The sequence below is a fragment of the Agrobacterium genomosp. 2 str. CFBP 5494 genome (assembly GCF_900013495.1).
GTDB lineage: Bacteria > Pseudomonadota > Alphaproteobacteria > Rhizobiales > Rhizobiaceae > Agrobacterium > Agrobacterium pusense.
Genome location: NZ_LT009718.1, coordinates 2,846,148 through 2,959,304, shown reverse-complemented (window position 1 = coordinate 2,959,304; position 113,157 = coordinate 2,846,148). Strand labels below are relative to the sequence as shown.

Genomic DNA, 113,157 nt, shown 5'->3' with positions numbered 1-113,157 from the left:
AAGCGCACGGCGGGCGTATAGGCCAGTCTTTCATCACCCATTGCCACCAGGGCGCCCTGAAAATCCTGTTTCGAGAAACCATTGTTCATCACACCGACAAAAATGCCGTCGATATCGCCAACGTCGATGCCCGCATGGTCGATGGCCGGCGCGACGACTGACGCCATCAAATGTTCGGTATTTTCAAGGGTCGATTTGCCGAAAGGCGAATGCGCCCAGCCGACGATCTGCGCTTTGCTCATTTGCTCGTTCTCCTTGCCTGTCGCTTCGGTTCGCCGTCTCCGCGCGTGCGTGCGCGGCTGGCCATCATTTCTGCGATGCGTGTTTCGATACGTGTCACCTCTTCGCGCAGCAGCGCCGCCAGTTCTGGCTGACGCTCCGGCCGCATGCGGCTATCGACGGCGGCGATGCTCAACGCTCCCGCCACCGCTCCATCCGGCGTGCGGATTGCGACGCCGATACCCCACGAATTGGAAAGGATGAGGCCGGGATTGAGCGAGTAGCCGTTTGCCCGGGTCAATTCGACATCACGGCGTAGCCCGTCGAGCGTGATGCCGGGATAATTCGCGGCGATGAGGCCGCTATTGGCGGCGATGACGCTATCCACTTCGGCATCGGGCAGGGCGGCCAGCATGGCGAGAGATCCGGCACCGATACCCAGCGGGTGCTCGAAACCGGCCTGGAGCGCATGGGTACGCACGGGCCAGGTGCCTTCCTCACGATAGAGGCAGAGCGAAAACGTATCGCGGCGTACCGAAAGGAAGCTCGAATCCTCGGTACGGCGGGAAATACGCGTCAGTCCGTCCTGGGCCATCTGCAACAATCCGAAACGGCGTGACGACAGGCTGCCCAGCACGTAGGCTTCCTCGCCGAGATAATATCGGCGTGTCTCCTCGTCCTGTTCCACGAGGCCTGCCCGGATCAACGCCAGCAGCAGGCGGCGGGCCGTTGGCTTGTTCAACCCGCTTTCGGCGACGATGCCGGAAAGCGACACACCGCGTTCGGCGTGCCGCCCCACCATGGATAGCAGCGCCAGCGCCCGGTCCACGGCACGTGCCCCTGTCAGATCGTTTTCCGCCGCAACCACCGTGGCCATATCAGGTAAACGCCCCCACTGCGCAACTTTGGCCACCGTCGACCGGCAGGCAGATGCCCGTGATAAATTTTGCTTCATCGGATGCCAGAAAAACGGCGGCGCGGGCGATATCGAAGGCATCACCCATGCGCCCCACGGGCACCGCGGCATTACGCGCCGCCACCATTTCCTCGACGGAGGCGTACTGGCTGCTGATCTGCTTGTAGATCAGCGGCGTATCGATCATGCCCGGCAGAACGCAATTGGCGCGAATGCCTTGCCGTGCGTATTGCATCGCCAGCGCCACGGTGGCCTGGTTGACCGCGGCCTTCATGGCGTAATAGGCGAAATAAGGATAGCCGGTCCAGCGGATCGAGGCGAGTGAGGAAATATTGACGATGGCGCCGCCGCCCTGCCTCAGCATCACCGGCAGAACAGCCTTGGCGGTGCGATAGACAGAGCCGATGTTGAGATCGACGGAGGCGCGAAAGCGCTCCTCATCCAGCTCCACCGGCCCGCCCATATGCGTCACGCCGACATTATTGTGCAGGATGTCGATGCCTTCAAAGGCATCGCAGGTTCGTGCAACTGCCGCTGATACGGATTCCAGCTTCGTGACATCGGCGGCAACGGCGATTGCCTCAAAACCTTCTTCGCGGATGATCTGCGCGGTTTCTTCAGCCGCGTCGGCGGAGAGGTCGACACAGGCCACGCGCGCGCCCTCACGGGCAAATTGCACGGCCGCAGCCTTGCCATTGCCAAAGCCCGGCCCCGATGATCCTGCGCCAAATACAAGCGCGCGTTTTCCCGTCAGGCGACCTGTCAAAACAGTCTCCATTAAAACAGCCAGAAGTGATCGGATCGGCCCCGCTTGCGGCGGGACCGATTATTTGCTGACCGGTCAGGTCAGGCTGGCGCCAACGGCCTTTTCGAGAATGGCCCAGGCTTCGTCGCCATATTTGCTTTTCCACTCGGAATAGAATCCGGCTTCCTTGAGGGCTGCACGGAAGAGCGATGCGTCAGTATCGTTGAAGGCCATGCCCTTGCTGATCAAGTCTTCCTTCACCGAGGCGTTGAGCTTCGCCACGTCGGCGCGTTCATCCTTGCCGGCCTGATTGAGGTTCTTGGCAACGATGGTGCGCAGGTCGTCCGGCAGCCGCTCCCACGCGCGCTTGTTGGCGAGGAACCAGAAACCATCCCACATGTGATTGGTAACCGAGCAGAACTTCTGCACTTCGAAGAGCTTCGCGGTGGAAATGATGGCCAGAGGGTTTTCCTGGCCGTCGACGACGCCGGTCTGCAACGCGGTGTAGACTTCCGCGAAGTTGATGGAAGCGGGAGCCGACTTGAAGGCCTTGAACATCGAGGTCCAGAGAGGGCTCACCGGCACGCGGATCTTGAAACTTTCGAGATCGGCAGGCGTGGTGATGGGTTTCGAGGCGCTGGTGATCTGGCGGAAACCGTTGTCCCAGATCGTATCCATGGCGACGAGATTCTGTTTGGCAATTTCACCGCGTACATATTTGCCGAGATCGCCGTCCATGGCCGCCCATACGGAATCATAATCCGGGAAGGCAAAGCCGATGCCGCTGATGGACGCGTTTGGTACCAGCGTGGACAGGATCAGCGGCGAGAGCGTGAAGAATTCAACGCCGCCGGAACGCACCTGGCTCAGCATGTCGGTATCGGCCCCCAACTGGCTGCTGGGGAATATCTTGATATTGACCCGCCCGTCGGTTTCTTTCTCGATACGATCGGCCGCTTCCTTGGCGCGCACATTCATGGGGTGCGCAGCCGGCAGATTATTGGCATATTTGTAGCTGAATTCCGCGGCGCGTGCGCGCGATACGAACGCGGTGGCAAGAACGGCAGAACCGGCGCCCGCAAGCATGGTACGTCTGTTGATGATCATTGCTTTCTCCTCCCAAATAAAAGCATGTGTCGTTCGTCGGCATGGCGGGCGGACCCGCCACGGTGTCAGAGCAGAATTGTGGACAGACCCGGAATTCCGGCAATCAGCAGCAGGCCGATGACCATGGCTGCGAGATAGGGCCAGATGGCACCCATGGCTTCATCGGGCGAGACATTGCCGATCTTGCAGGCAATGTAGAAGCCGATGCCGATGGGCGGCGCCATCAGGCCGATATTCATGGCGACCACCACGACCATCGAATAATGGATGTCGTTGATGCCGAGCGTGCGGGCAATGGGGAACATGATCGGTGCGAGCAGAACGATTGCAGGCAGTCCTTCCAGCACGCAGCCGAGGATCATGAAGATCAGGATCGACACGATCATGTAGGTCATCCAGCCGCCCGGCAGGTCGGTTATCATCGCGGTCAATTCGAAGGCGAAACCGCTTTGCGTCAAACCCCAGGCCATGGCGGAGGCGCAGCCGAGGATCAGCAGGATCGCGCCCGAGAGCGCCGCTGTCTCCACCAGCATCGAGTAGAGTTTTTTCAGGCTGATCCCGCCATAAAGCACCGCCCCGATAATCATGGCATAGAGCACTGCAATGGTGGATACTTCGGTCGCCGTTGCCACACCGCCGCCCACAAGGCTGCGGATGAGGAAAGGCAGAACCAGAGCGGGTGCGGCCACCAGTGCCGCCTTGCCGACCAGCGGCCACGGAGTGCGTCTGGCGCCATCCATGTTTTCATTGCGTGCTTTCCACCGGGCCAATACCGCCAGCACCAGAAGCAGCACCATGGCGATCATGAAGCCGGAGGTAAAAAGGCCGGCAATCGATACGCCCGCTGCCGAACCGAGGACGATGAGAACGATGGACGGCGGAACGGTATCGGCCATGGCGGCGCCGGTGGCCAGCAGTGCGATCATTTCCTTGGGCTTGTGGCCGCGTCGCTTCATTTCCGGAAACAGCGCAGGTGCGACCGTTGCCATATCTGAAACCTTGGAGCCGGAAATGCCCGAGACCAGAAACAGCGAACCGAGCAGAACATAGGACATGCCCGCGCGGATGTGGCCGAACATCGAGGACAGCAGTTCGACGATCGCCTTGCCCATGCCGGTTGCGTCAAGGACGCAGCCCAGCAGCACGAATACCGGCACCGACAGCAGAATGATGCCCGACATTCCTTCATCCATGCGCCCGACCATAACGATCATCGGAACCCAGGTGGTGAAAGTCAGATAGGACAATGTTCCAAGGCCGAAACAGAAGGCAATGGGCACGCCGAGCGCCAGAAACACTGCCACGAACAGGCCGAGGAAGATCGCCAGGTTAAAATTGCCAAAGGATTCCAGTGTGGGCGACGCCAGAAACAGAAGGCCGGCAGCCACCGCAACCGTGACGATAGCGGCGACGATGTCCCGCAGCCTTTCCCTCCGGAAGAGGTTGTTCATGACCAGGAGCAACATCAGGGAGGCGCCGAATGGCAGGGCTGCGGCGCGGAAAGTCATGGGAATGTTCAGCGCCGCCGATGTGACGACCCATTCCTCGATGGCGTATTCGATTGCGGGCTTGATGATAGCCGCAAGAAATGTCGCCACCAGCACCAGCGCCAAAGAATTGATGTAACCCAGAAAACGCTGCGGAAACATGTTGAGGAACAGCGTCAGGCGCAGGTGCTCGCTACGGTCGATGGCAATGGCCGCACCCAGCATGGCAAACCACAGGAAGCACAACGACGCCGTTTCATCGATCCAGACAATCGGCAGATGCAAGGCATAACGTGATGTCACGCCGAGCAGAAGCAGGCCGATCATCAGCGCCAAAAGAATGGCTGCCGTGGCCTCGACCGGCCGCATGAACCAGGAGCCCGTTACCGGCTCCGTGTGCAGTAGCTCGCCGTCGAGCACAAAGACGTCGTCATTCGCGTTTGCGGTCATGGTCATTGGGGCCTCCTCTCCCGCAGAACAACCTTCGCAATGGATGGTGGTCAGCAAGGCAGAATGTCCGGGCCCCAGCCACGATCATGGCCGGCATCAGGATATATCTGTCATCGCAAGACCGGCCAGACCCCTCCAAAAGTCTGAGCGTATCGGTGTATCGCCTCCACGATATGGACCGTTACAAAACCATACGTTCGGGATACACAGGAAGAATGATAAAATCAATAGTAAAACGCCGCAATTACGCAGTTTTAGACTCACGTTTATAGGTCCATATAGTGGATCTTACTTTGGACCATTCGAGCTTGTGCGTGTGCGATGATCCGGGCGGCAGCCGCCATTCTGCCTGAAAGTGAACATCGTCGGCATCGAATGACCCCTCGATGCGCCCTGGGGCCGCAACGCGACCCGCGCCTCAAATGTCCTTCGCGAGCCGCAGGGCGTCGTAGATCGCCGCATGGGTGTTGCGCGCCGCGACGGCATCGCCGATGCGGAACAACCGATATGTGCCTGTCGGATTGCGCGCGACGGTCTGAGCTTCTCCGGCGAGCAGGGCGTCATAGGAAACCTCCCCGAGATTTGTCGAGCCGGGCTTGAGTTCGAAATACAGTTCATCCAGCGGGACTGTTCCGTGATTGACGACGATCTGGTCGACGGTGCGCTGTCTGGAAATGCCGCCATAGTCGCTGCCGACGTGGGCAACGATCTGGTTGCCGCTTCTTTCGGCTGCTTCCAGCCGGTAAGTGACGGTAAATGTGGCGTCGAGCTTTTGCAGCGAGCGCATATAGGGAACGAGATTCATGGCCATAACTTCAGGGGCGAAGGAGCGATCCGGTGTCATGATTTCCACCTTGCCGCCAGCCTTGGCGATGAGCTCGGCCGCCTGAAGGCCGGCATGGTCTCCCGCGTCGTCATAGACGAGAACATTGGCACCCGGCCTGACGTCTCCGGAAATAATATCCCACGCGGAGACGACCAGTTCGTTGCCCTTAGACAGCACCTCGGTATGCGGCAGCCCGCCTGTGGCGATGATCACCACATCGGGTTTTTGCGAGAGAACCGTGTCCGCTTCCGCCCAGCTGTTGAAGTGGAAGACGACACCGAGCTTTTCGCACTGGCTCATGCGCCAGTCGATGATGCCGGTCATTTCCCGGCGGCGTTCGCTCTGCGCGGTGAGGCGAATCTGCCCGCCCGGATGGCTGGCTGCCTCGAAGACCACGACCGTATGGCCGCGTTCGGCACAGACCCTTGCGGCTTCGAGGCCTCCCGGCCCGGCGCCGACGATAACCACCTTCAGGCTTTTCGCGGCCCTGGTGATGGCGTGCGGCATGGTTTCCTCGCGGCCGGTTGCCGGATTGTGAATGCAGAAGGCAAGGCCGCCCTGATAGATGCGGTCGAGACAGTAATTAGCGCCGACGCAGGGACGGATATCGTCCTCCCGCTTTTCCATGATCTTGCGCACAATATGCGGATCGGTCATGTGAGCGCGGGTCATGCCGACCATGTCCACCTTGCCGGTGGCGATGGCATGCCGGGCTGTGGCAACGTCCTGAATTTTGGCGGCATGGAAGGTCGGGAAACGTGTCGCTGCACGGATTTCCCCGGCAAAATCGAGGTGCGGCGCACTTGCCATGCCCTGAATCGGAATAACGTCGGTCAGGCCGGGATCGGTATCGATATGCCCCCTGATGACGTTGAGATAATCGATCAGACCGCTTTCTTTCAGCAGTCTGGAGATTTCGAGGCCTTCTGCCTTTCCGGTGCCACCCTCCAGACATTCATCGGCGGTGTAACGAACACCGAGGATGAAGTCCTCACCCACGCGCCTGCGTATCGCCCGGAAAACGTCGAGGCAGAAACGCATGCGGTTTTCGAGCGAGCCACCATAGGGGCCATCGAGCTCGTTGGTCAGCGGGGAGACGAACTGATCGATGAGATGACCATAGGCCTCCAGTTCCACCCCGTCCATGCCGCCAGCCTTCATACGCTCGGCGGCGTCGGCGAAATCCTTGATGACACGCTCAATATCCCAATCCTCGATTTTTTTCGGAAAGGCGCGATGAGCGGCTTCCCGCAGGTGTGACGGTGCGAGCACCGGCAGCCAGTCACCCTTGTCCCACCGGGTGCGCCGGCCAAGATGAGTGAGCTGGATCATGATTGCCGACCCCGCCTCGTGGACGGCGTCGGTCATTTCCCTGATCCACGGAACGATTTCATCCTTGTACGCGAGCAAATTGTTGAAGACGGGAGGGCTGTCTTTCGAAACGGCGGCTGAGCCTGCGGTCATCGTCAACGCCACGCCTCCTTTCGCACGCTCGACGGTATAGGCGCGATAACGCCCTTTCGGCATGCCGTCTTCCGGATAAGCGGGCTCATGCGACGTCACGATGATACGGTTGCGCAGCGTCAGGTGCTTCAGCTGATAGGGTTGAAGAAGGGGATCGTTCGACATGGGCCTGCTCCAAGGGGGTTATGGTGCGAGGCTAAGAGAAAATGTACATATGTGTCAATTAACAAAACACCAGTGTCTATAAGTTAGACAAGAGTGTACGCCTCGCCTTGTCGCGCAGGGACTGATTTGGTACTCAACTGTCATGGACGCGACATTAAACGAAACCGGTTGGCGTGGATCCCAGGAGGGTTGGCTTGAGGCCGCCTACGAGTCCCTGCTGGAATCGGGGGTGGATTCCGTCAAGATTTTGCCGTTGGCGAAGAAGCTCAATCTCTCGCGTACCAGCTTTTACTGGTTCTTCAAGGATCGGGAGGAGTTGCTGGCGGCGCTTTTGTCCCGCTGGCGCGACAAGAACACGGGAAGCATCCTCAGGCAATCGGAGGCCTACGCGGAAACCTTGGCCGAGGCGATGCTGAACGTCTTCGATTGCTGGCTGGATCCCTCGCTTTTTGACAGCAAATTCGAATTCGCGGTGCGCAGCTGGGCGCTGCAGTCCGATGATATCCTTGCCGAGGTTCGCAAGGCGGATGCTGTGAGAATGGAGGCGCTTTCGCGCATGTTCGTCCGTTTCGGCCATCCCGAAAATACTGCGGATGTGCGCGCCCGCACCACTTATCTTGTGCAGATCGGCTACATTTCCATGCAGGCCGAGGAAGATGTGGCAGTGCGGATGAAGAGAATTGCGGATTATATCGCCATCTATACCGGCGAGGTGCCGCAACAACGGGAGCTTGATCGATTTTATGCGAGGCACGGATACAGGCCAGGCCCCGGGGCCTGACGCCCGCATGCCGATCTCGACAGGCGCGGACAACCCTCGGGACAGCGATAGGTGGCGCGGCCAACGCCTTCGATGCCGGTCGGATTACGCCGTTTGGGATGGTACAAGAAGAAGGGGCGGCCGGGCTGCAACCTATCTGCAACATTCACCAATCAGTGGTGGGGATGGCAAGAGCTCATCTTTGGGGGAAAGTCATTGCGAATCCTGCTTCTCGAGGACGAACCCGAAATGGCGCGGGCGCTGCTCGAAGCCTTGCGCCGGCGCGATGTGCTTGCCGATCATGTCAGTACCATCAGCGATGCGGATGTCCTTGCGCGTGACGGCTCCTACGATGTGCTTGTCCTGGATCGCCGCCTGCCCGATGGTGAGGGGCTGAATCTTGTATCGGCGCTTCGCCGCAGCAAACATTCCGTACCGATCCTTGTCCTGACGGCGCTTGGAAGTGTCGATCACCGCGTTGACGGGCTGGATGCCGGCGCGGATGACTATCTCGCCAAGCCTTTTGCGATAGAGGAACTGCTCGCCCGCCTCAGGGCCCTTCACAGGCGCGGCCCTTCCATTTCCGACAGATATGCGATTTTCGGAAATCTGAGCATTGATCAAAGAAGCAATGAAGTCAGCGTTGCCGGCTCCATCCTCGAGTTGCGGCGTCGGGAATATCTGGCGCTCGAAGCCCTGATGCGGCGCCCGAACCGTATCGTGACGCGGTCCAACCTGATCGAGGCGGTTTATACGCTCGACGACGAGATCGAGTCCAATGCGCTCGATGCCCACATCTCCCGTATCAGGAAGAAGCTGGCGCAGGCGGGAGCCACGGTGGAGATTAGAGCCGTGCGCAATATCGGTTATCTCATTCGGGCAAAGTCATGAGTTCGCACCACAATCAATCCCTGCGATGGGGGCTGATGAAGCGCCTTCTCGTCCTGCAGGCTTTCTTGCTCGTTCTCTTCGTCGTTCTTCTCGTTGGCTGGATCTGGATCATCGATCCAAGGCTGGAAGGCGCCAATGAAGAGGCTGTGCGCATCATTGCGGAAAGCGTGACAAAGGATGGGCAGGGGCGGACGCAGGTGTCGGCTACACCCGATCTGGAGGCGCTGAAACAGCGCTATCGCAATCTCTGGTTCATGGTCCGGGACGCGGAAGGAATCGTCCTTCGATATGGAGATATCCCCACTTCCATCGTGACGGGGGCATTTCCTTTGGGCATCGAAAGGGCGCGTCTGGAGGCTGGGGAAACAGTCCGGGCCACGATGGAGAACCGCGATACGCCCGCCGGACGGCTGCAGTTCATTGCCGGGACGGAAAAAGGTCTCGCGAATGATGGCGTGAATATCTGGATCAACATACAGCTGGATCTGGAAAAGGATGCGGATGGTGCCATTCGCTGGTTGACCGTGCTGCCGGGAATTGGGTTCATCATTCTTGTGGCCGTGGTGCCCATGTTGCTGCTGACGGGTATTGCGACATTGCTGGTGACCCCACGTGCGGTCGGCCGTTCACTGAGTGGCCTCATGGAAACGGTCACCCAAGCGCAGTCGATCAATTTCGAGAACCGGTCCGCCCGTATCGCTCGCTCGAAGGTGCCGAGTGAAATCATTCCGCTGGTGGATGCCTTCAATGTTGCCCTCTCGAAACTGGACGAGGGCTATAATCGCCGCAACCGCTTCCTGGCCGACGCCGCCCATGAACTGAGGACGCCGATTGCGATCGTGCGCATCCGCGCCGATCTTCTTCCCGATGACGCGCTGAGCCGGCAGCTGCGGACGGATATCGACCGGCTTACCTGCGTCGCACACCAGCTTCTCGAAATGCAGGCGGTGGGCGCGGTAGACCTGCCTGCGGAAGAGCAGGATTTGAATGTTCTCGTCGAACGCATCGCGACCGATCTTGCCCCGATTGCGATGGATGCCGGTTACGAGTTCGGTTTCGAGCCGGGCGAAAAAGAAGCCCTGCTGACGGTCCAGACGTCGATCATTGAGATGGCCGTCGTCAACCTCATCCGCAATGCCATCGATCACGGCGGCGGCAGGGGCGCCATTGTCGTCCGGGTGGGTGCAGCAGGAACCATAGATGTCTGCGATGAAGGTCCGGGCATACCCGTTGACGAACGCGAGCAGGTGTTCGAACCGTTCCATCGCATCAACACCAGCTCCTCCGGTGCCGGCCTTGGCCTCAATCTCGTGCAGAAAGCAGCTGAGCTGCATGGGGGCAGGGTGCTGTTCCTCGACCTTGATCCCGGCTTCTGCGTTCGGCTGGAGATCCGCTCCGTCACGCCAGGGAGCGGTGCGGGGCCATGAATCGCCTCCGGGAAGTCCGGACTCTTGAAGTTCTTAAAATAAGATTAAAGACATAAGTATAAGCACATGAAAAATAACAATTATATTTAAATAAAACAGCCGCGTGTAATCCAGGCGCAATTCTCGCGCGGAAAATGCCCGTATCTGCTGCGCTCATTCGCACAGGAGACCATGGGAGCCGGTTTCCGGTTCTTCAACGCGAACGGAAACCCTGGCGCCTCAGATTGAGACGCCCCTGGTTTCGTCTGGAGTCATTGATGTCGTTCATTGCAAAATCGCTTGTTGCCATCAGTATTATGGCGGCACCGAGCGCCTATTCCGCTGATCTTGCCAACTACAATGCGCAGCAATTCGATTATACCAGTCCGCCAGCCTTTTCCTGGGATGGGGCTTATATCGGCGCACATGGCGGCGTCGCCTCACCAAAAGTCAATCCTCTGGCCAGTGGCCGTGGTCTGATGGGTGGCGTACAGGCCGGTTACAATTTCCAGTTCGGCTCCGGTGTCGTCGGGGCGGAGCTGGAGGGCTCGTATCTCGGCAACGAGGCGCGGGTGCCGAATGGCCGCCTGAGAGAGCGTTTTCGTGGCGCCGCCAAGCTGAAGGCCGGTGTGGCGCTTGATCGTACCCTTCTTTACGGCACCGCAGGTCTGACCACGACGAAATTCAAGGATGGAAACGGCGTTACCGGACCGGACGACTGGAAGCGGGGCTATCTCGTGGGAGCGGGTGTCGAACAGAGTTTCGGCGGCGGCCTGTCGGCCAAGTTTGAATATAACTACGTGAACACGGGAAATGTATCGACGACGACCTCCAGCGGCAGATCGAAGACGGATGTCAGCGATCACGTCGTCAAGGCGGGCCTGAACTATCGTTTCTGATCCGCTGACATGTGCCACAGAAGCATAAGACCGCCGCTTTCGGGTCGAAGCGGCGGTAAGGGGAAATGGCTCGAACGGCGAGGGGGCCGTAAGAGGTTCATTCGCATTCGAGTGAGGGTTGCCGGAAGCTCGTTACATACCAGTCGTTACCGGAACTGCGGGTGTAGAAGGTGTAGTAGCAATCGATGCGCTCGACATAACCAGGCGTTTCGGACACTTCGTAACGCTCGCCATGCCGCGTCGAGCGGACCTCGCCGCTTGATGATCCGGCCACAACCTGCGTCTTGTTCTTGCGCCACTGATAGGCCTGCTGGCCGGGGCCGAGGCTATAGACATTGTCAGGCGGCCCATAGTCCAGCATCACGCTGGTAATGGGTGCGCCGACATAAGTTTTCATCACGGTTGATGCGCAGGCTGTGAGCAAGAGCGATGTGGCGGCGATGAGGGTGATTGCTGGCGGGACTGCAAGTGATGACCTGTCGGACATGGGAATTCCTTTCAGCTGCGGTAAATTTCAGCAGGGATAGGAACAGGTCATTGCAGGTACATTACACTAGCAGACGGCGCGATGGACGGTCGTCTCGACGGGCCCGTGCCTCAGCGGGGCGCACCTGAACGGAATTTCGGCTTTGGGGCGCTGACAGGCTGTTGTTGACTGTGATGATACTGCTCTACAGCACCAGGGCTACGGGCGGGTTTGACCGCCCTGACACTGGCCGCCGGAGCCAGTATCAGCTTCCATCCGAGAGCCAGCCAGCCTTTTCAGGCAGACGAGTTAGCGGCTGCGGGCGTTCCGAAGCTGGGCGAGGGTTGCCAGCGTATTGCCGCTGATGGACGTTTTGCCATTGCCGAACAAGTCGAGACGGGGATCGGAAGGCGAATTGTTCATTTCATACCTCAGCAAAAAGCGGTCAATCAGCTTGTCGATCTTGCCGGCGTCCTGCAGGTCCCTCATCTTCAGTTTCTTTTCGATCATCTTTGCCTGCATCTCGACCTTGGAATTCGCGGTTTCCGCGGGAATTCCAAGGGCGGTGCGGGTGAATTCCGAAAGCGCATTGTCAGCCAGTATGTCGTAGGCATTGGAAATGCCGCCGGCCATCCGCTTGAAATAGAGAGCAAGACGAACACCGGCGTTTTCTTCTCCCGCCCTTTCCTCCAGCGTCTGCCGAACGTATTTGTCACGCGTTTCCATCAGGCCGCGGTTGTTCTGGACATGCTGGCTGGCTGTCGCGCGAATATTCCCCTTGGTGTCGAAGTTGAAGGAACCGGCAAGCGCGCGAAAGCGGGGATCCTTTTCGGCGTTGGCGAAGCTTTTCGGGTCCTTGAGGTCGGATTTGAAGATCTTTTTCAGATAATCGGTGCTGACCGATTTGGGGTCGATGCGTTCGGCAACAAGCATGAAATCCACCAGACGGCGGTCGGCAAGCAACTGATCAACGGTTTCCAACGTCTCCATCTGCTGGCGGTAATAGGCGGCCTCCGTCTTTGCCTTTTCCTTTATCTTGTCTTTGCTGTTTTTCTGGCGATAGGCGGCGAGTTCCTCATCCTGCTTGCCTGTCGTCTCCCTGCTCTTCGAGGCCGTGTTCCATCGGGTCATTTCGAGAACGTAGTTCCGGGAGATGCGGGTAATCTCGTTTTCGGCCTGGGCCAGCCGTGGCGAGCCGATCCTGCCTTCGGCATCAAAATTATAGGCTTTCGCCAGTCGAACGAACCTTTCGTCTTTGAGGTTGCGGACATAACTTTTCGGGTCCGACAGGTCACTGGTGAAGACCTTCTTCAACTTGAACGTGGAAACCTCTTCGGGGCTGATGTTGAATGCCTTCAGCGCGAAATTGCGAATGGTAACGGCTGCCGGTGCAGCGGAGAGGAAGTCCTCCAGGTTTTTCGTCAGGCCGATATAGCGTCTGTAGTCCTTGATCGTCTTTTGGTCCGCCGCCTCCTGTGCGTCGTCGTAGCGGCTAAAATAAAGTGTCATCATCGTACTGAGCTGGGCGGCGGTCTGGATCGTCTTTCCGGCAGCGATCTTGCCTTCCCCGTCGAAATTGAACGCTCTCGCAAGATCGATGAAGCCTTTGTCCTTTTCGGCGTGAAGCGCGCTTTGCGGATCGTCGGGATTTTCGCGAAGCGCCCACTGGATTTTCTTGTCGGTATCGGTGTCGTCCCTGAGGTTGAAGGCGACGATCAACATCGTTCTAAGACGGGAATTGGATATGAGTTGTTGGGCATCGGTAATCTCGTTCATCTTTTGCGCGAAGAAGTCGCGATTGAGAACTGCGCCGGTCTGCGTCAGGCGAGGATACGATAAAACATAGGTTTCGTTGATCAGCCGCTTCTGGGTTGCCGTCTGCGCTTTCGTGCCGTCATCCACGAAACCGTCATCGCGGAAATTAAACGCTGCCGCCATTTCGAAGAGCTTGTGTGCATTGGCGATGCGCTTGTTGTACTGGCCGAGCAGATAATCGATTTTGGCGAGCGACGCCTTATCGGCGGAGGGGACTTTTGCGCGTTCGATGCGCAGATCGGCGGTCTTTGCCTGCCATTCCTCGACCAGAGGTTTGTAGGTTGTGTTGACATAACTGTCGGCGCTGCTGATATCGCTGGTCAGAACATCCCGCAGATGTTTGTAGTTGAAGGCTTCGGCGTCGATGCCGAAGGATTTGAAAACATAGTCCCGCAACCGCGTGTTTTTGAAGATGTCATCCACATGGCCGACCGTGTCGATGACGATGTTGTAATACCGCGTTTCCTCCTTCAGTTCGTCGTCTCGTTGTTTGTGTGCATCGTGATAGGCGGCAACCAGCCGGTCCTGCTGGGTTTGCGTTTGAACCGTTTTTTCCGATTTGATAGTGCCGAAATCAAACGCCGCCGCGAAGTCGCGGTAGCGGGTGTCCTTCAGCTTGTTGGCGAAACTGTTCGGGTCGTTGAGATTGCTTTCCAGCACCTTCTTCATGAAGGCGGCGGCATAGGTCATCTCGCCCAGGCCATAGGCCTTCATGGCGTAGGAATATAGCCTGTGGTCCTTCAGAAACTCATCGAGATTTTTGATCTTGCCAATATTGTCGGCGTAATATTTGGCGTCGCGCGATACGATCGGATCGTTTGCGACGCGTTTCAGTGACGATGCCAGGTCGCGATTATAGAGGGTGTAAGTTGTATATGCGGGCAGCACCCCAAGCCTCCGGACAATATTCATTCGTGAAAACTGTCAATATTGTTTCGGATATAACTTGTGTGTGGCTGTATTTATTTAATTTATACTTCATATAATTCTTTAGTGTTTAATTTATAAAATATTGATTCATTTAATTATTTTGTTCGCAGCGCTGTCGGTACAATACATCGTGGCTGGAAGTGGCAGAAAAATCGGCGGTTTATCTAAAGCAGGGGAACGGGAGCGCGCGCCCGGATCGGGGCGCAACGGCATGTCGAAATCTCCACGGGGACAGTCCTGCGCGTCGGGTTATCCATGGCGTGCTTGGCCGCAAGGCAGGTGCGGCTGCGTTATGGATTGCTGCGGGAAACCGGCGCAATGGCGGCCATTTGCTGCAATGCCCGCTCGTTCGTGCGCTTTGCCCGTGCAAGCGCATCGTCTCGATCCTCCGGCAGCGTGTAGGTCATATAGGAGAGGGAGGTTTCGAGATCGTTGTTGTTATGCCCGAGAATGGCGGCGAAATAGCTGTTCTTGGTCACGTGGGGAGGTGCGAAATTATGATAAGCCACCTCCGCATAGAGATGCCGAAGACCATAGGGCTTGGGAAGCTCCTCCTTCGGCCAGAGATCTTCGAACAGGTTAAAAACCGTGTCCCTGAGCAGCAGGCGCGTCTCCGATGAAAAATCATCGATCGACATGCCGTGCCACAATTTTCCCTGCCCGCTTTCGCGCAGGCGCTTATAGGCGGCAAGAATGGTTTCCGAGCGGGCAAGCACCGGGATCTCATAGGTCACACCGTATTTCGTTCCCTCGCCCTGTTTTGTCTTGGCCTGGCCGTTGAACAGGACGCTCCATTTGGAAATGCCCTTGCCATAGGGAGCAGGCGAAAATTCCGCCTGGGTAAAGACTTCGTAGGGTCGGCGTCCGGTCATGCCGATCAGGCCGATGCCGATCATCAGGGGATCGGCTGACAGGAGTTTGTCGGCACAGATCTTCAGAACCTGGCGGTAATTCTCGAAGGTGATCAGCGCGCCGTGCTTTCTGGCGATCTTCTCCATCTTCACCCGTCGCGCATCGTCATACATCGCAGCGTCGCCGGTGGCGATTTTCAGCATCGGGTGATCGTCGCCAAACGCCTCGCGGATGGCGTTGCGATATTTGGTGATGTAGGAGATGATCGTTGTCTGGGCTCTGCCCTTCATGGTGCTGATTTCAGCATTCCACAGGGTCTGCATCTCTTCTTTCGTGCCCATGCCGTTCATCGCAGAAATGAAATCCGCGATGCGTAGAAGAACGGTGGGTTTGCGGCCGGCTGTATTAAATTCCGCGCGTTCGATTTTCTCGACGATCGAGGTTGCTACGCCCGTTTTCGGATAGTCGGCACGTTCGATGTAGGTTTTCAGCCGCTCGCGCAGTTTTTTCATGTTGCAAATGGCAAGCGGCGTGCTCTTGGGACCGAATTCGGCCTTCAACGCGTTACGGTACTTCATGATGTAAAGTTCGAGAGTCTTTTCGGTGCGCCCATTGTCGAAATGGTAGCGGACCTCGGCGTCCCACAGATCGCGGATCTTTCTGTTGCGGGAGGCGTCGTCGTTTTTCATCGCCTCTTTGACCTGTGCGACAAAGTGGTCGATGCGTTCCACCAGGACCGGCGTTTTTGTTTTTCGTTTTGAGGAAAGCATGCGGCGGCTCCCTGAACCGGTCCGGATATATAAATCGATGGTTTGCGATCAACAGCAGCAGGGTTGCAGAAATAGATCAACATCCACTGCAGTCCGGTTCTTTTGAATAATAGTTTAGGCGATTCCGCAAGCGCGATGCGGAAAAGCGTCGGCGGCCCATTCGCCGCCAAGGATTGTCGAGGGCTCCTGTCGTGAGCCCGGGGTCAAGGTGGTGAGTGAGACGCCGTTATTTCGGTAGCCGGGTCTTCAGCGATGTCACGATACGCTTGGCCAACCCCTCATAATCCTCGTCAAAGTGGTGGCCGCCCTCAATGCCGACCGCCTCCACCCCCTTGGCTTTCAGGCCGGGGCAGGGGTCTTCGTCTTCTTCTTCCGTGCCATATATGCATTGCACCAGCTTCGGATCGATCTTCGCGATGTCATCGACCGTTTTGCCGCCCTTGCCTTCGCCGGCCACGCCAAGCCAGCCTTCGACGGAAATTTCGAAATCCACTTCGGTGGAAAGACCCATCAGGGTCAGCTGCACGACATGCGATTTGTCGCGGTCGGGCAGCAGATTATAGGTGGCGGGGATAATATCGGCACCGAAGGAATAGCCGATCAATACCACATTGCGGACTTTCCATTCCTTGCGATAGGTATCGATGATGCGGCCGAGATCGCTTGCGACCTCCTGTGGTTTCTTTTCCTTCCAGAAATAGCGGAGTGAATCGACGCCGATGACGGGTATGCCTTCCTTCTGGAAGGCGCCGCCCACTTCCTCGTCAAGATCGCGCCAGCCGCCGTCGCCGGAATAGATCACCGCCATGGTATCCATGACAGGGCTGGTTTCCAGAACCTTGATCGGCAGGCCGAGCGGACTGTCGGTGTCGCCTGCGGCGTCGACCTGGTCGGAGAGGGTCTGGGTCAGAACCTCGTCCGCCTTGTCATCCACATCCGTCACGTCGATATCGGGATGCAGCTTCACGAGCGCGTTGACGTGGTCGCGGCCCTTCTGATCCGCAGCAGAGGTGAACAGCACGCTGACGGGGGCAGGAAGGGGACCGTCGGTCAGACCATAAACGGTTTCGCCATCCACTTTATCTTTGGTGGCGGGGGTACAGAGGATCTTCTCGAGAGGCAGGCCGGCCTTGGGGTCCACGGCGATGGCCTCCCGCACGGTGGAGACAGGGCTCTGCGCAATCATCGCCAGCGCCAGCGTTCCGCCCTTGCCGATGCCGGAAAGAATGGGCTGGCGATAGCTGCTGGTGCCGGCGGTGCGCTGGATCTGCTGCGAGAGTGACTCGATGTCCGAGATCATATAGATGCACTCGTCATCGTCGGCCTCGAGCGCCTTCAGATATTCCTTGAAGTCGATGCCGACCACGGCGGCGCCCTTTTCTACCAGCGCCTTGGCGCGGGTCTCATCGGTCGCCGACCATCCGTCCGCATCGGAAATCAGGAAGACGCTGGCGAGGATGTCGCCATCAGGCACCATGATGTGCCCGGTGGGGATCATGCCGGTTTCGTATGCGGGCTTGTCCTCAGCAAAAACGGCGCCAGAAACGAACAAGGGGGATGCAAACAGGGCGGAGGCGGCCAGAACTGCTTTGAGCATGCTGAATCTTCTCATTTTCCGATCACTCCTCTGACACCGCCGCTGATCAGAACCGTCGCATCCATCAGCGCCAGAGCGGCATCTGCACCGTTCTGTACGGCGAGGTAACGCGGTTCCCATTTCGGGTGGAACTTGGCCTTGAAGGCGCGAAGCCCCTTGAAGTTGTAGAATCGTTCACCGTGTTCGAACAGTGTGCTGCCGATCCGGTCCCAGACGGGCGCCGCGTCGCGTTTAGACATGCCGGACATGGGCGCCATGCCGAGATTGAAGCTCTCGTAACCGGCCTCGCGCAGATATTGCATGATGCTGACGAAGAGAAAGTCCATCGAGCCGCGCGGCGCATCCGGGGAAAAGCGCATGAGATCGACGGTGGCTTCCTTTTTCGTATCCGTCACCATCAGATTGGCGAAGGCGGTGATCTTTCCATCCTTGCGCAGCACGGCAACGGGTTGCGACAGAATGTAGTCCGGCTCGAAAGCACCGAGCGAAAAGCGTTTTTCGCGGGTGTTATGGTGGGCGAGCCAGCCGTCGGAAACCTGTTTCAGCTCTTCCAGAACATCCTGCACCTGGGTCTTTTCGATGACCTCGAAGGTCAGCCCGTCGCGCGCGCCGCGGCTCAGCGACTGGCGAAGATTGGCAAGCTTGCCACCTTTGAGTTCGAATGCGGTGAGATCGACCAGGGCCAGTTCGCCCAGCTTGAAGGCGCGCAGACCCGCGTCGGCGCAATGGGACAGCAGGAAGGGCGAAATCTGATAGAAGGCGGCACGTGCGCCAGCGGCACGGGCTCCTTCGACGAATTGCCACACGAGGTCAGGGAAATCATCTTCATCGCCGACCGGATCGGCAAACGCGATCCATGAGCGGCCCTGAATGCCGTACATGATGAAGGCATTGCCGCTTTCGGAAAACATCACGTGCTTGTCGCCCATGCGCACCAGATTGGCATCGGCCGCATCCTGCTTCATGACAATGTCTGTAGCACTTGCGATATCTTCGGCCTTGATGGCATCCGGGCGGAAGGCCACCGGCCTCATGAGGCTGAAGATGGCGATGGTGGAGGAGGCAAGCACGAGGCCTAAAAGGGCGCGCAGTCCGCGTGGCGCTTCCTCGGAGAATTCGAACTGCCACCAGAGCGTATGGCTGTAATCGGTATCGCGATAGACGAAGAGAAGGATGGTGGCCGCGCCGGCGACGATGACGGCCATGGCCGCGAGCCAGCTTGGCCCGAGCGCCTGTTTGACCAGAGAGGCGTGACGGTTGAAGCTGCGCATGTTGGCGGCGAGCGCAACGATGAACAAGCCGAGAAAGATCGCTTCGAAAACCGCGATGGCCTTGAGAAGCGAGAGAATGAGCGCCAGAGATGCCGCAACGAGGGCGATCCACCATGCGCCATCCAGTCTCTGCCCCAAGCCACGGGAGGCGACGACGAGGCCAAGGCCGAGAATGCTGGTCAGAAAGTGAGCGGCCTCGATGATAGGCAACGGGACGAAGTTCGAGAGGAAATCCAGGTTGCTGCCCGGCGTCGGTGTCACGCTCGAGAAAATCAGCATGGTGCCGAGAATGATCGCGAATGTGGAGAGCAGTGGTGGCGCCAGCCGCACGGCAAGCTGGCTGATATCGGATACAACGGGCTTTGCCGCAAACTGCTTCATTTCCGAAACGATCATCACCAGAATGGCGACCACCAGCGGCAGCACGTGGTAAATGACGCGATAGAGAACGAGGCTTCCGAGCAGCTGATCAACGCTGATCGCATTGCCGAGACCGGCGACCATCACGGTTTCGAAGACCCCGAGGCCGGCGGGCACGTGGCTGAGAACGCCAAGCCCAACGGCCGTGGCATAGATCGCGAAGAAGGTCGGCCAGCCGAGATGCGTTTCGGGCAAGAGCACGTAAAGAACGGAAGCCGAAGCGGCGATGTCGAATGCAGACACCAGGAACTGACGCGAAGACGTACGGCTGTCTGGAAGGCGCAGCCGCCATTTGCCGAGGCGTATCGCCCTGCCATTGCGCCCGATATAGGCCGTGACCACGAGAATGGCGATGACGGCGAGCGCCGCGCCCCTCAGCACGAGCGGGTCGAAACCGATGATTGCGGCGATGCGGGGCGCGACGATGAAGGTTGAAAGCGCGCTCACCGACAAAAGCCCAAGGCCGAACGACAGCGTGACGAAGGCGATGACCCGTGCGATGTCTCCCGGGGAGAGCCCCAGCCGGGAATAGGCGCGGAAGCGGATGGCGCCGCCGCTCAGCGGCCCGAAGCCGGCGGTGTTGCCGATGGCATAGGCCGCGAAGGCCGTGACCGCCATTGACGGAAACCGCACTTTCTTGCCGACATATTCGATGGCATTGGCATCATAAAAAATCAGTGACAGGAAGCTCAGCGCGGTAAAGAGGATAGCAAGAAGAACCGAGGAAAAAGACGTGTCGAGAAGGGCCGCAATCACATCGTCGTATCTTACTTCCGAGGTGAGACGATAAATTGCAAACGTCATCATCACGAAGATGAGCGTTATGGCCGCGGCCGTCAGGTAGGCGCGGTTCCTGGCAAAAAAGCTTTCAACCGCGGAGTCGGCAATATCGGTCTCTGTAATTTCGCTCTTGTCTGCCATTTATCTTTTCCAGCGCCGTCCCGTCGGTTGGCGAACCACAGGATTGTGTCGCTAATTCGTTTCAGTTGCGGAAATTTGCTTAGCAGAAATGCGTGACGTGTCGATGTGAAGTTTGGACAGGTTTCCGGATGATTTTGCCAATTATATTCCGATGAATGCAACCACGAAATGTGCGATTTCCGAGTTTGATGAAAACGCGACGAAATTGATCGCGCCGGTTGCTTGGTGGCGGCATTTGATGCAACTACACGCTCCTTTGGATTGAAGGAGATACCAATGAACACGCCTACAAGAATAGTCGTTTCACTCGTCGTCGCGCTCGTGGCGGGCGCCGGATATATGGCGGTGGACAAGATGCGCGGTGCCGAATGGGTCGTTTCGCCGCAGCAGATTGCCGAGGCTAAGGCAAAGGGCCAGATGGGTTACGAATCGCAGCCGGGAACCGTAACCGTGCTGCCGATCCGCAGCGAGACGGCGGACGTGCTGCCGATGAAATGGGCCATGATCGGGCTGGTGGCCGGGCTTCTCACCTTCCGTGCGACCGGCAGGAAAAAAGCGGCAAAGGCCTGAAGGCCCGCCGCTTTCTGTCTCCGGCGCTTTGCGCCGGGGATGAAACTTTATTTCTGCCTCACGCGCCCCAGGTCTTTTCCAGCACCCGAATCCAGTTGCCGTGGCAGATTTTGGCAAGCGCCACGTCGTCATAACCGCTCTTGCGCATCGCTTCGACCAGCAATTGCAGATCGGCCGCATCCTTCATGGCGGCGGGTATGGTGGTGCCGTCGAAATCCGAACCGAGCGCCACGTGATCGATGCCGATGCGGTTCACGATGTAGTCCACATGGCGGACGAGTTCGTTGAGATCGGTATCCGGGTTCTTCACGCCGTCCTGACGCAGGAACAAGACACCAAAGTTGATGCCAGCGAGGCCACCCGTATCGCGGATGGCATCCAGCTGACGATCCGTCAGGTTGCGGCTGTGGTTACAGATTGCGTAAGCGTTGGAGTGTGATGCCACCAGCGGTGCATCCGATATCCTGGCGATGTCCCAGAAACCCTGTTCGTTCATATGCGACAGGTCGACCATGATCTTCAGTTCGTTGCAGGTCTTTATCAGCCGCTTGCCGGCATCCGTCAGGCCCGGGCCGATATCCGGTGTTGAGGGGAAACGGAAGGGAACGCCGTAGGCGAAGATGTTCGGGCGGCTCCAGACCGGTCCGAGTGTGCGCAGGCCCGCCTCGTGAAGAACGTGGAGGGCATCGAGATCAGCACCGATCGCTTCTGCGCCTTCGATATGGAAGACGGAGGCGAAGGCGCCCTCGGCCATGGCCTTGCGGATATCGGCGGCCGTGCGGCAGACCTTCAGCGCGCCCTTTGACTGCTTCTCGGCCCGGAACAAAAGGCCCGCCATGGCAAGCGTCGCCTTCAGCGCATCCGCCTCGGTGGGCGTCGGGTAGTCGCCGTTGGCATCCTTCTCCATGCTGGGCGAAGGTACATAGACGGCGCAGAGGCCACCGGCGAGGCCGCCTTTTTTTGCACGAGGCAGATCGATATGGCCGACGGTATCGCCTTCGATCAGAAGTGTTTCGGGAGAAGCGTTGCCCGATCGCCATAACCGCAGAAGCACGTCATTGTGGCCGTCGAAGACGGGTACGGTTTTTTGATCGGTCATGGTCTCACCTTCGGAAATGGGATTGCGCGGACGCGCCTGCGGACAAGTTTTCGGAATTGGTAGAGGAAAGGTCAAGGCGGGAGCAAATGCAATCCGTGCATAGGCTCTGCCAAATTTGGAATTGGTCGGGCCTCGTTTGCTCGTGGTAATCGCGGGAAAACATAAAAAAAACGACTGGATTGGGGCAAACCCACCATTTTCCGAAAAATAAGGTCCGAAAGGGGATTTTCGATGATTTCAAGACGCAACCTGTTGATTGCCGGCGCCGCCGTTCCGTTCCTGTCCTATGCGCGCATCCCGGCCTTTGCCGCCACGCCGAAGGATATTCTGGTCGTTGCGCAGCAGCTGGACAACATGACGAGCCTTGACCCACATGAAGGTTTCGAGGCTGTCGGCGGTGAAATCATCTCCAACATGTATCAGAAGCTGGTGCGCGCCAACCGCGAGGATTCCACCAAGGTCGATCCCGTCATCGCCAAGTCATGGGAAGCCGATGCGGACAGCAAGGTCTTCACCTTCACCATCGGCGACGACGCGACCTTCTCGAGCGGCGCCAAGGTCACGGCGGAAGACGTTGCCTTCTCGCTGCAGCGCGCCATCAAGATGAACAAGAGCCCGGCCTTCATCATCAGCCAGTTCGGCTTTGCGCCTGACAATGTCGAGACGACCATTGTTGCCGCCGACGAGAAGACGGTGAAGCTGACGACGGCGAGGCCGACCGCCATCTCCTTCCTGCTTTATTGCCTCTCGGCCAATATTGGCGCGATCGTCGAAAAGAAGGTGGTTCTTGCCAATGCTTCCGGTGAAGACCTAGGCAATGGCTGGCTGCAGAAGAACAGCGCCGGTTCCGGCGATTTCGTGCTGCAGGCCTGGAAACCCAGCGAAAGCGTCGCGCTCAACGTCAACCCGAACGGCCCCTACAAGGGCAACATCAAGCGTATCATCCTGCGTCACGTTACCGATCCGTCTTCCCAGCTGCTGATGCTGCAGAAGGGCGATATCGACATTGCCCGTGACCTGACCTCGGAGCAGCTGCGTACCGTCAAGGACGACGCCAATATCGAGCTGGAGCGCAAGTCCATCGCTTCGCTGGTGCTGATCTCGCTCAACCAGGGCAATGAGAACCTTGCGAAGCCGCAGGTCTGGCAAGCGATCAAGTGGGCGCTGGACTACAAGGGCATGCAGGAAAACATCGTGCCGCTGACGCACGAAATCCACCAGAGCTTCGAGCCGAAGGGCTTCCCCGGCGCCGTCAACGACATTCCGTTCCAGCGCGATGTCGAAAAGGCCAAGGCACTGATGGCCGAAGCCGGCCTTGCCGATGGTTTCGAAATCAGCATGGACCATTATTCCGCCCAGCCTTATCCGGATCTGGCGCAGGCCATCCAGGCAAACCTCGCCGATATCGGCATCAAGGTACGCCTGCAATCGGCCGAGAACCGCCAGGTTCTGACCAAGATGCGCGCCCGCGAACACCAGATGGCGCTGTCGGCCTGGGGCACGGATTATTTCGATCCGCATTCCAACGCCGATGTCTTCAACATCAACAAGGACAATGGCGACGACGCCAAGTCGAAGCCCTTCCTGTGGCGTTCGCGCTTCAAGAACGACGACTTTGCCGCCAAGGCGGAAGCCGCGCGTGACGAGAAGGATCCTGCAAAGCGCGTGGAGCTTTATGAAGCCCTGCAGCGCGAGCACATGGAAAACAGCCCCTTCGTGTTCATGTTCCAGACCACCAAGACGGCAGCCTTCCGCAAGGGCGTTTCCGGTTTCGAACTCGGCGTTCTCTCCGAGGGCAATTCCTACCACGATGCGAAGAAAGCGTGACATTGAACAAGCGCGTTAAAAGCATATCGTCGATACTGAGCAGCGTCCTCCTGACGCTGTTCGGTTTGATGATCATCACATTCATGATCGGGCGCGTCATGCCCGTCGATCCCGTCATCGCGGCGGTCGGCGACAATGCGCCCGAAGACGTCATCGTGCGGGTCCGGGCCGAAATGGGTCTCGACCAGCCGCTGGTCGTGCAGTTTTTCCATTATGTCACGCAGGTTCTGCATGGCGATTTCGGCAATTCGATCCTGACCCGCAATCCGGTCTGGATCGATATCAAGCGCGTTTTCCCCGCCACCTTCGAACTTGCCACCGCAGCGCTCATTCTTGCCGCGCTGATCGGCATTCCGCTTGGTGTCTGGGCCGCCGTCAAGCAGGGCAAGCTGACGGATCAGGTCATCCGCGTCGTCTGCCTTGCCGGCCACTCCGTGCCGGTCTTCATGCTGGCGCTTATTTCGCTGCTCGTCTTTTACGCCACGCTTGGCGTCGCACCGGGGCCCGGGCGTCAGGACATCATCTATGACGGCATGATCACGCAGGTTACCGGCCTGATGACGGTCGACACGCTGCTTGCGGGCGACTGGGACGCCTTTTACGACGCCATCGCCCATATGGTGCAGCCCGTCTGCATTCTCGCCTATTTCAGCATGGCCTATATCACCCGCATGACGCGCGCCTTCATGATCGACGCGCTGAAGGGCGAATATGTCATCACCGCCCGCGCCAAGGGGCTTTCTGCCATGACCGTGATCTGGGGACACGCCTTTCCGACGGTCGCCGTGCAGCTCGTCACGGTTCTCGCGCTCACCTATGCCGGCCTTCTCGAAGGCGCCGTGGTGACGGAAACCGTCTTCAGCTGGCCGGGCCTTGGTCAATACCTCACCGTCTCGCTCATGAACGCGGACATGAACCCCGTCGTCGGAGCCACCCTGTTGATCGGCTTCATCTATGTCGCCCTCAACCTGCTCGCAGACGTGCTTTACAGAGTTATGGATCCTCGCGTTCGATGATGTTAGCTAATTTCAGAAACTGGGCGCTGGATGAAACGCCGCATTCGCGAACACAGGCTGCCTGGGGCAACCGGTATCGCATCTGGCTCAACCTCAAGTCCAATCCGCTGGCGGTGGTCGGTCTAACGATCATCGTCCTCTTCATCGCGCTGTCGCTGCTGGCGCCGCTGCTCGCTCCCTACGATCCGGCGACGCAGAACCTCGGCAACCGCCTGGCGTTCCCGAGCGCCGAGCACTGGTTCGGCACGGACGAACTCGGCCGCGACATTCTCTCGCGTATTCTCTACGGTGGTCGCGTCACGCTTGGCATGGTCATTGCCGTCGTCGTTCTCGTCGCCCCCATCGGTCTCGCCATCGGCTGCATCGCCGGATATTTCGGCGGCATCGTCGATACGGTGCTGATGCGCGTGACGGACGTGTTTCTAGCGTTTCCGCGGCTCATCCTTGCGCTGGCCTTTGTCGCGGCGCTGAAACCGGGCGTCGAAAGCGCCATTCTCGCCATCGCGCTCACCGCCTGGCCGCCTTATGCGCGTCTGGCCCGCGCCGAAACCATGACGGTGCGCGGCAGCGACTTCGTCGCGGCCTATCGCCTGACCGGTGCTTCCGCCTGGCGCATCATCGCCCGTCATATCGCGCCGCTCTGCGTGCCGAGCCTTATCGTTCGCATCACGCTCGACATGAGCTCCATCATCATCACCGCCGCCAGCCTCGGCTTCCTCGGCATGGGCGCGCAGCCGCCTTCGCCGGAATGGGGCGCGATGATTGCGACAGCCAAGCGCTTCATCTTCGAACAATGGTGGGTCGCCACCATTCCCGGTATCGCCATCTTCCTCGTTTCGCTCGCCTTCAACTTCCTCGGCGATGGCCTGCGCGACGTTCTCGACCCGAAGGGACATTGAGCCATGCTGGTCGAAATCGAAAATCTGAAGATCGCCTTCCAGACCCGCACCAGCCGCTTCGAGGCGGTGCGTGGTGTCTCCATGAAACTCGGCACTGAAAAACTCGGCATCGTCGGCGAATCCGGTTCCGGCAAGAGCCTGACGGCCCGTGCGCTGATGAAGCTCCTGCCCTCCAATGCCGATATCCGCGCCGACAAGCTCGCCTTCGATGGCATCGACGTGCTGTCCGCCAGCGAAAGGCAGATGCGCCAGATCCGCGGCAAGCGGGCCGGCTTCATCCTGCAGGACCCGAAATATTCGCTGAACCCGGTGAAGACTATTGGTGCGCAGGTGGCCGAAGCATGGCGCACCCACAAGGGCGGCAGCAAGCGAGCCGCCATAGAAGCGGCAATCGCGCTGCTCGATCAGGTGAAAATCCGCAATCCGCGTCAGGTCGCCTCGTCCTATGCGCATGAGGTTTCAGGCGGCATGGGCCAGCGCGTGATGATCGCCATGATGCTCGCGCCCGATCCGGAATTGCTGATCGCCGACGAGCCGACGAGTGCGCTCGACGCCACGGTGCAGGCGGAAATCCTGCGGCTGATCGAGGAGCTGGTGTCGGAGCGGGGCATGGGTCTTATCCTCATCAGCCATGACCTGCCGCTCGTTTCGCATTTCTGCGATCGTGTTGCGGTGATGTATTCCGGCCGGGTGATGGAGGAGCTGAAGGCTTCCGAGCTTCTGAAAGCCCAGCATCCTTATACGCAGGGACTTTTGAACTGCATTCCCTCGCTGACGCATCCGCGCGAGCGTCTTCCCGTTCTCAACCGTGATGCAGCGTGGTCCAGCCAATGATCGACGTCGAAAACCTCCGTATCAAGTTCGGCGACCGCGAAGTGGTGAAGGGCGTCTCCTTTTCGGTGGAAAAGGGCGGCAGCTTCGGCATCGTCGGTGAAAGCGGCTCGGGCAAGTCCACCATCCTGCGCGCCATGGCCGGCCTCAATGAAAGCTGGGAAGGGCGTATCGCCTTTGCCGGCAAGGATGCCCCTCTGCGTCGTACGCCGGAATTCTTCCGGCAGGTGCAGATGGTGTTTCAGGACCCCTACGGGTCGCTGCATCCGCGCCAGACCATCGACCGTATCCTCAGCGAACTGCCGCTGGTGCATGGGATGGACAATATCGAAAAGCGCATCCAGCAGGCGCTCTCGGATGTGGCGCTGCCGCAGGCGGTGCGGTTCCGTTTTCCGCATCAGCTTTCCGGTGGCCAGCGCCAGCGCGTGGCGATTGCCCGCGCCTTGATCGCCGATCCGCAGGTGCTGCTGCTTGATGAGCCGACGTCGGCGCTCGATGTGTCGGTGCAGGCGGAAATCCTCAACCTGTTGCAGGACCTGCGTGCCGCGCGCAACCTCACCTATATTCTCGTCAGCCACAATCTGGCTGTCATTGCGCATCTTTGCCCGCACGTGGGCGTGATGTTGAATGGGGAGATGGTGGAGCAGCTGAGCGCGGGTGATCTGCGCGAGGGACGGACAAAACATCCGCATACGGAAGAGCTGCGTAGCCTGAGCATCCGGCTGGAAGAGCCGGCCTGAGTCCACGCGACCATGGATCGAGCGGGTGCCGCTCGCTTCTTCTCCCCGGCGGGGAGAAGTCCGCGGCAGCGGGATGAGGGGCCAGCTCTCCGCATATCGCTGGCGTCGCCCCCTCATCCAGCCCTTCGGGCCACCTTCTCCCCGGCGGGGAGAAGAAGCAAGCGGCGGTGCCGAGGCTTTTCTGTAAAGACGACGAGATAAGAGACCAAACCATGCCACAGCAACTCGACTGGAACGCCGCGTCAGCCCTTTCAGAGACCTTCGTCTCGCAGTGGACAGGCAACGAGCCGGGCGGGGCGGTCATCGGTTTTGATCTCGATGGTATCCGTTTTACCCATGCCGGCGGTGTCGAGAGCCTCTCGACCTTTGCACCATTCACCCCCCAGAGCGTGGTACGGTATGCCTCAGTCACCAAGCATGTCTTTTGCGCCATGGTTCTGGCCCATGCGGATCTGATCGGTCTCGATGATCCGCTCGGCAAACATCTGCCGGAGCTGCAATCGCCGCTGCGCGACGTCACGGTCGGGCAGGCGCTGGATATGAGCGGCGGCCTGCCGGACACGCGCGAGTGTCTCTCCTTGCTTGGGCTTTCCGTCTATACCGAAACGAAGGCCGGACCGCTTCTCGAATACCTGTCCCGGCTGACCCGGCTGAATTTCGATGCCGGCAGCGAGGTGTCCTATTCCAATACCGGTTACCGTCTGGTGGAAGCGGCGCTGGAGCGCCGGGGTTTCCGTTTCGACGATTTCGTGCAGACGCAGATTGCCGCGCCGTTCGACGTGTTTCTGAAAGCGCCTGACGTCTGGAACGATCCGGTCAACGGCCTGGTGCCGGGTTACTGGAAGTCTGAAGAGAACTGGCAGCTTTCTGCTGCCGGACTGCATATCTCCGCATCCGGCAGCCTTGCAGGCAGTGCCGACGCGCTGGCTCGCTGGCTGCAGGGGCTGATGCGGGGCGAGGGCAGCTTTGCGGGTGTTCTCGACAGGCTTTCGGCTGAGCGGCCGATCGCCGACGGGCGGATGAGCGAATATGGCCTCGGTCTGCGCTGGTCGCATTTGGGCGGCCGCCGGTTTGTCGGCCACGGCGGTTCTCATCCCGGCTACAAAACTTACTTCCTGCTCGATCCCGAAAACGGCACGGGATTCGTCGTGGTGTCCAATCGCGAAGATACCAACGGTTTCAAGATCGCGCTTGAAAGCATGGCGGCTTTGACCGGCCTGCCTTTGCCCAAGCCGGCCGCCAACCTGCCGGAAGGCCTCTATGTCACCGAAAGCGGTCCGTGGTGGCTGGAGATCAAGGGCGGCACATCCACCTTCATCGATGGCGATGACACGCTCTATGAAGATGTCGATGGCTGGGTTTCTTCCCGCTCCGCATCGTCGCCCATGCGTCTCAGGTTAGATGGCGATGCCATCGTCGGCGAGGCCGGTCATGCCCCGCGCCGTTTCCTGCCTGTCGGGGAGCATACGGTGCCGGATGATCTGTCGGGGTCGTGGCGTTCGGATGAGGGCGCTGAATTTTCGATCAACGGCTCCTCACTGACGATGGGTATCGGCCCCGTCCGCCGCAGCATGCCCTTGAAGGCGCTCGGCAATGGCCGTTTCCTCTTCACGCTGATTGATGGGCCATGGACGAAGCGTGTCTGCCTCAATCGTCTGGGGGACGACCGGATCGAGCTGGTTTGCAGCCGGGCGCGGATGATTGAATATTCACGGAGCCGCTAACGAGACCGAGGCCAACTCCCGCCGCGCGCCACATGCTCGGACCTCTCCAGAGGATGTGCAAGCCGAGGGATGACGAGAATGGGGCTCGGGCTATTTCCTCAACAGCCTGAAACCTTCTAACGGGTTTCAATCAGCTCCTATTCCTCCTAATAAAGAGCCGTGTTCCCGGCAGGCCGGGATGGCATCTTTGTGGGAGAACAGACCCTTGGAAGTCAAATGGCTCGAGGATTTCCTGGCGCTGGCCGGAACGCTGAATTTTTCGAAGGCGGCGGATGAGCGGCATGTGACGCAATCGGCTTTCAGCCGGCGCATCAAGCAGCTGGAAGCCTGGGTGGGCGCGACGCTGGTCGACCGGGCATCCTATCCTTCCCGGCTGACAGAGGCGGGGGCGAAATTCGTGCCTGTCGCCCAGGAAACGCTGAAACAGCTTTACCACGCACGGCGCACGCTTCTTCAGGAGGAGGGGGCGGATGCCAGGACGGTGCGGCTGACAGCGCTGCATACTTTATCCTTCACCTTCTTTCCGGATTGGCTGAAACGTGTGAACGAGAAGGCGGGGCCGCTGTTTTCGGTTCTGCGGCCCGATTCCGGCAGCATGGAGGAAAACCTCAATTCACTGGTGGACGGGCAAAGCGATTTCCTTCTGACCTATGCCCATCCCGAAGTGCCGATGTTGCTCGATGCGCAGCTTTTCGAATTCCGCGTGCTGGGCGCGGAAAAGATCATTCCCGTTTCAGCGCCCGCAAAAGACGGTTCACCGCTGCACGCGCTTCAGCAAGGTGCGAAAAAACCCTTCGCTTATCTGGATTATGAAAAAGCGTCGTTCTTCGGGCCTTTGCTTCGCGATCTTCTGAGCGCGCGGCTGCCGCAATTCGAGCGGGTGCATGAGGGCAGCATGTCGGTGGGGCTGAAGGCCATGGCGATGGCCGGCTGGGGTGTGGCCTGGGTACCGGAAAGCCTGATGCGGCACGAGCTTGATAGCGGTGCTCTGGTGCGGGCTGCAGACCCGACCTACGATATCGCGGTCGATATCAGGCTCTATCGCTCCAAGGAGAACCGCCGGCCCGTTGTCGAGCGCATCTGGGCGGTTCTCGAAGACTAGAGCATTTCCGGCCGCGGTTCTCCGACCGGAAATGCGATAAACAAAACGCGTTCGATCAGATCGCCGTGCGGCGTGCGTTTTCGAGGTAGAGCGCGCGCAGGCGGCTTACCATCGGTCCGGGCTTTCCGTTGCCTACCGGCTTGCCGTCGATCTTCGTGACCGAAACCACGAAGTTGGAGGCGCTGGTCAGGCAGGCTTCATCGGCATTCAGCGCCTCTTCCAGCGTGAAGGGGCGTTCCTCCAGCGTGAAGCCTGCTTCCTTTGCCAGTTGCAGGGCGGCGAGGCGGGTGCAGCCGGGCAGGGTCTTGTTGCTGTTGCCGCGGGTGATGATCTTCTTATCGGCGGTGACGATATAGGCGGTGGAGGACGCGCCTTCAGTGACGAAACCGTTCTCGATCATCCACGCCTCGTCACAGCCTTCGGCCTTGGCGATGCGCTTTGCCATGACCTGCGGAAGCAGGCAGACGGTCTTGATGTCGCGACGTTCCCAGCGCTGGTCGGGAACCGACTTGACGGCGATCCCGACCTCTTCGACCGGAGTGCCGATCAGCTTCTTCGCCTGGGTGAACATGACCAGCGTCGGCTTCAGATCGGCAGAGAACAGGAAGTTGCGATCTTCCGCACCACGCGTCAGCTGCAGATAGATCATGCCTTCGACGAGATTGTTGTCGGCGACCAGGCGACGTTCGGCCTCGACGATCTCGCCGGTCGTGACCGGCAGGGCGACATCGATCTCGCGGGCGCTGCGTTCCAGCCGCGCCATATGCAGGTCGCTGTCGATCAATTTGCCTTCCAGAACGGAGGTGACCTCGTAGATGCCGTCGCCAAACAGGAATCCTCGGTCGAAGATGGAAAGGCGGGCGTCCGCTTCGGGCAGGAACTCGCCGTTGACGTAAACGATGCGACCGGATGGGCTAGTCATGAAAACTCCGTCTGGAAAAGTCAGGCTGAAAGAAGGGTTTTGAGGGTGTCGATGGAAATGGCTTCGACCGTGGAGATCTTGCCGGTGCCGGCATTGAAGCCGGTTGTCGTTTCTGCTGCGCAGAGCGAATTGAGGATCGCTTCCTCCGTCGCCTCTATCGTGGCTTCGAAGAGCGGCGAGATCGCGTCGTTGGAAAGCTCGGGGTAGTCCGTAACGGCCTTGCGGCGCGCAGGCGTGCGGCGCAGGCGCTGATCGGTGGAAAATGCCAGCGCATAATCACCGGAGCCATTGCTGAGTGCCGCACCCGTGCGGGCAAGTCCGCCGAAGCTTCTGGCCGCCACGCGCTTCAGATTGCGGGAGGAGAGCGGCGCATCAGTGGCGACAATGATGACGATCGAGCCATCCTTGTCCTTATGATCAGGGCTGACATAGGGCTTGCCGCAGACCAGCAGACGCCCGCCGTAGTTGGACTGGACGAGAATGCCGATCGTGTAGGTTTCGCCGGCAATCGCAACGCGGCGGGATGCGGTGCCGATGCCGCCTTTCATGCCGAAAGCCACCGTGCCCGTTCCGGCTCCCACACCGCCCTCCGCCACCGGGCCTGCGGCAGCGTTTTTTAGCGCAGCCGAGATTTCCTCGACGGTCGGGCGGCCAGCGCGGATGTCGTTGAGGCGGGAATCGTTTGTCTCGCCTACAACGGCATTGATCGAGACGACTTTCTCATTGCCCGGCTGTGCCAGCGTATGGCGGTTGATCGCCTCGATGGCACGACCGGTTGCCAGCGTATTGGTGAGGATAACTGGCGTTTCGAGTTCGCCCAATTCCTCAATCTGGGTTGAGCCTGCAAATTTGCCGAAGCCGTTATAAACGGCGAAGGCGGCGGGCACCTTGTTCTGAAACAGGTTGCCGCCATGCGCAAAGATCGCGGTTGCGCCGGTGCGGATCGTCCCGCCTTCTATCACTGTGGAATGCCCGATGGTCACGCCCGCGACATCGGTGATGGCGTTGAGCGGGCCAGTTTCGAAATGGCCGGGCCGGAAACCGATATCGCGCAGTCTCGGGCGGGTCGTCTGATGCATCGGGCGATCACTTTTGCGGAATGCGGGCTGAAATTGGGACGTGTGCGGCTTGTGAAAAGCTTTGCTTGTCCGAACGTTAGCCTAGTTCGCCGGGAAACGGCATCGCAAAAATGGAATAGTTTTATGCGGGCATTGGATGCAGTCAGGAGGCGCGTAGCGCGGGTTCGCCTTCACGCTCCAGCCATTGCCGCATGGCCTCCTCGGTCTCTTCGCGGGTCGGTGCGCCGGCCCGGCCGCCGAAGACCGTGCATTTGAGCGCGGCAGCGACGGAGGAGAGGCGGATGGCGGCGCGGCTTTCCATGCGCTCAGCCATTGCGAGCGCAAACGTGCCGTGGAAAATATCGCCCGCCGCCAGTGTGTCGACTGCTTCGATGGACATCGTCTCCTGAAAATGCACCGTGGGATCATCGGGCTCGGTCCACCAGCAACCGGCTGGTCCGGCGGTAACAGCGATGAAGGTCTCAGGGTAGCGAGCATGCAGCACCGGCAGCATGTCTTTCACCGTTTCAAGCCCCGTCAGCCGGGCAGCTGCGGGTTCGGAAAAGACGATATGACTCGCGGCTGGCGCAAGCTTCTCAAGGATTTCGACGGGTGCAACGTCTCCATCGAGAATCGCGGGTTTGCCAAGCGTGCGCGCCACCGTGAGCACATCAAGCGCCAGTTCCGGCCAGCGCACATCCACCAGAACGGCGTCGAAAGGCGCGATGTCTTGCGGCGTGCACGACCGCTTCTTCTCGTGCAGCCGGTGATCGTAGAACGGCACGATCAGCCGCTCTCCCCTGTTATCGATGATAATCGTTGACAGGGCCGAGCGTGCGCCGGTCGCGACCGTCATACCGCTCGTGTTGATGCCGCTTTCGCTAAGATCGCGAAGGATACGGCTTCCGGTCTCATCGTCGCCCACCGCTCCCCATAGGCTGGCGCGGCCGCCCATGCGATGCACGGCATAGGCAGCGCTGGACGCCATGCCTTCGGCGATCTGCAGCATTTCATAGGGCAGGACCTTGCCTTCACCCTTTGGCATGTCGTGAACGCGAAACAGGGTGTCGAGCACGGCTGCCCCCACGCAGAGGACATGCTTGCCGCCCTGATTGTCTGCCATGCTGCTCACTCCTGCCGTGGTCAAAGACGCTTGCCGCTGTCTTTGTCGAACAGATGCACCGTTGCCGGATCGATGGCAATGTGGATCGTATCGCCGAAGCGGACATTGAGGCGTTCGCGGAACAGGCAGGCGATGTCGTCGCCCTTGCAATCGAGTTTGGCATAGATTTCCGATCCGGTGCCTTCGACCAGTTCGACCCGGCCTTCGATGCCGGTCTCGGCCGCGCGGATATGTTCGGGCCGCACGCCGTAGACCAGGTCTCGGCCGCCGAGCTTGCCGATATCGGCATGGGCGGGCAACGGCAGACTAAGGCCCTTGGCAGTGCGGAAGACGCCTTCTTCGACCCGGCCGCGAATGAAGTTCATGGCGGGTGAGCCGATGAAGCCGGCAACGAAGAGGTTGGCGGGATTGTCGTAAAGTTCGAGCGGCGCGCCGATCTGTTCGATGACGCCATCATGCAGCACCACGATCTTGTCGGCCATGGTCATGGCCTCCACCTGGTCGTGTGTGACGTAGATGGTCGTCGTGCCGATGCGCTGGTGCATGGCCTTGATCTCGCCGCGCATCTGCACGCGCAGCTTGGCATCGAGATTGGAAAGCGGTTCATCGAACAGGAAGACCTGCGGGTCTCGCACCAGCGCGCGGCCCATGGCGACACGCTGGCGCTGGCCGCCCGAGAGCTGGCGCGGATAACGGTCGAGCAGTTTTTCCAGTCCCAGAATGGCGGCGGCCCGGTCCACCTTGGCCTTGGTTTCCTCGGCACTCACCTTCTTCAGTTTCAGCGCAAAGCCCATATTGTCCTTGACCGTCATGTGTGGATAAAGCGCGTAGTTCTGGAAGACCATGGCGATATCGCGGTCGCGGGCGGGCAGGTGACTGACCTCGCGCGGGCCGATATGGATTTCGCCATCGCTCAGCTCTTCCAGCCCTGCAATCATGCGCAGCAGGGTGGATTTGCCGCAGCCGGAAGGACCGACGAGGACGACGAATTCGCCATCCTTGATGTCGATATCGATGCCGTGGATGACGTTGACGGAGCCGAAGCGCTTCTGGACGTTTTGGATATTGACCGGTGCCATGTGCAGGTTCCCGTATTTATTTGTTTGATGGTTCAGCCGCCCTTGACGGCGCCGGCGGTCAGGCCCGCCACGATCTGTTTCTGTGCGAACATGGTGAGCAGCAGCACTGGCAGCGTCACAATCAACGCGGCTGCAGCCAGCGGACCCCAGCTCACCTGTTCGAAGGACAGCATGTTGTAGACCGCGACCGGCAGGGTGCGGGTTTCACGGCTGGCCAGCACGATGCCGAAGACGAAGTTGTTCCACGAGAAGATGACCGCCAGAATGAAGGAGACGACGATGCCGGGCTTGGCGATCGGTAGCGCCACGAGGCGAAACACCTGCCAGGAGGATGCGCCATCAATGCTTGCGGCCTCTTCCAGCTCCTTCGGTGTCGTCTCGAAATAACCGATCATGATCCAGACGACGATCGGCACCGTCACGACAAGATGGATGATGATCTGCGGCCAGAGCGTGCCGAGCAGGTTCAGCCATTGGAACAGCAGGAACAGCGGAATGAGGAAAGAAAGGCCGGGTGTCATGCGGGCGATCATGATGACGACCGCCGACTTTTCCGCCTTCAGCCGCGCGATGCCGTAACCGGCGGGTACGCCGATGACGAGCGCCAGAATGGTGGCCGCCCCTGTCACGAGAACCGAATTCCAGAAATAGAGGAAGAAATTGTTCTCTTCGAACACCTTCACATAGTTCGACCAGGCGAAGCGTTCGGGAATGAGGATCGGCGGGTAGGCGCCGTTGTCGATTTCATATTTCAGCGACAGCGAGATCATCCAGATGAAGAACAGGATGACCGGCGAAATCATCACCAGCGCCACGAAGAACAGGCCGAGCCGGTCGAGATTTCTGCGTTTCAGGATTTTTGCGGACATCAGTGTTCCTCCATCTCGTTCCATTGCGAGCGTTGGCGCACCATCAGAAGCACGAAGGAAAGCGCCACGATGATGATGAAGAAGACGACGGCCATGGCCGAGCCGTAACCGATGTCGTAATAAGCAAACGCCGTATTGTAGAGATAGATGTTGATGGTTTCGGAGGCCGTGCCCGGCCCGCCCTGGGTCATCGCATAGATGATGTCGAAGCTCTTGACGGCATCGATGGAGCGGATGATGACGGCGATCATCAGGAACGGCGCGATCATCGGCATGGTGAGATAACGGAACTTCTGCCAGGCATTGGCGCCGTCGATTTCCGCACTTTCATAGGGTTCGCGTGGAACGGCCGCCAACCCACCGAGCACGATCAGCATGACGAGCGGCGTCCATTGCCAGGTTTCCACAAGGACCAGCGACGGAATGACCGTTGACTGATTGTAGATCCATTCCAGCGGGCCGATGTGGATGAAGGACAGGAGATAGTTCAGGACGCCGAGCTGCGGATGAAACATCATCGTCCAGACCAGCGCGATGGCGACCGGGGTCGCCATCATCGGCATCACGAAAACGCCGCGCAGAAAACCGCGCAGCGGAAACTGCGCATCGAAAACCAGCGCCGCCAAAGTTCCGAGAAACAGCGGGGCAACAACCGACAGCACGGTATAAACGAGCGTGTGCCAGAGCGATTCCCAGAACCTGGCGTCGCTTGCGAGCCTTACGTAGTTCTCGAAACCGATAAAGCTCTGCTCCTGTCCGAGCGTCCAGCGATGCGCGCTCATCCAGAGGGTGAAGACCCATGGAAAAACGATGACAGCCGAAATGACGACCAGTGCCGGTATGACGAAAGGCCAGTAGTTGGGAGCAAGCCTTGCCGGCCTGCTCCCTTCTTTGCGACTGGCGCCTGTCTTGGTGTTTTCGATGCTCACGGAGGCCATTATCCCTCGCTACGCGCCAGAACGGGTGTGAACTGTTCCGTTGCCTTCTTGAGTTCCGCCGCCGGGTCGGCGCCGCCGATCATGTTGGTGAGGCCGACGCCGTAGATGTCGCGGAACTCCGTCACCGGAATGATAACGGGAAGGGCAAGCTGCGAGACCTTGCCGGAACCGACAACGGCATCCAGCCAGGCGGCCGGCATCTTGACGCCCTCGCGGACCTTCTGGTCTTCGAGGATGGACTGGCGGAACGGGACACCTGCACCTGCCTGCAACAGGCGAGCGCCCATTTCATGCGAAATCGCCCACTGGCAGAAGAGGTAAGCGGCTTCCTTCTTGCCGCTGGCTTCGACGACACCGAGGCCATCACCGAATGTGCCAGCGGCCTGCGCTGCCGGGCCCTTCGGCATGACGCCATAACCGACCTTGCCGACGACGCGGGATTTTTCCGGGTTCTCGATCGGCGGCGCAAAACCGACGCCATCGAACCACATGCCGATCTTGCCCTGCAGGAAGGCCGATTGCGCTTCTGCCCAGTTGAAGCCGGAGACGCCGGGAGGCGCGGCTTTGGTCATCAGACGCTGATAAAGCTTGGCCGCTTCAACCGCCTCCTTGGACTCGGTGTTGACCTTGCCGTCGACAATCGGCTTTGCGCCGTAGCCGAGCATCAGCGAGGTCCAGACCGGTGTATTGGCGTTCTTGAGGCCGCGCGCCACGAAACCATAGGTATTGGTTGCGGGATCGGTGATCTTTTCAGCCGCCGTTACCAGCTCCTCGAAAGTTTCGGGGTATTTCAGGCCCTTGGCTTCGAAGAGCTCCTTGTTCCAGTAGACGATCCAGTAATCCACCGAGAACGGCAGCGAGCGCAGCACGCCGTCGCTATCCTTGGCAAACAGCATGCCGGCCTCGGCAAAGTCCTTTTCGGTAAGCGACGGATCGGTGAGTGACGGGTCTTTCAGGAAGCCGCTGATATCAGCCAGCCACTTGCCCTTTTCGAACTGGCGCTTCTGCACATGGTAGCTCAGATGCACCACGTCGAAGCTCGGCTTGCCGGAGGAGAGTTCGATAACCACCTTCTGGCGCTGCTGCTGTTCCGGTGTCGCTTCGGCATTGACCTTGATGCCGGTCAGCTCTTCGAACTCGCCGAGATATTTGATCAGCGTTTCGCTGCGCGGGCTTTTGACGAGATTGACTTCAAGGGTAGTGCCCGCGTGTTTTTTCCAGTTCACCGCCGCCGATGCCGGGCGAATGCCGAGCACCGCGCTGCCGCCAAGCGCCGCCGTGCCTGCCAGAAAGGCGCGGCGCGTGGGGTTGAGCAATGAATGCGTCATGTCTGTTCTCCTCCAGTTAGCCGGAAATTCTCCTCACCCCGGCTTGTTGCTTATTCCCTGCAAGGCCGGCGCAGACCCTCTTTGTCCCGCCGGATTTGCCTTAAACCGCCAGCGCCCTGTCCCTTGCGTTGCGGATATGGGCGGTCAGCCGTTCCACGGCGTCTTCCACGGATCGCCTCTCGATGGCTTCGAGAATGGCGAGATGTTCCTTCATGACCGACTTCACATGGCCGGCGATGCGAAAGCGCTCCTGATTGATGAGGCGCATCTTGATGGAATTGACCCGGTAGGCATTCGAGATGATCGAATTGCCGAGCGCATCAATGAAGGCATCGTGCATGCCCCAGTCCACCTGCTGCGCGTGCTGTTCCAGTTCCGGCGATTCCCCGCCATTTTCGGCCGCTTCGGCGATATCGCGGTGCTGTTTCAACAGTTTCGCAATAGCTGCGTCTGAGGCAGAACGGGTAAACAGCGCCACGGCCTCCTTTTCGAGGAAGATACGGAACTGGAATGCTTCGCGGATGAGATTGATGTCGATATGGGCGACCTGTAATCCCCGCTGCGGCACGGTCTTGATCAGCCCTTCCGCCTCCAGCCGCGGAATTGCCTCCCGGATTGCGCCGAGCGGCAGACCCGTCAGTTCCACAAGGCGGCGCTGCGAGATGAATTGCCCCGGGCGAACATCACGCGAGAGAAGGTGATGCGTAAAGCTCTCATACGCCCGTTCCCGCAATGTCTGTTCGCCGGTATCGTCCATGCTCAACCTTTCAGCTCCGTTCAGGCGGCCTGTTTGCGAAACAGCGCGTCGAAAGCGCCTTCGATCTGCCGCCGGCCTTCCGGTGAAATGGCCACGAGCGGTGCGCGCACATCCGACCAGATATTTTCCCCTGTCGTGTGTGATACCAGCACCTTGACGGCTGGTGTAACCGGGAATTTCAGAAGTTCCACAACAAGATCCTCGACGCGCTTGTCATCCTTGCCGTCGACGGCCATGGCGCGCACTTCCTGTGTGAGGAAATTGGCTACGCCCGATATCGCACCCTGACCGCCGAGGCGAACACCCTTGGCCAAGTCGCGCTCATCGCCGATCAGGATTGCGAGATCGCCGTGCTCTTTCAGCAGGCGCTCGGTGTGGCTCCAGTTGCCGGAGGAATCCTTCACGCCCGTGACGACGCCGGGAAATGCCTTTTTCAACCTTCCGACCAGTTCCACGGACAAGGTGACCATGGTTACGGAAGGAATATTGTAGACGAGAATGTCGCGCGCATCCTTGCCGATTTTTTCGAACACCGCCGAGAACCAGGCAAACAGGCCGTCATCGCTGACATTCTTGAAATAAGAGGGTGGCGCGAGCAGAATATTGCGGGCGCCGGCTTTCAGCGCTTCAGCCGACTGGTCGGCCGCGTCCTCGATGGAATCCACCAGAACGCCAGTGACCAGACGGGCAGGCGCAACACCCGCCTCGATGAAGCGGGAGAGAATGACCTGCCGCTCGCGGCTGCCGACCGAGCATCCTTCGCCTGTCGTACCGAAAAGCGTCACGCTGTCGCAGCCATTGGACAGGCAGCGGCGGGCATGGGCGATCATGGCATCGATATCGACCGTTCCGTCCGTTTTGAAAGGGGTTGTCAGGGCTGCCGAAAGGCCGAATTTCTGGGTCAATTAAGATGCTCCTCCAAGGTGACTACGAATTGATGGCATGCTGACATGTTAGTTGTAAAGAGCTAATTGCAATATGATTGTCCGGAAGTGCGATTTGAGGTTTCTCTTCGTTTCAGGCCGCGCCGTCAGGTGTTGAGACGAAAGGTCAAGCAAGTTTAGAGTAGGCTGCCCTGCCAGGGAGATGGCGGCCCCATGCTCTTTTCAAGGCGTGTCGATAGTGCGAAAATAAATTTGACTGTTGGAGTAAAGATTTTTATCAGGCAGTCTGAATATAGGGATAAAGGGACCATCATCATGACCATCGCCGAGCCGGCAGCGCCTGTAGCAGAGATCGAGCAGAGCCGCGTCAAGCGCCTGAAAGCTGCAACGCGCGGTGCGCATGGCGATCTGGATGCCTTCATCATGGCGGCGAAGCCGTTCGAGAGCCGGGAGAACTTCGGCAAATTCGTGGAAACGCAATATCTCTTCCATCGCGATCTCGATGCCTTTTTCTCCAACCACACGCTTGATGGTCTGCTCCCCGACCTCAAGGGCCGTCGTCGTCTTCCCATGATCGAGCAGGACCTTGCCGATCTCGGTCTTGCCATTCCGGAAACGTCCGAACCACGCTTTACCGCCGAAACGCCCTTCGATCTGCCGGAGGCCATGGGCTGGCTTTACGTGGTTGAGGGCTCCAATCTTGGCGCTGCCTTCCTGCTGAAGGATGCAGCCAAGCTCGGTCTGAATGAAGAATTCGGCGCGCGCCATCTGGCCGGCGCACCGGAAGGACGCGGCCTGCACTGGCGCACCTTTACTGCGGCCCTCGATGAAATTTCGCTGACGGTGGAAGAAGAGGAGCGTGTTGTTGCCGGCGCGGAAGAGGCGTTTCGGGCGGTCCATGCTTATGCGCAGCAGCGGATGGGCTGAGGGTTTCGCATAACTGCGCGGTTGTTGTCCTCATCGCGCAGAAATGCCCCCTCGCGCGTGCGCATTTGATTCAGTCTTAACTCCCTACCGCCGTCACCCCGGACTTGATCCGGGGTCAGGAGCGATCAAGTCCTTGATCGCGAAAGATTCCATTCACGGCGCAGACGCGCCGTGTCTGGGTGCCGGATCGGGTCCGGCACGACGGAGGAGAGCCTTCGGATTTCTTAAATCGGTCTGCGACTGTGGTAAGGGCCACTCGCCTTTGATGTGCCGCTCTCAATATTTGCTGAATAAACAGGCAAATATTTTTACCAAATGATAAAAAATTTGCCTTTCGGTCAAAGCTCGATCTGTCCCGAAATTTTATCCATTTGATAAAATTATTTTATTTGGTCTGGCACAGAACCTGCTACTCTTTTGGCAAGTCAGGAGACACCTGACGCAAAAAAGGGAACAGCAAAATGGAAGTTGGTGTTTTTATCCCGATCGGGAACAATGGGTGGCTTCTTTCCGAAAACGCGCCGCAATACAAGCCGAGCTTCGACCTGAACAAGGCGATCACGCTCAAGGCGGAGCAATATGGTTTCGACTTTGCGCTGTCGATGATCAAGCTGCGCGGCTTTGGCGGAAAGACCGAATTCTGGGATTACAATCTGGAATCCTTCACGCTGATGGCGGGGCTGGCCGCCGTCACGTCAAAGATCAAGCTGTTCGGCACCGCCGCCACGCTGGTCATGCCGCCGGCGATCGTTGCGCGAATGGCGACGACGATCGATTCCATTTCCGGTGGCCGTTTCGGCATCAACCTCATTACCGGCTGGCAGCGGCCGGAATATAGCCAGATGGGTCTTTGGCCGGGCGATGATTATTTCGGTGATCGTTACGAATATCTCGGTGAATATACGACTGTGCTGAAAGAGCTGCTGACGGAAGGTCAGTCGGACTACAAGGGCAAGTTCTTCCAGATGGACGATTGCCGCATGAAGCCGGTGCCGCAGGGTGATGTGAAGCTCATCTGCGCCGGTTCTTCCAATTCCGGCATGGCGTTTTCGGCCAAATTCGCCGACTACAGCTTCTGCTTTGGCGTTGGTGTCAACACACCCAAGGCCTTTGCGCCCACCAATGAGCGGCTTCTGGCGGCAACGGAAAAGAGCGGCCGCGAGGTTAAGTCCGTGGTGCTGACCATGGTGCTAGCCGAGGAAAAATCCGAGGATGCCTGGGCGAAGTGGGAGCATTACAAGGCTGGTGCCGACGAGGACGCGATCAAATGGCTTGGCCTTCAGAGCGCCGTCGATACCAAATCCGGCTCCGACACCAATGTCCGGCATATGTCCAACCCCGTCTCTGCGGTCAATATCAACATGGGAACGTTGATCGGCTCCTATGAGGAAGTGGCGGCCATGCTGGATGAAATGAGCGAGGTGCCGGGAACGGGGGGCGTGATGCTGACCTTCGATGATTTCCTCGAAGGGGTCGAAAAATTCGGCAAATACGTGCAGCCGCTGATGAAGAGCCGCGCGCATGTTCAAGCGGCACTGGAGGCAGCGGAATGAGCGAAGCCGTCATGGCAGGTTACAAGGGCCCGAAGAGCCGTTCGGAAAGTGTCACGCTTCCCGCAAGGCCGGAGCCGATTACCCTGAAACCCAGCGAGACCGCCGTTGTCGTGGTCGACATGCAGAACGCCTATTCGACCGAGGGCGGTTATGTCGATCTGGCCGGTTTCGACATCTCAGGCGCAAAGGGCACCATCGCCAACATCAAGAAGACGCTGGATGCGGCGCGGGCCGCCGGTGTCCAGGTCATCTATTTCCAGAATGGCTGGGACAAGGACTATGTCGAGGCGGGCGGGCCGGGTTCGCCCAACTGGCACAAGTCCAATGCGCTGAAGACCATGCGCAAAAGGCCGGAACTGCAGGGCCAGCTGCTGGCCAAGGGCACATGGGACTACGCCATTGTCGATGAGCTGCAACCGCAGCCCGGCGATATTCTGGTGCCGAAAACGCGTTACAGCGGTTTCTTCAACACCAATATGGATAGCGTGCTGCGCGCCCGCGGCATCCGCAATCTGGTCTTTGTCGGCATCGCCACCAATGTCTGCGTGGAAAGCTCGCTGCGCGATGCTTTCCACCTCGAATATTTCGGGGTGATGCTGGAGGATGCCACGCATCATCTCGGGCCGGACTTTATCCAGCAGGCGACGGTCTACAATGTCGAGAAGTTTTTCGGCTGGGTCGCCACCGTCAATGATTTCTGCGGCGTCATCTCGCAGGCAGCCCCCGTCACCGATTGATTGAGAAACACAAAGAGGAGAACGAAATGCCGAAAAAGATCATCGTACCTGTTGGCACCAGCAAACCCATCGCTCCCTTTTCGCCGGGAACCCTCGCCGATGGCGTGGTTTACGTGTCCGGCACGCTGCCCTTCGACAAGGACAACAATGTCGTGCATGTGGGCGATGCCAGCGCGCAGACCCGCCATGTTCTCGAAACCATCAAGTCGGTCATCGAGACCGCCGGCGGCACGATGGAAGACGTGACGATGAACCACATCTTCATCACCGACTGGGCGAATTATCAGGCCGTCAACACAGTCTATGCGGAATATTTCCCCGGCGACAAGCCGGCGCGTTATTGCATCCAGTGCGGCCTCGTCAAGCCCGATGCGCTGGTGGAAATCGCCACCGTCGCCCATATCGGCAAATAGGGCGAAAAGGCAGATGATGCATTTCGAGGTTCATGGTCGCACCGAGCCTGAGGCCCCCACTATTCTGTTGTCCTCGGGACTGGGCGGATCGGGTGCTTACTGGACGCCGCAGATCGAGGCTCTTTCCGGCCATTTCCGGGTCGTCACCTATGACCATCGCGGAACAGGCAGGACCGGTGGCGAGGTGCCGCTCGATGGCGGCATTTCCGCCATGGCGGATGATGTGCTGGAGATCGTTTCGGCCCTGAACCTCCAAAAATTCCACTTCATGGGACATGCCCTCGGTGGCCTGATCGGCCTTGATATCGCGCTGCGGCGGCCCGGCCTTATCGACCGGCTGGTGCTTATCAACGCGTGGAGCAAGGCCGATCCGCATTCCGGGCGCTGCTTTGATGTGCGGATCGAGCTTCTGGAAAAGTCGGGTGTCGAGGCTTTTGTCAAAGCGCAGCCGCTGTTCCTTTATCCGGCGGCGTGGATGTCTGAAAATCAGGAGCGGCTGGCACGGGACGATGCCCATGGCGTGGCGCATTTTCAGGGCAAGGAGAATGTGCTTCGCCGCATTACGGCGCTGCGGGCCTTCGATGTGGACGCACGGCTTGGCGAGATAGGCAATCCGGTGCTGGTGGCGGCGACGAAGGACGATATTCTGGTGCCCTATACCCGCTCGTTGCGTCTTGCCGACGGTTTGCCGCAAAGCGAGCTTTGCCTTCTCGATTTCGGGGCTCACGCGGTCAATATCACCGAACCCGACCTTTTCAACGCCCGGCTTTTGCGGTTTCTGCTGCCGGTTGACCAAACATTCTGACAGGATTTTAGAGCACGATGACGAAAGCACTGGATGATGCAGCACTCGCAACGCTTTTCACCGAAGCACGCACCCACAATGGCTGGACGGACAAGCCGATCAGTGACGAGACGCTGCACGCGCTTTACGACCTGACGAAGATGGGACCGACTTCGGCCAATTGCTCGCCGGCACGTTTCGTCTTCGTGCGCAGCCCGGAAGCCAAGGAAAAGCTTCGGCCGGCACTCTCCTCGGGCAATCTCGAAAAGACCATGGCCGCGCCGGTCACGGTCATCGCTGCCATCGACAGCGAATTTTACGAGAAGTTGCCGGAACTGTTTCCGCACGCCGATGCGCGTTCGTGGTTTACCTCCAGCCCTGCCGTGGCCGAAGAAACTGCCTTTCGCAACGCCACGCTTCAGGCCGGATATCTGATCCTTGCCGCCCGCGCGCTGGGGCTGGATACCGGCGCCATGTCCGGTTTCGACAAGGGCAAGGTGGATGCGGCGTTTTTTGCCGGCACGACGTGGAAATCCAATTTCCTGATCAATCTCGGTTATGGCGATCCGTCAAAGCTCTTTGGCCGCCTGCCGCGCCTTGGCTTTGACGACGCCTGTTTGCTGGCTTGATGGCCTGTTAAGGAAGGATGGGTTAGATGCAGATGATGTCTCTTGAAAAGGAAGCGGCAATGGAGACGAAGACTGCAGAGCAACGCAGCCTCGATTATAGAAACGCCATGGCGCGGCTCGGTGCGGCGGTCAATATCGTCACGACGGATGGTGCCGTAGGCCGGGCAGGCTTCGCCGCGACGGCGGTTTGCAGCGTTTCCGACAATCCGCCCACGCTTCTCATCTGCCTCAACCGCAATTCTTCCGCTTACAAGGTGGTGAAGGCCAATGGCGTGGTCTGCGTCAACACGCTCGCCGCCCATCATGAGGTGCTGAGCACGCTTTTCGGTGGCAAGACGCCTGCTGAGGAACGTTTCGCTGCGGGCAACTGGGGCGTGCTCGAAACCGGTGCGCCGGTTCTCGAAGATGCGCTCGTCTCATTCGATTGCCGCATCCGCGAGGCCCATGACGGCGGCACGCACGATATTCTCATCTGCGAGGTTGTGGATATGAAGATCAATGCGGGTGATGAGGCGCTGATGTATTTCAACCGGCGTTACCGGGTGCTTTGAAGGCTGTCTATCGACAACATCCGGCGGGACGATTCTGTTTGGCGCGGCCATAGCATCCGCACACCGTCACCCCGGACGAAACGTATCGTCGTTTCTCAGAAAGTCGAAGGGCGTTCCCGGTCTCCTGGAAACGCCCTTTTCATTCACTTGATCAGCGGCAGAAGATCGTTGATCGACTTTTTCGCATCGCCATAGAACATCCGCGTATTGTCCTTGTAGAACAGCGGGTTCTCGATGCCGGAATAGCCCGTGCCCTGGCCGCGCTTGGAAACGATGACGAGTTTCGACTTCCACACTTCCAGCACCGGCATGCCCGCGATGGGCGAGTTAGGGTCGTCCTGCGCTGCCGGGTTGACGATGTCGTTGGAGCCGATGACGATGACGACGTCGGTGCTGGGGAAGTCATCGTTGATCTCGTCCATTTCGAGCACGATGTCGTAAGGCACCTTCGCTTCGGCGAGCAGCACGTTCATGTGGCCCGGAAGACGGCCAGCCACCGGATGGATGGCGAAGCGCACGGTCTTGCCGTCGGCGCGCAGCTTGCGGGTCAGTTCCGACACGGCCGATTGCGCCTGCGCCACCGCCATGCCGTAACCGGGGACGATGATGACGCTGTCGGCGTCGTTCAGCGCTGCGGCCACGCCTTCGGCGTCGATCGCCACCTGTTCGCCCTCGATTTCCATCGCCGGGCCCGTCGTGCCGCCGAAGCCGCCGAGGATGACCGAGATGAAGGAGCGGTTCATCGCCTTGCACATGATGTAGGAGAGAATCGCACCCGAGGAGCCGACCAGCGCGCCCGTGACGATCAGCAGATCGTTGCCGAGCGTGAAGCCGATGGCTGCTGCCGCCCAGCCGGAATAGCTGTTCAACATCGAGACGACGACAGGCATGTCGGCGCCGCCAATGCCCATGATCAGGTGGTAACCGATGAAGAAGGCGGCAAGCGTCATCAGGACGAGCGTCCATGCGCCTGCGCCGTTGCAATACATGATGAGCAGCACCAGCGACAGGATCGCAGCACCGGCGTTCAGCAGATGCCCGCCCGGCAGCTTCTTCGCCTTGCCATCCACCTTGCCGGCAAGCTTGCCGAAGGCAACGACAGAGCCGGTGAAAGTGACCGCGCCGATGAAGACGCCGAGGAAGACCTCGACCTTCATGATCGCCAGTTCCACCGGCGTCTTGTGGGCGAGGATGGCGGAAAAGCCCGTCAGCAAGGAACGCGCGGTTTCATCGAGCGAGGCGACATGCGCTTCCTCGATATGGGCGTTGAAGCCGATGAAAACGGCGGCGAGGCCAACGAAGGAGTGAAGCGCCGCCACAAGCTGCGGCATCTCGGTCATCTGTACACGGCTTGCGACGAAGTAACCGAGGACGGAGCCGCCCGCCAGCATCAGGAGCACGACGAGCCACTGCCCGACGCCCTTGCTGATTTCAGGGCCGAAGACGGTGGCGATGATGGCGAGGCCCATGCCTGTAATGCCGTACCAGACGGCACGTTTGGCGCTTTCCTGGCCGGAGAGACCGCCAAGCGAGAGGATGAATAGAACGGCTGCGGCAACATAGGCCGCGGAAACGATACCAATGGTCATTATTTAAATCCCCGCACGCTCAGGACTTCTGGAACATGGCGAGCATGCGCCGTGTCACGAGGAAACCGCCGACAATGTTGATCGTCGCGATCAGGACGGAAAGGGAGGCGAGGATCACCACCAGCCAGTTGCCGGAACCGATCTGCAGCAGCGCGCCGATGATGACGATGCCGGAAATCGCGTTGGTCACGGCCATCAGCGGCGTGTGCAGCGAGTGACTGACATTCCAGATCACCTGGAAGCCGACGAAGCAGGCAAGCACGAAGACGATGAAGTGGCTCATGAAGCTTGCCGGCGCGTAGAGGCCAACGAGCAGCAATACGGCCGTGCCGGCGACCAGAAGCCCGACCTGGTTCTTGGTCTGTGCCTTGAACTCGGCCTTTTCCCTAGCGTGTTTCTCCTCCGGCGTCAGCTCTTTTGCTTTTTCCTTCGGTTTCTGCGCGGCAATGGCCTGAATTTTCGGTGGCGGCGGAGGATATGTGATTTCACCCCGATAGGTGACCGTCGCGCCGCGGATGACGTCATCTTCCATGTTATGAACGACCTTGCCATCCTTGGCAGGCGTCAGATCGGTCATCATGTGACGGATGTTGGTAGCGTAGAGGGTCGAGGCCTGCGTCGCCATGCGGCTTGGGAAATCGGTGTAGCCGATGACGATGACGCCGTTGTCGGACACGACGCGCTGGTCGGGAACCGTCAGATCGCAATTACCGCCGCGCTCGGCGGCGAGGTCGATGATGACCGAACCCGGCTTCATCATCGCCACCATGTCGGCAAGCCACAGCTTCGGCGCGTCGCGGCCCGGTATCAGCGCCGTGGTGATGACGATGTCGATCTGCGGTGCGAGTTCACGGAATTTCTCCAGCTGCTTCTCGCGGAATTCCGGCGAGGAGGGGGCGGCATAACCGCCGGTCGCTGCGCCATCCTGCTGCTGGTCGGCAAAATCGAGATAGACGAATTCCGCGCCCATGGATTCGATCTGCTCGGCCACTTCAGGGCGAACGTCGAAGGCATAGGTGATCGCGCCGAGCGATGTGGCCGTGCCGATGGCGGCAAGACCGGCAACGCCGGCACCGATGACCAGCACCTTGGCGGGCGGCACCTTGCCGGCGGCGGTGACCTGCCCGGTGAAGAACCGGCCGAAATTATTGCCGGCCTCGATCACCGCGCGATAACCGGCGATATTGGCCATGGAGGAGAGCGCGTCCATTTTCTGGGCGCGGGAGATACGCGGCACCATGTCCATGGCGATGACATTTGCGCCCTTTTCCTTCGCCTGCTCCAGAAGGTCCTTGTTCTGGGCGGGATAGAAAAACGAGATCAGCGTCTTGTCCGCAGACAGGCGATCAATCTCCGATGTTTCAGGCGGACGAACCTTGGCGATGATGTCGGAGCCGGTGTAAAGCGCCTCAGCGCTGTCGGCCACGGTCACGCCTGCGGCGCGATAGGCGTCGTCAGAAAAACCGGCCGCCTTGCCGGCGCCGGCTTCGATGACGCAATCATATCCCAGTTTCTGCAAAGCCTGCGCGCTATCCGGCGTCATGCCAACGCGGGCTTCGCCCTCATATAATTCCTTAGGTGTCCCGATTCTCAAAACTGCTCTCCCATTCCCGTCCTGATAAGCCGTCATAGCCCATTTCGAGTGTTTTTGTCTTGTTTTTGCTGTTTTTCTACCTGCGGCGGATTGACAGGCTGGAAAAGCCCATTTTCGGCGATGGCGGTACGGCGGCAACAAAAAACCCGGCGCCGAAGCGCCGGGTGATTGCTGCGTTTCATCGACTGCCACTCAATCCATGGCGTGGATATCACGATCCTTGGTTTCCGGCAGGAACAGCATGCCGATGACCAGCGTGATGCCTGCAAAGATGATCGGATACCAGAGGCCATAATAGATGTCCCCCTTGGCCGCGCTCATGGCGAAGGCGGTGGCGGGCAGAAGGCCGCCGAACCAGCCGTTGCCGATGTGGTATGGCAGCGACATGCCGGAGTAGCGGATGCGGGTCGGGAACAGTTCGACCAGCAAAGCTGCGATCGGGCCATAGACCATCGTCACGTAGATCACGAGGACGGTGAGAACCGCGATGATGACAACCCAGTTCACGGCAGCCGGATCGGCCACCATGGAGAAGGCGCCGCCGCCGGCCACGGTGTAAACGGCCATTTCGGCTGCACCACCGGTTTCGGCCGGGGTCAGCAGCTTGTCAGCCACCAGCTTGTCGGTCGCAACCATCTTCTTGTCGGCAGCGCGAACGGCGTCTGCATTGAGGTTCAGTTCCGGGTTTGCGGCAATGAAGGCGTCCAGTTTCGCGTCCGGCACCTGTGCCGCGCCACGCACCAGCGGGTAACCGCCATCGTGGAGCGCCGTGTTGACCTGCTTCTGGAAGGCCTTGTCCTTGGCTGCCGCATCCGCGCCGGCGGCGACGGCGTCGTAGCTGGTAATGGTGGCGTCGCCGATCTTCACGGTGGCCGGCTGGCCGGCTGCGCCCGCAACCACGTCATAAGGCACCGAGTTGCGTGTCAGGAACGAGGTGGCGATATCGCAGGACGTGGTGAACTTCGCCGTGCCCGTCGGGTTGAACTGGAACTTGCAGTCGCCCGGGGCTGCGGTCACGGTGGCGCGAACGCTCGCCTGTGCCTGTGCAAGTGCCGGGTTGCCTGCCCAGGTCAGTGCCTTGAACAGCGGGAAGTAGGTCAGCATGGCAAGGATGAGGCCGGTCATGATGATCGGCTTGCGGCCGATCTTGTCTGAAAGCCAGCCGAAGATAACGAAGAAGCTGGTGCCAAGAATGAGCGCTGCCGCCACCATGATGTTGGCCGACTGTCCGTCGACCTTCAGAATGCTCTGCAGGAAGAAAAGGGCGTAGAACTGGCCCGTGTACCAGACAACGGCCTGGCCGATGACGGCACCAACAAGCGCGATGAGCGCGATCTTGGCGTTCTTCCACTGGCCGAAGGCTTCGCTGAGCGGCGCCTTCGACGTCTTGCCCTCTTCCTTCATCTTCTTGAAGGCGGGGGATTCGTTCATCTTCAGACGGATCCAGACGGATACGCCAAGCAGCAGAACGGAAACGAGGAAGGGAATGCGCCAGCCCCAGGCAGCGAAAGCTTCCTTGCCGAGCGCGAACTGCACACCGAGGATAACCACCAGCGACAGGAACAGGCCGAGCGTCGCCGTCGTCTGGATCCAGGAGGTGTAATAGCCCCTGCGGCCGTTCGGTGCGTGTTCGGCCACGTAAGTTGCAGCTCCGCCATATTCACCGCCGAGTGCAAGACCCTGCAGCATGCGCAGGACGATCAGGATGATCGGAGCGGCGATGCCGATCTGCGATGCGCTGGGCAGCACGCCGACGAGGAAGGTGGACACACCCATGATGAGGATGGTGATGAGGAAGGTATATTTGCGGCCGACGATATCACCGAGGCGGCCAAAGACCAGCGCGCCGAAGGGGCGGACGAGGAAGCCAGCGGCAAAGGCCAGCAGAGCGAAGATGTTACGCGTCGTTTCCGGATACTGGCTGAAGAAGTTCGCGCCGATGTAAATCGCAAGCGAGCCATAGAGATAGAAATCGTACCATTCGAAGACTGTTCCGAGAGAAGAGGCGAAAATCACCTTCTTCTCTTCACCCGTCATCGGACGGGCGGCGCCGCTTACGGCTGCAACATTTGCCATTGTCTGTCCTCCACAGATGTCCCAATCGACGCATTGCGGAGCCCAACTCTCTCCTCTGGACTCACCTTGCGGCTGCAATGCGCGGATCATGAGAGTGACAGAAAATTAACCCCAATAAGAGCGATGCTTTCGGATTATGACTTTAGTCTAATGTTAAACGTCCCGAATATGTCGCTGCGGCGATTTGTGCTTTGGTCCGAGCGGCTGCATGACGCGCCTTTTTCCTTGACAGAACCGAGAAACCTTCTAATAGCTTCTCGCGAAGAAGGAGCATCACCTTGCGCATGCATGTTGCAGACATGTTCGTCATGGAAGGACCGGCACAATCCGCCGGCGATGATCCGCGCCTTTCTTATTCTATCCGAATTACGGCCAAAACGACGATTAAAACCGTCTGACGTCTCTGGCCACCGCTCTCTCCCCGGTTTGGCTGGGGATCGAGGAAGCCGCGATCTGATGATGCGGGTTCCCACCTCACCAAAAAGAGGAGAGACAGAAAGAGAGCTTGATCATGGGTTTCAAAGTTGCAATTGCAGGCGCCACCGGTAACGTCGGTCGCGAAATGCTCAATATCCTGGCCGAACGCGGTTTTCCCGCCGATGAAGTCGTGCCGCTCGCTTCCGCCCGTTCGCAGGGCACGGAAGTCTCCTATGGCGACCGCACGCTGAAGGTCTCGAACCTCGAGAACTACGATTTTTCCGACACGGATATCTGCCTGATGTCTGCAGGCGGCGATGTTTCCAAGAAGTGGTCGCCGAAGATCGGCCAGCAGGGCTGCGTCGTCATCGATAACTCATCCGCATGGCGCTACGATCAGGACGTTCCGCTGATCGTTCCGGAAGTCAATGCCGATGCTGTTGCAGGCTTCACCAAGAAGAACATCATCGCCAACCCCAATTGCTCCACGGCGCAGCTTGTTGTCGCGCTGAAGCCGCTGCATGACTTCGCCAAGATCAAGCGCGTCGTCGTCTCCACCTATCAGTCGGTGTCCGGCGCCGGCAAGGAAGGCATGGACGAGCTTTTCCAGCAGACCCGCGCCGTTTTCGTGGCTGACCCGGTCGAAGCCAAGAAGTTCACCAAGCGCATTGCCTTCAACGTCATTCCGCACATCGACGTCTTCATGGAAGACGGCTACACCAAGGAAGAATGGAAGGTTCTGGCCGAAACCAAGAAGATGCTTGATCCGAAGATCAAGGTGACCTGCACGGCCGTGCGCGTCCCTGTCTTCATCGGCCATTCGGAATCGGTCAATATCGAGTTCGAAAACGAGATCACCGCCGATCAGGCCCGTGACATCCTGCGCGAAGCACCGGGTTGCCTCGTGATCGACAAGCGCGAAAACGGCGGTTACATCACGCCGGTTGAATCCGCTGGCGAAGACGCGACCTACATCTCGCGTATCCGCGAAGATGCGACGGTCGAAAACGGTCTCAACCTGTGGGTTGTTTCTGACAACCTGCGCAAGGGTGCTGCCCTTAACGCCGTCCAGATCGCCGAACTGCTGATCAATCGTGGCTTCATCAAGCCGCGCAAGGCGGCCGCCTGATCCGAGATACGAATTTTTAAGGTTCGTTAAGTATAACCCGTCTGTTCTGTGTGGGGCAGGCGGGTTTTATAATTGGCGAGATCACGGCCAGTTTATTTGCAGGCCTTGCTGCCGAAAGGCAATTTAGGCCGCCAAAAGACAGTTTTGGCACCTGAATCATACAGTATTGACGGTTTGGTTCTCGGGAAAAACTCCCCAAAGGATATCGAAGGCAGATTTTGATGCGGGCAATGAAGGTAATTCTGGCTGGTGTGGCCATGGTCTCGGTTCTGGCAGCGACGCCGGTTATGGCCGCGCAATGCGGCAACACTTCGGCGGGCTTCGATGCCTGGGTCAGCGCCTTCAAGCAGGAAGCGGCGGGTCGCGGCGTCAGCGCCTCGGTGCTCGACCGGGCTTTCTCCGGCGTCTCCTACAACCAGGCGACGATCCGCGCCGATCGCGGTCAGCACAGCTTCAAGCTGTCCTTCGAGCAGTTCATGCAGAAGCGCGGCGGTCAGACGATCATTTCGCGCGGCAAGACCATGAAGAAGAACAACGCCGCACTGTTCGCCTCCATCGAGCGTGCCTATGGCGTGCCGGCTGGTCCGCTGCTCGCCATCTGGGGCATGGAAACAGGCTTTGGCGGTTTCATGGGCAACCAGCACACGCTTTCCGCCGTTTCAACGCTTGCTTTCGACTGCCGCCGTTCGGACTATTTCACCGAGCAGCTTTATGCGGCTCTGAAACTCGTCGGCAGCGGCTCGCTGAATGTCAACGCCAAGGGTGCCGCCCATGGTGAAATCGGCCAGACGCAGTTCCTGCCGCTGAACGTCGTGCGCTACGGCGTGGATTTCGACCGCGACGGTCGGATCGATCTCGTCGGTTCGCGCGCCGACGCGCTGGCTTCCACCGCAAACTTCCTCGTCGGCCATGGCTGGCAGCGCGGTGCAGGCTACCAGCAGGGGCAGGCGAATTACGCCGCAATTCAGGGCTGGAACGCCGCAAGTGTCTACCAGCAGGCGATTGCCTTCATTGGCAAGGCGATTGACGGCCAATAAGGCCGCTTTCCACGCGCGAATTCCCACTTCCGTCATGCCGGACTTGATCCGGCATCCAGTCACGGCGCGTCCGCGCCGTGAAAGAGTATTTGGCGCTCAAGGACTTGATCGCGCTGGACCCCGGATCCAGTCCGGGGTGAAGAGCGTTGAGTTTGGCCGGTAGCTATTACCTGCCAATCACAGATCCGGGCGGCGGAAGTCGCCGGTCTTGCCGTCCATCACCCACAATTCGCCGGTCGAAATATCGAACCATGCGCCGTGCAGCTTCACCTTGCCGGCGGTTTCCTGTGCCTTGACGAAGGGGAAGCCGCGCAGATTGGCGATGGAGTTGCGGATGGAGACGCGTTCCAGCGCCGTCTGCCGCTCAGAGGCGGTCATGACGTCGTTGCTCTGGATTTGCGAGGCGGCCGACTTGACCATGTTCATCCATTTGCCAATGAAATCACCGGGCGACAGCGGCTCCAGATTGGGATCGAGCGCCGCCTGAATGCCGCCGCAGCGACCGTGGCCCATGACGACGATATCCTTCACCTTCAGCACCTGAACCGCATATTCGATGGCCGCCGAGGTGGCGTGATATTGCCCGTCCGGCTCGAAGGGCGGCACCATGTTGGCAACGTTGCGGACGACAAAAAGCTCTCCCGGGCCGCAGTCGAAAATGGTTTCCGGCGCGGAGCGGGAGTCACAACAGGCAATGAACAGGGTCTGCGGTTTCTGTCCGGTATCGGCCAGAACGCGGTATCTTTCGCGCTCGTCGGCATAACGACCGCTCATGAAGTTCTTATAGCCGTTGAGAAGGTTTTCCGGAAAATCTTTCATCTATCGCAGTACCGTTGTGCTTGGACCGAGATCGAGGGAAGAACTCGGTGCGTTGAAGACCAATCCTTTGGAGCATTTTCGGTTTTCTTCGAGCCGTGAAACCGCTCCAACTCCTTGCTTGTCGCATTTCCGGACGAAGACCGAGGGCCACGTTTCACGGAAATGCTCTAGCCGCTATTTGCGCTTGCTGCGCGAAGGATGCAAGAGATGACGCATCTGCACCATGGCCATGGGTGTGGAGAGGCTTGAAGAATCCGTCTCCAGCGTCAGTTCGTTCATGTCGCGTTTTTTTGTGCGGGCCAGAATTTCGAACACGCTGGCGGTTGCGAGCTGCAGCGCCTTTTCGTCATCCAGACCTTCCAGCAGGCGGGCAAGAAACAGCGCCGACATCAGGTCGCCGAGGCCGTTAGGCGCATTTTCAATGGCGCGATGTTCGGCGAGCAGCGCGTGGCGGCCGCTGAGGTAAAGGTTGCCGGTGCCGCCCGTCATCATCGGCACCGCCGAGGTGACAAGCATTTTTGGCGGGCCGAGGGAAAGCGCTGCATCCATGATGGCGCTGTTGGTCTCAAGCGCGGCGCCGCTCATCCAGGCGAGTTCATATCGGTTGGGCGTGGCGACCGTGGCAAGCGGAATGAGGTGATCGCGGATGGCTTCGGCGGTCTCAAGGGGAATATAAAGCCCGCCCAGATCACCCATGACAGGATCGCAGGCGTAAATCAGCGCCGGGTTCTTTTCCTTGAGATTTCGGATCAGCCTTGCGACGGCACGCACCTGCGAGGCGCTGCCGAAATAACCGGTCAGAACCGCCTTGACCTCGCCGATCCATTTGGCGTTTTCGAGGTCGGTCATCGCCTTGTCGAAGTCTTCGTCCTGAAAGCGCATGCGGGTGGATGGTCCGTGGCCGGGATGCCAGGGCATGACGATGGTGGGCACTGCCCAAACCGGAAAACCGAGTGTCTCCAGCGCGAAGACTGCCGCGCGGTTGCCAACGGAGCCCCGCATGACATGGCTGGAAATGACGATGACGGCGCCTTGGGTATTGTCCTGCATCACGGCCTTCTTGCGTTCAAACGCGGCAGAAAGCCCACCAATGCTGCCCCCGCCCAAAGATCAAGATGCGCTCTCATGACATATCGCAAGACCAGTTTCCACCGTTAATCCCGCAAGGGTCTGTCCCGCAAAAGCATGGCGGTCGTTTTGCCGCCGTCAGGGAACGCCTCTCGTTGCGGGATCGCTGCACCGATTTCTCGTTAAGGCGGCGGCTTTCGGAAAACCGCGTTACACTTTTCCGCCTGATGCCCTATAGTTGTATTCATGCTCGCTCTCATCATCGCCTATTGGCCGCATATTCTTGCCGTTCTCTCCGTTTTGATGGGAACCGTGGCGGCCGTGCACGCCACCATGACGAAGGAAGAAGTTCGCTCGGCACTGGGCTGGGTCGGCGTCATCGTGCTGTCGCCCATCGTCGGTGCGGTCATCTATGCCATTGCCGGCATCAACCGCATCCGCCGGTCCAACATCACCCAGCAGCGGTCCTTCATGCAGGACGAGATCATGGACCGCGTGGCCCGTTTCGACGCTGGCGGTGAGCTGGTAGCCGAGCGGTTCGGCCGCCGTTTCGCGGCGATGAAGGTACTGGGTGACCGGGTGACCCGCCATGCACTGACGACTGGCAACAGCATCGAACCCATCGCCACGGGTGACGCCGCCTATGCGGCGATGCTTGAAGCGATCGAGCAGGCGAAACGGTCGATCATCCTCGAAACATATATTTTCGACAATGACCGGATCGGCGCCCGCTTCGTTTCCGCCCTCCAGCGGGCAAAACAGCGCGGCGTGGAGGTGAGGGTGCTCATCGATGCCGTGGGCGCGCGTTATTCGGTTCCGAGCATCCTGCCGACGCTGCGGGAGAGGGGCATCGTCGCCAACGTCTTCAACGGTAACGTCATCATGGGTCTGCGGCTGCCCTATGCCAATCTGCGCACCCACCGCAAGATTCTCGTGGTGGACGGACGTGTCGCCTTTAGTGGCGGCATGAACATACGCGAGGGTTTTACCGAGGAGTTCGGCCAGGGAAGACAATCGCACGACACACATTTCAAGATCAGCGGACCGGTGGTAGCGGATTTTTTCTCCATTGCGGCGGAAGACTGGCGTTTCACGACAAAGGAACTTCTGGATACGCCGGTCTGGGATATCGCCATTCCAGAAGGCGTGCCGGGCTCGCAGATCGTTGCCCGCGTTTGCTCCTCCGGGCCGGACAAAAGCATCGAGACCAATCACAAGATGCTGACCGGCGCTTTTTCCATCGCAAGGTCGTCGATTCTCATCATGTCGCCCTATTTTCTCCCGGATCGGGAGCTTATTTCGGCGCTGATTACGGCGGCGCGACGCGGCGTCGTCGTTGATATCGTCGTGCCGAAAAGCAATAATCTGGTGCTTGTCGACAGGGCGATGACGGCGCAGTTCGATCAGATGTTGCGCAACTATTGCCGGATATGGAGGGCGACGGGAGCGTTCAATCATTCGAAGATGCTGGTGATCGACGGACGGTGGAGCTACATCGGTTCGTCCAATCTCGATCCCCGCTCTTTGCGTCTGAATTTCGAGATCGATCTGGAGGTTATGGACGAAGCGTTCGGACAGGCCATCACGCAGACGATCTCGACGGCGCGCGACGCCGCAATACCTGTGAGACTGAGCGAACTGAAAGCGCGTCCGTTCGTTGTTCGTTTTGTGGAACGGGTACTGTGGCTGGCCTCGCCCTATCTTTGAGCGGAGATGACGTGTGAAAAAAGACGGCGTGCTGGAAAACGAAAAAGCGGTACTGGCGCGGAATACCAGCCTGCCGGCCTTTGTGATGGACTCGCTGCGCAATCACCGTCAGCGGCAGAATGCCAAGCCTGCGGAAAAGGCGCATGATTTTCCCGTTATCGCCTCCTACAACGTGCATAAATGCGTGGGCCGGGACCGCAAGTTCGATCCTGATCGCACCAGTCGCGTGATTCAGGAAATCGGGGCGGATATCATTGCGCTGCAAGAGGCCGACAGCCGCTTCGGCGAACGCACCGGCCTGCTCGATCTCGCCCGGCTGGAAAGGGAAAGCGGCCTTGTCCCCGTGCCTGTACAGGTCGGGGTGAAGGCGCATGGGTGGCATGGCAATGTCGTCCTGTTCAAGGAGGGCGCGGTCAAGGAGGTTCATACCCTGAAGCTGCCCGGGCTTGAGCCGCGTGGCGCGCTCGTTGTCGAACTGGATCTGAAGCGCGGCGGCACCCTGCGGGTCATTGCCGCTCACTTCGGGCTGCTGCGACATTCCCGCGCCCAGCAGGCGAAGGCTCTGATCGGCCTTCTTGAAGCGAGGGATGAATGCCCGACCATTCTCATGGGAGACCTGAATGAATGGCGCCTCGGCAATGGTTCGTCACTCAATACGTTTCGCGATGCTTTCGGCGCTCTGCCGCCAGCCGTACCCAGTTTTCCGTCCAACCTGCCGGTGCTGGCTCTGGACCGGATCATCGCCAATCGTGAAGGGCTGATCGAGCAGGTCGAAGCGCATGACAGCGCACTGGCGCGTATCGCTTCGGATCATCTGCCGCTGAAAGCCGCGGTGCGGACCGACCTGCTTCCGGCCTGATCCTGCAGCGGCGTGCCCAGGAAAGCTGCCGCAACAATCTCAGGAGGCCGGCTTAAACCGGTTGCGCCGCTGTCACGTGGCTGCGTGAGCGCGCTTCCAGCAAGGATGTGCGAATGGCTTCCATCAACCGCTCACGATTGTTTCTGGTCTTGCCTCTATCGAGATTTTGCGCGGAAAGCGCGAGATCAAGACCCTCATGCATCACTATCGAATAGGCAACGGTGGTCGCCCAGTTCTCGTAATCCTGCTCCATCATGTCGCCCCTGAACTAAATCATTTAGTCCGAATCACCCTGTTCTTGGAAAGTAACACAAAATACAAAGCATAAAATATCATTGTTTCTTCCTTTGCGCGCAGTCACCAACATCTATATTGACTTTTGCCAGTTGTGGTGCGGCCGGAACGCGGCCTGTATTATCGTTAAGCACTTGAAACTGATTCAATTTCAGAAGAGGCGCATACACATCTTTCCATATGAAACGCCGCGCATCTCGGGATGCGCGGCGGGCTTGCGTCGAAGGTTGCGGTGGATAGGTGTCGGTCTCAGCCGGCCTTTTCGAGCTTGTAGTCCGAATTGGCCGGTTCTTCCTGCTTGTGCTGGATGAGCGGACGGTTGCCCGCCAGCTTGCGCACCAGCACATAGAAGACCGGAGTCATGAAGATGCCGAAGAACGTCACGCCGATCATGCCGGAGAAGACCGCGACACCCATGGCGGCACGCATTTCCGCACCGGCACCTGTCGAGACGACCAGCGGCACCACGCCCATGATGAAGGCGAGCGAGGTCATCAGGATCGGGCGCAGGCGAAGCCGGCTTGCCTCGATGGCCGCCTGAAGCGGCGTTCGTCCCTCGAATTCCAGTTCCCGGGCGAATTCCACGATCAGGATCGCGTTTTTCGCTGAGAGACCGACAAGGACGACAAGGCCGATCTGCGTAAAGATGTTGTTATCCCCTCCCGTCAGCCAGACGCCCGTGAGGGCTGCGAGCACGCCGAGCGGGACGATCAGGATGATCGCGATCGGCAGGGTCAGGCTTTCATATTGCGCAGCGAGCACGAGATAGACGAGCAGCAGCGCCAGCGGGAAAACCACGATGCTGGAATTGCCGGCGAGAATCTGCTGATAGGTCAGATCCGTCCATTCGTAATCGACGCCCGCGGGCAGGGTTTCGGCAAGGATCTTTTCGATCGCGGCCTGTGCCTGACCCGAGGAGAAGCCCGGTGCCGGTCCGCCGTTGATATCGGCCGCAAGGAAGCCGTTATAACGGTTGGTGCGCTCCGGTCCGGTCGTCGCATTCACCTTCAGGAGCGTCGACAGCGGGATCATCTGACCCGTTGCCGAGCGAACCTTCAGGCGGCCAATATCTTCGGCGTGGGCGCGGAACTGTGAATCCGCCTGCACACGGACGCTGTATGTGCGACCGAAGGCGTTGAAGTCATTGACATAGAGCGAGCCGAGATAGATCTGCAGCGTCTGGAAGACGTCGCTGACGGAGACGCCCAGCTGTTCCGCCTTGGCGCGGTCGAGATCGGCGAAGAGCTGCGGCACGTTGATCTGGTAGCTGGAGAAAATGCCTGCCAGCTCCGGCGTCTGATATGCCTTGGCGATGACGGCCTTCGCCGCTTCGTCCAGCGTCTGGTAGCCGTAACCGGCGCGGTCTTCGATCTGCAGCTTGAAGCCGCCTGTCTGGCCGAGACCGTTGACCGGCGGCGGCGGGAACATGGCGATGAAGGCATCCTGAATGCCGGCATATTTCTGGTTCAGCTGCATGGCGATGGCGCCACCTGACAGTTCCGGTGTCTTGCGCTTTTCGAAGTCGTCGAGAACCGCAAAAACGATCCCGGAATTGGAACCGATGGTGAAGCCGTTGATCGACAGGCCGGGGAAGGCGATGGCGTGGCTGACACCGGGCGTTTCCATGGCGATCTCGCTCATCCGCTTGATCACGCTTTCGGTACGGTCGAGCGTTGCGCCATCAGGAAGCTGCGCGAAACCGATGAGGTACTGCTTGTCCTGCGCCGGCACGAAGCCGCTCGGAACTGTCGTAAACATGCCATAGGTGGCGGCCACCAGCGCCATGTAGACGATCATGACGAGGCTTTTGCGCGTCACCAGCCCGCCGACCGTCTTGCCGTAGCCGTTCGAGGCCGCGCCGAAGGCACGGTTGAAGCCGCGGAAGAACCAGCCGAGGATCTTGTCCATGAAGCGGGTGAGCCAGTCTTTCGGTGCGCCATGTTCCTTCAGCAGCAGGGCTGCAAGTGCGGGTGACAGCGTCAGCGAGTTGATGGCCGAAATGACGGTGGAGATGGCAATCGTCAGCGCGAACTGCCGGTAGAACTGGCCGGACAGGCCGGAGATGAAGGCGAGCGGCACGAAGACGGCGACCAGTACCAGCGCAATGGCGATGATCGGGCCGGAGACTTCGCGCATCGCCCTATAGGTGGCGTCACGCGGTGAGAGCCCGTTTTCGATATTTCGCTCGACGTTTTCGACGACCACGATCGCGTCATCCACCACGATGCCGATGGCGAGCACAAGGCCGAACAGCGTCAACGCGTTGATGGAGAAGCCGAAGGCATACATGACGGCGAAGGTGCCGATGATCGAGACCGGAACGGCGATCAGCGGAATGATCGAGGCGCGCCACGTCTGCAGGAAGAGGATGACGACAAGCACCACGAGGCCAACGGCCTCGAGGAGTGTATCGACAACCTTCTCGATGGAGGAGCGCACGAATTTCGTCGTATCGTAGACGATCTCGTATTTCACGCCATCGGGCATCGCCAATTGCAGATTATCCATGGTCGCGCGGACATTGTCGGCGATTTCGATGGCGTTGGAGCCGGGGGCCTGAAGGACCGCAACAGCCACGGCCGGCTCACCATCGAGCAGAGAACGCAGCGTGTAATCGGCTGCTCCGAGTTCGATGCGTGCGACATCGCGCAGGCGGGTGATTTCGCCGTTTGCGCCGCTCTTGACGATGATGTTGCCGAATTCTTCCGGCGTCGTCAGACGGCCCTGGGCATTGACGTTGAGCTGCAGGTCGACACCGTTCGGGCTTGGTGAAGCACCGATGACGCCGGCCGCGGCCTGCACGTTCTGCTGGCGGATGGCGTCGGAGACGTCGCTGGCGGCGAGATCATGCTCGGCCACCTTCTGCGGATCGAGCCAGACGCGCATGGAATAGTCACCCGCGCCGAAGACCTGCACCTGACCCACGCCTTCGATGCGGGCGAGACGGTCCTTGACGTTCAGCGTCGCATAATTGCGCAGATAGGTGATGTCATAGGCGTCGGTCTTGGAGACAAGGTTGACGACCATGATGAAGTCGGGCGAGCTCTTGACCGTGGTGATGCCGAGCGCGCGCACTTCCGCCGGCAGGCGCGGTTCGGCCTGCGAGACGCGGTTCTGCACAAGCTGCTGGGCCTTATCAGGATCGGTGCCGAGCTTGAAGGTGACGGTGAGCGTCAGCACGCCGTCCGACGTCGCCTGGCTGCCCATGTAGAGCATGTCTTCGACACCGTTGATCTGTTCTTCGAGCGGTGTCGCGACGGTTTCAGCGATAACGGTCGGGTTCGCACCGGGATAGGTGGCGCGCACGACGACGGATGGCGGAACGACTTCGGGATATTCCGAAATCGGCAGGGCGCGCATGCCAAGAAGGCCTGCCACCACAATCAGGATCGACAAGACGCCGGCAAATACCGGCCGGTCGACAAAAAATCTGGAAATATTCATATCCAGTCCCTCTCCGGGTATATTTTGGAATGCGAAGGCCGCTCCGGCGGCAATTCTGCCGCCGGTGAAGGCCGGTTCTGTCTGAATGCGCGTCTCGCGAAAGCGCGGGACGCTTACTGATCAAAGAGATGGATTACTGCGAGGCAGCAACCTTATCTTCCGCCTGAGGTGCGATGGTTGCGCCGGGACGGATGCGCTGCAGGCCGTTGACGACGATCGTATCACCGGCAGCAAGGCCGCTTTCGATGATGCGCTGGCCATCGGCCGGTGCGCCGGGCTTGATCTGGCGGTAGCTCACCTTGTTTTCGGCATCGACCACGAAGACGAAGCGCTTGTCCTGATCCGTACCGATGGCGCGATCGCTGATGACGATGCGGTTTTCCGGCTTCGGTTCGCCCATGCGCACCCGCACGAACTGGCCGGGGATCAGCCTGCCATCGGGATTGTCGAAGACGGCGCGCACACCGATGGTGCCGCTTGCCGAATCCACCTGATTGTCGATCAGGTGCAGCGTACCCTTGATCGGCGTGCCTTCATCCGAAAGCGTGCCGATTTCCACCGGGATCTGTTCGAGAGCCGGCAGGGCGCCATCGGTCTTCGGCAGCTCGGCAAGAGCCTTTGCCACCACGCCTTCGCTGGCGTTGAAGCTCGCATAGATCGGGTTGACCGACACGAGGGTCGTCAGTGCCGGCGAGGTGGAACCGGCGGCGACGAGGTTGCCGGCGGTGATTTCGATGCGGCCGACGCGGCCTGAAACAGGTGCGCGGATTTCGGTGTAACCAAGATCGAGTTGCGCCGTGGTGAGTGCTGCGCGGGCGGCGCGAAGCTGGGCTTCGGCATCCGCAAACGAGCTCTGGCGCTGGTCGAGATCGCTCTGCGAGATGGTGCGGTTGTCGGAAAGCCGGCGGCCACGGTCGAGTTCCGTTTTCGCAAGGCTGACCTTGGCTTCGGCCGAGGCGACCTGTCCTTCAGCGCCGGCAACAGCGGCCTGATAGGGGGCCGGATCGATGGTGAAGAGGGGGTCGCCTTCCTTCACCAGCGCGCCTTCGCGAAAATGCACAGCCTTGATCTGGCCGGCGACGCGGGAGCGAATCTGCACCCGGTCAACGGCTTCCAGACGGCCGGAAAATTCCTCCCAGCGCATCACGTCGCGGCTTTCAACCTTGGCAACGGTGACAGGGATCGCTGGTGTTTCAGCAGGCGTGGAAGCGGCCGTTGCATCGCGACTGGTGGGGAGGTCGAAAAACAGTGCTGCTGCTGCAACGGACATGGCAAGCCCGATACCGGCGCCCGTCAGGGCCCGGCGCTTTGTGTTCAGCGTCATGGGTATCTCCTTCGCCCCCGATCGGGAGCAGGTCGTTCATCTATTTTTACTTCGTCGCATGATCCGGACGTAAAACCGCTACGCACTTTTACTGGACATGCTCAAAATGCGAAATTTCAGTGGTTTAACTGGTCAACGAAAGTCTTGAACTCCGAACAGACGGATGAGACCCATCCGCCGCCCTCTCCTTGATAAAGCCCCGTCCAGCCGACGCCGGCGGGGAAAACATGCTGCCTAACGCTAACGCCTGAGGCGATGAGGCGGTCTCCATAATTGACCGTTTCGTCGCGCAGAGGGTCGTCCTCGGCGGTAAAGATCAGCGCCGGCGCCACCCGGTTCAGCCGTGTGCACTGGCAGGGTGCGGCATAGGGGTGAAAAAACCCGCACGCCTTGGCAAGGTAATGGCTCCAGCCATCCGCCCAGCGCTGGCGCATGCCGATCCTGTCCGCGTCGCGGAAGGATTCCGTCGTCATCATCGGATCGATCATGGGCGACAGAAGTATCTGACCGGCAAGTTTGCCCGGCATGCGGTCACGGGCCTTCAAGGCAAGCCCCGCCGCCACATTGCCGCCTGCCTCTTCGCCGGCCACGAACAGCAGCGATTTCGCGCCGCCATAATGCTTGCGATCCCGGCTCAGGCGATCGAGCGCTTCGTAAGCGCAGTCGATAACCATCGGAAACTCGTTGCCGGACGGCCTGCTGTAATCGGCCTCCACGACCACCGCGCCGCTTTCTGCAAGCGCACGCGCGACCGGAAGTTCCGGGCAATTGCCGCCCGGCTCCAGGCCGGGTTCCAGAAACGAACCGCCGCGCAGATAAAGTACGACGGGCGGTTGGCTGCACAGGCTCGAACCTTCATATCGGCGCACGGAAAGCTGGGACGCGAAGCCCCCACAGCTTTTGATATTCTCCCAGTGCGCGTTCATCTGATCCGGTCCCGTTGCACCACCTTGAGCAGTGCATCACATTTGCAAAATCTGAAATTCATATTATTGTTCGGGGAAAAACGATCAAGTATGCCAAAATGAAAACACTATTCCAAAAAGACGGATAATCTCATCATGGATCAGCTCTCCGCCATGCGGGTTTTTACGCGTGTCGTGGAAACCGGCAATTTCAGCCGCGCCGCGACAGCGCTGAACATGCCGAAAACCACGGTCACCAATATGGTCCAGGCGCTCGAGGCGCATTTGCAGACCACGCTTCTCAACCGCACGACGCGGCGAGTGATGCTGACAACGGACGGCGCTCTCTATTATGAGCGTGCATCGCAGATTTTATCGGAAATAGAAGAACTTGACGGCAGCATGTCCAGCGCGCAGGTGCAGCCATCCGGCCGGTTGCGCGTGGAAATGGCCGGTGTCTTTGCGGACCTTGTGGTTATCCCACATCTTTGCGAATTTTACCAGCGCTATCCGCAAATCCGTCTCGATCTCGGTGTCGGCGACCGTCTGGTCGATTATATCGCGGAAAATGTCGACTGCGCGCTACGCGTAGGCGTGTTGCGCGATCAGTCGCTGATTGCCCGAAAAGTAGGCGAACTCCGGTTCGAAACATTTGCGTCGCCTTCCTATATCGAAAATTTTGGCATGCCCCGAGAACCGGAGGACCTGGAGAAGGATCATCTGTCGGTGGGTTACCTCAATGCCACCACCGGTCAGATCATGCCGGCCTCCTTCGACAATGGCATACGCAGCGTCGAGTTGACGCCCAACTACGTCGTTTCCGTCAATGACAGCCGCACCTACTTGAATGCGGCGCTCGCCGGCATGGGCATCGTGCAGCTGCCGATCTTCATGGTGCGCGACGCCCTTTCGCGCGGAGAGCTGGTGCCGGTGCTTTCCGAATGGCGACGGGAGGCGATGCCGATCTATGTCGTCTATCCCCAGACCCGGCACGTGACCAACAAGGTCCGCGTATTTGTCGACTGGCTTGCGAAGCTGGTACATGGGCTGGTGTGATAATCAGCGCCCGACCCTTGCGGCAAGGAAATCTATGAAGGCGCGCACGCGGGCTGCGAGATGCTCATGGCCGGCATAAACCGCGTGGATCACCTCCATGTCCTCGGCGCTATAGTCTTCCAGTACGGGAACGAGCAGGCCAGCCCTAATATCGGGTTCGACGTGGAATTCACCGACCCGACCGAGCCCAAGCCCCGATAGGCAAAGCCTGCGCATGGCCATGCCGCTATTGACGGAGGCATTGCCCGTGACTGGCAGGCGATAGACATCGGCAGAACCGGGGTCGCGAAACGGCCATTCATTGAGACTGCGACTGAAATTGAAGCTCAGGCAATTGTGCCGCGCCAGATCCTGCGGCGTTTCCGGCATGCCGTATTGTTCGATATAGGTGGGGGAGGCGACGATAACGCGGCGTACTTCCTTTAGCTTTCTTGCCTTCAGCGATGAATCGCCCATGGCGCCGGAGCGTATGGCAATGTCCGTGCGTTCCTCGATCAGGCTGATGACACCGTCAGTCAGCGAAATATCCAGCTCGATTTCCGGATAAAGCGACAGGAATTCCGGTGCAAGCGGCAGGAGATAACGTTCGCCGAAGCCCAGCGTCGCGTTGACCCGTAGCAGCCCGCGCGGCACCACCTTGCCGCCGCTCGCCACGATCTGCTCGGTCTCGGCTATGTCGGCGAGAATGCGTCGGGCCCGCGCCAGATAGACCTCGCCCTCCGGCGTAAGCGTTACGAGCCGGGTGGAGCGGGCCAGCAACCTGGTGCCGAGACGGTCTTCGATACGTGTGACAAGTTTGCTGACGGCCGAGGGCGAAAGCTTCAGCCTGCGCCCGGCGGCTGAAAAGCTGCCGAGTTCCGCCGCCGCCACGAAGACTTCCATCTCTCCGGCCCTGTTATCCATCGCGCATCACCTATGAAATCAATTCAAAGGTATTTATCCGGCTTTGCCGATTATCATGCAAGTCCCCTTCGCCCATATTGCGTTCATACAATTTGATCCAACCGGGCAGCCCCAAGCTGTCCAGAAGGCCCGCGATCCAGCTGCGGGCGAAGAGGTACTCGTCATGCCATTGGCCATATTTGCCCTGACGATCGCGGCCTATGCGATCGGAACAACGGAATTCGTCATTGTCGGTCTGCTGCCGACTGTCGCGAACGATCTCCATATCACCCTGCCGCTCGCCGGTCTCATCGTCAGTGTCTATGCACTGGGTGTGACCTTTGGTGCGCCGATCCTGACCGCATTGACCGGCAAGATAGAGAGGAAGCCGCTGCTGCTCGGCCTGATGGCCCTGTTCATCGTCGGTAACAGTCTTGCAGCCCTCTCACCCAATTATGAGATGCTGCTGGTCGCCCGTGTCATTGCCGCCTTCGCCCATGGCGTCTTTTTCTCGGTCGGCTCCACCATCGCGGCCGATCTCGTGCCGGAAAACCGTCGCGCCTCGGCCATTGCCATGATGTTCATGGGCCTTACGGTCGCCATCGTCACCGGTGTTCCGCTCGGTACCTATATCGGCCAGGTCTTCGGCTGGCGCGCCACCTTCTGGGCCGTTGCTGCCCTTGGTGTCATTGCCTTCCTCGGCATTGCAGCGCTTCTCCCGAACACACTCAAGAAGGCGCCGCCGGCAAGCTTGCTCGATCAGGTCCGTGTTCTCGGCTCCGGCCGCCTGCTCATCGTCTTCGCCATGACCGCGCTTGGTTACGGCGGCACCTTCGTCGCCTTCACCTTCCTTGCGCCAATCCTGCAGGATGTGACCGGATTTTCGGAAAAGAGCGTCAGCCTGATCCTCGTGCTTTACGGTATCGCCATCGCGGCCGGCAACATCGGTGGCGGCCGGATCGCCAACCATAATCCGGCCAAGGCCCTCATTGGCCTCTTCCTGGCGCAGGCCATCGTGCTGCTCGTCTTTTCCTTCACCGCGGTTTCGCCGGTGCTGACGCTCATCACGCTTGCCGCGCTTGGTTTCCTCTCCTTCGCCAATGTTCCCGGCCTGCAGCTTTATGTGGTGCAGCTTGCCAAGGAGCATCGTCCCGGCGCCGTCGATGTCGCTTCGGCGCTCAACATCGCCGCCTTCAATCTCGGGATCGCCATCGGCGCGTGGCTCGGCGGTCTGGTGGTGGAATCACCGTTGGGCCTGGGTGCCACACCCTGGGTCGGCGCCATCCTCGTCGCGGTTGCCCTGCTTCTGACCATCTGGAGCAGCGCGCTCGACCGCCGCGCCGCGCTGACGCTGAAAACTGCCTGAGCTTTTCATGAAATACCCGGCCGCTCTCAAGTCGGCCGGGCCACCTCAAAGGAGAAAATATATGTTTGATGTCACTGCAAACGGCGCGTCAATCCCGGCGCTTGGTTTCGGCACGTTTCGCATTCCCGGCCCCGATGTGCTGCGTATCGTTCCCCATGCGCTGAAGGCCGGGTTCCGCCATATCGATACCGCCCAGATCTATGGCAATGAAGCTGAGGTCGGTGAAGCCATTGCTGCTTCGGGCGTCGCGCGCGGCGAAGTGTTTCTCACCACCAAGGTCTGGGTCGAGAACTACAGGCACGATGCCTTCCTCGCTTCTGTCGATGATAGCCTGAAAAAGCTGAAGACCGATCATGTGGACCTGCTGCTGCTGCACTGGCCGAACGAGGCGGTTTCTCTTGCCGAGCAGATCGGCGCGCTGAACGCGGTGAGGCAGGCCGGCAAGGTGCGCCATATCGGCGTCTCCAACTTCAGCACGGCGCTGATGGCCGAAGCGGTGAAGCTGTCCAATGCCCCGATCGTGACCAACCAGATCGAATACCACCCCTACATCGATCAGGATGTGGTTATCGCCGCCGCCAAAGCTGCGGGCATGTTGGTGACGGGTTATTACGGCATGGCCGATGGTAAAGTGTTTGACGATCCGGTGCTGAAGGAGATTGCCGCGGGCCGTGGCAAGTCGGTAGCACAGGTGGTTCTGCGCTGGCTCGTGCAGCAGCAGGGCGTCGTCGCCCTGTCGAAAACGGTGAGTGAAGCCCGGGTCGAGGAAAATCTCGCCATCTTCGACTTCGAGCTTTCGGCAGATGAAATGGCGGCAATCCGTGCGCTTGCAAGACCGGACGGCCGCATCGTTTCGCCGGAAGGGCTTGCGCCCGTCTGGGACGCCTGACGATGAGGGCCGGGGAGAGAACTCTCTTCCCGGTTTCTTTTCGCGAGAAATTTTCGCGTATGGCGATGCGCCTCGCATCGGGCATGCCAGAGATTTATCGGCCGGTTCTGGAAATTTGGAGCGGGCGAAGGGATTTGAACCCTCGACCCCAACCTTGGCAAGGTTGTGCTCTACCCCTGAGCTACACCCGCTCAAATCCACCGGTCCGGGGTAGTATGCTGAACCGTGGGCCGCCGAAGCGGCGACGGGTGCTATATCGCTCAATCGTTTTTGGAATGCAACAGTTTCTTTTGCGGTTTCGGTGGAAATCCGCCCGCCTGCGAATTTATCTGCCCTTCCGGGAAGCGGCGGGCTCGGACGCCATGGATATTTGAGCGAAGATGTTGTTTCATCTGGTTTTTATTGCCGTCTCACAATGGAGCGCCCAGATGCGGTACCAGGAAATAATCTATTTACATTTGGTTAAAATCTGATTCGACAGGTGATTCGTTCGGGTGTACAAATTTCCTGTCCACGAAAAAAAGAAACGATACTTGGCATATCATCAGGAGGATGAGCCTTGTCGTATGCAGCTTTTGAACGGGTTGGCGCACAATTGTCGCCGGAGCAGATCACCGATCTGCAGAATATTTTCGATGGCGTATGTTTCGAGTGCCTTCAAGATCGCAGCAGCCACGTTGCCAACGAGTGCGCGGCGGTTCTTATCCGCAGCGCCCAGCGCGGCATTCTCGACCATGAGATGTTGCGGGACATCGGGCTTGCCGTTTTGCGGCGGCACTGATGGCTGAGAAGAAAAAAGCGCCCGGATATCCGGGCGCTTTGTTTTTGAAGTGGGCGGATTTCCGCTCAGCTCTTTTCCTGCACATGCGCTTCGAGGAACCAGAGTGCCTTGTCGAGATCGCGCGAGGCGGCGGTGAAGATGTCGGCCGTCGTGGGGTCGCCCGCTTCATCGGAATCGTCTATGGCCTTGCGGATCATGTTGGCCACATCGCCATAACGTTCGATCAGGGCGTCCAGATGGTCATGGATCTTGTAGATGTCGGTCGGATAGGCCTTGAGCTTGGTTGTCGAGGAGACCGATTGCAGGCTGCCGAGCGCCGTGCCGCCAAGCTGGACCACACGTTCGGCAATCGTGTCGCCATGATTGTCGAGCTGGGTGCGGAACGTATCGAGAAGTTCATGCACGGCGATGAATTGCGGGCCTTTCAGGTTCCAGTGCGCCTGTTTGGTGATGAGCGCAAGGTCGATCACCGAAGCCAGCGATTCGTTTAGAATGCCGATAACGGTCGACTTGGCGTTTGAAGGCAGGTCGTTCTTCGTCTTGTGCGTCTTCATCGATGTCTCCTGAAGTTGCGGACGGAATGCCGCTTTGGAAAAGTCCGTCGATTAACGTCCGGGCCTGTGGCCCTGTTCCATGTTAGGCGACGGGACAGCAAAAATCCTGCACAATCATCATGTCATTCGTAAAACAGGCAGATGCGCCGGCCGTCTATCTCACTGACGCTGATCGGCATGTCATAGATTTCCTTGAGAATATCGGGACGGATGATCTCTTCCGCAGGACCCTGATGACAGATGCGGCCCTCGCGCATGGCGATGATGGTGTCGGAATACCAGGAGGCGAAGTTGATGTCGTGCAGAACCAGAACCACGGTCTTCTTCAGCTCGTCAGCCGCCTTGCGCATGATTTTCATCATGCTGGAGGCGTGTTTCATGTCCAGGTTGTTGAGCGGCTCGTCAAGCAGCACATAATCCGTATCCTGGCAAAGCACCATGGCCACGAAGGCGCGCTGGCGCTGACCGCCGGACAGTTCGTCCAGAAACCGGTCGGCCAGATTTTCAAGGTGCAGATATTCAAGCGCCCGGTCGATATGGGCCTTGTCCTCGATGGTGGGGCGGCCCTTGGAGTAGGGGTAGCGGCCGAAGCCGACAAGGTCGCGCACGGTCAGGCGCGAGGAGATGTGGTTGTCCTGCCGCAGGATGGAGAGCCGCTTCGCCAGCGTATCGGAGGGGGTTTTCGTGACATCCAGCCCGTCGACCGTGACGGTTCCCGTATCCATGGACATCAGCCTTGCGACGATGGACAGGAGCGTGGATTTACCCGCGCCGTTCGGCCCGATGATGGAGGTGACGCCCCCTGCCGGGATGGAAACCGAGACGCCGTCGATGACGACGCTGTCACCATAGGATTTGCTGATCTGACTGGCGATGATCATCGCGCACCTCGTTTCAGAATGAGACCGATAAAGACGATGCCGCCCAGAAATTCGATGATGATGGAGAGCGCCGTATCGAAGGCGAAAACCCGCTCCAGCACCACCTGACCGCCGACGAGACAGATCACGGCGATGAGGATCGCCGCAGGCAGCACATAGGCATGCTTGCCGTTGCCGGTGAGATAATGGGCGAGGGCCGCGACCAGCAGGCCGAAGAACATGACCGGGCCGACGAGCGCAGTGGAGACGGCGACAAGTACGGAGACCAGCACGAGGATGATGGTCACGGTGTACTTGTATTCTACCCCGAGGCTGATGGCCGTCGCGCGGCCGAGCGAGAGCACGTCGAGCGTGTGCATCAGGCGCAGCCCGATAATGGTGACCACGCCGATGATGATGGCGGAAACAGTGAGCAGCGTCGGATCGATGGAATTGAAACTGGCGAAAAGCACATCCTGCAGCACCGTGTATTCGTTCGGATCGAGGACCCGCTGCATGAAGCCCGAAAGGCTGCGGAAAAACACGCCGAAGACGATACCGACCAGGACGAGAAGATGCAGGCTGCGTTCCGCTCCGACAAAAAGCCAGCGATAGAGCAGGGCGGAAAAGGCGACGAGCAGCCCGGTTTCCACCAGAAATTTCACTTGAGGATCGATCATCACGACTGTTGCCGAACCGAAGACGAAAATCAGCCCGGTCTGCATCAGCACGTAGAGTGAATCGAAACCCATGACCGAAGGGGTGAGGATACGGTTGTTGGTAACCGTCTGGAACAGCACGGTGGAAACGGCGATGGCGTAGGCCACCAGCAAAAGCGACAGGAGCTTGATGCCGCGAAACGGCAGCACGAAACTCCAGCTTCCCCTGGCGCCGAGCGTCATGAAGGCGATCATGGAAATGAGCGCCAGTGCGGCAAGCACAAGCAGAACGATTTTTGCGCGCCTGTCAGGGTTTCTCTCACGCATGGTTGCGTTTCCGCAGCAGGAGATAGAGGAACAGCGCGCTGCCGATGACGCCGACCACGGTTCCGATGGGTATTTCGTAAGGCGCGCGCACGGTCCGGCCGATGATGTCGCAGGAGAGCACAAAGACCGCGCCGAGCGTCGCCACCCATGGCACCGAGCGGCGCATATTGTCGCCGATCATCAGGCTCACGACATTCGGCACGATGAGGCCCAGGAAGGGGATCATGCCCACCGTCACCACCACGACAGCGCTGACCAGCGAAACGATGGTGAGGCCGAGCGCCATTACCCGGCGATAATTGAGACCGAGATTGGTGGTGAAGTCCCGGCCCATGCCCGCCACGGTGAAGCGGTCGGCGGCGAGATAGGCGGCGATGGCGAAGAGAAAACCGATCCACAGCAACTCATAACGGCCGCGCAGTACGCCGGAAAAATCCCCCGTCATCCATGCCCCGAGCGATTGCAGCAGATCGAAGCGATAGGCGAAGAAGGTGGTGACGGCGGAAATGACGCCGCCAAGCATGATGCCGATCAGCGGCACCAGCAGCACGTCGCGCAGCGGCACCTGCCGCAGGATGCGCAGGAACAGCGCGGTGCCGGCGAGGGCAAAAGCTGCTGCCACCAGCATCTTGCCGAAGATCGGTGTATCCGGTGCCAAAAGGGTGACGGCGAGCAGGCCGAGGCCGGCGGATTCCGTCGTGCCTGCCGTGGAAGGTTCCACGAAGCGGTTTCGCACCAGCATCTGCATGATGAGGCCGGCAATCGCCATCGAGCTTCCCGCAAGGATCAGCGCGAGCGTGCGCGGAATACGGCTGACGAGTAGCACACGCAGCGCGTCTGCACTCGTGTCGGGTGCGAAAAGCGTTGCGAGCGAAACGTTGCTCACGCCGACGAACAGGCTGGTGATGGCGAGCACCAAGGCTAGCAACAGGACAAGGATGAGAGACAGGGATTTCACGTTGGCGGTTTTTCGTAAATGGTAAAAGCTCCCCGTAACCTGGCAGGCTGCCGAAACAGGTGTCCGACCTCTCCTTGGTCATCTTCGGGCTTGACCCGAGAATCCACAACCTGACGCGCGATGGATCCTCGGGTCAAGCCCGAGGATGACGTCGAGTATGGAGCAGCCTTCAGAAGCGCATGCCTGGAGGCTTTTACGATTTCTTGTCGGAGACAGCCTCGTAGACCTGATCGAGCAGGGTGGTGAGCGCCGTATAACCGCTGCTGACGATATAGGCCGCCTGCGGGTCGAGGTAAACGATCTGCTTTTTCTTCCAGGCGTTGGTCTGGTGGACCAGTTCGTTATCCAGCACCTGCGCGGCCGCCTTGCCGGGATCGGTGGCGCGGCCGATGCCGGCATCGCGGTCGATCACGAACAGCCATTCCGGATTGACCTCGGCCAGATATTCGAAGGAGACGACGTCGCCGCGGTCGAAACGGTCATCAATGTCTTCGGCGACCGGCTTGAAGCCGATTTCGGTGTGCAGCCAGCCGGTGCGCGAGCCTGGGCCATAAACGCCGACCTTGCCGGCATTGGTGACGAGGATCATCGCCGTTCCGGAATTGGGGGCGATCTCTTTCAGCTTCGCCACCTTTTCATCGATGGCGGCATCGAGCTTTTTGGCTTCTTCCTGCTTGCCGAAGATATCGCCAAGCTTGGCGATGTTGGCTTTCACGCTGCCGATGAATTCCTTGGAATCCACCGACATGTCGATGGCCGGTGTGATCTTGGCAACATCCGGATATTTTGCCCGCGAACGGCCGCCCACGATGACGAGATCGGCCTCTGCCGCATTGATCGCCTCGTAATCGGGCTCAAACAGCGTGCCGACCTTCAGATATTTCCCGTCGGCATATTTCTGCAGATAGGTCGGCAGGTTGGAGCCGACGACGCCCGTCGGTTCGACGCCGAGTGCATCGAGATTGTCGAGCGAGGGAACATCAAGAACCAGAACCTTTTTCGGCGCGGCTTTCAGCACGGTCTCGCCCTGGGCGTGCTTGATCGTCATTTCCTCAGCGCTTGCGGTCATCGCGCCAAGGCTGAAGGCCGCTGCCGCCAGCAGCCGAACGGGGAAGGTGAAGTTGATGGCCACGAATATGTCCCTTGCGAATGGTTCCGGACCGGCGGAAAGCTTTCCGTCCGGTTAACTTGATGTCCGTTATCAGCTTTATTGGCAAGGCGGGCGGAAATCAAAATTATGTTTTAGAATGGTTCTGAATTGCCGTGAGCGGGAAATGCGGGGACAGATGAAACATCTGCTCGAACCTCTTCCCCGTCATGCTCAGGCTTGACCCGAGTATCCACTGCGGTGGTCGTGATGGATCCTCGGATCAAGTCCGAGGTGACGTTGAGGGGAAGGAAAGGCCGGCGTCAATTTCGTCGGTGCCTTTTACCCGTCTGTTTTACCCATCACGACCAACGTGACAGCCGCTGTCAATCCGGTGGCCAGTCGCCGACGATTTCGCGCCTCTCCAGTTTCAACGATCGGTCCGGCTGCACCCGGTAAGTCTCGATCGCCAGCCTTCCGTCGCCCATCACGAATTCGTTGCTGAGCGTACTGCCGACGGGGGACTTTGTCAGTTTGGTACGGGGCTGCCCGCCATAGGTGATACTGCCGGGAATGGGTTCCACATCGGGGGCGGCGGTAGTGCAACCGGTTAAAGCAAGGATGGTCAGGATTGCAAGGCTGCGCATGACAGGGTTCCTCAGAGGGTTTCATAAAATCTATGCCGCCCCCAACCTCGCCGCAATCCATAACGTTCCATAAAAAAGCCCCGTATCCGGAGATACGGGGCCAGTTGCCTTGGGAGGTTCTTTGGTTCTCAATCCTCGTTGGCGGCAAGCTGCGTCAGCACCTCGCCACGGCCGCGGATACGCATGATGAGCGGAATGATGAAGGCGGCTGCCGCGACGATGAACAGGCCAACGGCAATCGGCGAGGTGAACAGCACGGTCGGGTCGCCCTGGCCGATGGCCAGTGCGCGGCGAAGCTGCTGTTCGGCAAGCGGGCCAAGGATGAGGCCGACAACCGCAGGCGCAATCGGATAACCGAAGATGCGCATGATGTAGCCGAGGATGCCGAAGGCGAGCAGCATGCCGAGTTCGAACACCGACGGGTTGGCGCCGATGGTGCCGAGCGTAGCGAACAGCAGGATGCCGGCGTAAAGCCAGGGCTTCGGAATGGTCAGCAGCTTCACCCAGAGACCGACGAGCGGCAGGTTGAGTACCAAGAGCATCAGGTTGGCGATGAAGAGGCTGGCGATCAGGCCCCAGACCAGCTGCGGATTGGTGGCAAACAGCAGGGGGCCGGGCTGCAGGCCGAACTGCTGGAAACCGGCGAGCATGATGGCCGCTGTTGCCGTCGTCGGCAGGCCGAGCGTCAGGAGCGGCACCAGCGTACCGGCAGCCGAGGCGTTGTTCGCCGCTTCCGGACCCGCAACGCCTTCAATCGCGCCGTTGCCGAATTCTTCCGGATATTTGGTCAGCTTCTTTTCGGTGGCATAGGACAGGAATGTGCCGATTTCAGCGCCGCCGGCAGGCATCGCGCCAATCGGGAAGCCGATCAGGGTGCCGCGCAGCCAAGCCTTCCACGAACGCGCCCAGTCCTGCGCGCTCATCCAGACCGAACCCTTGACGGCTTCGACCTTGTCGTCGCCGCTCTGGCCCTGCGCCACGATGAACAGCGTTTCGCCGATGGCGAACATGGCGACCGCAAGCGTTGTAACTTCCACGCCGTCGAGCAGGTCGGGGATGCCGAAGCTCATGCGGGTCTGGCCGGTCAGCTGGTCGATGCCGACGATGGCCAGCGCAAAGCCGATGAACAGCGAGGTGAGACCGCGCAGCGCCGAATCCCCGAAGGCGGAGGAAACGGTGACGAAAGCCAGCACCATCAGTGCGAAATATTCGCGCGGACCGAAGACCAGCGCCAGCTTGACGATGTAGGGCGCGACGAAGGCGAGTGCGATGGTGGCGATGAGGCCGGCCACGAAGGAGCCGATGGCGGCGGTGGCGAGGGCCGGGCCGCCTCTGCCCTTGCGGGCCATCTTGTTGCCTTCTAGCGCGGTCACGATCGAGGCGCTTTCGCCCGGCGTGTTGAGCAGGATGGAGGTGGTCGAACCGCCATACATGCCGCCATAATAGATGCCGGCGAACATGATGAGCGAACCGGCAGCATCGAGCCGGTAAGTGACGGGCAGGAGTAGAGCGACGGTCAAGGCGGGGCCGATGCCGGGCAGAACGCCGACGGCGGTGCCGAGCGTCACGCCGATCAGCGCGTAGAGCAGGTTCATGGGTTGAGCAGCAACCTCAAGACCGTGCAGCAGGAATTCAAAGGTACTCATGGACAGATGTCCCCCTGTCGAGCGGAAGGGCGGGCGGAACGGCTGGCTTGGCGTCAGTGCGCGCCGGCGGTTCCGGTGATCTCGAATATGGTTGGAATGGCTGTCAGAAGAACAGCCGTTCCAGAGGTCCGGCGGGCAGCGAAAGCTGCAGCAGCTGGGCAAAAACGATCCAGATGGCAAAACTCAGCACAATGCCGACCGGTATCGAGAACCAGAGCTTGCGTTTGCCGAAAGCGCGTGCCGTGAAGGCGAACAGCAGACCGGTGGCAATGGAAAAGCCGGCAACTGTCAGCAGCAGCATCTGGGCGGCAAGGCCGGCAATCACCCACACGACCGGAGCGATTTCCTGCCTGTCGCGCTCGGGAAAATCACCGCGCCAGGCCTCGACGGCCGTCCAGATCGCCAGTCCGACAAGACAGAAGGCGATGGCGTAGGGTACTGTTGCCGGGCCGACAGGGGAATAACCGGTGACGCTGGCAAGGCGGGCGCTATCCCAGAAGATGACGCTGGCAACGGCGACGAGGGCGACAGCAATGACCAGCGCCGCCCAGTCGGGGCGACGCTTTTGATCATGCGAAGGGTTGGAACCCTGGCTCATTTTACCAGTCCGATGTCTTTGAGGATGGTTTCGGTGGCGGCGGTGTCCTTGGCAAGCTGTTCCTTGAAGGCGTCACCGGCGAGATAGGTATCCATCCAGCCCTTGGTCTTCAGGGTTTCCTGCCACTTGGCGGATTTCACCAGCTTTTCGACGTCGGCATTGATGGCCTTTTCCTGATCGGCGGAAATGCCGGGAGCGGCCGCAACCATGCGCCAGTTCTGAACCACGACATCGAGGCCGCTTTCCTTCAGCGTCGGTGCGTCGACGCCCTCAAGACGGTTTTCGCTGGTGACCGCGAGAAGGCGCAGCGTGCCGGCCTTCACCTGGCCTTCGAATTCGCCATAGCCGGAAACGCCAGCGGTGACCTGCGAACCGAGGATCGAGGCAAGTGCTTCGCCGCCGCCGGAATAGGCGATGTAGTTGATCTTGGTCGGATCGACGCCGGCTGCCTTGGCAATCAGGCCAACGGCGATATGGTCGGTGCCGCCGGCAGAGCCGCCGCCCCAGGAAACGCTGCCCGGGTCCTTCTTGAGCTGGTCGATGAGATCGCCGATGGTCTTCAGCGGCGAGGATGCCGGAACGACGATCGCTTCATATTCGCCGGTCAGGCGTGCGATCGGGGTCACTTCCTTCAGCGTCACGGGCGCATTGTTGGTGAGGATCGCGCCGACCATGACGTAACCGCCGACGATGAGGGCGTGCGGGTTACCCTTCTGCTGGCTGGCGAATTGCGCAAGACCGATGGTGCCGCCGGCGCCCGGTACGTTCTGCACCTGAACGCTCTTGGAAATGCCTTCTTCCTGCAGCACGCTCTGCAGCGAGCGCGCGGTCTGGTCCCAGCCGCCGCCGGGATTGGCCGGTGCGATGACGGTGTAATCTGCCGCAGCCACCGGAAGCGCGATCATGCCCGCCAGAAATGTGCCGATAAGAAAATGTTTCACGTAGAAAACCCTCCTCAGGATGCCCTTTTGGGCGTCGTTTTTCGTTTATGCGGAAGGGGCTTCAGGGCGCATCTGTGCCGACGCTGAGAACTCAACGCTGGGCCTTGGCAATCCTCAAGATTTCCTCCCGCATCTTCTTCCGCCTCCACGGAATGAAGAAGGATTGCAGAGCATCACAAAAAGCTGTCATCTAACTGACGCAACGCAAGTCCTTGCGCATTTACTCTCTATTAATTTGTGCCGGACGTCCACTGTGGCGTGTGGATGGCTTTGTTTTGCGCCTTTGAAGCCTGCTTCACCCTCATTTCTGTGACAGGCACAGGACTGAGGGATGGTGGGGCGCTCAAACCTACTGCGACCGCAAAGCCTCGTTCCAACGCTCGATGAGGCGGGTGCGCTTGACCTGATCCAGATAGACCATCAGGCCGGGGCTGACCGGGACCGGCCGCAATTGCGCACCGTGGATGGCCTGCATGGTGTTCGCCGTGTTTTCGCCCGCCACTTCCGGGCTGACGGCGGGGATTTGCAATTGCCGGGCCATGATCGTCTGACCTTCCTTGGACATGAAGAATTCGAGGTAGCGGCGGCCGAGTTCAGGATTGGCTGCGGCTTCCGGAACCAGCCCGATGCGCGACATCACGACGGTATAATCCTTCGGCAGAACGATGCCGACATCCGGGTGGCGTGAAGCCCAGTCTGCCGCGTAGGAGCCGAGAATATTGTAACCCATCACGAAGCGGCCGTCGGAGACGCGCTCTAGAATGGCCGAGGAGGTGGAATAAACCTTCACACCCGCGGCACCCATGGCCTTGATGACGCTCCATATATCGCCGAACTGTTCCTGATCGCGTGACATGAACAGGAAGCCGACGCCGGAGCGTTCGATGTCATAGGTCGCGATACGGCCATGCACCTCTTTGGCGTGGCGTTCGAGATAATCGACAAATTCGGCGCGGGTGGCGGGCGGCTTTTCGGTGGTGAAGCTTGGCTTGTGATAGACAAAAACCGCCGGCTCGAAGGTCAGCGCATAGGCGGTGTTGCGCCAGTTCGCCCAGGCGGGCCAGCGGGCGCTCATGGCGAGATCCGACCGCTGGGCATAACCGTCATTGCTCAGCTTCACCTGCAGGTCCATGGCCGAGGAAAAGGCGAAATCGGCGGTCTTCTTGCCAGCATCGGTTTCTTTCACGATGCGGTCGTAGATTTCGCCGGTCAGCATATCCTCATAATGGACGGCAATATCGGGATTGGCCTTCTGGAAACCCTCGATCATCGGGGTCGCCAGCGGTTCGTCGAGCGAGGAATAGACCACCAGTGTCTGCGCATCCGCCTTGCCGGAGGGAGCCGGAAAAACGACGGCCTGGGCAAGCGCAGGCGAGGCCATGCAGAGACAGAGACAGAGAAGAAGGCAGATACGCATGGAAAAGATCATGCCGCAGGCGCTGGCCATTCACAAGCGGTAAGGGTCTGGTTAAACTCGGCAATGTTGCAGGAGGAAGATTTGCGTATTTTGCTGGTCGAGGACAATCAGGTGCTGTCGGAAGGGCTTTCGGCGCTTCTGCGCGGCAGCGGTTATGCGGTGGACGTGGTTTCCGATGGCGCCTCCGCCGATGCGGCAATTACAGCGGAAAGTTTCGATCTGGTCATTCTCGATCTCAACCTGCCGGAAATGGATGGCATCGAGGTGCTGCGCTCCATGCGATCGCGTCAGGACAAGGCGGCGGTGCTGATCCTGACGGCGCGCGGCACGCCGGAAGAAAAGGTCAAGGGGCTCGATCTCGGTGCCGACGATTACATGATCAAGCCCTTCGATATCACCGAATTCGAGGCGAGGGTGCGGGTGCTTCTGCGCCGCAATGCGGGGCTGCGCTCTTCGGCGCTGAGTTTCGGCAAGGTGCTGTTCGATCTTAATTCCCGCACCTTTTCGGCGGACGGTCGCCCGCTCGATATTCCGGCGCGCGAAGTGGCGCTGCTGGAGGTGCTGTTCATGCGGGCGGGCAAGGTTGTCGCCAAAGAGGCGATCGTGCAGTCACTGACAGGTTTCGACGACGATATTTCCGCAAATGCCATCGAGCAATATGTCAGCCGCCTGCGCAAGCGGCTCGCGCCGCACGGGCTGACGGTGAAGACGGCGCGCGGCATCGGTTATTATCTCGAAAAGCTGCCGGAGATGGCTGAATGATACAGGCCGCCTATTCGCTCAGGCGGCGACTTCTAGGCTGGCTCCTCATCTCCACCGCCATCATCGGCTGCGTTGCGCTGACCGATACATGGCGCGAGGCGGTTAACACCGCCAATGTGGTTTCAGACCGGGTGCTTTCCGGTTCCGCGCTCGCCATTGCCGAGCGGGTGGTGGTGGCCGAGGACGGTTCGCTGGAAGTGGACATTCCCTATGTGGCGCTGGAAATGCTGACATCGGCTGCCCAGGACCGGGTTTTTTACCGTGTCGACGGGCCGAACGGGCAATTCCTCACCGGCTATCAGAACCTGCCGACGGTCGCGAACCCGAAGGGTGATACGCCCGCCTATCGTGATGCCGTGTTTCGCGATGAACCGATCCGCATCGCTGCCATCAGGCGTTTCGCTTCCACTGGCATTAATTCCGTGCCCTTTTCCGTCACGGTTGCCGAAACCACCATTGCCCGCAGCCAGCTGGCGCAGGCCATCATCCTGCGCTCGGCGCTGCGCCTGCTTTTGATGATCGTCGGGGCGGCGATCATCGTCTGGATCGCGGTGACGATTTCGCTGCGCCCGCTTTACCGGCTCAGTGAAGCCATTGCCGAGCGCAGCCCGAACGATCTGCACCCCATCCGCCAATCCGTGCCTGTCGAGGTGGAAAATCTGGTGGAGACGGTAAACTCCTTCATGGTGCGGCTGCAATCGGCGCTCGATGCGCTCAGGCATTTCACCGGCAATGCCAGCCACCAGCTGCGCACACCGCTTGCCATCATCAGCACCCAGCTGGCTCTTTCCGCCCGCGCCGCCAGCCTTGAGGAAGCGCAGGCGGCGGCGCTGAAGGGTGGGGCATCGGTCGCCCATGCCGAGCATATCCTTGCCCAACTTCTGCGCATGGCCAATATCGATGCTGCCGGCTCCAGCGAGAAACATGATTTTTCCGCGATAGACCTCGTGGCTGTGACGCAGAACGTGACGGCCGATTTCGTGCCGCGCGCCGCTGAGGCGGGTATCGATCTCGGTTTCGAAGGCGAGGGCGAGGCGACCATTCTCGCCGAACCGCTCTTGATCGGCGAGTTGATCGGCAACCTCGTTTCCAACGCCATCAATTATGCCGGTCGCGGCGCGGAAGTCACCGTGCGCGTGGGCAGGGAGACGGGCGTCGTCTGGCTGGAAGTGGAAGATAACGGCCCAGGCATCCCGCCTGAAAAACGCGCCATGGTTCGCCAGCGCTTCGCCCGCGGCGAAGAAAACGCCGCCCCCGGCGCGGGCCTCGGCCTTGCGATCATCGAGGAGATAGCCGGGCTGTTCGGCGGGCGGCTGATGCTGGAGGATGGTGCGGGTGGGCGTGGGCTGAGAGCGCGGGTGGTGTTTCCCTGAAGCGGCGCTGCTGCGCCGCCTCAGTGCAGGACCTGCCGGCCCTATTCGTTCATCTTGTCGATGATCTGCATCATGATGTCGGCGCAGGCCTTCATCGGCTCGTCATCGGCACATTTGACGTCGATCTTGCGTTCGCCGTCTTCGATCCTGAAATGCGCCGCCTTGGAGGGTGGTGGCGGCATTCTCTTGCCATGCGGGCCGCCGCGCCAGCCTGCTTCCTTGGGGCCGCCAGGGCCGGGAGGAGGAGGCGGTGGTGGAGCATCGGCGCTTTGACTGGTATCCGCCGGTCCCGGCGGCGGTGGGGGCGGCTGCTGGGCGAAACCGGACCCCGCCGCGATGAGCAACGCGACGCCGGTAATGACGAGCTTTTTCATGTGAATGACCTCGCTGTTAGGCTACGGCGAAGAAACGGTTACTGGATATGCTGGGTTGCTGGCCGGCGAAAATAATTCCGCCGGCTTTATCAGGTGTATCCCGATTTCACCCCATCCGCTCGGAAGCATAGCTTCCCGGGCTTGGCGGGAAGACCACGGTGCGGTTGCCGTTGATGAATGTGCGGTGGTGGATGTGGGCGTGGATGGCGCGGGCAAGCACTTGGCTTTCCACGTCGCGACCAAGCGAAACGTAGTCATCGGCTGATTGCGCGTGGGTGATCCGCACCGTGTCCTGCTCGATGATCGGGCCTTCGTCGAGATCGGCTGTTACATAATGCGCTGTCGCGCCGATCAGCTTCACGCCGCGCTCATAGGCCTGCTTGTAGGGGTTCGCGCCCTTGAAGCTCGGCAGGAAGGAGTGGTGGATATTGATGATCTTGCCTGACATCTTGCGGCAGAGGTCATCGGAGAGCACCTGCATGTAGCGGGCGAGCACGACGAGTTCCGTGCCTGTTGTCTCGACCAGCTCCATGAGTTGGGCTTCGGCCTTCGGCTTGTTCTCCTTCGTCACCTTGATGTGGTGGAAGGGGATGTCGTGGTTGACGACCACTTTCTGGTAATCGAAATGGTTGGACACGACACCGACGATGTCGATCGGCAGCGCGCCGATCTTCCAGCGATAGAGCAGGTCGTTGAGGCAATGGCCGAAACGCGACACCATCAGCAGCGTCTTCATGCGTTGGCCGTCCGGGTAGATATCCGCTTCCATGCCGAATTTTTCCGCCACCGGCCGGAACCCGTCGGTAATGGCTTCAAGGGAGGCGCCCTCTTCCGAGATGAAGGAGACGCGCATGAAGAACTTGCCGGTCTCGAGGTCGTCGAACTGCGAACTGTCGACGATATTGCAGCCTTTCTCCGCCAGATAACCGGAAATCGCGGCGACGATGCCGCGGGTCGATTTGCAGGCTACGGTCAGAACATAGGATGTCATTCGTTTTCCCTCAGAGACGTCGCGCCGGTATCAGCCGACGCAGTTCGGCGCGTTCCATAGCGCAGCTCCGCGGTGGAGCAAAGCGTCAAGACGAACGCAGTCAAAGTCATAGGGCGGGAAAGGGAAGCGCGCCGTGCCGGAAGCGACATGGAATGTTCCATGGCCAGCACGGCGACGCGGTGTGTTTTGCCGGGGCGGTCGCCAACCTCAGGCGCGGTGCAGGCGCATTGCCGTGCGGCCGCGGCCGTCGAGCAGTTCCAGCGCGCCGCGGCGTGGCTCCAGCCTGAAGGAGCGGGCGCCTTCCAGGGCTTCGATGAACTGCCGCTCCTGGCGCATGATGTCTGGCGCGCAGGCCATCTGGGTGGAAATCATCCGGCCGAAATCGACACGGTTACGGTTGATCTTCACTTCACCGCCAATGCCGTTACAGCCGGCATTTCCGGAAACGCGGCCTTCGCGGGAGATTTCCAGCGTCGCCTGCCGGCGGCCGCGAACCCTCTCGCCGCGGATTTCCTCGACCAGCCAGCGCCCGTCGATACCGGCTTCCGGCTCCGGGCGGCCCGGGCCGGCGCCGACGCGCTCCAGCACGAGATCGGTATCGTCGCGGCCACCGGTCAGGACGGAATAGCGCCGGGTGGTGGTAAAGAGCAGCCGGTCGCGGTCGCGGATTTCGGCGCTCAGCGCATAGGAGCGGCGGCCACGGATGTCGCGGTCGTCATAACGCAGCACGAAGGGCACCGGCACCTGGCCGCGCGGGCGAATGGTGGTTTCGGCAATCGTCTGCGACGGCGCGTCCGCCAGCGACACATCGATCAGGCGCACGGTAACGGTTGCGCCCGGCGGCAGGGCGATGCGTTCGCGATAGGAGACGCTGCCGCGCAGGCTCGCCGGTGCCGCCGCCGCGCCGCCTGCCGCAAAGAGCGGGGCAAGCGCGAGAAGACCGGCGAAACTGCGGCGCGAAAGAAGGGGCTGGTGGTCGGTCATGGTGCTTGCTCCGTGCTGGTTCCGGTGGAATTGAACCGGATGATAAAAAACGGCACTGAACGTGCGATGAACCGGATTTTCAAACCCGGTCAGGTGGACATTTGGTGTGGATGGCAAGGGACCGACGGGAGGATCTATGCCATTTGCATCCCCTCCGCCCTCATTCCCATGCTTGCCACAGGACTCCAGTCGACACGCGTCTAGTGTGGAGGGAGGCCGCATCGTCCAAGGGAGCAACTCCTTGCCGGCGGCCTCCGCTCAGCTCTCAGCCGCGGAAACCGTTCCGCAGCGCTTCGAACTTCGCCAGTTGTTCGGCCAGCAACTCCTTGTTCTCGTCGCGGCGGACGAACACCTTGAACATGGCGCCGCCGGCGGCATTCATGAACCAGACGGAACAGGAGCGGCGTCCGTGGAAGCCGCGGTCGACGAAGGTGATGCCGGCGCAATTGTCCTTCTTGATGTGACCGCCGATGGGGCTGTCGCCGTGGATATTGAACCAGCCGTGACTTTCGCTGCCTTCCGGCAGGTGGCCCGGCACTTCCAGCACGATATCGCCGGTCTGCACGATCATCAGGATTTCACCCCAGCCGCGCATCTCGTTCCAGATCGCATCGAAGCGGTCGGCGGCAGCGGAAACGGCCGCACCTTCCGGCAGGATCGCCAAAATCTCGGCCGGCGTCACCTCGGCCTTGGAGGCGATGGCCTCCACGATGCCATCAGGTTTTTCAGCGAGCGCGGCGGCGGCGCGTGCCCGCCTGTCGTCGTCCGTCTTTTGGACTGCAATGCTCATCGGTTAGCCTCAGGCGGCAATCGAACGGCGCTCGCCATTCTTGTCTTCGTGGATGATGACGTCGAAACCTTCGAAATGCGGACCGGAGAGATATTCCACCTTGCCGCGGTTCTCGCCGGCCTTGGCATGGGCGGCGCGGAACTGTTCGGATTTCGTCCAGGCAAGGAAATCGTCCTTGGTGGCCCAGACGGTGTGCGAAGCATAAAGCGTGTGATCGTCCGCCTTCGGGCCCTTCAGCATGTGAAATTCGATATAGCCCGGCAATTCGCTCAGATGCGATTTGCGCTCGCGCCAGATGGATTCGAATGTGTCTTCGTAACCCGGCACGACGCGAAAGCGGTTCATTGCGATAAACATGAAAGTCTCCCTTTAAGTTTCCTGTTTCAGTCAGGATATCGTCCGCGGACGGGGTTGGGAAGGGGTTCACGCCAAAGCGAACAAAAATACTCCACTTATCGATTGCGCGGCGTATAAACATGTGTAAATAACTCAAGATTAGTGGCGCGGGTGAACCTGCGCCGGGTCGTTTTTCAGGATAACGCCATGTTGAATTCCCGTCTTCGTTCCTTTGTTTTCGCCGCCCTCGTGCCCGCCGCAATTGCCTTTGCCGCGCCGGCCGCCATGGCTTCGGACAAGGGTAATCCGGAGGCTAAACGCATCGTTGCCCTGGGCGGTACGGTTACGGAAATCCTTTATGCGCTGGGCGCAGGAGACCGTATCGTGGCGCGCGACAGCACCAGCAGCTATCCGGCCGATGCGCTTGCAAAGCCTGACGTCGGTTATATGCGGGCACTGTCTTCAGAAGGTATCCTGTCGCAGAAACCCGATCTCATTCTCTCCGAAGACGGCTCAGGCCCGGCGGACGTCATCGCCATCCTGAAAGCCAGCGCGGTGCCTTTCGTCACCGTCGATACGCCGCCGAGCGGCGATGCAATCCCTAAAAAGATCGAGGATGTCGGTGCGGCCGTGGGGCTCTCGGACAAGGCGAAGGCGCTGGCTGCCGAGACCAGGGCGGGGCTTGATGCGCTCACCAAGGACGTCTCCGCCGTGCCGGAACAGGGCCGGAAACGCGTTCTGTTCGTGCTTTCCACTGCCGGTGGCCGCGTCATGGCGGCGGGCAAGGATACAGAGGCGGCGGCGATCATCGAAATGGCTGGGGGTATCAACGCGGCGGAGGACATTACCGGTTACAAACCGCTGACGGACGAGGCGGTCATTGCCGCGGCGCCCGACGTGGTACTCACAATGGCGCGCGGCGACCACGCCGCCAAGGCGGATGAGACTTTCGCGCTTCCCGCGTTCCAGTCTACACCCGCCGCCGCCAGCAAGGCGCTCATCAGCATGGATGGGCTTTATCTTATCGGTTTCGGCCCCCGCACGCCCGCTGCAGGCCGGGAGCTGGCAAACAAGCTCTATCCTGATGTGGTGAAGCCGTGAGCCTAGCCGTCTTGAGTTCGACCGAGGGCAGCGTTGCGGGCGACAGATCCCGTCAGGGCGTTGTTGCCCTTGTCGTGCTCGTCGGCATCCTGCTGTTTGCCTGTGGCGTATCGCTGATCAGCGGACCCACGGGCGTCGGCATCTCCGAACTCCTTGCCTATCTCACCGGCGGCGCGGATCAGCTCGATGCGCGCGACAGGATCATTCTCGAGGCGGTGCGCCTGCCGCGCACGGCGCTCGGCATGTTGATCGGCGCGGGACTCGCTGTTTCAGGGGCGATGATGCAGGGCCTGTTCCGCAATCCATTGGCCGATCCCGGTATTGTCGGCGTCACCTCGGGCGCTGCGCTCTTTGCTGTCGCCGCCATTTCGCTCGGGGAAGGCGCGCTTGCCACGGTCGCGCTGTTTTTCGGCCCTCACTTCCTGCCGATCATGGCCTTCTTCGGCGGGCTCCTGAACACCTGGGTGCTTTATCTGATCGCCACGAAGGACGGCGCGACCTCAACCACCACACTCATTCTGGCCGGCATTGCGGTGGCGGCCATCAGCGGTGCGATGACCGGGTTGATGATATTCGTCGCCGATGACCGGGCGCTGCGCGACATCACCTTCTGGTCGCTCGGTTCTCTCGGCGGGGCAACGCCCGCCAAGGTACTGGCCACCCTGCCTTTCATCATCGTCGTTCTCGCCATCATTCCCTTCGTCGCGCGCGGGCTGGATGCGCTGATCCTCGGGGATGCGGCCGCCTTCCATATGGGAATACCGGTGCAGCGGCTGAAACGGGTCGTCATTCTGGCCGTTGCCGCCGCCTGCGGGGCGAGCGTGGCGGCGGCGGGTTCCATCGGCTTTGTCGGTATCGTCGTGCCGCATCTGCTTCGCCTCGCCATCGGCCCGTCGCATCGTTTCCTGTTGCCGGCCTCCGCCCTTGGCGGGGCGGCGCTTTTGCTGCTGGCCGACAGTTTCGCCCGCACGGTGGCCGCACCGGCGGAACTGCCGATCGGCGTCGTCACGGCGCTCATCGGTGCGCCGGTCTTTCTGTTCCTGCTGCTGGGACGCGGCGGTTTTTCCATGCGGAACATGTCATGATCCGGGCCGAAAACCTTACCCTCATCCGCTCCGGCCGTCGGCTGCTTGATGAAGTCAGCGTCGATCTGAAACCCGGCAAGGTCAATGTCATCATCGGTCCCAACGGTGCCGGCAAATCCACGCTGATGAAGGTTCTCTCGGGCGAGATGCGCGCTGAGGCCGGTTTGGTGACCTATAATGATGTCGACCTGCCGGTGTTCACGCCGGTCCAGCTTGCGCGGCTCCGCGCCGTGCTGCCCCAGAGCACCCAGCTCGCCTTCCCTTTCACCGCGCTCGAAATCGTCCGCATGGGGGCGGTCGCGCAGGGGTCGCGTGCGCCGGAAGAGCAGGCCCGCCGGGCTCTTGCCAAGGCCGGGCTGCGCGGTTTCGAACAGCGGTCCTACAATATGCTCTCAGGCGGCGAGCAGCAGCGGGTGCAGTTTGCGCGGGCGCTGGCGCAGGTACCGAACCCGGTTGAAAATGGCGAGGCAAGGGCGCTCTTCCTCGACGAGCCCACCGCAAGTCTCGATATCGGCCACCAGATCGCCGTGCTGGAAACGGCGCGGGATTTTGCAAGCGGCGGCGGGCTGGTTCTCGCCATCCTGCACGATCTCAATCTGGCCGCGGAATTTGCCGATCAACTTATCGTCATGCATGGCGGCCGGGTGACGGCCAGTGGCCCATCGCTGGAAACGATCAGCGATGAGACCATTGCAAGGGTCTATGGCATTGGTGGTGTCGTCGGCCGGCTGCCGGCGCGGCATATTCCCTACGTACTTCCGCAGTCTCGCCACCGATAGGGGCTGTCCTCCGCCTCAATTTTCCGGGCGGGTGGCGATGAAGAGCGCGGAGCCCAGCATGACGGCGGCGACGACGGCTGCGCGCAACGGCGGCGGCTCGCTCAGGAACCAGAAAGCGGCGTAGCTGACGGACATGGCCGAAAGCGCTGCGATCTTGGCTTTGCGGGCTATTGCGCCGCGTTCGCGCCATCGCCGCAGGGAAGGGCCGTATCTGGGATGGGCGAGAAGCCACGCCTCGAGTTTTGGCGAGGAGCGGGAAAAACACCAGAGCGCCAGAAGCAGAAAAGGCGTGGTGGGCAAAACGGGAAGAAACGCGCCGACAATGCCGGTCGCGACCATAAGCCAGCCAAGACAGAGGTATAAAAGGCGCATGCCTAGCCGGTATCATGACTTTACCACTCAGGATAGAGCGGTGGGCCGAAAAGGATGGGTCCCGTTGCCGCAGGCTCCACTGCACCGGAAACCGGCAGCTTTTGCCATCACATTTGCCGTGATCTGCGTTCTCCCCGGCCCTGTGTCGCGCCTTTAGGGTTGAAAGCGCCGCACACTGTCTTTATCCCCTTGGCCGCGATGCCTGGAGCATAACCGGGCCGTCAACAGGAAGAAGAAGGAAAACACCATGGCCAAGCTGATCCACTCGATGGTCCGGGTGCTGGACGAAAAGCGTTCGGTGGAATTTTACAAACAGGCTTTCGGGCTTGAAGTGGCGGAACGCGCCGAGTTCGAGAATTTCACGCTGATCTATCTCAGCAATGCCGAGGGCGATTTCGAGCTGGAGCTGACCGTCAACCGTGGCCGCGAAGTGCCCTATGCGCTGGGCGACGGTTATGGCCATCTCGCCGTCAGCGTTGCCGATGTTGACGCCGAGCATCAGCGCTTCAACGAGATCGGGCTTTCCCCCGGCAAGATCATCGAGGCCGATTACAAGGGTCAGCCTTTCGCAAAATATTTTTTCATTTGCGATCCCGATGGTTACAAGATCGAAGTGCTGCAGCGCGGCAACCGGTTCAAATAAGCTCTGATGGAGGCAGGCATGGCAGAGGCAGGCGTTAAACTCGAAGACAGCTGGAAGCGCGTGCTTTCCGCAGAATTCGCCAGCCCCTACATGCAAAAGCTGAAAGAGTTCCTGCTTGCCGAAAAGACAGCCGGCAAGCGTATCTTCCCGAAGGGCGCGGACTATTTCCGCGCTCTCGATCTGACACCGCTCGATGAGGTGAAGGTCGTCATATTGGGGCAGGACCCCTATCACGGCGCCGGCCAGGCGCATGGACTGTGCTTTTCCGTGCAGCCCGGCGTGCGCATCCCGCCCTCGCTCGTCAATATCTACAAGGAATTGCAGGCGGATCTCGGCATTCGCCCGGTCGGCCACGGTTTTCTGGAAAGCTGGGCGAAACAGGGCGTGCTACTGCTCAACAGCGTGCTGACGGTGGAAGAGGCCCGCGCCGCCTCGCATCAGGGGCAGGGCTGGGAAAAATTCACCGACGCCGTCATCCGCGCCGTCAACGACGAGTGCGACCATGTCGTCTTCCTGCTCTGGGGTTCCTATGCCCAGAAGAAGGCGGCCTTTGTGAACCAGCGCAAACATCTGGTGTTGCGCTCGCCGCACCCGTCACCGCTTTCCGCCCATAACGGCTTTTTCGGTAATGGCCATTTTTCCAAGGCGAATGCCTTTCTCATCTCCCATGGCCGCGACCCGATCGACTGGCAATTGCCGGAATCGGTGTAAGCCCTCCCTGCATATACTTCCGTCATTCCGGCCGTGAGCCGGAATCCAGCCGACGCGCGTCTGCGCGGCGAGAAGAGTCCTTTCAGCCCAAAGACTTGGGCTGGCTGGATGCCGGATCATGTCCGGCATGACGGGATTCAAAACCAAAATGTCTTTACGCGCGGCAGCCTCCGGTCTAAAGAATACTAGACTATGAAGTGAAGGATTATGCCCGTGTCTCTCCTGTCTGCCGAAACCTCCGTCTCACTGCCCGATCCGCTGTCGATCGTCGATGCTTTCGAGGATCATTTTTCCGAGCATATGGAGATGGAGCGCGAAGGCGCGACGGTTCGGTTCAAGACCGAATACGGCCATGGCCGCTTCAGCGCAGAAGGCGGTCGTTTCGCCGCAAGCGTCAGCTGCATTTCCGAACATATATTGATGTCGGTCAAGGCCATGGTGGCCGAGCATATTGTCGAGTTTTCCGGGGAGACGGGGCTGGATTTCCGCTGGAGCGGCCATGGCGCGCAGCAGCGCGAACTGCCCAATCTTTTCGTCGGCAAGATTGCCCGCGCCTATAATCTGACGCCGCATATGCGCCGGCTGGTGGTTTCCGTCGAAAGCGGCATTGAAAGGCTGATGACGGGCGGCATGCATGTGCGGCTGCTTCTGGTCCCGGATCAGGCCCGAGCGCCGGTCTGGCCTTATCTTGCGCCCACCGGGGCCATCGTCTGGCCGGCGGGCGAGGATCTTCTCACGCGCCGCGTCTACACCATCCGTTCCGGCGATATCGCGCGCGGTGAAGTCCATATCGACTTCGTCATGCATGAGGGTGACCACATGCCGGGCGCGACATTCGGCGCAACGGCCAGGCCCGGTGATGTTCTCGGCATCATAGGCCCGAGCGGTGTCTGCCCGGAGGCCGAACGTTATGTCTTTGCCGGCGACGAGACGGCGCTGCCGGTGATGCTGCGCATGGCGGCCGAAATGCCGGCCGGGAAGAAGCTCAGCGTCTATGCCGAGATCGATGACGAAGCCGAGCGGCAGGAAATCGTTTGCGCGGCAAATGTCGAGTGGACATGGCTCTATCGTCGCGGCAAGGCCGCCGGCACCGCCGGCCTTATTGAAAAAGCGCTGCGCGACCATGCCTGGAGCGGGGACCATGAAGGATTGCATGTCTTTGTCGCCTGCGAAAAATCCGAGGCGAGGGCGGCAAAATTCTTCCTTACCGACGAGATTTCCGTGCCGAAAGCTGCTCTGCGCGCGGTCGGTTACTGGAGCCTGGGTGTCGCTGACGATCATTGACTGGCCCATCGGTCGTTGAACAGTCGGTTTTATCGTTCACCATTCGGGAACAATCCGTTCCCGTTGTCCACTCTATGCCCGAGAGCACTGTTACCCCATCTTTACGCCATGAAAAGGACGGGCCCAACCATGCGGCCCGCCAGGCAAGAAGGGGTTTATCATGCTCAACCAGATCAAGGGCCTGCACCACGTCACATCCATGGCGGCGAGCGCGCGCCAGAACAACAGTTTTTTCACCGATACGCTCGGCCTGCGCCGGGTAAAGAAGACGGTCAATTTCGACGCGCCTGATGTCTATCATCTCTATTATGGCGATGAAGTCGGCACGCCCGGCTCTGTCATGACCTATTTCCCGTTTCCACATATCGCCCGCGGCCGTCCCGGCACCGGCGAAGTGGGCACGACGCTGTTTTCCGTACCGGACGGGTCGCTCGGCTACTGGCAGGAGCGTCTTTCGAAGGCCGGCGTGGATGGCCTGAAGGCCGACGAAGCCTTTGGAAACAAGCGCCTGCATTTCGCAGGCCCCGATGGTGACGGTTTTGCGCTGGTCGAGGTCAGGGATGACAACCGTGCGCAGTGGATCGGCAATGGCGTCGGTCAGGATCAGGCGATCCATGGTTTTCAGGGTGCGTCGCTGCGACTTCGCGATGAAGGTGCGACGGCCGAGCTTTTGAAATTCATGGGTTATCAGGAAGTCGACCGTCAGGACGGCGTGCTACGCCTTGGTATGCCCGGCGGCAACGGTGCCGATTTCATCGACATCGAAACCATGCCGAATATATCAGGCGCGCGGCTGGGTGCTGGCTCCGTGCACCACATCGCCTTTGCGGTCGAAAACCGCGAAAAGCAGCTGGAGGTGCGCAAGGCGCTGATGGACACCGGCTATCAGGTGACACCCGTCATCGACCGCGATTATTTCTGGGCGATCTATTTCCGCACGCCGGGCGGCGTGCTGTTTGAAGTTGCCACCAACGAGCCGGGTTTCGACCGCGACGAAGACACCGCCCATCTCGGCGAGGCGCTGAAGCTGCCGACCCAGCATGCGCATCTGCGCTCCGTGCTGGAAGAGCATCTGGAGCCGCTGGGGGATGAGAAGGCTGCTTAATCGCTCGATGGCTTTTGGCAGGATGTTGCCGCGACCTTCTCCCTCCTCGGGGAGAAGAAACAAGCGGCACTTGCTCCACATGGGAATGCTCCGTTCGGCTGAAAAAGCCGCGTGGATGCCACTGAACCTCTCCTTCCAGAAAGGATTTTTCGATGACCAAGGACAGCTATTTCCACAAGTCCCGCGCCGGTGCTGTCGGTGCACCGCTTTTCGTCCTGCTGCACGGCACTGGCGGTGATGAAAACCAGTTCTTCGATTTCGGCTCGCGTCTCCTGCCGCAGGCAACCATCCTCTCGCCTGTCGGTGATGTCTCCGAACACGGCGCGGCGCGGTTTTTCCGCCGCACCGGCGAGGGCGTGTACGACATGGCCGATCTTGCCCGGGCTACCGGGAAGCTTGCCGATTTCGTCAAGGCCAACCGGGAGCAATATCAGGCCGGTCCGGTCATCGGTCTCGGCTTTTCCAATGGCGCAAATATTCTCGCCAATGTGCTGATCGAACAGCCCGGGCTTTTCGATGCCGCAGTGCTGATGCATCCGCTCATCCCGTTCGAGCCGAAGATTTCCCCTGCCAAAGCCACGCGCCGGGTGTTGATCACGGCGGGTGAGCGCGATCCGATCTGCCCGGTGCCGCTGACCAAGGCGCTGGAACAGAGCCTGAAGGCGCAGGGTGGAGCCGTGGAGACGGTATGGCATCCGGGCGGGCATGAAATTCGCTCCAGCGAGATTGATGCCGTGCGGGAATTTCTCTCGGTTTACGGGGAGTGATGCTGTCTTCCGTCATGCCGGGCTTGACCCGGCATCCAGCCACGGCGCGTCTGTGCCGTGAAAAGAGTCTTTCGCGATCAAGGACTTGATCGCACTGGACCCCGGATCTAGTCCGGGGTGACGGGGCGCGGATGATGTGCATTCGCCCAAACTCAAGGTCATCCTCGGGTCAAGCCCGAGGATGACGGAGAAGGGATTTACTGCTCCGTCAAGTAATCCCTAGACCAGCCTCGTCCCGCCCAGCCTCAACGATACCCGCACTGCTGCAACTGCGCCTCGTAACGCAACGCCATGTTGGCGGAGCGGCGGGCAGCCTTCTGGACGGCTGAATTGTTGCGCCAGCTTCCCTTCGCATAACCGGCATGGCCGGAATAATAGGCAAGGTAGAGGTTATAGGGATCGTTCAGTGCAATGCCGTTTTCGCGGCGGCTCTTGGCGTGATACCAGCCGACGAAGTGGATGGCATCGGTGAAATCGGTACGGCTTGCCGACCAGCGGCCGGTTTCTCGCTGGTAAACACTCCATGTGCCGTCGAGTGCCTGGGCGTAGCCATAGGCCGTCGATTGCCGTTTCCAGGGAATGAAGCCCAGCAGCTTGGTGCGCGGAGGCCGCGCATAAGGGCGGAAGGCGGATTCGGTATAGATCGTCGCCATCATGACAGGCACGGGCACGCCGAACTCTCGTTCTGCCGCTTTCGCATCACGCCGCCAATTGTTGAAGATGCCGTTGCGCTGCTCGAAAATCGCACAGGCATTGGTCACCTGCGACGGTGCGGTGGCGCAGCCGGCGAGAACGAGCATCAGGAAAACAACGGCAAATACGCCACGCATAACGGAACCCTTTCGTTCCGTTATTCTTAAATTGCTAACCATTAACGTCGGGTTTTAAGACAAGGTTAATTCAAATGCCGCCGATCGGGCGGGCGTTAACCCGCTGAAAATTCCTGTGGCCGGGATGGGGCGAAACCACCTCCCGGCGCCTTTTTTCAGAATGCGTCATCCCCGCGCGTCCCCGGTGCTGCCGGCCAGACTATACTTTGCCCATACCGGTCATCAGGCGTGCGCGCGGCGCAGGATGGGCGGGGCAGGCGGCCTAAACCGGGGAGTTTCCCGATGTCACGGTCAGGGCGGCCGGCATATGCCCATCCTCCAAACAGGAACCGGTTTGGCGGGCGGGCCATGTGTTTGAAGCCGGGGCTGCATCGTTTGCAAAACCCTCTGCCACCCTTTGATACCCCCGCAGCGATGCGGCCCCTTTTTCTCTTCCCGACGTTGCCGCGGAATCCGCGGCGACGATACCGGCGCATGTTCATAAATCGTGCCCGCTGTACAAAAATGAAAACCGGTAAAATTGTAGCAATCGGCTTAAAGCGGCTGAAAACAGTGTTGTGCCATTGTGGGATCACAGACAGAGAACGTCCCTTGAAAGAGATGCTTCACAACTAAATCGAGACCGGCACAAGCCGGCGGATCGCAAAACGGGGTATGAAAATGCTGAAGAAGATTATTGCTGCCGCCATCTGCGGAATTGCCGTTGCTTCCATGTCCAACCATGCCGACGCGGCTGGCGCTGCCGGTTTTGCCCGCGGTTTTGCCGCCGTCGAGAGGTCCGCCGTTACGCAGATTGGTGTTTCCGCACCTGATGGTTTCGATGGCTGCGTCCTTTCCGCAGGTCAATGCGTTTCGACCATCGCGGCGCCGCTGACGGCCGAGCGCCGTGAGGAACTGTTGCGCGTCAACCGCGATGTGAACACCACCATGGGCGCGCTCGACGATTATTTTTCCGGTCTCGCAACCGATCTTCCGGCAACGCCTTCTGCAAACCTTGGAGATTGCGGTGACTGCGCCGCGATCAAGCGCGCCGCCCTCGCCGGCGCTGGCTGGTCTTCCAGTGCGTTGCGCCTTGCCTTTTCGCTGAACAATGACGGATCGCTCGAAAAAGTGCTGATCGTCACCACCGATAAGGGCGATATCGTCCTTGGCAATGCCGCCCTTTCTCCGGTCGAGCGCGAAACCGCGCTTTAAACCCATCCTTTCATGCCTGCCAGACTGCGCCGGTTTTCTGACCCTGTGGGTTCAGGAAGCCGGCGATTTTTTTCGTTCCGCCACGGCAATGCCGGCCAGCGCCATGATGAGCGCTGCGATCTGGTAGGTGTGCAGGGTCTCACTGAGCACGACGACCGACAGCAACGTGCCGAAAACCGGCACCAGATTGATGAACAGGCCGGCGCGATTGGCGCCGATCTGTTCGACGCCCTTGATGTAAAGGATCTGTGCGATGAGTGACGCAAAAATGGCGGCATAGACCACCAGCACCCAGCCCTTCTGATCCGGCCAGACGACGCTGTCGCGCGACATTTCCCAGAAGACCAGCGGTACAGACGTAAGCAGTGCGAAAAAGGCGGGGATGGCCATCAACGTCCGCCAGTCGACCGTGGGTTTCCAGCGCAGGATGACGGTGTAGATGGCATAAACCAGCACGGCGAGCAGCATGACGGCGTCGCCGACATTCATTTCCAGTTGCAGCAGCGAGACCGGATCGCCATGCGAGGCGAGCAGCGCCACGCCTGCAATGGTCAGGCAGAAACCGGCGATCTGGCCGAGCAGCACCCGGGTACGGAACAGGATGAAGTTCAGAACAAAAATGACCATGGGAATGCCGGCCTGTATGACGGCGGCATTGATGGCCGAGGTGTGCTGCAGGGCCGTGTAGAGAAATACGTTGAAGGCCGTGTAACCGACGCTGCCGAGCACGAAGAAATAGGGCAGGCGTTTTTTCACCACCGGCCAGTCCTTGATCAACTGCGGCACTGAAATGGCAAATATGATGGCGACGGCGAAGACCCAGCGCAGGAAGGTGAAGGCCATGGGGCTGATGTGGCCGACGGCGAGCTTGCCGGCAACAGTGTTGCCGCCCCAGCAGAGCGTGGCGATGATGAGGGCGATATAGGCTTTCGAAGGCACGCTGATGTTTCGCTTCTTCATAAGGGCGGGAAAACGGTGAGGGGTGAGCGGCGGCCTTGCACCCGCGCTTGGCCGCCCACGGGGCGAGATAATGCGGGAAATCCGCGGCTTGTCACGGAAAAAGCAAAATTCTCCATAAGAAACAGGGTCGCTTTCCGTAAAACAACACAGTATACATTCGCGGGTTTGGGTTTCCCATCGGGTTATCGGGCGTGCAAGCGCCATGAGCAGGAAAGCAAGAAATGACGAATGTTGTGGTGGTCGGCTCGCAATGGGGCGACGAAGGCAAAGGCAAGATTGTTGACTGGCTGTCCGAGCGGGCAGATGTCGTCGTGCGGTACCAGGGCGGTCACAATGCCGGCCACACGCTTGTCATTGATGGTGTCAGCTACAAGCTTTCGCTTCTGCCGTCCGGCGTCGTGCGTCCCGGCAAGCTCGCCGTCATCGGCAATGGCGTCGTCGTCGACCCGCATGCGCTGATCGCCGAAATCGGCCGTCTGGAAGCGCAGGGCGTCAAGGTTACCCCGGAAAACCTGCGTATCGCCGACAATGCCACGCTCATTCTGTCGCTGCACCGTGAATTGGACGGCATGCGCGAGGACGCCGCCTCCAACAGCGGCACCAAGATCGGCACCACACGCCGTGGCATCGGCCCGGCTTACGAAGACAAGGTCGGCCGCCGCGCTATCCGCGTCATGGATCTCGCCGACATGGAGGCGCTTTCCGCCAAGGTCGATCGCATCCTGACGCATCACAACGCACTTCGTCGCGGTTTCGGTGCGGCCGAAGTCTCGCATGAAACGATCATGGAAGAGCTGGGCTCGATTGCCGAGCGCATCCTGCCGTTCAGCGAAACCGTGTGGCTGCTGCTCGACAAGAAGCGCCGCGCCGGTGCCCGCATCCTGTTTGAAGGCGCGCAGGGTTCGCTGCTCGATATCGACCACGGCACCTATCCCTATGTGACCTCTTCCAACACGGTTGCCGGCCAGGCCGCTGCCGGTTCGGGCATGGGTCCTGGTTCGCTGGGTTATATCCTCGGCATCACCAAGGCTTACACCACGCGCGTTGGCGAAGGCCCGTTCCCGACCGAACTCAATGACGAAATCGGTCAGTTCCTGGGTGAAAAGGGTCATGAATTCGGCACCGTCACGGGCCGCAAGCGCCGTTGCGGCTGGTTCGATGCCGCGCTGGTGCGCCAGTCGGTCGCCACCAACGGCATTACCGGCATTGCGCTGACCAAGCTTGACGTTCTCGACGGTCTGGATGAGCTGAAAATCTGCGTCGGCTACAAGCTTGACGGGCAGGAAATCGATCATCTTCCAGCCAGCCAGGGCGCGCAGGCGCGTGTGGAGCCGATCTACATCACGCTGGAAGGCTGGAAAGAATCTACCGTCGGTGCCCGAAAATGGGCGGATTTGCCTGCTCAGGCAATCAAATACGTCCGGCAGGTGGAGGAACTGATCGGGGCGCCGGTTGCGCTTCTGTCGACAAGTCCCGAGCGTGACGACACCATACTTGTGACTGATCCGTTTGAGGATTAATGTCCTCGGCGATCTAGATTCATAAACCATATCGGGCCGGTACGTCGCCGGTCACGACGAGAAAGTGCTTATGGCGGATTTTGTAGCAGTCATTCGCAAGGCCGTGGATGGCTTGGCGAACAATACTCCCGAAAACCGGGCGAAGGTTTACGACAAGGCGCGCAGTGCGGTTGTGCGCCAGCTCGAGAATATGAAGCCACGTCCGCCGGAAGAATTGTTGCGCCGGCAGATCGCCAAGCTGGACGCCGCCATTGCCGAAGTGGACAGCGAATATGCCGAGGCGCTTCCGGCGCTGGAGGAGGATGACGCGTTCTCCCCCGTCGCGGAAGACGCGGCCGCGCCTTACCATCAGCACGAAATCGAAGAAGACGACCGCGCGGCGCATGCCGCCGAGCCTGTTACGCACGAAGAGCAGGAGCAGGTTTATGAAGAGCCCGCCCCCGTCGAGGCCGACGAGCGCGAGCCGGTCTACGAAGAGCAGGCCACCGAAGAAGAACCCGGCCGTGAAACGCCCGTAGCCGAGCGGGATGAGCAGGTTTACGCTGACCCACACGAAGAGCCGCGCGTAGAACAGCATGGCGAAGCCGAGCCGGAAGAGCTTTATGAGGCGCCCGCGCCCGTGGTGCCGGTATCGCCCGTCGCTTCCGACGAGGTGCATCAAACCTATTTCACCCGTGCGGAGGAAGAGCCCGCCTATCGTTCGGCCGACGAGCATGATCGTGAATTCGAAACCGCACCGCTCGCAGAGGATGCGTCCGTTCCGGCCCACTGGGCGCAGCCGGTGGATGAAGATGACTGGCGCAAGCTGGATGAGGCGCGGGACGAGGACCTGCGCGCGGCAGACGATTATGCCGACAGGCGCGCCGAGGCGGATGAGCATCCCCTCGTTGCCGATTATCCCGCGCATCATTATCAGGAACCGGAAGTGACGCTGGATCCCGAAAGGCGGGACGATGCGGATCAGCGGTTCGGCCAGACTCCGGCTTTCGGCGCCCGCGACGAGTTTTCCGAGCAGCGGCAGAGCGAGGAGGCCACTCCGAAAAAGGCCGTCGTGGAAGATTTCTCGTCCTATTTTCAGGATGCGGATATCGCCATTCCCGCCAAAGACGCCCCCGTCCTGCCGCGTGCCGATAACGATCCCTTCGGCGATCAGGCGCAGGCGAAGGACAACAGGGAGCGTACGCCCTGGGATGATCTGGACGAGCTGATCGGTTACGACGGCGCGTCGTCCACCACCCGCCAGTCTTCGGATGAAACGCCCGGCCTCGGCGCGGCTGCGGCAACGCCTGCCTACATGGTCAAGAAGAAGCCGCGCCGCAACTATGCCTCCGTGGTGCTGGCACTTGTGGGCGTGGCGCTGCTTGCCGGCGGTGGTTATGCCTTCTGGCTGAACCGCGATGCGCTGAACGACATGGTCGGCGGGCTGGTCAATTCTGCCCAGAACGGTGGTACCCAGACATCTTCGCCGGAGACGGCGCAGACGCAGCCCACCACGCCGCCCGCGACCCAGCAGCCGCCTGCGGCCGGCCAGCAGCAACCGACGGCCACACCAAACAACCACCCGAACCAGTCGCATGGCGATGATGGTTCGGTTACCGGCACAAAGTTCACCCAGCGGCTTCTGGCCGATGGCACCGAGCGTGACGAGGGCCAGGCACCGGGCGCGAACGGCCAGCCCGTCACGGCGGAAGGTCAGTCGGTCTACGAGCAGAATGTTGCGCCTCCACCGGCAGGCGAAAGCCCGGCCGGCAATACAGGTGCACCTGCCGGCACACCGGCTGGCGCACCCGCCGGACAGCAACCTGCTGCCGCGGCTTCCGGCGACCGCATGTTCCTTTATGAGGAAGTGCTGGGCCAGACGGTTCCGACCGCGATTCAGGGCAGCGTGTCCTGGTCGCTGCAGCAGGAAAATGATGCCGAAGGCAAGCCTTCGCCTACCGTGCAGGGGCAGATTACCGTTCCCGGCCGTGGCCTCAGCGCGCTGATCACCTTCAAACGCAACACCGATCCGTCGCTGCCGGCGAGCCATCTGATCGAAATCGTCTTCTCGGTTTCGCCCGGCTTTGAAGGCGGCGCGATCGACAGCGTCCAGCGTATTGCGATGAAGAGCACCGAGCAGGATCGCGGCAACGCGCTGATCGCCGTTCCGGCCAAGATCACCGACGATTTCCACATGATCGCGCTCAACGACTTCCCGGATGCGATGAAGACCAATCTGGAGCTTCTGAAGAGCCGCAACTGGATCGATATTCCGGTGTCCTACCGCAATGGCCGCCGTGCGCTGCTGACCCTGCAAAAGGGCAATGACGGCATCGCCGCTTTCGACAAGGCGCTCAGCGAATGGGCGGCATCAGCGCCGGCGACGGGCGGTCAATAAGGATTGAAAGGGCGGCTCAGGCCGCCCTTTTCGTTACATGGCTACGGCGGTGTCTTTGCTGTGTCAGGTGATGGGCTTCGGGGATGTTGGTGGGTGCGGCTCACCCCCCTCTGCCCTGCCGGGCATCTCCCCCACAGGGAGGGAGATCGATATGCCGCGAGGTCTCGACCAACTCAACGGTCGAGGATGAAGCGGCGGTAGCGCGTCTTGCCGATCTCCCCACCTGTGGGGGAGATGTCCGGCAGGGCAGAGGGGGTAAGCGGCATCCTCTGAAGCATCGATATTTTTCCTACCGGTTTTCCTCCAGCACTATCGTCGGTCTCAGAGGCAGACCATTTCCTATCGCCCGCCTTTTACCAACAAAAAATCCCCGGCCGAAGGCCGAGGATGATTCATGGTCAGCGCATTGGCGTCATGAGCGGGCTATCTTACGCATCCACCACGCGCAGGGCGCGCGCCGCTTCCAGCGCTTCCTTCTGCACCGCTTCCTGCACCTTCTCAAAGGCACGGACTTCGATCTGGCGCACGCGCTCGCGGCTGATGTCAAACTCGGACGAGAGTTCTTCCAGCGTCACCGGCTCCTCGGCAAGTCTGCGGGCCTCGAAGATGCGGCGTTCGCGGTCGTTCAGCACGCCCATGGCTTTCGCCAGCATGCGGCGGCGGGTTTCCAGTTCGTCCTGCTCGATCAGCACGTCTTCCTGGCTGTCATGGTCGTCCACCAGCCAGTCCTGCCATTGGCCGGACTCGCCTTCGGACGCCTTGATCGGCGCATTCAGCGATGCGTCGCCATGCAGGCGGCGGTTCATCGAGATGACTTCTTCTTCAGACACCTGCAGCTTCGTCGCGATTTCCTTGACATGCTCCGGCTTCAGGTCGCCATCGTCGATGGCCTGGATGCGGCCCTTCAGACGGCGCAGGTTGAAGAACAGACGCTTCTGGTTGGCAGTTGTGCCCATCTTCACCAGCGACCACGAGCGCAGGATATATTCCTGGATCGAGGCCTTGATCCACCACATTGCATAGGTGGCCAGACGGAATCCGCGTTCCGGATCGAATTTCTTCACCGCCTGCATCAGGCCGACATTGCCTTCGGAAACGACTTCGCCGATCGGCAGGCCGTAACCACGATAGCCCATGGCGATCTTGGCCACGAGACGCAGATGGCTGGTGACGAGCTTGTGCGCGGCGTCGCGGTCGCCATGCTCGGCATAACGCTTGCCAAGCATGTACTCTTCCTGCGGCTCCAGCATCGGGAATTTGCGGATTTCGTCGAGATATCTATTGAGACCGGCTTCGCCGGCTGTAATCGTAGGCAAACTATTGCGGGCCATAAAGCACCCCCTTATCTATGGTCTGGAACGGCACCCTCTTTGATCGGCGAATAACCCGCCGGAGGCGCGCCGTAAGCTGCGGGTCGTTACCGACCCCGCACGAACCCACGTGACAGATATGTACGCTCACGCCGCGTTTCAAGCGAACGCTGCGTTCACACATGCGTTATGTCGAGGCGACCCCTTCTTTGACCTGTTTAACTTTCGAGCGGTAAATTCGTTCCGAAAAACCGCCAAGGCCGGAGCGCACCATCAGCTCATACATCACCCGTCGGCGCATCGGATTGTGCAGACGCACCACCTTCGCGCCGAGGAACTGCGTCTCGACATGGGCAAGCGCCTGCAGATCGGTATCTTCGGCAATCGCGCCGGCATAGGTTGCGTGAAATTCGCGGTGGCACACATAGGTCTTGTATTTCGTCATGCCGAAGCAGACGAGGCTGTGGCCGTGGGTGCGCAGGAAATCGGCGACACCCACCGTCACTTCCGGCCAGGCGGGGTTGAAGGTGTCATCGAAAACGATGATGCCGTGCGGCGCGATCACCTCCATGGCCAGTTTCGCATCGGCCAGCACGTGATGCAGGTGATGGCCACCATCGATACTGAAAAAGCGTGCCGGACCGATGCGGGACGTGATGTCGTCTGGTGTCAGCCGCGTGCTGTCGCCCTTGATGATGAGGTCCCGATCCATTGTGAAACCCAGCCGGCGGCCGTTTTCCATCAGGCGTTCATACTGGTCGAGGCTGCCGTCTTGCGGCGGGTCCAGATCGAAAAGATCGACGCCCAGCACCTTTTCCTGACTCTGCGCGAATTTGCGCAGCAGGAAATAGGAGCGACCGTAATAGACGCCGATTTCCGCGATGCCGCCACTAAGGGCGCTTTTCGTCTGCGCCTGCAGAAGTGCCTTGAAGACGAGCGCATCCGGTGGGTCGATGTAACCTTCGACGCTGCGCAGCTCCTGGAATATAAACCGGCGGTCTTTAATCGTCATGCGCACGCGATCCCGTCATCGTGCCGGCTCCGTTCAAGGCAGTTCGAACGTGCGGCGGTTCAAGGCTTTGCGAGGCAAAGGAGGTGCGAGGATTAAAGCGAAATTGGGGCGGTCTATGAAGAGGACCGTTGGCTGAATATCGCGTTCCGCTAATCTTTTTTTGTTATCCGAAGCTTCCGGCGAAATGTGCGGCGCAGTTTTTTGGAACTGCGCCAGGCGTTTTCAGGCACGCAATGCGGCGACCAAGGCTTCCATGTCTTCTGGAAGCTCGGTTTCGAACTCCATCACCTCGCCGGTGCGGGGGTGTTCGAAAGCGAGCAGATAGGCATGAAGTGCCTGGCGCGGAAAGCGCCCGACGATGCTCTTTGCCGGTTCTTCCAGAAGGTTCGCCTTGGTACGGAAGGCCGCGCCATATTCGGGATCGCCGATCAGCGGATGGCCGATATGGGCCATGTGCACGCGGATCTGGTGGGTGCGGCCCGTTTCGAGACGGCATTCCACCATCGAGGCGAGACAGGTGGCGTCCGGCCGCTCGTGATAACGCTCGACTACCTCGTAATGGGTGATTGCCTCGCGGGCATCATCCGAATCCTCGTGCTTGACGGCGCGTTTGGTGCGGTCGACGCTGCGGCCGAGCGCTGCGTCGATGGTGCCACGCAGCGTGCGCGGGCGGCCCCAGACGATGGCCTTGTAGGCGCGTTCCAGCGGCCCGGTGCGGCCATGGTCGGCAAATTGTGCGGCCAGATGCCGGTGGGCGTTGTCGTTCTTCGCAACGACCATGACACCTGACGTTTCCTTGTCCAGCCGGTGTACGATGCCCGGGCGCTTGACGCCGCCAATGCCGGAGAGGCTGTCGCCGCAATGATGAATGAGGGCGTTGACCAGCGTTCCTGTCCAGTTGCCGGCGCCGGGATGCACGACGAGGCCGGCGGGCTTGACGAGCACGATCAGGTCTTCATCCTCATATTCCACGTTGAGGGGAATGTCCTCGCCCTTGGGTTCCGGGTCTTCCGGCTCGGGCATGACGATCTCGATACGGTCGCCGGGATGCACCTTCTTTTTCGGCTCGGTCACCGGCTTGCCGTTGAGGGAAACCGCGCCCTGTTCGATCAGCGCCTTCAGGCGGCTGCGGGAGAAGTCGCTGCCCACTTCGCCCGCCAGCCAGGAATCGAGGCGGCCTTCGGCGTCTTCCCCGGCAATCAGGACTTTCCTTGCGTCTCCGCCTTGTTTAAAGGGGTCGTTCATTCTTATTTTTCCGATCCATCAGCATTTCAGGGAACCCGATGACGCAGATCGAGCAAGACGAACAGGAAGACAAGCCGCTTGATCCGGCCATGGAAAAAGTTCGCCGCAAGATGATCCGTTTGCAGATCGTGTCGGGCTCCGTGATGTTTATCAGCCTTATGGCTGTCTTCGGTGCGGTTGTCTACAAGGCGATGGGGCCGTCGAAGGCCGTTCAGACGCAGACGGAAGCGCCGAACCTCGCCGTTCCCACTGGTAGTGGCCCGATGGCCGTCACCGCCAGCCTGCCGCAGGGCTTCACGATCGACAATGTCAGCTATTCTGGCGGTGACATGCTGTTTTACGGCCGGCTGGCCAACGGCACGCGCAAGGCGCTGGTCTTCAACGTCGCCAGCGGCCGGTTCCTGGCCGACGTGACTGTTGATGGCCAGTGAGGTCAATAACCTGCCGGATGGCCGGGCGCTGATCTCGATCGACGACCCGGCCGATCCGCGCATTGCCGCCTTTCGCGATATTCGCGAGCGTGATCTCACCGGCCGGCAGGGGCGTTTCATCGCCGAAGGTACGGTGGTGCTGCGCATGCTGGCCGCCGCCCACAAGGCGGGTGGGGCCTTTGCGGCGGAGAGCATCCTGATCCTGCGCAACCGGCTTTCCGGCGTTGCGGATATTCTTTCCGATTTCCCCGAAGATGTGCCCGTTTATGTGGCCGAAGCGCCGGTGCTGGATGGTATCGTCGGTTTCCACCTGCATCGTGGCATTCTGGCGCTCGGGCGGCGGGTGCGCGATGACGGCCTGGAAGAGATGACGGCAGCACTTCCCGCGTCCTCCCTGGTGCTCGTCGGCTGCGGCATTTCCAACCACGATAATCTCGGCGCGATGTTTCGCAACGCCGCAGCCTTTTATGCCGATGCGGTGCTGCTGGACGAGACGTGCTGCGACCCGCTCTATCGCAAGGCGCTGCGGGTTTCCGTGGGGTCGGTGCTGTCGGTTCCCTATCATCGCGGCGGCGGGGCAGTGGAGATGCTGGAGCGGCTCGCGGCAACCGGTTTTGCGATCTGGAGCCTTTCGCCCGGTGGCGAGACCGAAATCCGCGATATTCCCCGCGCTGAACGCATGGCGCTCGTCATCGGCACGGAAGGTGAGGGGTTGCCGCAATCGGTGCTGTCGCGGTTTCATACGGCGCGGATTGCGCAGTCGCCGCAGCTGGATAGCTTGAATGCCGGGACGGCTTCGGGGCTGGCGCTTTATCAGATGGCGGGGGTGATCGGGCGGGTGTGAGGAGTGCTTAACGCCATCTTTGCGGATGAAGTTTACGCTTGCCTTGGTGGGTGGGGTTTACCCCCCTCTGTCCTGCCGGACATCTCCCCCACAAGGAGGGAGATCGGCAAGATGCGCTATCGCCACTTCATTCTCTAACGTTGATATCGGCAAAACCTTGCCGCATATCGATCTCCCCACCTGTGGGGGAGATGCCCGGCAGGGCAGAGGGGGGTGAAGCGGCATACACAGAGTACCTAACGCTTCCGCTTCTCCATCACCACCTTCGCCCGCTTCGCAAGGCTCTCCCGCCCCGATGAACCAGACGCCTTGGCCAGCAGCCCCGGAATAGGCGATGCCTCACCCTCCTGCGCGGCTGTCAGCGCGATCATCTCGGCGGCGATCCTCGCGATTTCGCGGCGGATGGGCTCGTCATTGCCGGTACCACGCACATTCAACAGGCGCTCGGTGAGCGCTGTGCCCTGATTGCGGATATCCTCGATTTCCTGTTCCAGACCTTCCGGTGCCGATGCGCCCGGCTGTGCGCCGGGCTCCTCCGGCGGGGAGGCGGGGGCGGCATCCTCTGGGGCTGCCGTCTGTTGTGCGTCCGTCTCGATGGCGGGCGCGGTTTCGAGCGTGGCGGCGTGGGCCGGCGCTGCGGCTTGCTGCCGCTCAACCGGCTTTTCGACGGGAACAGCGGGGTTCGGCAGGCGGATGATCATGTCGTTGCTGCGGCCGCCGGTTGCGGCCAACTGTTCCTTGAGGCGCGCGACCTCCTGGTTGCGCAGGGTCAGCATCGTGTCGAGGTCGGCGTTTTTGGCGATGGTGCTGGCCAGTTGCTCCTCAAGCCTCGTTACCTTGCGGCTTTCGCGCGCCACGGCTTCCATCGCTTCCCGGTTGCGGCTGGCGATATCCTGAAGCTCGCGGGTGACGGTCTCGCCTTCCTTTCGGAAGCGTGTGGCGCTTTGTTTGGCCTGTTCGGCTTCGAGATCGCGGGTGGCGGCGAGGATTTTCGAATCATCAAGTTCGCGCGTCAGGTTGGTGAGGCGGGCGGTGAGATCGGACATCTGGCTGGCGCGCTCATTGGCAGCCTGCTCCTGCTGCAGGAGGTTGGCCTGGATGATGCCGGCGCGCTCTTCGCTGGCGTCAAGTGCGGCGCGCAATTCGCCGATCTCCAGCGTCAGCTCTTCGATCTTCAGGGAAAAGCTGCGGTTCTGCTCGCCGAGGCGATAGGCATCGCTGGAAGCGGCCTCGTTGGCGAGGCGGAGCGAGGTGTTCTTTTCCCGCTCCGTTTCCAGTTCCTGGCGGACCTTGGCGTTTTCGGCGGCGTAGAGCGCACGCGCCATGTCCTTCTGGGCGCGGACTTCCTGCGGGCTGATGGGCATTGTCGCGCGTATGCGGTTTTCCGTATAAGCGACGATGCGGCGGTGGATCGCAGGTGCGATCAACAGGGCCAGCAGGGTTGCGGTGAGAAAACCCAATCCGAAGAGAATGGCATATTCGATCACGCTTTACAGTCTCCGAAACTCAGATACGCGCGCATTCGGAAAGAGGGGCGCGAAAACACGTTACGCTATTATTGCAACCGTGGGGAGGGGTTTCCCTTTGGCAATTCGTGGGCGGGACCTTGCCGCTTGTTTCTTCTCCCCGAGGGGGAGAGGTCCGCGGCAGCGGGATGAGGGGCGAGGGTTATGAGATACGGCAAGGTTGCCCGCTCATCCGACCCTTCGGGCCACCTTCTCCCCGGCGGGGAGAAGAAAGCTGCCGCAATGCCTCATCCTATAGACTACCGTTAGCTCCGGTTAGGCCTCAGCGAATCAGAAGGGGTTCCAGGTCGGCTGCTGGGTGAGCTTCAGGTAACCGACATTGATGCCGAGGCGTGCGCCGATGCCGGTGCGGATGGGGGCGAGCGTGACTTCGCTGCTTTTCAGATAGGTCATGCCGACGCCGGCGACGATGAAAGCGGAGCCGCTGACGCCGCCGTAACGGCGATAGAGCGAATCAACCGAGGGCAGATTGTAGACCAGCATCATGGCGCGGGTGCCCTGGCCGCCGTAATCGAGGCCGAGCGACGGTCCCTGCCAGAAGACGGGGTGCTGGCCGGCATTCTTGGTGTAAAGCGTGCCCTCGCCATAGGTGAGGCCGGCAACGAAGGCGCCGGAGCCCTCCTGGCCGAGAATGTAACCGTTCGGAAGACCGTATTGCTGGAAGGCGCGCTCCACCACCTTGGCAAGGCCGCCGGTGGTTTCGCCGAAGAATCCGTGGCCTGCATCCACGACTTCCTGGAAAGAATATTGATCGCTGTTCTGGGCCGCGGCCGGTGCGACCCATATCAGCAGGCTCGCGAGGAGCGCGACGATCTTTCCCAGTCCGAGGCGTGCAATGGTGCGGGTTTTCTTAAGGCGCATCGTCATGTCCGTCCGTCTGTTTCGTTAGCGCGTCGGTTCGAAAATCCGAATCGGTTTTTCGAAAGGGCCGACGCGCAGAGTCAAAGTTCTACAGCATGTTTCGCGCATCCTGACGGATACACGGGGCTCCAGTGTGGCCTGTTAAGGCATTTGGCATTTTGAAACCATCCTATTAACAATCGGTTTACCAAATATGGTGTCATTATGGCTTAACAATTTCCACACCGTCCGCGCCTCCCTTGCGCAGGAGAGAATTTTATGACCAGCAAACTCAATATCACGCTGTCCGGTCCCGATCTGGCGGCTCTTCTGTGCAGCCGTGTGTGCCATGATGTGATTTCTCCTGTCGGCGCCATCAATAACGGCCTCGAACTGCTGGACGAGGGCGGCACGGATGACGATGCGCTCGATCTCATCCGCACGTCAGCCCTTAACGCATCCGTGCGGCTGAAGTTCGCCCGCCTTGCTTTCGGTGCTTCCGGTTCCGCCGGCGCGTCGATCGATACCGGCGAGGCCGAAAAGGCCGCCAAGGATTTTGCAGAGGCCGAAAAGAAGGCGGAAGTCAGCTGGAACGGCCCGCGCGCCATCGTTGCCAAGAACCGCGTCAAGCTTCTGCTCAACCTCTTCCTCGTGGCCTATGGCGCGATACCGCGCGGTGGCAATGTGGATGTGCTGCTTGAAAACCCCGATGGCGACGCCAAGTTCGAAATCACCGTCAAGGGCCGGATGATGCGCGTGCCGGGCAAGTTCGTGGAAATCTACGAGGGCAGGCTGGAAGAGGCGGTCGACGCCCATTCCGTTCAGCCCTATTACACGCTGCTTCTGGCCGAGGAGGCCAATATGACGGTGGAATACAAGGTGCATGACGATCGTATCGTCTTCACGGCAAAGACGATCGCGGCGTGATCGTTTCAATGCGACAGTGATGCCATCAGGGGTCGGGCCGGTTTTGCCAGCGCCCGGCCCTTTTTCGTTTCCAGGGGAGGTCTCATGATTCGTGTCGAAACCGCGCGTCTTTGTCTTCGGCCGCATGCCATCGAGGACGAAGCGCGTTATTGCGCTTTCTGGAGCGCGGCCGTTCAACCCATTCCGGGGGTGAACTCAATAGCGCCGCTCGACCCCGAACTCGCTTTCGCGCGGCTTTTGCGTTTCATCGGCCACTGGTCCGTCTTCGGTTTCGGGCCCTTCGTGGTCGAGGAACTGTCCACGGGACGAATCGTTGGTGAGGTGGGTCTCGCCCATATGCGCCGCGGACATGGCGCGGATTTCGACACCGCACCGGAGGCCATGTGGAAGATCGACAGGGATCTGACGGGCAAGGGCGTGGCGAGCGAAGCCGTGCAGGCCGCGCTTGGCTGGTTCGACACGCAGGGCATATCGAACCGGATCGTGTGCATGATCGATCCGCTCAACGTACCCTCCCTCGCAATCGCCACCCGCTTCGGCTTCCGCCCTTTCCGGGAGACGACCTTCCGGGAAAGCCCCGTGCGGCTTTTCGAGCGGATCAGGACACCCTAACTCCACGACGTCCAAAGCGCGGACAAAGGGCTTTGACTCATAGTAGTGGAGGCAACCGCCGAGAGCGGCTGGCACGACTACTTCGATACGGTGAATTCGGGCGGGGAGGGTGTCGGCATGACAGGCCATCTCCAGCAGCTTGCAGCGATCTGATCCGTCACGTGAACTTGGCCGTTGCCGCGACGGCCTCGATCACGATCGAGCACGACGACGAGCGCGTTCAAGGTCTCTACAGCAATCGGATAAGCCAATCTTTTCTCCGTCCAGACCAACGGAGAGACAAATATGCGCATACTGACACTAGCTGCAATGCTCCTTTTCGCGCTGACCGCAAGCGTGACCGCCAAAGAGGCCATAGGTTTCAAACAGATTGAGTTGCCGGCCGATCAAGGCGGAAAAACTCTCGCAGTTTCAATGTGGTATCCAACCACGTCTTCCGGGAAAGCGGAGACTGTCGGCGAGAACGCCATATTTTTCGGGCTTGATGTTCTCCGGGACGCCTCCCGTGCCCCGGGTTCTCACCCGCTAGTCCTGCTGTCCCATGGTTACGGCGGCAGCTGGCGCAACCTCAACTGGCTTGCGGGTGAACTGGTGCATGATGGTTATGTCGTCGCCGCACCCGATCATGCTGGCGAAGATTTCGAGGCGCAGAAGGAAAACGAGGTGGTGGTACTTTGGGAAAGGCCACGCGCCATCAGTACGGTCCTGACAGCGCTCCTCAAAGATGAGGCGCTTGCCGGGCGCATCGACAGTCGGCGCATCGCAGTCATCGGCCATTCGCTCGGCGGCTGGACCGCGATGGAACTCGCAGGCGCAAGATATAGTGCCGATCTGGCTCTTGAAGGTTGCGATGTGACGCCGCTGCCGCCGCAATGCAAAGCCAACCGGCTCTTAAGCAAGGTGGGAATTATTGGTGGTGGAAAGGCCGATCCGCGCCTCTCAATGAGCAGGTATGATAACCGTATTCGCGCTGTCGTTTCGCTTGATCTGGGCCCGGCTGCGGGCTTTCTGCCTGAGACGTTGCGACAGGTGGACGTTCCGGTTCTGGTGATGGCCGCTGGCGTGGAAACGCCGGAGATTGCGGCGATCAAAGCCGATTCAGACCGTGTCGCCGCTCTTCTGCCAAAGGCGACGACCACCTATCATGTGATACCGGACGCCACCCATTTGAGTTTCATGCAGATATGCAAGGAAGATGGCGAAAAACGCCTGCTGGAAGAATCGCCCGATGAAGCATTCATATGCCGCAGCGGTGGCGGAAGAGACAGGGCGGCACTGCATCAGGAGATCCGTGGTGCAGTCACGACCTTTCTGCGTGACGCTTTAAAATAAAGACGGGCCGCATAAATGCGGCTCTATCGATCACGTCCTTGCATGCCGATCCCTTCGCACATCATGGCGATAGACCAGATCTGATGGCAGCGGGCGCGGCGCGACAGGGTCCAGCACTCCGCCGATTCGCTCCGCAACGGCCGCGGATTGGCGGTTGCCTGCGCTGACATAGCTGACGAGGGTTGGAAGCTTCAGCGTATCGAAGGCCCAGTCCCGCAGCGCCATTGCGGCTTCCGCCGCATAACCCCTGCCTTCATGACCGTCGTAAAGCAGCCAGCCCAGTTCCTTCTCGGGATAGAGGGGGCCGTGATTGATGCCGACCTGACCGATGCATTCGCCGCTCTCGGCGAGATCGATCATCAGCGCGCCGTGACCGAAGAACGACCACAATGCCCTGTCCTGACAGAACATGGCCCATGCGGCGGCAAGATCATGCGGTCCGGCGACGCCGGTGGAGCGCGGGGACGCCATGAAATCACGATAGGCCGGGAAATCGTCCAGTCGCGGTGGGCGAAGGTTAAGGCGATTTGTCACGAGGGTGGGGATCGTGTCCGTCATTTATTGTCCTCTCGCGCCTCCGCCTGAGCGGGACGCCGTTGCCGACCTGCCGCGACCCGCAGTCAACAAAAAACCCGCCGTTTCCAGCGGGTCTTCTAAAACAGCCCTGTTCGAGCAGGAATCAGGCGGTTTCGAGATATTCCGTCGAGCCATCCGGCTCGCGCAGGACATAACCGCGGCCCCAGACGGTTTCGATGTAGTTCGCGCCGCCGGCGGCGTTTGCCAGCTTCTTGCGCAGCTTGCAGATGAAGACGTCGATGATCTTCAGTTCCGGCTCGTCCATGCCGCCATAAAGGTGGTTCAGGAACATTTCCTTGGTCAGCGTCGTGCCCTTGCGCAGCGAAAGCAGCTCAAGCATCTGATATTCCTTGCCGGTCAGGTGAACGCGCTGGCCGCCCACTTCAACCGTCTTGGCATCGAGATTGACGATCAGCTCGCCGGTGGAGATGACCGACTGCGCATGGCCCTTGGAACGGCGGACGATTGCGTGAATGCGGGCAACAAGCTCGTCCTTGTGGAACGGCTTCGTCATGTAATCGTCTGCGCCAAAGCCGAGGCCGCGAACCTTGTCCTCAATGCCGGCCATGCCGGACAGGATGAGGATCGGCGTCTTGACCTTGGAAAGCCGAAGCGTTCTCAGCACCTCGTAACCCGACATGTCGGGGAGGTTAAGGTCGAGAAGAATAATGTCGTAGTCGTAAAGCTTGCCAAGGTCCACGCCTTCCTCACCGAGGTCGGTCGTGTAAACGTTAAAGCTTTCCGACTTCAGCATCAGTTCAATGCTCTGCGCTGTCGCGCTGTCGTCTTCAATCAGTAGAACCCGCATAATTATCCCCTTTGCCGCCCGCGAACCGGTAAAACATTGCCTCGCGCGATGCGGATCCAGACGTTGCCTGATTTGCAGGCTGCCACCAAATGGTTAACAAATTCTAATTGCCTTTGGCAAGGTGTATCGAATTTATTAAGCAAACTAGGCATTTCGCTGTTTTTGCACGTGAATCCACCATCGCCAAAATTGAAGCTTAACGTGAGGATTTCCCGCTAAGTGATTCAATCGACTCTTACATCGTCTGGCCCATTTTTTTGGACCTGGCATTTACCGACCCTTAAATGATCGTGTTTATCATTAACGATGCCCGTAAACGAAAGGTTAACGGCGGCGGTTTTTTATTAACGCCGGGTAACTTTCGGGAATCATTCCGGCACAACGGGTTAACCCGGCCGGTTGAAAGGGCGGGTTAAACGGGCCGGTCGAGGGGGCATAGTGCCCTTTTTGATCCGGGTCTCGCTATCCATGGAGTATTGCGTATGAAGTCGCGTGACAGCCTGGTTCGCCTGAAGGAATTTCAGGTCAATGAAAAACGCAGGCAGCTTAACCAGCTGCAGCAGATGATGTCCGAATTCGAGCGGATGGCAAAGGAACTGGTGCATCAGATCTCTCTGGAAGAGAGCAAGTCGGGCATTACCGATCCGACGCATTTCGCCTATCCGACCTTCGCCAAGGCCGCGCGCCAGCGGGCGGATAATCTTCAGGTTTCCATCCGGGAACTGAAGGCCCAGCAGGAGGCCGCCGAGGCATCGCTGGAAGAGGTGCAGGCCGAATATGAAAAGGCCGCCGCACTGGAAAACCGCGACGGAGCCATCCGCGCCCGCGCCTGACAGGTGGCGCAGAACTGACGAACCTCGTCCTCATTGACGGCTGCCGGTGGATCAGGAGGCGGCTTTCAATGACGGGACGACATGCTTTTTTTCGAAAGGCCGCTCCATCAGGGCGGCCTTTTGCCTTGCTGCTTCGCCAGCGCGCCACGACGGGGCGGCCGCCCCGATTTCGATTGTCCGGACATGCGGAAAGGCGTATTTTACAGGGGTTCCGACCGTGAGCCGGAGGCTTTTACGCGCACGCACCCGTGCGGGTGCGGGCGGCCATTGCAGGGAGGAAAAAATGGCCCGCCAATATATCGATTGCCGTGAATTTCCCAGTGACAGCAGATGCACCGTTGCCATTTCGGCCGATTCCCAGGAGGAGCTGATGGAGGCGGCCGTGCAGCATGCCGTGGCCGTGCACGGCGCAAAGGATACGCTCGAATTCCGGGAAGAGGTCCGCCGGAGCATGCATGCCGGGACCCCACCGTTGAAGGTGGCGTGACACGCATTTATGAAATGACGCGATATTTGCAACGGCTGTGAGCGATTAAGCGTAAGCCGCTTTTTTCTTCTCCCCGCCGGGGAGAAGTTCGCGGCAGCGGGACGAGGGGGCAAGTTCTCCGCATATTACTGGCGTTTCCCCCTCATCCGACCCTTCGGGCTACCTTCTCCCCGGTGGGGAGAAGAAATATGCCGCGACGCTTGCGACTTCTGCCCTCAGACAGAGGATAAAGCGCGCTTAGCCCTGGATAACATCGGCCCAGTCTGGATGGCGCAGGGTCTGGGCCTTGAAGAAGGGGCAGAGCGGAATGATCTTCCAGCCGCCCTTGCGGGCTTCATCGATGGCGTGGGCGGCAAGTGCCTGGCCGACGCCTTTGCCGCGAAGCGCATCGGGCACGCCGGTATGATCGATGATGATGAGGGAAGGGGAGGTGCGGGAATAGGTCATTTCCGCCGTATGGCCGTCGACGGTTGCGAGATATTCGCCGCGCGATCCGGTTTCGGTTGTCTTGATATCCATTATCTCTGCCTTCCCATTGCTGTTCGTATCTCCACTGTAGCGGCTTGCGCCCGAATTGAAACAGCGGGATAGCGAACGCAGCGGACACAAACCGGTGACAATCTCTCACCGTCAGCAGGCATGGTTCTGAATGAAAAATCCGAAATCAAACCGAAAGCCCCGTCGATAAACTGACGGGGCGTTTTGAAAATCCGGCGTTGGGCGCCTTTGGCGCGCCGGCGCACTTTCTCAGTGGCGGTATTGCTGAATGCGCGTGGTGCGCAGGCCGGCAAGGCCATGATCGGCAATCGAGGACTGCCAGGACAGGAATTCTTCAACGGTGAGCGTATAACGCTCGCAGGCCTCTTCGAGGCTCAACAGTCCACCGCGCACGGCGGCAACAACCTCTGCCTTTCTGCGAATGACCCAGCGCCGGGTATTGGCAGGCGGAAGATCCGCAATCGTCAGAGGGCTGCCATCGGGGCCGATGACATATTTAACTCGTGGGCGTATCATTTCGGTCATTGGACACTCTATACAAACTCAAGACCATATGACGGGAACTTTAGCCCCGTACCTTTAAAAATTGCCTAAGCAGCTCGTGACAATTTATTAAGAATTTGAACGGTTTCGCCTGATTTGTTCGAGTCGCCTTATTTTGTCGGGGAAAAATTTTTCCAAAAATCGCAATTTTTCTCTCTCATCGGTTGTCCAGATCAGATCCACGCAAGCGAAAGGCACGTTTTGCCGTTGCCCTGGGTCAATTCCACCGTTCCCTCATGATGCAGCCGCAGGCGGTCGCCGGCATCGAGGCGAAGGAAGGCGGTTGCCGACTGCGACGTGCCTGAGTCTGACACATTGCCCGCGATGCCGAAATCGGCCGCCGCGCCGTTGATCAACAGCGTCACCCGGTGGCCGGAAGACGAGACCACGGCAAGCGTCAATATGGCCAGATAGAGGCCTTTCGCTGGCACCACCAGGTCGCGCCCACCACCACTTGCCGCATCACCGAGGGCAAAGCCGCCCTCAGCGACGGAGAGCACGGAAAAACCGGCGGCAGAGCCATTGGCCGGCTTCGTCGTGCCCGCCGGCAGGCCAGCGACGGCGAGCGGGCGGTTGGGCATCGAGACGCGACCATCGCCGCTGCAGACTATGGCGGTGTGCCATGAGGTCCCGTCCGTGCTGGCCTTGATCGAAAACCCGTCATTTCCGGCCAGGCCCATTTCCGCGCGGCCGCTCCAGCCGGACTGGAACAGCAATGAGGCTGTATCGGCCCCGCCCGCCTTGTTGATCGTCATGCGGTGGCTGCCGTCATCCTGCGCGTGGGTGAATAGGCTGGCGGGGGAGGCGAGCGCCAGCCGGTTGACGGCATCGGCCTCCGTGCCGATTCCCATGCTTTCCAGCCGACCGGTGGCCGGCAGTGGCAGGTCACGCCAGCCGCCGTCGCGCAGGACGCGATATCTGCTTTCGGCCGCAAACCATGCCGTCCAGCCGGGCTGCGGTGTGATCGAGAGCCACGCGCCATCCTGCCGGAAGGCGAACCTGCCGCCCTTGCCGGCCCAATCGCCGGTAGCGTCGGCGGAGAGGAGGAAACAATCTCCCTCGGCGGCGTTTTCGGGCGGTGCGGCAACCACAGCCTTGACGACCAGCTGCACGATCGCGTCGAGCCGTTGCAGCGCCTCGTTGTGGGTGACGTGTTTCTGCGCCTGCGAGGGGAGGATATAGGGAAGCTGAAGTCTCGCCGTCTGTTCGGTCATGATGTGCCTTCCGCGCTGCGGTGTTTCGTTGCGGGGGCATTGTGAGGTGGTGGCGTGGGGTGGGGATGAGCGGGGGTCGGATTATTTTTTGGGGGCCTTGGTGTGTGTGGCTTT

Annotated in this window: 107 protein-coding genes and 1 tRNA gene (1 of these 108 cut by a window edge); 48 read left to right on the top strand and 60 right to left on the bottom strand. The window is 60.0% G+C overall.

All coding sequences use genetic code 11. The features are described 5' to 3' along the window. From AGR2A_RS14795 to AGR2A_RS14770, 6 genes are all read right to left on the bottom strand, one after another. Positions 1-242 carry the 5' end (the start) of an acetyl-CoA acetyltransferase gene (locus AGR2A_RS14795; RefSeq protein WP_072494825.1) on the bottom strand. Its footprint begins 928 nt before the window's first position, so 242 of the gene's 1,170 nt are visible here — the first part of the coding sequence; its start codon is at positions 240-242; its stop codon lies off the left edge, out of view. After that, positions 239-1,096: an IclR family transcriptional regulator gene (locus AGR2A_RS14790; RefSeq protein WP_004443561.1), complete on the bottom strand. Its 858-nt coding sequence runs from the start codon at positions 1,094-1,096 to the stop codon at positions 239-241. Before AGR2A_RS14790 ends, AGR2A_RS14795 begins: the two co-directional genes overlap by 4 nt. 1 nt (position 1,097) lies before the next feature. After that, positions 1,098-1,901 carry an SDR family NAD(P)-dependent oxidoreductase gene (locus AGR2A_RS14785; RefSeq protein ID WP_167378204.1) on the bottom strand — a complete coding sequence of 268 codons (804 nt, stop codon included), beginning with the start codon at positions 1,899-1,901 and terminating at the stop codon, positions 1,098-1,100. 75 nt (positions 1,902-1,976) lie between these two features. After that, complete coding sequence (locus AGR2A_RS14780; protein ID WP_004443559.1) at positions 1,977-2,987, bottom strand: TRAP transporter substrate-binding protein; 1,011 nt, start codon at positions 2,985-2,987, stop codon at positions 1,977-1,979. 65 nt (positions 2,988-3,052) lie between these two features. Continuing rightward, positions 3,053-4,930 carry a TRAP transporter large permease gene (locus AGR2A_RS14775; RefSeq protein ID WP_072494822.1) on the bottom strand — a complete coding sequence of 626 codons (1,878 nt, stop codon included), beginning with the start codon at positions 4,928-4,930 and terminating at the stop codon, positions 3,053-3,055. Positions 4,931-5,342: 412 nt separating this feature from the next. Next, complete coding sequence (locus tag AGR2A_RS14770) at positions 5,343-7,379, bottom strand: NADH:flavin oxidoreductase (protein ID WP_072494821.1); 2,037 nt, start codon at positions 7,377-7,379, stop codon at positions 5,343-5,345. A gap of 142 nt (positions 7,380-7,521) precedes the next feature. Between AGR2A_RS14770 and AGR2A_RS14765 the strand changes: the two genes are divergently transcribed. The 4 genes from AGR2A_RS14765 (at position 7,522) to AGR2A_RS14750 (ending at position 11,335) form a co-directional block, all read left to right on the top strand. Next, the gene (locus AGR2A_RS14765; protein WP_006698730.1) at positions 7,522-8,160 is read left to right on the top strand and encodes a TetR/AcrR family transcriptional regulator; all 639 of its coding nucleotides are present in this window, start codon (positions 7,522-7,524) and stop codon (positions 8,158-8,160) included. Between the two features lie 195 nt (positions 8,161-8,355). Next, the gene (locus AGR2A_RS14760; RefSeq protein WP_022556873.1) at positions 8,356-9,030 is read left to right on the top strand and encodes a response regulator transcription factor; all 675 of its coding nucleotides are present in this window, start codon (positions 8,356-8,358) and stop codon (positions 9,028-9,030) included. 35 nt (positions 9,031-9,065) lie between these two features. Next, positions 9,066-10,457 carry a sensor histidine kinase gene (locus tag AGR2A_RS14755; protein ID WP_167378209.1) on the top strand — a complete coding sequence of 464 codons (1,392 nt, stop codon included), beginning with the start codon at positions 9,066-9,068 and terminating at the stop codon, positions 10,455-10,457. 257 nt (positions 10,458-10,714) lie between these two features. Beyond that, positions 10,715-11,335, top strand: coding sequence for an outer membrane protein (locus tag AGR2A_RS14750; protein WP_072494819.1), 621 nt, complete (start codon positions 10,715-10,717; stop codon positions 11,333-11,335). Between the two features lie 97 nt (positions 11,336-11,432). On the opposite strand, the gene AGR2A_RS14745 is transcribed toward AGR2A_RS14750, so the two are convergent. From AGR2A_RS14745 to mprF, 5 genes are all read right to left on the bottom strand, one after another. Beyond that, positions 11,433-11,822 carry a hypothetical protein gene (locus AGR2A_RS14745; RefSeq protein WP_022556870.1) on the bottom strand — a complete coding sequence of 130 codons (390 nt, stop codon included), beginning with the start codon at positions 11,820-11,822 and terminating at the stop codon, positions 11,433-11,435. 288 nt (positions 11,823-12,110) lie between these two features. Then, entirely contained in the window at positions 12,111-14,504 is a 2,394-nt protein-coding gene (locus tag AGR2A_RS14740; protein ID WP_072494818.1) for a DUF1217 domain-containing protein, read from the bottom strand. Positions 14,505-14,836: 332 nt separating this feature from the next. After that, entirely contained in the window at positions 14,837-16,168 is a 1,332-nt protein-coding gene (locus AGR2A_RS14735) for a telomere resolvase (protein WP_004443532.1), read from the bottom strand. A gap of 226 nt (positions 16,169-16,394) precedes the next feature. Beyond that, positions 16,395-17,765, bottom strand: a complete 1,371-nt coding sequence (locus AGR2A_RS14730; RefSeq protein ID WP_035210487.1) for a virulence factor — start codon at positions 17,763-17,765, stop codon at positions 16,395-16,397. Positions 17,766-17,776: 11 nt separating this feature from the next. Beyond that, positions 17,777-20,377, bottom strand: coding sequence for a bifunctional lysylphosphatidylglycerol flippase/synthetase MprF (mprF, locus tag AGR2A_RS14725; protein ID WP_072494817.1), 2,601 nt, complete (start codon positions 20,375-20,377; stop codon positions 17,777-17,779). 276 nt (positions 20,378-20,653) lie between these two features. Here mprF and AGR2A_RS14720 point away from each other — a divergent pair, with 276 nt between their 5' ends. Continuing rightward, a complete protein-coding gene (locus tag AGR2A_RS14720) occupies positions 20,654-20,947 on the top strand; it encodes a hypothetical protein (protein WP_004443527.1) in 294 nt (97 codons plus the stop codon). A gap of 58 nt (positions 20,948-21,005) precedes the next feature. Here AGR2A_RS14720 and AGR2A_RS14715 read toward each other — a convergent pair whose 3' ends face one another. After that, complete coding sequence (locus AGR2A_RS14715) at positions 21,006-22,046, bottom strand: dipeptidase (protein ID WP_072494816.1); 1,041 nt, start codon at positions 22,044-22,046, stop codon at positions 21,006-21,008. A 231-nt stretch (positions 22,047-22,277) separates the two neighbouring features. On the opposite strand from AGR2A_RS14715, the gene AGR2A_RS14710 reads away from it, so the two are divergent. The 7 genes from AGR2A_RS14710 to AGR2A_RS14680 all read left to right on the top strand — a co-directional run bounded on the left by AGR2A_RS14710 (position 22,278) and on the right by AGR2A_RS14680 (position 30,185). Continuing rightward, positions 22,278-23,873, top strand: coding sequence for an ABC transporter substrate-binding protein (locus AGR2A_RS14710; protein WP_004443523.1), 1,596 nt, complete (start codon positions 22,278-22,280; stop codon positions 23,871-23,873). A gap of 2 nt (positions 23,874-23,875) precedes the next feature. Beyond that, positions 23,876-24,889, top strand: a complete 1,014-nt coding sequence (locus AGR2A_RS14705) for an ABC transporter permease (RefSeq protein WP_034498671.1) — start codon at positions 23,876-23,878, stop codon at positions 24,887-24,889. Beyond that, positions 24,886-25,788: a nickel transporter permease gene (nikC, locus tag AGR2A_RS14700; RefSeq protein WP_004443520.1), complete on the top strand. Its 903-nt coding sequence runs from the start codon at positions 24,886-24,888 to the stop codon at positions 25,786-25,788. Before AGR2A_RS14705 ends, nikC begins: the two co-directional genes overlap by 4 nt. 3 nt (positions 25,789-25,791) lie before the next feature. Beyond that, entirely contained in the window at positions 25,792-26,622 is an 831-nt protein-coding gene (locus AGR2A_RS14695; protein WP_072494815.1) for an ABC transporter ATP-binding protein, read from the top strand. Then, on the top strand, positions 26,619-27,359 hold the full coding sequence (locus tag AGR2A_RS14690) for an ABC transporter ATP-binding protein (RefSeq protein ID WP_072494814.1): 741 nt from the start codon (positions 26,619-26,621) through the stop codon (positions 27,357-27,359). The genes AGR2A_RS14695 and AGR2A_RS14690 overlap by 4 nt, the downstream gene beginning before the upstream one ends. Before the next feature lie 212 nt (positions 27,360-27,571). Continuing rightward, the gene (locus tag AGR2A_RS14685; RefSeq protein ID WP_072494813.1) at positions 27,572-29,083 is read left to right on the top strand and encodes a serine hydrolase domain-containing protein; all 1,512 of its coding nucleotides are present in this window, start codon (positions 27,572-27,574) and stop codon (positions 29,081-29,083) included. Between the two features lie 205 nt (positions 29,084-29,288). Next, positions 29,289-30,185, top strand: coding sequence for a LysR substrate-binding domain-containing protein (locus AGR2A_RS14680; protein ID WP_072494812.1), 897 nt, complete (start codon positions 29,289-29,291; stop codon positions 30,183-30,185). Between the two features lie 55 nt (positions 30,186-30,240). Here the strand turns inward: AGR2A_RS14680 and AGR2A_RS14675 are convergent, their stop codons facing one another. From AGR2A_RS14675 to AGR2A_RS14635, 9 genes are all read right to left on the bottom strand, one after another. Further along, positions 30,241-31,107: a D-amino-acid transaminase gene (locus AGR2A_RS14675; RefSeq protein ID WP_072494811.1), complete on the bottom strand. Its 867-nt coding sequence runs from the start codon at positions 31,105-31,107 to the stop codon at positions 30,241-30,243. A 20-nt stretch (positions 31,108-31,127) separates the two neighbouring features. Further along, the gene (locus tag AGR2A_RS14670) at positions 31,128-32,186 is read right to left on the bottom strand and encodes a P1 family peptidase (protein WP_072494810.1); all 1,059 of its coding nucleotides are present in this window, start codon (positions 32,184-32,186) and stop codon (positions 31,128-31,130) included. 142 nt (positions 32,187-32,328) lie between these two features. After that, positions 32,329-33,288 (bottom strand): sugar kinase, encoded by a 960-nt coding sequence (locus AGR2A_RS14665; RefSeq protein WP_072494809.1) that lies wholly within the window; start codon positions 33,286-33,288, stop codon positions 32,329-32,331. Between the two features lie 20 nt (positions 33,289-33,308). After that, entirely contained in the window at positions 33,309-34,367 is a 1,059-nt protein-coding gene (locus AGR2A_RS14660) for an ABC transporter ATP-binding protein (RefSeq protein ID WP_072494808.1), read from the bottom strand. A gap of 32 nt (positions 34,368-34,399) precedes the next feature. Then, positions 34,400-35,221 carry a carbohydrate ABC transporter permease gene (locus AGR2A_RS14655; RefSeq protein ID WP_169538611.1) on the bottom strand — a complete coding sequence of 274 codons (822 nt, stop codon included), beginning with the start codon at positions 35,219-35,221 and terminating at the stop codon, positions 34,400-34,402. A gap of 14 nt (positions 35,222-35,235) precedes the next feature. Continuing rightward, the gene (locus AGR2A_RS14650; RefSeq protein WP_004443501.1) at positions 35,236-36,174 is read right to left on the bottom strand and encodes a carbohydrate ABC transporter permease; all 939 of its coding nucleotides are present in this window, start codon (positions 36,172-36,174) and stop codon (positions 35,236-35,238) included. After that, a complete protein-coding gene (locus AGR2A_RS14645) occupies positions 36,174-37,502 on the bottom strand; it encodes an ABC transporter substrate-binding protein (protein ID WP_072494807.1) in 1,329 nt (442 codons plus the stop codon). The genes AGR2A_RS14650 and AGR2A_RS14645 overlap by 1 nt, the downstream gene beginning before the upstream one ends. A 100-nt stretch (positions 37,503-37,602) precedes the next feature. After that, positions 37,603-38,259: a GntR family transcriptional regulator gene (locus AGR2A_RS14640; RefSeq protein ID WP_004443498.1), complete on the bottom strand. Its 657-nt coding sequence runs from the start codon at positions 38,257-38,259 to the stop codon at positions 37,603-37,605. Positions 38,260-38,279: 20 nt separating this feature from the next. After that, positions 38,280-39,164, bottom strand: a complete 885-nt coding sequence (locus tag AGR2A_RS14635) for a dihydrodipicolinate synthase family protein (RefSeq protein ID WP_037091886.1) — start codon at positions 39,162-39,164, stop codon at positions 38,280-38,282. Between the two features lie 294 nt (positions 39,165-39,458). Between AGR2A_RS14635 and AGR2A_RS14630 the strand changes: the two genes are divergently transcribed. The 7 genes from AGR2A_RS14630 to rutF all read left to right on the top strand — a co-directional run bounded on the left by AGR2A_RS14630 (position 39,459) and on the right by rutF (position 44,737). After that, a complete protein-coding gene (locus AGR2A_RS14630; RefSeq protein ID WP_022556855.1) occupies positions 39,459-40,070 on the top strand; it encodes a biliverdin-producing heme oxygenase in 612 nt (203 codons plus the stop codon). 461 nt (positions 40,071-40,531) lie between these two features. Beyond that, positions 40,532-41,623 carry a pyrimidine utilization protein A gene (rutA, locus tag AGR2A_RS14625; RefSeq protein WP_072494806.1) on the top strand — a complete coding sequence of 364 codons (1,092 nt, stop codon included), beginning with the start codon at positions 40,532-40,534 and terminating at the stop codon, positions 41,621-41,623. Continuing rightward, entirely contained in the window at positions 41,620-42,360 is a 741-nt protein-coding gene (gene rutB, locus AGR2A_RS14620; RefSeq protein WP_072494805.1) for a pyrimidine utilization protein B, read from the top strand. The genes rutA and rutB overlap by 4 nt, the downstream gene beginning before the upstream one ends. A gap of 26 nt (positions 42,361-42,386) precedes the next feature. Then, a complete protein-coding gene (gene rutC / locus AGR2A_RS14615; protein ID WP_004443491.1) occupies positions 42,387-42,773 on the top strand; it encodes a pyrimidine utilization protein C in 387 nt (128 codons plus the stop codon). Positions 42,774-42,786: 13 nt separating this feature from the next. Continuing rightward, a complete protein-coding gene (gene rutD, locus AGR2A_RS14610; protein ID WP_072494804.1) occupies positions 42,787-43,578 on the top strand; it encodes a pyrimidine utilization protein D in 792 nt (263 codons plus the stop codon). A 17-nt stretch (positions 43,579-43,595) separates the two neighbouring features. Further along, entirely contained in the window at positions 43,596-44,186 is a 591-nt protein-coding gene (locus AGR2A_RS14605; protein WP_072494803.1) for a malonic semialdehyde reductase, read from the top strand. A gap of 26 nt (positions 44,187-44,212) precedes the next feature. Beyond that, entirely contained in the window at positions 44,213-44,737 is a 525-nt protein-coding gene (gene rutF, locus AGR2A_RS14600) for an NADH-dependent FMN reductase RutF (protein WP_072494802.1), read from the top strand. A 143-nt stretch (positions 44,738-44,880) separates the two neighbouring features. Here rutF and AGR2A_RS14595 read toward each other — a convergent pair whose 3' ends face one another. The 3 genes from AGR2A_RS14595 to AGR2A_RS14585 all read right to left on the bottom strand — a co-directional run bounded on the left by AGR2A_RS14595 (position 44,881) and on the right by AGR2A_RS14585 (position 49,996). Continuing rightward, the gene (locus AGR2A_RS14595; RefSeq protein ID WP_022556849.1) at positions 44,881-46,326 is read right to left on the bottom strand and encodes an NAD(P)(+) transhydrogenase (Re/Si-specific) subunit beta; all 1,446 of its coding nucleotides are present in this window, start codon (positions 46,324-46,326) and stop codon (positions 44,881-44,883) included. A 19-nt stretch (positions 46,327-46,345) separates the two neighbouring features. Beyond that, a complete protein-coding gene (locus AGR2A_RS14590) occupies positions 46,346-47,920 on the bottom strand; it encodes a Re/Si-specific NAD(P)(+) transhydrogenase subunit alpha (RefSeq protein ID WP_072494801.1) in 1,575 nt (524 codons plus the stop codon). A gap of 192 nt (positions 47,921-48,112) precedes the next feature. Beyond that, complete coding sequence (locus AGR2A_RS14585) at positions 48,113-49,996, bottom strand: MFS transporter (protein ID WP_072494800.1); 1,884 nt, start codon at positions 49,994-49,996, stop codon at positions 48,113-48,115. Positions 49,997-50,507: 511 nt separating this feature from the next. Between AGR2A_RS14585 and AGR2A_RS14580 the strand changes: the two genes are divergently transcribed. Both AGR2A_RS14580 and AGR2A_RS14575 read left to right on the top strand, forming a co-directional pair. Continuing rightward, complete coding sequence (locus tag AGR2A_RS14580) at positions 50,508-51,542, top strand: aspartate-semialdehyde dehydrogenase (protein WP_003522626.1); 1,035 nt, start codon at positions 50,508-50,510, stop codon at positions 51,540-51,542. 221 nt (positions 51,543-51,763) lie between these two features. Then, on the top strand, positions 51,764-52,579 hold the full coding sequence (locus AGR2A_RS14575) for a lytic murein transglycosylase (RefSeq protein ID WP_004443477.1): 816 nt from the start codon (positions 51,764-51,766) through the stop codon (positions 52,577-52,579). A 177-nt stretch (positions 52,580-52,756) separates the two neighbouring features. Here AGR2A_RS14575 and AGR2A_RS14570 read toward each other — a convergent pair whose 3' ends face one another. After that, a complete protein-coding gene (locus AGR2A_RS14570) occupies positions 52,757-53,398 on the bottom strand; it encodes a carbonic anhydrase (protein ID WP_004443476.1) in 642 nt (213 codons plus the stop codon). A 174-nt stretch (positions 53,399-53,572) separates the two neighbouring features. After that, entirely contained in the window at positions 53,573-54,448 is an 876-nt protein-coding gene (pdxY, locus tag AGR2A_RS14565) for a pyridoxal kinase PdxY (protein ID WP_048902853.1), read from the bottom strand. A 264-nt stretch (positions 54,449-54,712) separates the two neighbouring features. On the opposite strand from pdxY, the gene AGR2A_RS14560 reads away from it, so the two are divergent. Together AGR2A_RS14560 and AGR2A_RS14555 are read left to right on the top strand one after the other, a co-directional pair. Further along, a complete protein-coding gene (locus AGR2A_RS14560; RefSeq protein WP_004443474.1) occupies positions 54,713-56,173 on the top strand; it encodes a phospholipase D-like domain-containing protein in 1,461 nt (486 codons plus the stop codon). Positions 56,174-56,186: 13 nt separating this feature from the next. Then, complete coding sequence (locus tag AGR2A_RS14555) at positions 56,187-57,032, top strand: endonuclease/exonuclease/phosphatase family protein (RefSeq protein WP_004443473.1); 846 nt, start codon at positions 56,187-56,189, stop codon at positions 57,030-57,032. A 52-nt stretch (positions 57,033-57,084) separates the two neighbouring features. Here AGR2A_RS14555 and AGR2A_RS14550 read toward each other — a convergent pair whose 3' ends face one another. From AGR2A_RS14550 to AGR2A_RS14535, 4 genes are all read right to left on the bottom strand, one after another. Next, positions 57,085-57,288, bottom strand: a complete 204-nt coding sequence (locus tag AGR2A_RS14550; RefSeq protein WP_072494799.1) for a hypothetical protein — start codon at positions 57,286-57,288, stop codon at positions 57,085-57,087. A gap of 287 nt (positions 57,289-57,575) precedes the next feature. Further along, entirely contained in the window at positions 57,576-60,770 is a 3,195-nt protein-coding gene (locus AGR2A_RS14545) for an efflux RND transporter permease subunit (protein WP_080822977.1), read from the bottom strand. Between the two features lie 133 nt (positions 60,771-60,903). Continuing rightward, the gene (locus AGR2A_RS14540) at positions 60,904-62,094 is read right to left on the bottom strand and encodes an efflux RND transporter periplasmic adaptor subunit (RefSeq protein ID WP_004443470.1); all 1,191 of its coding nucleotides are present in this window, start codon (positions 62,092-62,094) and stop codon (positions 60,904-60,906) included. A 116-nt stretch (positions 62,095-62,210) separates the two neighbouring features. After that, the gene (locus AGR2A_RS14535) at positions 62,211-63,020 is read right to left on the bottom strand and encodes an alpha/beta hydrolase fold domain-containing protein (RefSeq protein WP_004443469.1); all 810 of its coding nucleotides are present in this window, start codon (positions 63,018-63,020) and stop codon (positions 62,211-62,213) included. Positions 63,021-63,155: 135 nt separating this feature from the next. Between AGR2A_RS14535 and AGR2A_RS14530 the strand changes: the two genes are divergently transcribed. After that, entirely contained in the window at positions 63,156-64,055 is a 900-nt protein-coding gene (locus AGR2A_RS14530) for a LysR family transcriptional regulator (RefSeq protein ID WP_004443468.1), read from the top strand. Between the two features lie 3 nt (positions 64,056-64,058). Here AGR2A_RS14530 and AGR2A_RS14525 read toward each other — a convergent pair whose 3' ends face one another. Beyond that, positions 64,059-64,958 (bottom strand): LysR family transcriptional regulator, encoded by a 900-nt coding sequence (locus AGR2A_RS14525; protein WP_004443467.1) that lies wholly within the window; start codon positions 64,956-64,958, stop codon positions 64,059-64,061. A gap of 163 nt (positions 64,959-65,121) precedes the next feature. On the opposite strand from AGR2A_RS14525, the gene AGR2A_RS14520 reads away from it, so the two are divergent. Together AGR2A_RS14520 and AGR2A_RS14515 are read left to right on the top strand one after the other, a co-directional pair. Further along, positions 65,122-66,303 (top strand): MFS transporter, encoded by a 1,182-nt coding sequence (locus AGR2A_RS14520; protein WP_006697613.1) that lies wholly within the window; start codon positions 65,122-65,124, stop codon positions 66,301-66,303. 61 nt (positions 66,304-66,364) lie between these two features. Further along, a complete protein-coding gene (locus AGR2A_RS14515) occupies positions 66,365-67,192 on the top strand; it encodes an aldo/keto reductase (RefSeq protein WP_072494798.1) in 828 nt (275 codons plus the stop codon). Between the two features lie 116 nt (positions 67,193-67,308). Here AGR2A_RS14515 and AGR2A_RS14510 read toward each other — a convergent pair. Next, positions 67,309-67,383: transfer RNA gene (locus tag AGR2A_RS14510), tRNA-Gly, on the bottom strand. A 368-nt stretch (positions 67,384-67,751) separates the two neighbouring features. Here AGR2A_RS14510 and AGR2A_RS14505 point away from each other — a divergent pair. Then, complete coding sequence (locus AGR2A_RS14505) at positions 67,752-67,973, top strand: hypothetical protein (RefSeq protein ID WP_004443464.1); 222 nt, start codon at positions 67,752-67,754, stop codon at positions 67,971-67,973. A 65-nt stretch (positions 67,974-68,038) separates the two neighbouring features. Here AGR2A_RS14505 and dps read toward each other — a convergent pair whose 3' ends face one another. The 10 genes from dps to AGR2A_RS14455 all read right to left on the bottom strand — a co-directional run bounded on the left by dps (position 68,039) and on the right by AGR2A_RS14455 (position 77,667). Then, positions 68,039-68,527 (bottom strand): DNA starvation/stationary phase protection protein Dps, encoded by a 489-nt coding sequence (dps, locus tag AGR2A_RS14500; RefSeq protein ID WP_004443462.1) that lies wholly within the window; start codon positions 68,525-68,527, stop codon positions 68,039-68,041. A gap of 122 nt (positions 68,528-68,649) precedes the next feature. Next, on the bottom strand, positions 68,650-69,408 hold the full coding sequence (locus AGR2A_RS14495) for an iron ABC transporter ATP-binding protein (RefSeq protein WP_006700416.1): 759 nt from the start codon (positions 69,406-69,408) through the stop codon (positions 68,650-68,652). Continuing rightward, positions 69,405-70,373: an iron chelate uptake ABC transporter family permease subunit gene (locus AGR2A_RS14490; RefSeq protein ID WP_080822976.1), complete on the bottom strand. Its 969-nt coding sequence runs from the start codon at positions 70,371-70,373 to the stop codon at positions 69,405-69,407. The genes AGR2A_RS14495 and AGR2A_RS14490 overlap by 4 nt, the downstream gene beginning before the upstream one ends. Next, a complete protein-coding gene (locus AGR2A_RS14485) occupies positions 70,366-71,331 on the bottom strand; it encodes an ABC transporter permease (protein ID WP_004443456.1) in 966 nt (321 codons plus the stop codon). The genes AGR2A_RS14490 and AGR2A_RS14485 overlap by 8 nt, the downstream gene beginning before the upstream one ends. Positions 71,332-71,524: 193 nt before the next feature. Continuing rightward, entirely contained in the window at positions 71,525-72,463 is a 939-nt protein-coding gene (locus tag AGR2A_RS14480) for a siderophore ABC transporter substrate-binding protein (RefSeq protein ID WP_072494796.1), read from the bottom strand. Positions 72,464-72,804: 341 nt separating this feature from the next. Beyond that, positions 72,805-73,065 carry a hypothetical protein gene (locus tag AGR2A_RS14475; protein WP_004443453.1) on the bottom strand — a complete coding sequence of 87 codons (261 nt, stop codon included), beginning with the start codon at positions 73,063-73,065 and terminating at the stop codon, positions 72,805-72,807. A gap of 128 nt (positions 73,066-73,193) precedes the next feature. Then, positions 73,194-74,711, bottom strand: a complete 1,518-nt coding sequence (locus tag AGR2A_RS14470; protein WP_004443452.1) for a tripartite tricarboxylate transporter permease — start codon at positions 74,709-74,711, stop codon at positions 73,194-73,196. A gap of 103 nt (positions 74,712-74,814) precedes the next feature. Next, the gene (locus AGR2A_RS14465; protein WP_035210454.1) at positions 74,815-75,309 is read right to left on the bottom strand and encodes a tripartite tricarboxylate transporter TctB family protein; all 495 of its coding nucleotides are present in this window, start codon (positions 75,307-75,309) and stop codon (positions 74,815-74,817) included. Then, positions 75,306-76,214: a Bug family tripartite tricarboxylate transporter substrate binding protein gene (locus AGR2A_RS14460; RefSeq protein WP_376750257.1), complete on the bottom strand. Its 909-nt coding sequence runs from the start codon at positions 76,212-76,214 to the stop codon at positions 75,306-75,308. Before AGR2A_RS14460 ends, AGR2A_RS14465 begins: the two co-directional genes overlap by 4 nt. Positions 76,215-76,599: 385 nt before the next feature. Next, positions 76,600-77,667 (bottom strand): ABC transporter substrate-binding protein, encoded by a 1,068-nt coding sequence (locus tag AGR2A_RS14455; RefSeq protein WP_006700422.1) that lies wholly within the window; start codon positions 77,665-77,667, stop codon positions 76,600-76,602. Between the two features lie 81 nt (positions 77,668-77,748). Here AGR2A_RS14455 and AGR2A_RS14450 point away from each other — a divergent pair, with 81 nt between their 5' ends. Together AGR2A_RS14450 and AGR2A_RS14445 are read left to right on the top strand one after the other, a co-directional pair. Beyond that, the gene (locus AGR2A_RS14450; protein WP_004443444.1) at positions 77,749-78,429 is read left to right on the top strand and encodes a response regulator; all 681 of its coding nucleotides are present in this window, start codon (positions 77,749-77,751) and stop codon (positions 78,427-78,429) included. Further along, positions 78,426-79,802 (top strand): sensor histidine kinase, encoded by a 1,377-nt coding sequence (locus tag AGR2A_RS14445; protein ID WP_072494794.1) that lies wholly within the window; start codon positions 78,426-78,428, stop codon positions 79,800-79,802. The genes AGR2A_RS14450 and AGR2A_RS14445 overlap by 4 nt, the downstream gene beginning before the upstream one ends. Positions 79,803-79,843: 41 nt before the next feature. Here AGR2A_RS14445 and AGR2A_RS14440 read toward each other — a convergent pair whose 3' ends face one another. The 5 genes from AGR2A_RS14440 to AGR2A_RS14415 all read right to left on the bottom strand — a co-directional run bounded on the left by AGR2A_RS14440 (position 79,844) and on the right by AGR2A_RS14415 (position 83,298). Further along, a complete protein-coding gene (locus tag AGR2A_RS14440) occupies positions 79,844-80,176 on the bottom strand; it encodes a hypothetical protein (RefSeq protein ID WP_072494793.1) in 333 nt (110 codons plus the stop codon). A gap of 106 nt (positions 80,177-80,282) precedes the next feature. Further along, entirely contained in the window at positions 80,283-81,167 is an 885-nt protein-coding gene (gene purU, locus AGR2A_RS14435) for a formyltetrahydrofolate deformylase (RefSeq protein ID WP_006700424.1), read from the bottom strand. 207 nt (positions 81,168-81,374) lie between these two features. Then, on the bottom strand, positions 81,375-82,151 hold the full coding sequence (locus tag AGR2A_RS14425; RefSeq protein WP_072494792.1) for a YbaY family lipoprotein: 777 nt from the start codon (positions 82,149-82,151) through the stop codon (positions 81,375-81,377). A gap of 265 nt (positions 82,152-82,416) precedes the next feature. Beyond that, positions 82,417-82,941, bottom strand: coding sequence for a heme utilization cystosolic carrier protein HutX (hutX, locus tag AGR2A_RS14420; RefSeq protein ID WP_072494791.1), 525 nt, complete (start codon positions 82,939-82,941; stop codon positions 82,417-82,419). Between the two features lie 9 nt (positions 82,942-82,950). Next, complete coding sequence (locus tag AGR2A_RS14415) at positions 82,951-83,298, bottom strand: antibiotic biosynthesis monooxygenase family protein (RefSeq protein WP_004429958.1); 348 nt, start codon at positions 83,296-83,298, stop codon at positions 82,951-82,953. 186 nt (positions 83,299-83,484) lie between these two features. Here AGR2A_RS14415 and AGR2A_RS14410 point away from each other — a divergent pair, with 186 nt between their 5' ends. The 3 genes from AGR2A_RS14410 to AGR2A_RS14400 are packed head-to-tail and all read left to right on the top strand — an operon-like array spanning position 83,485 to position 86,242. Then, on the top strand, positions 83,485-84,378 hold the full coding sequence (locus tag AGR2A_RS14410; RefSeq protein ID WP_004443429.1) for a heme/hemin ABC transporter substrate-binding protein: 894 nt from the start codon (positions 83,485-83,487) through the stop codon (positions 84,376-84,378). Then, a complete protein-coding gene (locus tag AGR2A_RS14405) occupies positions 84,375-85,463 on the top strand; it encodes a FecCD family ABC transporter permease (protein ID WP_022556828.1) in 1,089 nt (362 codons plus the stop codon). The genes AGR2A_RS14410 and AGR2A_RS14405 overlap by 4 nt, the downstream gene beginning before the upstream one ends. Then, positions 85,460-86,242 carry a heme ABC transporter ATP-binding protein gene (locus AGR2A_RS14400; protein WP_004443422.1) on the top strand — a complete coding sequence of 261 codons (783 nt, stop codon included), beginning with the start codon at positions 85,460-85,462 and terminating at the stop codon, positions 86,240-86,242. Before AGR2A_RS14405 ends, AGR2A_RS14400 begins: the two co-directional genes overlap by 4 nt. A gap of 15 nt (positions 86,243-86,257) precedes the next feature. On the opposite strand, the gene AGR2A_RS14395 is transcribed toward AGR2A_RS14400, so the two are convergent. Further along, positions 86,258-86,614, bottom strand: coding sequence for a YbaN family protein (locus AGR2A_RS14395; protein WP_004443420.1), 357 nt, complete (start codon positions 86,612-86,614; stop codon positions 86,258-86,260). Between the two features lie 247 nt (positions 86,615-86,861). Between AGR2A_RS14395 and AGR2A_RS14390 the strand changes: the two genes are divergently transcribed. From AGR2A_RS14390 to AGR2A_RS14370, 5 genes are all read left to right on the top strand, one after another. After that, entirely contained in the window at positions 86,862-87,257 is a 396-nt protein-coding gene (locus tag AGR2A_RS14390; protein ID WP_004443419.1) for a VOC family protein, read from the top strand. Positions 87,258-87,275: 18 nt separating this feature from the next. Beyond that, positions 87,276-87,968 carry a uracil-DNA glycosylase gene (gene ung / locus AGR2A_RS14385; RefSeq protein WP_004443416.1) on the top strand — a complete coding sequence of 231 codons (693 nt, stop codon included), beginning with the start codon at positions 87,276-87,278 and terminating at the stop codon, positions 87,966-87,968. 207 nt (positions 87,969-88,175) lie between these two features. After that, positions 88,176-89,252, top strand: coding sequence for a siderophore-interacting protein (locus AGR2A_RS14380; protein WP_072494790.1), 1,077 nt, complete (start codon positions 88,176-88,178; stop codon positions 89,250-89,252). A gap of 160 nt (positions 89,253-89,412) precedes the next feature. Beyond that, a complete protein-coding gene (locus tag AGR2A_RS14375) occupies positions 89,413-90,357 on the top strand; it encodes a VOC family protein (RefSeq protein ID WP_072494789.1) in 945 nt (314 codons plus the stop codon). A gap of 152 nt (positions 90,358-90,509) precedes the next feature. Continuing rightward, positions 90,510-91,124, top strand: coding sequence for an alpha/beta hydrolase (locus AGR2A_RS14370; RefSeq protein ID WP_022556824.1), 615 nt, complete (start codon positions 90,510-90,512; stop codon positions 91,122-91,124). Between the two features lie 245 nt (positions 91,125-91,369). Here AGR2A_RS14370 and AGR2A_RS14365 read toward each other — a convergent pair whose 3' ends face one another. Then, a complete protein-coding gene (locus AGR2A_RS14365; protein WP_004443407.1) occupies positions 91,370-91,954 on the bottom strand; it encodes a transglycosylase SLT domain-containing protein in 585 nt (194 codons plus the stop codon). 660 nt (positions 91,955-92,614) lie between these two features. Between AGR2A_RS14365 and AGR2A_RS14360 the strand changes: the two genes are divergently transcribed. Next, positions 92,615-93,148, top strand: a complete 534-nt coding sequence (locus AGR2A_RS14360) for a transglutaminase-like cysteine peptidase (RefSeq protein WP_037091951.1) — start codon at positions 92,615-92,617, stop codon at positions 93,146-93,148. 51 nt (positions 93,149-93,199) lie between these two features. Here the strand turns inward: AGR2A_RS14360 and AGR2A_RS14355 are convergent, their stop codons facing one another. Beyond that, on the bottom strand, positions 93,200-94,087 hold the full coding sequence (locus tag AGR2A_RS14355; protein ID WP_072494958.1) for a DMT family transporter: 888 nt from the start codon (positions 94,085-94,087) through the stop codon (positions 93,200-93,202). 242 nt (positions 94,088-94,329) lie between these two features. Here AGR2A_RS14355 and AGR2A_RS14350 point away from each other — a divergent pair, with 242 nt between their 5' ends. Continuing rightward, positions 94,330-95,628 carry an adenylosuccinate synthase gene (locus AGR2A_RS14350; protein ID WP_004443399.1) on the top strand — a complete coding sequence of 433 codons (1,299 nt, stop codon included), beginning with the start codon at positions 94,330-94,332 and terminating at the stop codon, positions 95,626-95,628. Positions 95,629-95,698: 70 nt separating this feature from the next. Continuing rightward, positions 95,699-98,005: a hypothetical protein gene (locus AGR2A_RS14345; protein WP_072494788.1), complete on the top strand. Its 2,307-nt coding sequence runs from the start codon at positions 95,699-95,701 to the stop codon at positions 98,003-98,005. Between the two features lie 428 nt (positions 98,006-98,433). Here AGR2A_RS14345 and rpoH read toward each other — a convergent pair whose 3' ends face one another. From rpoH to AGR2A_RS14325, 3 genes are all read right to left on the bottom strand, one after another. Further along, positions 98,434-99,336: an RNA polymerase sigma factor RpoH gene (gene rpoH / locus AGR2A_RS14335; protein WP_004443393.1), complete on the bottom strand. Its 903-nt coding sequence runs from the start codon at positions 99,334-99,336 to the stop codon at positions 98,434-98,436. A 166-nt stretch (positions 99,337-99,502) separates the two neighbouring features. Continuing rightward, positions 99,503-100,327: a class I SAM-dependent methyltransferase gene (locus AGR2A_RS14330; RefSeq protein ID WP_035211706.1), complete on the bottom strand. Its 825-nt coding sequence runs from the start codon at positions 100,325-100,327 to the stop codon at positions 99,503-99,505. Positions 100,328-100,549: 222 nt separating this feature from the next. Continuing rightward, positions 100,550-101,572 (bottom strand): RluA family pseudouridine synthase, encoded by a 1,023-nt coding sequence (locus AGR2A_RS14325; protein WP_004443388.1) that lies wholly within the window; start codon positions 101,570-101,572, stop codon positions 100,550-100,552. A 38-nt stretch (positions 101,573-101,610) separates the two neighbouring features. On the opposite strand from AGR2A_RS14325, the gene AGR2A_RS14320 reads away from it, so the two are divergent. Together AGR2A_RS14320 and AGR2A_RS14315 are read left to right on the top strand one after the other, a co-directional pair. Beyond that, on the top strand, positions 101,611-102,003 hold the full coding sequence (locus AGR2A_RS14320) for a hypothetical protein (protein ID WP_004443384.1): 393 nt from the start codon (positions 101,611-101,613) through the stop codon (positions 102,001-102,003). Continuing rightward, positions 101,993-102,847: a TrmH family RNA methyltransferase gene (locus AGR2A_RS14315; protein WP_072494787.1), complete on the top strand. Its 855-nt coding sequence runs from the start codon at positions 101,993-101,995 to the stop codon at positions 102,845-102,847. Before AGR2A_RS14320 ends, AGR2A_RS14315 begins: the two co-directional genes overlap by 11 nt. A 236-nt stretch (positions 102,848-103,083) precedes the next feature. Here the strand turns inward: AGR2A_RS14315 and AGR2A_RS14305 are convergent, their stop codons facing one another. Then, the gene (locus tag AGR2A_RS14305) at positions 103,084-104,334 is read right to left on the bottom strand and encodes a hypothetical protein (protein ID WP_072494786.1); all 1,251 of its coding nucleotides are present in this window, start codon (positions 104,332-104,334) and stop codon (positions 103,084-103,086) included. Positions 104,335-104,643: 309 nt separating this feature from the next. Then, positions 104,644-105,240, bottom strand: coding sequence for a DUF1134 domain-containing protein (locus AGR2A_RS14300; RefSeq protein WP_004443378.1), 597 nt, complete (start codon positions 105,238-105,240; stop codon positions 104,644-104,646). 252 nt (positions 105,241-105,492) lie between these two features. Here AGR2A_RS14300 and chpT point away from each other — a divergent pair, with 252 nt between their 5' ends. The 4 genes from chpT to AGR2A_RS14285 all read left to right on the top strand — a co-directional run bounded on the left by chpT (position 105,493) and on the right by AGR2A_RS14285 (position 108,084). Continuing rightward, a complete protein-coding gene (gene chpT, locus AGR2A_RS14295) occupies positions 105,493-106,140 on the top strand; it encodes a histidine phosphotransferase ChpT (RefSeq protein ID WP_004443377.1) in 648 nt (215 codons plus the stop codon). Positions 106,141-106,224: 84 nt separating this feature from the next. Then, complete coding sequence (locus tag AGR2A_RS14290) at positions 106,225-106,752, top strand: GNAT family N-acetyltransferase (protein ID WP_006700334.1); 528 nt, start codon at positions 106,225-106,227, stop codon at positions 106,750-106,752. Between the two features lie 45 nt (positions 106,753-106,797). Then, positions 106,798-106,905 (top strand): DUF6616 family protein, encoded by a 108-nt coding sequence (locus AGR2A_RS30330; RefSeq protein WP_312619911.1) that lies wholly within the window; start codon positions 106,798-106,800, stop codon positions 106,903-106,905. Between the two features lie 132 nt (positions 106,906-107,037). Then, positions 107,038-108,084, top strand: a complete 1,047-nt coding sequence (locus tag AGR2A_RS14285) for an alpha/beta hydrolase family protein (RefSeq protein ID WP_072494785.1) — start codon at positions 107,038-107,040, stop codon at positions 108,082-108,084. Positions 108,085-108,114: 30 nt separating this feature from the next. Here the strand turns inward: AGR2A_RS14285 and AGR2A_RS14280 are convergent, their stop codons facing one another. Together AGR2A_RS14280 and ctrA are read right to left on the bottom strand one after the other, a co-directional pair. Continuing rightward, positions 108,115-108,642, bottom strand: coding sequence for a GNAT family N-acetyltransferase (locus AGR2A_RS14280; RefSeq protein WP_072494784.1), 528 nt, complete (start codon positions 108,640-108,642; stop codon positions 108,115-108,117). A gap of 121 nt (positions 108,643-108,763) precedes the next feature. Continuing rightward, positions 108,764-109,468 carry a response regulator transcription factor CtrA gene (gene ctrA / locus AGR2A_RS14275; protein ID WP_004443365.1) on the bottom strand — a complete coding sequence of 235 codons (705 nt, stop codon included), beginning with the start codon at positions 109,466-109,468 and terminating at the stop codon, positions 108,764-108,766. 482 nt (positions 109,469-109,950) lie between these two features. Here ctrA and AGR2A_RS14270 point away from each other — a divergent pair, with 482 nt between their 5' ends. After that, a complete protein-coding gene (locus AGR2A_RS14270) occupies positions 109,951-110,301 on the top strand; it encodes a flagellar export protein FliJ (RefSeq protein WP_003491821.1) in 351 nt (116 codons plus the stop codon). Positions 110,302-110,584: 283 nt separating this feature from the next. Further along, positions 110,585-110,788, top strand: a complete 204-nt coding sequence (locus tag AGR2A_RS14265) for a DUF1059 domain-containing protein (RefSeq protein ID WP_004443364.1) — start codon at positions 110,585-110,587, stop codon at positions 110,786-110,788. Between the two features lie 237 nt (positions 110,789-111,025). Here AGR2A_RS14265 and AGR2A_RS14260 read toward each other — a convergent pair whose 3' ends face one another. From AGR2A_RS14260 to AGR2A_RS14250, 3 genes are all read right to left on the bottom strand, one after another. Then, complete coding sequence (locus tag AGR2A_RS14260; protein WP_004443362.1) at positions 111,026-111,307, bottom strand: GNAT family N-acetyltransferase; 282 nt, start codon at positions 111,305-111,307, stop codon at positions 111,026-111,028. Positions 111,308-111,535: 228 nt separating this feature from the next. Then, positions 111,536-111,811, bottom strand: coding sequence for a CtrA inhibitor SciP (gene sciP, locus AGR2A_RS14255; RefSeq protein WP_003491799.1), 276 nt, complete (start codon positions 111,809-111,811; stop codon positions 111,536-111,538). Between the two features lie 191 nt (positions 111,812-112,002). Further along, on the bottom strand, positions 112,003-113,043 hold the full coding sequence (locus tag AGR2A_RS14250; protein ID WP_080822973.1) for a DUF2793 domain-containing protein: 1,041 nt from the start codon (positions 113,041-113,043) through the stop codon (positions 112,003-112,005). Positions 113,044-113,157: the final 114 nt, after the last annotated feature.

Bases quoted from the DNA above. Each gene is read 5' to 3' on its own strand.
- AGR2A_RS14320 (WP_004443384.1), top strand. From the start codon at position 101,611: ATGACGCAGATCGAGCAAGACGAACAGGAAGACAAGCCGCTTGATCCG.
- AGR2A_RS14440 (WP_072494793.1), bottom strand. From the start codon at position 80,176: ATGAAAAAGCTCGTCATTACCGGCGTCGCGTTGCTCATCGCGGCGGGG.
- AGR2A_RS14380 (WP_072494790.1), top strand. From the start codon at position 88,176: ATGCCCGTGTCTCTCCTGTCTGCCGAAACCTCCGTCTCACTGCCCGAT.
- AGR2A_RS14780 (WP_004443559.1), bottom strand. From the start codon at position 2,987: ATGATCATCAACAGACGTACCATGCTTGCGGGCGCCGGTTCTGCCGTT.
- AGR2A_RS14445 (WP_072494794.1), top strand. From the start codon at position 78,426: ATGATACAGGCCGCCTATTCGCTCAGGCGGCGACTTCTAGGCTGGCTC.
- AGR2A_RS14550 (WP_072494799.1), bottom strand. From the start codon at position 57,288: ATGATGGAGCAGGATTACGAGAACTGGGCGACCACCGTTGCCTATTCG.
- AGR2A_RS14640 (WP_004443498.1), bottom strand. From the start codon at position 38,259: ATGGACGATACCGGCGAACAGACATTGCGGGAACGGGCGTATGAGAGC.
- AGR2A_RS14325 (WP_004443388.1), bottom strand. From the start codon at position 101,572: ATGAACGACCCCTTTAAACAAGGCGGAGACGCAAGGAAAGTCCTGATT.
- purU (WP_006700424.1), bottom strand. From the start codon at position 81,167: ATGACATCCTATGTTCTGACCGTAGCCTGCAAATCGACCCGCGGCATC.
- nikC (WP_004443520.1), top strand. From the start codon at position 24,886: ATGATGTTAGCTAATTTCAGAAACTGGGCGCTGGATGAAACGCCGCAT.
- AGR2A_RS14250 (WP_080822973.1), bottom strand. From the start codon at position 113,043: ATGACCGAACAGACGGCGAGACTTCAGCTTCCCTATATCCTCCCCTCG.
- AGR2A_RS14675 (WP_072494811.1), bottom strand. From the start codon at position 31,107: ATGACTAGCCCATCCGGTCGCATCGTTTACGTCAACGGCGAGTTCCTG.
- AGR2A_RS14360 (WP_037091951.1), top strand. From the start codon at position 92,615: ATGCTGAAGAAGATTATTGCTGCCGCCATCTGCGGAATTGCCGTTGCT.
- AGR2A_RS14730 (WP_035210487.1), bottom strand. From the start codon at position 17,765: ATGCTCAAAGCAGTTCTGGCCGCCTCCGCCCTGTTTGCATCCCCCTTG.
- AGR2A_RS14710 (WP_004443523.1), top strand. From the start codon at position 22,278: ATGATTTCAAGACGCAACCTGTTGATTGCCGGCGCCGCCGTTCCGTTC.
- AGR2A_RS14400 (WP_004443422.1), top strand. From the start codon at position 85,460: ATGATCCGGGCCGAAAACCTTACCCTCATCCGCTCCGGCCGTCGGCTG.
- AGR2A_RS14265 (WP_004443364.1), top strand. From the start codon at position 110,585: ATGGCCCGCCAATATATCGATTGCCGTGAATTTCCCAGTGACAGCAGA.
- AGR2A_RS14545 (WP_080822977.1), bottom strand. From the start codon at position 60,770: ATGAATATTTCCAGATTTTTTGTCGACCGGCCGGTATTTGCCGGCGTC.
- AGR2A_RS14530 (WP_004443468.1), top strand. From the start codon at position 63,156: ATGGATCAGCTCTCCGCCATGCGGGTTTTTACGCGTGTCGTGGAAACC.
- AGR2A_RS14465 (WP_035210454.1), bottom strand. From the start codon at position 75,309: ATGAGCCAGGGTTCCAACCCTTCGCATGATCAAAAGCGTCGCCCCGAC.
- AGR2A_RS14745 (WP_022556870.1), bottom strand. From the start codon at position 11,822: ATGTCCGACAGGTCATCACTTGCAGTCCCGCCAGCAATCACCCTCATC.
- AGR2A_RS14560 (WP_004443474.1), top strand. From the start codon at position 54,713: ATGCTCGCTCTCATCATCGCCTATTGGCCGCATATTCTTGCCGTTCTC.
- ung (WP_004443416.1), top strand. From the start codon at position 87,276: ATGGCAGAGGCAGGCGTTAAACTCGAAGACAGCTGGAAGCGCGTGCTT.
- chpT (WP_004443377.1), top strand. From the start codon at position 105,493: ATGACCAGCAAACTCAATATCACGCTGTCCGGTCCCGATCTGGCGGCT.
- AGR2A_RS14475 (WP_004443453.1), bottom strand. From the start codon at position 73,065: ATGCGCAGCCTTGCAATCCTGACCATCCTTGCTTTAACCGGTTGCACT.
- AGR2A_RS14595 (WP_022556849.1), bottom strand. From the start codon at position 46,326: ATGACCATTGGTATCGTTTCCGCGGCCTATGTTGCCGCAGCCGTTCTA.
- rutA (WP_072494806.1), top strand. From the start codon at position 40,532: ATGGAAGTTGGTGTTTTTATCCCGATCGGGAACAATGGGTGGCTTCTT.
- AGR2A_RS14365 (WP_004443407.1), bottom strand. From the start codon at position 91,954: ATGCGTGGCGTATTTGCCGTTGTTTTCCTGATGCTCGTTCTCGCCGGC.
- AGR2A_RS14520 (WP_006697613.1), top strand. From the start codon at position 65,122: ATGCCATTGGCCATATTTGCCCTGACGATCGCGGCCTATGCGATCGGA.
- AGR2A_RS14585 (WP_072494800.1), bottom strand. From the start codon at position 49,996: ATGGCAAATGTTGCAGCCGTAAGCGGCGCCGCCCGTCCGATGACGGGT.
- AGR2A_RS14775 (WP_072494822.1), bottom strand. From the start codon at position 4,930: ATGACCATGACCGCAAACGCGAATGACGACGTCTTTGTGCTCGACGGC.
- AGR2A_RS14535 (WP_004443469.1), bottom strand. From the start codon at position 63,020: ATGAACGCGCACTGGGAGAATATCAAAAGCTGTGGGGGCTTCGCGTCC.
- AGR2A_RS14260 (WP_004443362.1), bottom strand. From the start codon at position 111,307: ATGGATATCAAGACAACCGAAACCGGATCGCGCGGCGAATATCTCGCA.
- AGR2A_RS14660 (WP_072494808.1), bottom strand. From the start codon at position 34,367: ATGGCACCGGTCAATATCCAAAACGTCCAGAAGCGCTTCGGCTCCGTC.
- rutD (WP_072494804.1), top strand. From the start codon at position 42,787: ATGATGCATTTCGAGGTTCATGGTCGCACCGAGCCTGAGGCCCCCACT.
- AGR2A_RS14330 (WP_035211706.1), bottom strand. From the start codon at position 100,327: ATGACGATTAAAGACCGCCGGTTTATATTCCAGGAGCTGCGCAGCGTC.
- AGR2A_RS14350 (WP_004443399.1), top strand. From the start codon at position 94,330: ATGACGAATGTTGTGGTGGTCGGCTCGCAATGGGGCGACGAAGGCAAA.
- AGR2A_RS14685 (WP_072494813.1), top strand. From the start codon at position 27,572: ATGCCACAGCAACTCGACTGGAACGCCGCGTCAGCCCTTTCAGAGACC.
- AGR2A_RS14455 (WP_006700422.1), bottom strand. From the start codon at position 77,667: ATGCGTATCTGCCTTCTTCTCTGTCTCTGTCTCTGCATGGCCTCGCCT.
- AGR2A_RS14605 (WP_072494803.1), top strand. From the start codon at position 43,596: ATGACGAAAGCACTGGATGATGCAGCACTCGCAACGCTTTTCACCGAA.
- AGR2A_RS14270 (WP_003491821.1), top strand. From the start codon at position 109,951: ATGAAGTCGCGTGACAGCCTGGTTCGCCTGAAGGAATTTCAGGTCAAT.
- AGR2A_RS14425 (WP_072494792.1), bottom strand. From the start codon at position 82,151: ATGACCGACCACCAGCCCCTTCTTTCGCGCCGCAGTTTCGCCGGTCTT.
- AGR2A_RS14315 (WP_072494787.1), top strand. From the start codon at position 101,993: ATGGCCAGTGAGGTCAATAACCTGCCGGATGGCCGGGCGCTGATCTCG.
- AGR2A_RS14470 (WP_004443452.1), bottom strand. From the start codon at position 74,711: ATGAGTACCTTTGAATTCCTGCTGCACGGTCTTGAGGTTGCTGCTCAA.
- pdxY (WP_048902853.1), bottom strand. From the start codon at position 54,448: ATGCAGGACAATACCCAAGGCGCCGTCATCGTCATTTCCAGCCATGTC.
- hutX (WP_072494791.1), bottom strand. From the start codon at position 82,941: ATGAGCATTGCAGTCCAAAAGACGGACGACGACAGGCGGGCACGCGCC.
- ctrA (WP_004443365.1), bottom strand. From the start codon at position 109,468: ATGCGGGTTCTACTGATTGAAGACGACAGCGCGACAGCGCAGAGCATT.
- AGR2A_RS14515 (WP_072494798.1), top strand. From the start codon at position 66,365: ATGTTTGATGTCACTGCAAACGGCGCGTCAATCCCGGCGCTTGGTTTC.
- AGR2A_RS14290 (WP_006700334.1), top strand. From the start codon at position 106,225: ATGATTCGTGTCGAAACCGCGCGTCTTTGTCTTCGGCCGCATGCCATC.
- AGR2A_RS14695 (WP_072494815.1), top strand. From the start codon at position 25,792: ATGCTGGTCGAAATCGAAAATCTGAAGATCGCCTTCCAGACCCGCACC.
- rutB (WP_072494805.1), top strand. From the start codon at position 41,620: ATGAGCGAAGCCGTCATGGCAGGTTACAAGGGCCCGAAGAGCCGTTCG.
- AGR2A_RS14630 (WP_022556855.1), top strand. From the start codon at position 39,459: ATGACCATCGCCGAGCCGGCAGCGCCTGTAGCAGAGATCGAGCAGAGC.
- AGR2A_RS14735 (WP_004443532.1), bottom strand. From the start codon at position 16,168: ATGCTTTCCTCAAAACGAAAAACAAAAACGCCGGTCCTGGTGGAACGC.
- AGR2A_RS14390 (WP_004443419.1), top strand. From the start codon at position 86,862: ATGGCCAAGCTGATCCACTCGATGGTCCGGGTGCTGGACGAAAAGCGT.
- AGR2A_RS14280 (WP_072494784.1), bottom strand. From the start codon at position 108,642: ATGACGGACACGATCCCCACCCTCGTGACAAATCGCCTTAACCTTCGC.
- AGR2A_RS14460 (WP_376750257.1), bottom strand. From the start codon at position 76,214: ATGATCGCGCTTCCGGTGGCTGCGGCAGATTACACCGTCATCGCACCG.
- AGR2A_RS14765 (WP_006698730.1), top strand. From the start codon at position 7,522: ATGGACGCGACATTAAACGAAACCGGTTGGCGTGGATCCCAGGAGGGT.
- AGR2A_RS14490 (WP_080822976.1), bottom strand. From the start codon at position 70,373: ATGCGTGAGAGAAACCCTGACAGGCGCGCAAAAATCGTTCTGCTTGTG.
- dps (WP_004443462.1), bottom strand. From the start codon at position 68,527: ATGAAGACGCACAAGACGAAGAACGACCTGCCTTCAAACGCCAAGTCG.
- sciP (WP_003491799.1), bottom strand. From the start codon at position 111,811: ATGACCGAAATGATACGCCCACGAGTTAAATATGTCATCGGCCCCGAT.
- AGR2A_RS14370 (WP_022556824.1), top strand. From the start codon at position 90,510: ATGACCAAGGACAGCTATTTCCACAAGTCCCGCGCCGGTGCTGTCGGT.
- AGR2A_RS14540 (WP_004443470.1), bottom strand. From the start codon at position 62,094: ATGACGCTGAACACAAAGCGCCGGGCCCTGACGGGCGCCGGTATCGGG.
- AGR2A_RS14495 (WP_006700416.1), bottom strand. From the start codon at position 69,408: ATGATCATCGCCAGTCAGATCAGCAAATCCTATGGTGACAGCGTCGTC.
- mprF (WP_072494817.1), bottom strand. From the start codon at position 20,377: ATGGCAGACAAGAGCGAAATTACAGAGACCGATATTGCCGACTCCGCG.
- AGR2A_RS14715 (WP_072494816.1), bottom strand. From the start codon at position 22,046: ATGACCGATCAAAAAACCGTACCCGTCTTCGACGGCCACAATGACGTG.
- AGR2A_RS14670 (WP_072494810.1), bottom strand. From the start codon at position 32,186: ATGCATCAGACGACCCGCCCGAGACTGCGCGATATCGGTTTCCGGCCC.
- AGR2A_RS14415 (WP_004429958.1), bottom strand. From the start codon at position 83,298: ATGTTTATCGCAATGAACCGCTTTCGCGTCGTGCCGGGTTACGAAGAC.
- AGR2A_RS14300 (WP_004443378.1), bottom strand. From the start codon at position 105,240: ATGACGATGCGCCTTAAGAAAACCCGCACCATTGCACGCCTCGGACTG.
- AGR2A_RS14410 (WP_004443429.1), top strand. From the start codon at position 83,485: ATGTTGAATTCCCGTCTTCGTTCCTTTGTTTTCGCCGCCCTCGTGCCC.
- AGR2A_RS14525 (WP_004443467.1), bottom strand. From the start codon at position 64,958: ATGGATAACAGGGCCGGAGAGATGGAAGTCTTCGTGGCGGCGGCGGAA.
- AGR2A_RS14285 (WP_072494785.1), top strand. From the start codon at position 107,038: ATGCGCATACTGACACTAGCTGCAATGCTCCTTTTCGCGCTGACCGCA.
- AGR2A_RS14575 (WP_004443477.1), top strand. From the start codon at position 51,764: ATGCGGGCAATGAAGGTAATTCTGGCTGGTGTGGCCATGGTCTCGGTT.
- AGR2A_RS14395 (WP_004443420.1), bottom strand. From the start codon at position 86,614: ATGCGCCTTTTATACCTCTGTCTTGGCTGGCTTATGGTCGCGACCGGC.
- rutF (WP_072494802.1), top strand. From the start codon at position 44,213: ATGCAGATGATGTCTCTTGAAAAGGAAGCGGCAATGGAGACGAAGACT.
- AGR2A_RS14345 (WP_072494788.1), top strand. From the start codon at position 95,699: ATGGCGGATTTTGTAGCAGTCATTCGCAAGGCCGTGGATGGCTTGGCG.
- AGR2A_RS14650 (WP_004443501.1), bottom strand. From the start codon at position 36,174: ATGGCCTCCGTGAGCATCGAAAACACCAAGACAGGCGCCAGTCGCAAA.
- AGR2A_RS14645 (WP_072494807.1), bottom strand. From the start codon at position 37,502: ATGACGCATTCATTGCTCAACCCCACGCGCCGCGCCTTTCTGGCAGGC.
- AGR2A_RS14790 (WP_004443561.1), bottom strand. From the start codon at position 1,096: ATGGCCACGGTGGTTGCGGCGGAAAACGATCTGACAGGGGCACGTGCC.
- rpoH (WP_004443393.1), bottom strand. From the start codon at position 99,336: ATGGCCCGCAATAGTTTGCCTACGATTACAGCCGGCGAAGCCGGTCTC.
- AGR2A_RS14580 (WP_003522626.1), top strand. From the start codon at position 50,508: ATGGGTTTCAAAGTTGCAATTGCAGGCGCCACCGGTAACGTCGGTCGC.
- AGR2A_RS14665 (WP_072494809.1), bottom strand. From the start codon at position 33,288: ATGGCAGACAATCAGGGCGGCAAGCATGTCCTCTGCGTGGGGGCAGCC.
- AGR2A_RS14690 (WP_072494814.1), top strand. From the start codon at position 26,619: ATGATCGACGTCGAAAACCTCCGTATCAAGTTCGGCGACCGCGAAGTG.
- AGR2A_RS14750 (WP_072494819.1), top strand. From the start codon at position 10,715: ATGTCGTTCATTGCAAAATCGCTTGTTGCCATCAGTATTATGGCGGCA.
- AGR2A_RS14375 (WP_072494789.1), top strand. From the start codon at position 89,413: ATGCTCAACCAGATCAAGGGCCTGCACCACGTCACATCCATGGCGGCG.
- AGR2A_RS14770 (WP_072494821.1), bottom strand. From the start codon at position 7,379: ATGTCGAACGATCCCCTTCTTCAACCCTATCAGCTGAAGCACCTGACG.
- rutC (WP_004443491.1), top strand. From the start codon at position 42,387: ATGCCGAAAAAGATCATCGTACCTGTTGGCACCAGCAAACCCATCGCT.
- AGR2A_RS14570 (WP_004443476.1), bottom strand. From the start codon at position 53,398: ATGAAAGATTTTCCGGAAAACCTTCTCAACGGCTATAAGAACTTCATG.
- AGR2A_RS14720 (WP_004443527.1), top strand. From the start codon at position 20,654: ATGAACACGCCTACAAGAATAGTCGTTTCACTCGTCGTCGCGCTCGTG.
- AGR2A_RS14755 (WP_167378209.1), top strand. From the start codon at position 9,066: ATGAAGCGCCTTCTCGTCCTGCAGGCTTTCTTGCTCGTTCTCTTCGTC.